The organism is Psychrobacter sp. CoH-33_TS_01, assembly GCF_058189395.1.
In genome coordinates, this window is record NZ_JBVGQI010000002.1 from 1 (window position 1) to 115,343 (window position 115,343).

The window sequence follows — 115,343 nt, forward strand, 5'->3', positions numbered from 1 at the left end:
CAAGGATGGATGGAGAATAATCTACCTAAACTGTTTCATGATATGGGCTGTATCGATTTTATAAAGACTTAACTATAGATTATTTAGTGCATGCCGTATGTAAACGTGAAGTCAAAAAACTCAATATAAGTCTTATTAATCAAGTTAACATTCTATGTAAGATAAGTGAAAAAAAGCAAGTAATTAGTAAGTCTGAATTTATATTAATAGTTAATAATATTATTGAAAATCCTGACAATAAAACTGTATCTTTATTACTTGCTCATCCATTTATTAATTTTAATAGTAAAGATAGCATAGGAATAAGATATGACTTCTTAAGAGATTTTTTTCTGAAAATATCAATCTCACAACGATTTTACAGTGGAGATATTTTAGAAGAAAGTATTTTATTACTACTTCTTTCAAAGGTTAGTTATTTAAACTACTTTTCCTTAGACATAGGATCGAGACTATCTGACCTAGATATATCTGATATACATTTTTTCGTTTTACAGAATATTGAAGATATTGTTCAATCTAAAAACAGCAACTACGAAATATATATTTCAAGCTTATTTATTTTATATTTAGGAATACTAAAATCAAAGCAAAAACTCGAAAATACACAACATTTAAACGATGCTCTTCTTGAAATATTCTCTAATTCTGATAAAAATAAATTAGAGAATATATCACTTTGCAATATAAAAAATATGCAGGCCTCACCTAAGCCACTATTTGACTTCTCAAATCTTACTATAGATAATTGCTATATAGACAATTACCCAGGATTTGTTAGCTGTAATTTTAATGAGCATACACTTTTTAATACAGGCACTATAAATATTGACCACTCAGATCATGCTGGCTCTCAAATTAAACCATACCATTTTTCCAATCAAATTATAAAGTTAGGCAAGACCTCAGATGTCTTAGATTTGATTGAGAGCTCTTTAGAAAATAGTAGTATAAAAAAAGAAGAAAGGCTAGCCAAGTTTATAAGGTTATTCATAAAGAATGGGCGATTTATGCCTAAGAAAACCGTTGAAGTAAAATCAAAACGTGGTGGAAATGAGGTGAAAAACATGCTTTCTAACAACATTATATTGATCAATACAGCTTCTAAATTGAACCAAGAAGAGTATATCGTAAATCCTGACTACAAAGACATGTTTCATAAATTTTGTGATAATGGAGTCACTACCCCTCAACTCAAAACCATAATTGACTCACTATAAGAAAATCTAAGTAATTTTGATACAAGAAAACTTGGGGTTAATAGTACCTCAAACGAAGTGATTCTATATCAAAACTATAGAAGATTGATTATATAGATATAGTTTGTCCTAGACGCTCAAACCACATCATAGAACCCCTTTATTGTAGAGTGGTGACAAAAAATGCTATATGTCACCACTTTATTGTCTTACGTAGTGACACACACTTATTCTGTTAGACCTATATGATTAATAGGCTAAACTGATGTCACCACTATACTATGTTACGGATATTATGGCTCTGGAAATTTTTTAATCATTACCTATAAAGAGTTGCGTAAACTTGAAATTGACATACTAAAAGCGCAACGTGACTTGATGAAAGGTGCTAAAGACAACCTACTAGGTCTAGACTTTGATAGCGTAATTAGCTTGAATAATTTTTATGGTATTGAGTATGACGATTTTGCAAGTCAAATTGCTCGCTTATCGCTCTGGTTGGCTGAGCATCAAATGAATGTGCTGTTTGAACGTGAGTTTGGTGCATCTCAGCCAATGTTACCTTTAAAAGATAGTGGACATATTATTCAGGGTAATAGTCTACGTCTCGATTGGAATGATGTATGCCCTAATAACGGTAATGATGAAATATATGTTGTAGGAAACCCACCTTTTGGCGGCAAGCAAAAAAGAACAATTAGTCAAACCAAAGATATGGAGTATGTTTTTAAGGGTTTTAAAAAGTTAAAAACCTTAGATATTGTCTCAGCATGGTTTTATAAAGGCGCACAGTATATTTCTGATAGTAAAGCCAAGCTTGCTTTAGTCGCCACTAACTCCATTGCTCAGGGCGAACAGGTATCTATATTATGGCAGCCTATTTTTGATTTAGGCTTAAACATTCATTTTGCTTATCAGACCTTTCAATGGAAGAATAACGCAAAGCATAATGCGGGCGTACATGTTGTTATTATAGGTCTTGCAACGAAAGCCATTGAAAAAAAGACTATTTATAAACTGTTAGAGGACAGTTGGCACAGTGAGTTAGTGAAAAATATAAGTCCTTATTTAGTAGAGGGTACAAACGCTATTGTTGAAAGACGTAGCACATCTTTATGCAATAGGTCACCAGTCTTATTCGGTAATATGCCTTATGATGGTGGAAACCTGTTACTTACCCCCGAAGAAAAGGACGATTTAATTAAACATGAACCTCTATCTAAGAAATGGTTGAAAAAAATACTAGGATCGAGTGAATTTCTAAACGGCAAGGAAAGATGGTGTTTATGGATGGTTGGCATTACTCCAGAAGAGTTGAACAGTATGCCTTTAGTAAAAGAAAGAGTTGAGAAAGTTAAAGCAGCCCGTTTAGCAAGTAGTGATGAAGCAGCTCATAAGCTTGCAGAACGGCCTCATGAGTTTCGAGATCTTAATAACCCAGATAGTTATATTTTGATCCCAAGAGTCTCTTCTGAGCGGAGACTCTATGTGCCTATCGGATTTTTTCAAGGCGATATAATATCTTCTGACGCCAACCAAATTATCCCTAACGGAACTTTATACGAATTCGGCATTTTAACATCATTAACTCACAATGAATGGATGCGTCTAGTTGCGGGGCGCTTAAAAAGCGATTATCGCTATTCAGGCACTATTGTTTATAACACCTTCCCCTTTCCCGATATAACAGAGAGTCAGAAACTGCATATTGAGAAGCTAGCGGAAGAAGTTTTATTGTCACGAGCAAGTAATGTTGGCTTAACCCTAGCCGAACTATATGATCCAGACAAAATGCCAGAAGACCTAAGAAAGGCACATGCCATCCTTGACGATGCAGTAGATAAGTTATATCGCCCACAGGGTTTTGCTAATACAGAAGAGCGCTTAGCACACTTGCTAGCACGTTATGAACAACTGATTGCAGCAGAAAAAGAAAAGAAGAAGAAGAAAAAACCTTAATCCAAAGCCATAACTTTATATATTTTGGAGCGATACCTGTATGTCCCAGACTGTTAACATCTTAAATCAGACTTATGCCCAAACTGGTCAAAGTAAGCAAAAGAATCCAATGGGTATGCGTGAAATGCAAGCTCGTGCTTTTGAAAAGCGTAATAGTCAATACCTGCTTATCAAATCACCACCTGCGTCTGGAAAGTCACGAGCAATGATGTTTCTTGCTCTTGATAAGCTTATTAACCAAGGCATCAAAAAAGTAATTATTACTGTCCCAGAGATGAGTATTGGCAAATCTTTTAAGTCGATACCGCTTAGCGAGTCAGGTTTTTTTGCCGACTGGGAGGTTTCTGATCGTTATAACTTGTGCTTAAGTCTTGCACAGAGCGACACTCGAAAGACAACTATTTTCTCAGAATTTATTACTCAGGAAGCTAGTGATAGTAAATCATCTCAAGTCTTAATCTGTACCCATCATAGTTTTAGGTACGGTTTCGACAAGATGATAAATGATGGAGAGGATATTGAGGTATTTAACGACATCCTGATTGGAGTAGACGAATTTCATCACATCTCAGCAGATGACTCTAATCGTCTAGGTGCTATATTAGACGCCATTATGTCCAAAACTAACGCCCATCTTATAGCAATGACTGGATCTTATTTTCGTGGTGATTCAGTGCCAATCCTATCTGATGAGGATGAAGCGAAATTTGATAAGATTACTTATACTTATTACGAACAGCTTAATGGTTACGAGTACTTAAAATCGCTAGGGCTAGGCTATCACTTTTATAAAAAATCATTCTTTGAAGCTTTGGATAAGTGTTTAGATTTATCTCAAAAAACAATTATTCATATCCCTAATGTAAATAGTCTGACTGCTGAAACTGATAAGTATGAGACGGTGGGGCGAATCATTGACGTTATTGGAGTGATTGAGTCTCGTGATGAAGCTACTGGAGTCATAACAGTACGCTCACACGATAATAGACGTTTATTAATTGCTGACTTGGTAACAGATGATGCTATACGTGTGAATACGCAGGCTTATTTAGCTGATATTACATCTCGTGACCAAATGGACATCATAATAGCCCTAGGCATGGCTAAAGAAGGGTTCGATTGGGAATATTGTGAGCATGTGCTAACTATCGGTTATCGTGGCTCTCTGACTGAAGTAGTGCAGATTATCGGTCGTGCTACACGAGATAGTGAAGGCAAAACCCATGCTCAATTCACGAACCTTATAGCTGAGCCAGAGGCTGATAAGTCTCAAGTTACAAGCTCTGTGAATGAGTTGCTAAAAGCCATTACATTGTCGCTACTAATGGAGCAAGTCCTTAAACCCAACATCAACTTTAAGCGTCGTAGCGACTTAGATCTTCTAGGTAAACAAGACTTGCCTCATGGGACTGTAATTATTGATGACTCTGTAAACCCGCCTTCTGACAGGGTAATGAATATTCTCAACAAAGACCGAGATGAACTATTGGCTCAGTTATGTCAAAACCCAGAATACATTAAAAAATATCTAGCTGCTGAAGCTAATAGTGTAGAGGCTGAAGCTGTTTCAGACTCAGTTATTCCAAGTATTATACGCAGTAAATACCCTGCCTTAGACGATAATGAAGTTCGTCAAGTTCAAGAAGGCTTTATGCAGTATGTAACTATTAACAGCCAAGGCGGTATAGTTGAAGGTGGAGCTATTCCTAAAGATGCCACCATTCAAGACGAGCGTTTTTTCATCAAGAAAGGCAGTGAGTACATAGATATCTCCACCTTAAACGAAGAAGATAGAGCGCAAGTCAATGATGACGAACTTATCAAAGAACGTGACTTACCGAATGGCGCAAAAATCTATAATCCTAAAACAAAATCTAGCAGTGTGGCAGAGTCAACCGCAAGCAATGCTTTTGTAAAAGTGGGAAGCAAATTCATTAATGTAAATAACCTTCCCATCGATTTAGTTAAGTCTGTGAATCCGTTTCATGACGCTTATGAAGTGCTATCTAGGGCGGTGGATAAAGATGTATTGAAGACTATTAACGACGTAGTTTTTTCTAGTCGAAGCACTGTAACTGAAGCAGAGGTCTTGTTGATGTGGCCCAAGGTGCTCACCTTTATGCACAAGAATAATAGAGAGCCTAACATAAACTCAGAAGACGGCATCGAACGACGCATGGCAGAAATTATGGCCTATGCCAGAAATGTGAATGCTAAGAAAAAAATGAGTAGTAATAATGAAGCTTGATGATATATACCAAAGCCGTGAATTTAAGTCCTTAGAAGATATTTTTTCCAATGACTCTTTGGGAATATTCGCTAATGTTAAGCCTATCTCTAAAGAGAGGTCTAGGAACAACAGTCTCTTAGAGCAACAATTTTCTGAAATAAACTCTTTTATAGATATGAATGGGCGCTTACCTAGTGAGGATGCTATTGATTTCAATGAAAAAATATTATCACGACGACTATCTTCTATTAAAAATCAGGCTTCAATTGCTCAAGAATTACTAAGCATAGACAAACATGGTTTATTAACTTCACCACAGAGCTGCAATGAGTCAGATGAAAGAGCTGTAGGCTCACATATAGATCAAATTAATCAAGAACCTCTCACTAATCAAGATGGCGGTAAAAAGGAGCGGGTTGAGGTTAAATCAACTATTGAACCACCTTCGTTTAATAGTTTAGAGGATATCTTTAATAACGACGCTTTAGGGATTTTTGATAATATTCAATCAGATATTTTGATTAGTGACAGCCAAAAAAATGTAAGGTCTAGGTATGACCAGTATGACGATGAAGACATAGCAAGTCGCTTTGAATGCAAGGACTTTTATAATTTTGAAATGACCTTTGAGCGTATTAATCAAGCAATACAGGCTGGAGAGTTCACTAAGACAAATTTTGCTTCCACCAAGAATATTACCATTGGAAGTGTTTTTGTACTTAATGGGCTGCTTTGTTATGTAGCAGATATCTATAAAGCTGAGGTGAGAAAAAACTCTCGTAGCCAAGAGCGCCTTCGCCTAATATTTGCCAATGGCACAGAATCAAATATGCTTGTTCATTCTTTAGCTACTGCTCAATATAAGTATGAAAATAGTTACCAGCTTCTTATAACCGCACCTGATTGGATAGATGCTGAGTTAGCTAAAAGCTTTGGGGATAACAGTCAACTTACAGGGGTTATATATGTTGCAAAACTCACTGATACACCTGAAAATCTGAAACACTACAAACATCTTCATAAAATTGGTTTTTCCACGCTTACAGGTGATAAGCGTACTAAACACTCAACTAGGGACAATGCCTTTCTACAGCAGCCAGTGGATATTATTGCTGAATGGCAGGTTTACGATGCAAATGCCAGAGCTGTTGAAAGTGTACTTCATGCCTTTTTCTACGATCAAAGAGTAAGAGTGCTGTCAAAGGCTAAGGATGATAACTTCCATAACGCAACAGAGTGGTTTGATGTTGCTTTGCAAGAGATTGAAAAAGCTATAAATTTAGTCATTGCGGGTGATATTAAGGATTATCGAATAGACAGGGCTAGTGGCGTGATTGTGCCGAAGTAGGTTCTCATTATTTTAAGCAATAGGTTTACAAGCGAGGTTACGTTAGACTGTTTTAACCACTATATCTTTATCCAAGCTATAACATCTCTTTTCAAATCCTTCGATTATGTGTTCTGACTTAGGAATAAGAAAAACGCCTATTCTGTATTTAGGAAATACAGCAATATAGTGTGTCTCTGTTGCCATAATATTAGCCTCAACGTCAGATACTCCATCATAACCGTGAGCATAAAAATCAGATCGAATATGCTGTAATTGAGCGGCAAGATGGTTTTCTAATTGCTTCAATACAGACCTTTGATAATCTACAGCCACCACTGCTTGAATGTTATATTGTTTACCTGCGAATCCACCGCCGATTGGAAAATATGATGCCCCATCTTCAACAGTGCTGATAACATTTACGCCAGCTCCACGTAAGTTTTTTCGTTGCTGTTCTGTTAGTTCATTAGGCTCAATATGACCCACCACCTTGTATCTGTCTAGTTGCATAGGCCAGTTTCGGTGCATAATTTCAATTATATTTTCATCCAGCCACGAATCATGGTTAAAAATTCCAATGGCATAAAACATATCATTTACAAGCCAAGCAAATAACAGCTCCTTAGTTCCATGAATAAAACTACCATCATTATTTTCATTAAGATGAAAGTGATGAATACCCCAATCATTAAGCATAGGGTCGTTTTTTTTAGGAAAAAATACCTTTTTACTCAGATTCATAGTCAGGTCTTTACCATTCTCAACCCTATCTATGAGTCTATTAAAGCCTGCCTCTAACTCAGTAGGGCAGGTAAAGGTGTCAGCCAAAAACACTTTCCGCTTCTTTTTAGCTGGCCGTCTGTTCTCTGTATTAAAATACAATAATGGTATTTCACTGTCTGCTAATAACGAAATGTCACATTGCCATTCATTACTTAAGACATCCTTTAGAACAACAACCCAATCACCAAAAAAATCTGCTCTTAATTCCATTGACGTCTCTTTTGCTATATATGAAAAAGGTGATGGTTACGCCCAAGTATAGGTCACTCCTAAATCCCTACTATCGCATATCTACATCTTTGTATTGCTATTATTTAGCTTAGTGAGGGCTGTAGTTACCCAGTTGACATCACTTGATCCAGTGGTATGGTTAAATGTCACCATTGGGCCATACAGCCTTCTTAATTCGTCATCATGATCAAGCCTACCGTTATTATTAAATAACCGCTCTAAAACGTTATCCATCCCATTATTTATAAAATCCTCATTATCATCTACTCTGAGAGCATTACCGCTAGTTTTAATGCCTGATGCCACACTACAATCAAAGAAGTAATAGGTTTCATCGTCGTTTTTCAACCTTAATACAAAGATATTTAGAACGTTGCTTGAGCCATCATAACTATTTAAATAACCTGTTGTCTCTCCATGAAACCTGCCCTCACTATAACTATCGATTTGTAGATTGCTATATTTAGCTTTTAGTCTTAAATCCTTTGCATACTGTAGGAGTTTTTTAAAAGAAGGTTTTTGATAAGGCACTATATTTGAGCATATCAATGATTTTAGTATGCCAACAGTATTGTCAGAACTCCGTCTATCGCCTACAGCATAACTTTCTGGTATTGGTTCTCTTAAAGGAATTACTTGACTGTTCTTAGTTTGTAATGCCTCGTCAATTGTAATATTTTCTGTTTTTACTAAATTTCTTATATCTCCAATTGTGGCAATTTTTTGACGAATGACAGCAGTTGTGCTGTTACCTGCATTGTTCGATGCTTCGATAACAACCTCTTCAGTGTCTACTTTATTAAATAAGGGTCTGTAGGTTCTGGTAGCTAACCTTGAAGCATCTTGAGCCTCATTACCACCTTTAAAAGCATAGACAATATCTTCCCCTTGAGGCATAGATATACCTGTTATTTCTGTGCAGAGAAAGACATTGCTTTCTAACTCAATACTTTTAAAAGCAATCAATACAGGCTGTTGATGATAAGGCTGAACTTTTAAAGGGGCAGAACGTGACTCTGTGTCACGTAGGCTCTGCCTAACTCTCGAATTTAAACCTTTGACTACCATTTTTGTATAATCATCTGTTTTCAGATGGTGTAAAAACACTGCGTCACCAACTGCACAACTATCAGGTATCAACACTACTTCTGATGTATTGGGATCGGGGTAATTAAGATTTAGCTCTTTTTCAATATCAGCCCATAATTCAGTGACTAAAATGCGATTGATCTCTTTTGACGCCCCATAATGCGCCATAAAGAATATTAAAGGATGAATTATGACTTTTTGATTGTTTTGGAGGATTACAAGTAGAGTATTAGTATCAGTTTTTAAGCCCTTAACTGGATACTTAGTAACATCAAACTCATATACACCTTTTTCTTTTTTACTGATACCGAAATGATTAGAATAACTAAGGTTACCTGAACTCTTCTCAATAACAGCAATTTGATCATCGAAATCATATTTTTGCTGAGTTCGATAATTTAACCAAATAGAGCCTATAGTAAGCTTAGGCGCAAGTTCAATCGGTAGTTTCACCCTCACTTCATCGTCATCATCAAGTGTTAGAAATACTACTTCAATTAGTCGCTTATCATTCTGGCTGCCGAATCCAATAAATAAACGCCCATACCATACTAAAACGTATTCTTTATTATATGAAAATTTCGATTTTACATGCTGTCTAATATTTATGCTAATTTGGTTGGAAATACGCTCCAAGCCCTTAAAAAAATTAGCTCCCATTCAGCTTCCCCACAAACTTCAGTTGTGGATACTATACAATAATCTATACAGCTCATGACATCTATTTAGGGAATATGACAGTAATTAGGAGAACTGACACCCCCCTCCCACCAACGCAACCGCCGAAATAGTGTGGTGAATTTCACGGAAAGGCCGCGTGCCATAATGATATTCAGTATCGGCTACGGAATAAGTACTGGCCACTTCTAACGCTTCTTCATCGGTTAGATCGGGCAAGATGGTCGGCAACCGTGACGCCATTAAAGTCTTACCTGAGCCTGGTGGCCCCGTAAATAATAAAGAATGCCCGCCTGCCGCCGCAATCTCTAGCGCACGCCGCGCATGGTGCTGCCCCTTCACATCGGCTAAATCCACTTTGTAATTGGCGGTCAGCGGTATCACTTTGGCGGTTACAGTGGCTAGCAAATGCTCGGTCGAGGGCTTATTAGGGTCATGCGCTGCCCGTAAATGCTCACACACGGCTTTTAAAGTAGCAGCAGCATAAACGGTTACCCCGGCAACACGACTGGCCTCTACGCCATTATTAGCGGGCACAATGAGCTTACGGGGTTCTGTTATAGATGCTCTAGTATTTTCATCCGTCTGCTCCTGCTCATAGGCTTTATGCTTTGCTGCTTTATTCTGTTGATTGCTGTGCGATTTAATAGCGCGAGCTACGGCTAGACTCCCTGCCACTGTGCGCAAATCTCCATTTAAAGCCAACTCTCCAATAAATTCATAGTCGTCTAGCCAATCCGGCTCAATCTGTCCACTAGCGGCTAGGATGCCTATTGCAATGGGTAAATCGAGACGAGCGCCGTCTTTGGGCAAATCCGCAGGGGCCAAATTAATCGTTAGACGCCGGTTTGGAAATTGAAAGTTAGAATTAATGATAGCCGAACGTACCCGATCTTTGCTTTCTCGCACCGCGGCTTCAGGTAAGCCAACTATAGTTAAGGCCGGCAAACCGTTCGATAAGTGCACCTCTACCATAACCTCGGGGGCGTGCAGTCCCACGACGGAACGGGTATGGACTTGGGCAAATGACATGGCAAACCTTATATTGAATGAATAACTATCAGTTGATAATAGAATATTGTTCAGTTATTGGCAAAATATATTTTAATTATCCTTCATGATACAAAAGCGTAAGGATAAGTTAGATAGGGTACAAAACTAGCCTGTACCTAACGCGCGATTATTATTACGCTAAGAGCATGATAATAAAAATACTTATCGAATTACTCAATGATTAGTCTAATACAAAGCCACAAGGGCTTTTAATTCAATAACTTTTATAAAGGATAGAAAGAATGTTAAAAAAAATATTAGGTATCGCTCCCAAACCTACCAGTGACGGTGGTTATCAACCGTCTCGCGTGGCCTTAAAGCTCGCCACAGAATCGAAAACCGATTATGACCATACGCAGTTCACCACCTTCTATCAGGGTGATAAAAGAGTCTTAATGCTCTGTACCGAAGAGCAGTATATGACCATGAAAAATGGCAAAAAATTCTCTACTGGCAATCACCCTGTCGAGATGCTGGTACCGATGCTACATTTGCAGCAAGCGGGCTTTGACGTCGATATCGCCACGCCAACGGGCAAACCTGTACAAATTGAAGAATGGGCGATGCCGGAAAAAGATGCCGCTGTAAAAGCCATCTTTAACGACTATAAATATCAGTTTGAAAACCCCTTAAGCCTGCATGACTTTGTGCAAAATGATATGGACAGTTCTGAGGACTATTTAGCGGTCTTTATTCCTGGTGGTCATGGCGCCATGTTAGGCTTACCGACCAATGAAGACGTGCAGCAGTTGATTGAATGGGTCAATAAAAACGACTTATTTATGCTGTCTATTTGCCATGGTCCAGCCGCATTACTGGCTGCAGACAAAACCGGTCGCAAAAAAGACTATATCTATAAAGGCTATAAGATGGCTACCTTCCCAGACTCTGTGGACAGTAAAACGCCAATGGTCGGTTATATGCCAGGAAAAGTACCTTGGAAATTTAATAAACGCTTGAAGAGCTTGGGTGTGACGCTAGTTAATAAGAAAGCAGATGATACTTGCCAGGTAGACCGCAAATTAATCACGGCAGCCAGCCCTAAAGCTGCCAATGACTTTGGTAAACTGATTGCCAATACATTGCTGAAAAACTGCTAACAGCGGTCATTGTATTTTGATAAATTTTTAGAAAATTCAGCACTACCAATTAGGTGTCTTGACTCAGTTAAGGCACCTATTTTTTGCTAACGACTTTATAAGCGAATCTAGCTAGCCTATTACAAACATTACCGAACTCGCCCAGCAGTCTTATTTCTTCTATTCATAGTCGTCTCCTACCTCTAAAGTCGTAAACCCATAAGATATTTATGGAATTAAGTTAATTTGCTATAATAGCCATCATTGATTCTTTCTTCTAGCAAACTGGCTTGCTATAAGCCCTTTTTGCCCTCTAATAAGACCGCCGCTATGACTCAATCTTCTATTTTTGCTGATCAAGCCGTTTTACCGCCCACGACTGAGCGTCCTGTGGCCACTATGCCTAACCCTTATGCCCGTCGTCAGTCAGAGCATACTAGTGCGGCCAAAGACCTCGTTTTTGATGAAACTATCATTCAAAAGTACAACCGCTCAGGGCCGCGCTATACTTCGTATCCAACGGCATTAGAGTTTCAGCCTATTGAAGCTGGGATAGAAGTTGATATCCTAAAAAATCGCGATTCAATAACCCCATTATCGCTATATTTTCATATCCCTTTTTGTCGTCACCTTTGCTACTACTGCGCCTGCAATAAAATTATTACCAAGAAAAATAGTGATGCCGGCGATTACTTAGATTATCTTTTTGCTGAGATTAAACAGAAACGTGCACTATTGTCTGTGCCTGAAGCCGGTAAAAAGCCTTTTGTCGAGCAATTGCATTTAGGTGGGGGCACGCCGACGTTCTTTACCGATGAAGAGTTGATTGCGCTTTGGGACTTCTTACAAACCCAGTTTGAATTTGACCGGCCCTCCGAGCAGGGCGGCAATGGCGATTACTCAGTAGAAATTGACCCTAGAGAGATTCGCGAAACTACTTTATCGACATTACGCCAGCTGGGCTTTAACCGCGTCAGCTTCGGCGTTCAGGACTTAGACCATAAGGTGCAGATCGCCGTCAACCGCGTGCAGTCTGAAGAACTTATTCAAAGTGTCATGGATGAAGCGCGCCGGCTCGAGTTTAACTCTATTAATATCGACCTAATCTACGGACTACCACACCAAACGCCAGAGACCTTTGCGCATACCGTCGCCCGTATTATTGAGATGTCGCCAGATCGTCTGTCTATTTTTAACTATGCGCACCTGCCAACTCGTTTTAACTCGCAGCGCCAAATTAAAGATGAAGATTTACCTAGCGCTGCCGAAAAACTGACGATGTTTAGCGATACCATTGCCGCACTGACAGCGGCGGGCTATCAATATATCGGTATCGATCATTTTGCAAAACCCGATGATGAGCTAGCTATTGCCCAACGCGAAGGCAAGCTGCACCGCAATTTCCAAGGCTACACCATCTTAGGTGATTGTGATTTATTAGGATTTGGTGTCTCTGCTATCAGTCAAATTAATAGCACGCTGTACTCGACCAAAGGCCGTACAGCCAGTCATATCTTACAAAATGAACCTGATTTAGACAGCTATAAAGCTGCGGTGAATGCCGGTCGACTTCCTGGCGTAAAACATATCCAAACAACGATAAAAGATCGCCTGCGCGCCTATGTCATCATGAACTTACTGTGCCATGACTATATTGATTTTAAAGATGTGAATCAGAAGTTTGGCATCGATGCGATTACTTACTTTATCGATGACATTCAACAGTTGGGTGAGATGCAAAAAGATAAGCTCATCGATATGGATGCGGCAGGCATTCGCATTTTACCCAAAGGTCGCCTACTCGCCCGCAATGTGGCGATGGTGTTTGATACCTATATGGCGGATAAATCGAAAGATAGATTCTCGAAAGTAATTTAGACCTTTTGACGTAAACTTAAAAAGACAAAACAAAAAAAGACCTCAATTGAGGTCTTTTTAATGGCTAATACTGCAGTTTATAGGTTAATTTTAGAAAGCTGACTAGGCGCTAGGCGTAACGATATATAAATGCGTGGTATCTATAATGGTTTTATCGCTATCGAGATACTTATGCTCAACACCGGCATCCGAATCGGTCATAGCGAAGTCATCATCATTTAGTAGCCCTAACGTGCCATCTTGGCATAGCCACAAGCCCTCAAGCTTATTATGCGGATAGCCTTTTACCGCCGCCAACACATCAACCGCTAAGGTCTTTTTAATGGGATGAATACCAAGCTTGCTTAAGGCCTCCCAACCGGCTGCATCACCTTCAGCGGTATATTGTTCAAGGGTCTGACCTGCGACCATTAAGCCTAAATCAGCAGACTGCTTGAGTGTCTCGCTATCCGCTAAACTTTCAATATCGGTAGCATCCGTAATATCAATTCTATAAACGTGTTTTTCTACATCCGCATCGACTAGCGGAAACTTGCGGTCGTGCTCAATCACATAAAACTCGTGGTCATTAATAGCGGTAATACCTGAGTTCACGTATTTTGCGTGGTTGCGGCGATAGAGGTACTGGCCGATTTGACCGGTCTTAAGGTTAATGGTTACGATACGGGTAAGTGCCGATTGGCGAACAGACTTATCGGGATTGTCAAGCGCCGATTCCATGATACCCACTAAAGTCGTTTGGTCTGGCGTAATCGTTAGCCCTTCCATACTTTTATTGGTTCGACGTTTTGCTAGCTCGGCAGGCAGTACGATAGGCTTGCCAGCCACTATGACATTGTTGCGCTCGTCATGAGCAAACGGATTGATACGCTCGATTTCCACCCCTTGCGCATCGTAATGCACTAGATGGGGACCATATTCATCGCTCACCCAAAAAGTGCCATCAGCAAGCGCAGCTAAGCCCTCAGGATCTAAGCCATAACGGTCAGCACGGATGGGATTAGTGACCTCATCATAAGGCAGCTCTGGATTGACGGTCATTGGCTGGCCAGCGACGTCGTAAGGCACTTCATTGGTGCCGCCAAAGGCTTTAGGATTGGGTATACCAGTAATTGGATTGCCTTGTGGGTCTTTTAATAATATCTCTTTAATTTTAGTAATTTGGCCGTCTTCTTGAATCTCAAACAGACCAATACGCGGCGTATAATCTGGCACTAAAAACTGCTTGCCGGCACCCGCAATCCCTTCGAAATCAGAGTTGGGACCACGGTCAGCTAAGGTATAGAACTGCTGAGCATTGCTCGGATGCGCAGCGGCATCAGAACCAAACCCGCCACCGCGTATTTCAAGCTTTTGCTCAGGATAGGCAGCATTGGGATGAGTAGCATCTAAGATACTGTATGGGAGAGGACTACCCTGAACTAGGTTGGTCTTGTTAGTCTTATCATTGGCTTGAGTCATGCTTATAAAATCCTTATGCAATCGTGCTTATTTTTATGCAATTTGATAAATTATTTAAATATAAAACAATCCTTTAGTATAGCCTTGACGACTGGTGCTGATACAGGACTCTTATGTACCGCTTTTATTCCCTAAGCGTATCCAGTTGCCTGCGAAAAATAGCTTTTTAACAGGATTTATCACTCTCATAACGCAAAAAAGACCTCATATGAGGTCTTTTCTATATGTGCTAATAAAGCATAAATTATGAACTACACTTTAAGCTTGTCTCCGACCATACCTTTAACCGTACTCAAGATATCCGCGGGCAATACCACCATCTTGGCGTTATCAGATTCGGCCAAATCGCGCATAGCTTTAATATACTGCTCACCCAACAAATAAACGATAGGCATTTCTTCAGTCCCCATGGCACTGCTGATCAGGCGAATCGACTCTTCTGACCCTTTCGCCAGTACGACTTGCGCTTCGGCATCACGGCGTGACGCTTCTAGACGACCATCCGCTTCTAAAATCGCCGCCTGCTTCTGACCATCGGCGCGAGTCACCGTCGCTCGGCGTAAACGCTCGGCTGCAGCCTGCTCTTCCATCGACATCTGCATGGTCTGTGATGGGTTAATATCCTGAATTTCTACCGTCTTGAGCGTGATCCCCCAATCGGCGATATCTTCAGAAATCGCATGTTTGAGCTGAGCTTTAATTTGGTCACGGCTAGAGAGCGCACTATCCAAATCCATCTCACCAATGATTGAGCGCAACGAAGTCTGGACTAAGTTACGAATACCATATTCATAATCTTCAATACCATAGACCGCTTTATCCGGTCGCACGATATTGATATAGGCGACTGCGTTCGCAATGATGACCACGTTATCGCGAGTAATCACTTCTTGCGAAGGAATATCCAACACGATGTCTTTGGTGGTGACTTTATATGCCACCACATCCACATAAGGAATAATGAGGTTTAGGCCAGGCTCTAGCGTTTGCTGGTACTTACCTAGGCGCTGCACAATCCATTTATACCCCTGTGGCACAATGCGCACCCCTTTGAATATAGTGAATACTACCAGTGCTATCAGCACCAACAAGACGATACTAAAATTACCCATTACCTTCCCCTTTACTTGCGCTTATATGCGCTATTTATATGGTCGTTATTTATAGAATAGTTATTTATGGCTAGTACTGGCCATATTCAGCTCAGCCAAGGTCTTAGCGCTACTGACAATTAATTCATTGCCGACGATATCGGTGACCACCACGCGATCCCCTATCTCGACCTCTTCACCTGAGGTACGACACATCCATTCTGCTGCCCCTACGATGGGCACGCTAAAACGCACTGTACCGGCACGGTCTGGCGTGGGTTTGACGATAATCATCCCGGTCTCACCGATGATAACTGCCCCACCCAATCCTGCTTTAGTTCTGGTAACGGACAACGGCTTGATGTATTTAAACCAAGCTAAGACAAAAATACTAGACAGTACCAACCAGATAACGACCTGCGCAAAAAAAGGCAGCGGCAATAGCCAGGCTAGGCCAGCAACAATAATGGCTGCCAAGCCAAAGCCCAGACTCGCAAAGGTGGTGATAAACATTTCCAGAATGACCAACACCATCCCTAGTACTAACCAGTGCCACGGCTCGATAATCATGACGGTCTCCTTGACTTAATAAGCGACCTGCTGCCAGTATCCCTATACTTTATGACTATCACCTATTGGATAAGACAGAAAAGAGTGGCTAATTAAGGCTTTAGTGGCGCGTAATACTTTATATCCGCCGCCAGTGTCTATAGTGAAAACAGTATTAGACTGTAGCGATTTAAGGGCATTAATTACAGGCCAATGATTGCACACAGTCGATTTTTTTATTACCTTCATTTAATGTAGCACAATTCGAGACTAATTAACCGCCCACAAAAAAAACGACCGCAATTGCAGTCGTTTTTTTTCATGCTATCTAACTATTCTATCTAGCTGTTTCGCCTATAAAAATTAGTAACTAACTACTCATTTAGTAAACTACTCATAGACGATTTTAGCCAGTTATTAGAACTTCAAATGGGCACCAATAGTCCAAAGTTTTGCATCAGCATCGCTGTCTGTCATGGCGTATTCGCCTTCGATGCTCATATTGTTATTGACCGCTAGACCAAGACCAACACCACCGGCTAGACCTGTATCGCTAGAAGAGATGTTTACACCTGGAGCTGAGGCTTCAACTTCAGTCTTAGCAATACCTAATTTACCTTTGGCATATAGGCCACTAGCGTTAGGTACATAGTAACGATAAGTACCATAGGCGCCATAGGTTTTCGCATCGATTTCGCCATTGGTTCTATAATCTGCATCGTCTGAACCCATGTATTCTACTTCGACACCGAAGTTAGGATCGAAGTTATACCCACCGTAGACACCATAAGCAGTTGGCTTATCAGCATCATCAACGTCTAAATTAAATTGACCGGCTTTGACACCAACGTATGGCTGGCCAGCATAGTTAACCGCTGCTTGGGCGCTAACGCTTAATAGTGATCCTGTAGCTAAGGCAATTAATGTTTTTTGTAGAGTATTCATCGTTGTCTCCTTTTAATAAATAGTATTGATAAGCAAATTCAGTTAATCACTTTCTGGATTAGGTTTATAAATTTGTTTATCAACTAACGATGGAACTATAGTAACAAGATATTTCGAAAACTGTGTCTTAGTTTGATAGGTGGGGCGTTAAGTTTTGCAATTATTTATATTTATAGCAGTTACAATCTATTTTATTTAACGTTTAAATCTTAATTATTATTATAAAAATCATATATTTATATAAATTTTTTTCTTTGCAGCCCGTATAGCCTTTATTTAAAAAATTAATTTTTATTAATATAGATTAATTATTAGACTTACCAACCCAGAAAATAGCCATCTTAATAACAGAAATAGATATCTTAATAATTACAGCTTAATTATAAATATAAAACTCTATTCAACTTATTAAATAAATAACTAATAACATTCTAAGTAAGTATTTTTAACGCCATAAAAAACACGACTACCGAAGTAGCCGTGCTGTCTTATATTCTCAAATTTTCTTGAGCTCACTTTGGACTGTAACTGCCATGCAACAGCTTGGCTTGATTAGAGTTTTTAGAACTTAAGATGAGCACCTACTGTCCATAGTTTAGAATCAATATCGCTATCAGCCATCGCATACTCGCCTTCGATGCTCATACTGTTATTGACTGCTAAGCCAAGACCAATACCGCCAGCAATACCCGTATCATCAGATGAGGTACTCGTACCATTGCTATAGTTAACATCAGCTTCTGTTTTGGCGATACCTAACTTACCTTTAGCGTATAACCCGCTCGCATTGGGTAGGTAGTAACGATAAGTCCCGTATGCACCATAGGTTTTGACGTCATACTCACCGTCCACACCATTTACTCTAACATCGGCATCATCTGAACCTAAAAACTCTACTTCGACACCGAAATTAGGATCAAAGTTATAACCGCCGTAAACTCCGTAAGCCGTCGCCTTGTCGAGCTTTTGCGTACCATCATCATCTAACATGAATTGACCCGCTTTGACACCGACATAAGGCGTGCCCGTATAGTTGACAGCGGCTTGAGCGCTCACGCTTAATAATGAGCCAGTGGCTAGGGCAAGTAAGGTTTTTTGTAATGTAGTCATGGTCTTCTCCTAAAACTGTGAGGTAAAAACTTAAGCTAATCATTCATACCGATAGTAGAAATCTATTAACTTTATATGTTTGCTACCGATGAGGTAATAGTAACAAGATATTTCAAAGACTGTGTCGCTGTTTGATGGCTTAGACGTTAAGATTTGCAATGATTTATGATTGCGGGGTTACATGAAGGGTTAAATAAAGGATTACATAATAAAAAACACGACTACCGAAGTAGCCGTGCTTTTCTATCTCTTCAAGCTTTTATGTCCAAGCTTGCTTTTACTAATTTTAAACCATCACAGCGGTTACACAGCTGGATTTAATTAGAATTTAAGATGAGCGCCTAGCGTGATGCCACTTACATCTACATCATCATTATTAGACGCTTCAATAGTAGGGTACATGTTATACATAGCTTCTACCGAAGCCATGGGAGTAACATTGTAGCCAAGGCCTAAACCACCAGCAAGTCCGGTATCTGAATACTTGTCTTCTTCAGTAGCGCCTGTTGGTTTAAAGGTATTAGTGGCTTTAACTTCGTTTTTAGCTACCCCTAAACGGCCTTTAGCGTATAGGTTAGTATTAGGGAAAGTATAATCGTAAGTACCATATAAACCATAAACTTTAGCAGAATATTCTTCTCTATTAAGAGCATCCTCATAAGAGTCAGCATCATCAGTACCTAGGTACTCGGCTTCCACACCAAAGTTATTGGCCATTTTATAACCGCCATATACTCCATAAGAAGTGGCATCGTCATTGTCGTCTAAATCAGGGCTGTACTGACCCACTTTTACACCAGCGTAGGGCTGACCGGCATAGCTAACTGCGGCTTGTGCGCCCATGCTTAGTAGTGAACCTGTAGCTAGAGCAAGGATAGCTTTTTGTAATGTTTTCATAGTCTTCTCCAAAGATAATTATATTAATTAGTTAAATGTAGATTTTATGCTTTAACCAATAGTAAAAATTAGTTATGCACGCCGTCTGTTCATGAAACCTATAGTAACTAAATATTTCTCGAGTTCTGTCAGTCTTTAATAGCAAAGACGTTAACTTTTACAATGATTTATGTATAAAAAGGTTAATTAATGCCCTTATGAAACCATTTGTTACAAGTAGCACGATTAGTATCTGAATCCCTATTTTTGCGTTAAAGTCTCTAACAAAGTCTCTATTCCTACCTTCTGACTCACTGAGTAAGCTTTCTATCATGAATGTTTTGTCCCATTACCAACAGCAGCTAGAGTTATTAAATAACGCCGATCAACAGCGGGCTATCCCTGCGCTACGCCATGAAGGTCGCTATATCTATACGGATAGCCAGCGACTGCTTAATGTCTCTTCCAATGATTATCTAGGTTTAGCGGCTGATAAAGATTTAGCGGCAGCATTTTTAGAACATTACCATACAGAGACTTTGCGCTTTGGGTCTTCTTCCTCGCGGCTATTGACGGGCAATAATGAGCAAATAGACCAATTAGAATGCGACCTTAGTGACTGGTGGCAACGGGCGCTAACTGCTACTAGCCAGCCGCTAGCGCCTTCCTATGACCGTGCAGCTTTGGTGTTTAACAGTGGTTATCATGTCAATATAGGCTTACTGCCCGCCCTCACAAAACTGCCGCTCAAGACCCTGATTTTAGCGGACAAACTGGTTCACGCTAGCCTGATTGATGGCATTCAGTTGAGCCGCTGTGATTATCAGCGCTACCGCCATAATGACCATGACCATCTGCGGCAGTTAATTGCGAAAGCAGACGACGGCTACCAGCGCATTATTATCGTGACTGAGAGCCTATTTAGTATGGATGGTGACTTTGCTGATTTGCCCGATTTGGTCGACTTAAAGCAATCTGATGCGCGTATCGAGTTATATGTCGATGAAGCCCACGCCGTGGGGGTGTTTGGGGACTCGGGCTTAGGGCTGGCAGAACAAACAGGGACGCTGGCTGATATCGATTACCTAGTCGGTACCTTTGGCAAAGCTATGGCCTCAATGGGCGCTTACGTCCTTTGTCACCCTACAATAAAGTCTTGGTTGATTAATACGATGCGTCCGCTTATCTTTAGCACCGCCCTACCCGCTGTCAATCATGCTTGGACACGGTTTATTTTGGCCAAGCTGCCAGACTATACGGCAGAGCGGGAGAGACTGGCTGGGCTTGCATGCACCCTAAGAGCGGCAGTGGCGGATATAAGCAGCCACCCCATGCATTCAGACTCGCATATCGTGCCCTACCTTTTAGGCAGTAATGCGGCGGCAATGGCAAAAGCGGCACAACTGCGCCAGGCTGGATTTTATGCTTTGCCTATTCGTCCGCCAACGGTCGCTAAAGGGAGCTCGCGGATTCGTCTCGTGCTCAATGCTACCCTACAAGAGGCTGACTTACAGGCGTTAATCGCGGCTTTATAGCGCGGCTATGCTGATAAACTTAGTGTCTGTAACAAAGGGTCTATAATAAATAGGTAGTGGCTCTAAAAAGTCAATCTCTATGAAAAACAGTCAATCCCTGTAAATAGCTCGTTTCTATAAATAACTACATAAATAACCCGTCGCTGTCAATAAAATGCTCAATCATGCCTGCTAGCAAGAGAGCGAGCGACGGTTATCCCTTATTTACCCCTACTGATAAGTATCCAGTATGACTCACCTCATAACGTCCCATTTACATACTCGCAAACAATTGATTGCCCAGCGCTTCTCACTAGCCCAAAGCTATGATAATCATGCTGTTATTCAACAGGCCATCTGCCAACGCCTAGTTGAGCTGCTGCTGACCACCCAGCATACCAGTGTCCTAGAAGTGGGCGCTGGTAGTGGGCAATTAACGACTTTGCTAGCCCAAACCTTACAATCAGAGCGCTGGCTCATTAATGAGTTATGTCAGACGCATGCTGCCCCTTTACAAGCCATCGTGCCTGCAGCTCGCATCCATATAGGCGATGCGGAGCGCTCGACTTATAATGACATTACTGGATTGGGGGATAATCACAGCCTAGTAGTCAGTGCCAATGCCATTCAATGGTTTGACTCACCCTTAGCCTTTATTACCCAGGCGGCTGAGCAATTGCAGCGCGGAGGCCAATTGCTCTTTAGTACCTTCACCCCTGAGCATTTTCATGAATTTAAAACCTTAACTGGCCAAGGTCTGCATTATCCTAGTAGCGAGCAATGGCGCGCGCAGCTTGAGCAGTCTGGCTTTACGGTTCACTACTGTGACACCTATCGCCGTACCTTAAATTTTGCGACCCCTTACGCCGTCTTACGGCATCTTAAAGCCACTGGGGTCACTGCGATACCGGCCTCCTCTAAAGACAATCCAGAGGCCTTATCTTCGCCGCCTTTTTGGAATAAACAGCGCTTGGCAGACTTTGAGCAGCAGTATCTTGAGCAGTTTGCTACTACAGACGGTCAAGTCACTCTGACTTATGACGCGCTTATTATCAGTGCGCAGTTGGTTTAGCCATTTAAAAAGTAAAGTAGCTAAAACAGACCATGACAAACCATGGCAAACCACTCAATAAAAATAACGACCAAAAAAAAACGCACCCCTTAGGATGCGTTTTTTTATTTAAGACTTAAGACTTTTTACGTGTAAGACTAAGCCGTCTTATTTGTCTTCATCTTTCACTTCAGTGAACTCAGCGTCTACGACATCGTCGTCCGCTTTAGTGCTGTCCACATCAGCATCTGCTGGTTGTGCTTGGTTCGGGTCCATACCTTCAGCCCCTGCGCCCGCATAAATCTTTTGGCTAACAGGCAAGAAAGCATTGTCTAGCGCTTCAAGCTTCGCTTTGATCTCATCATGGTCGTCTTCTCTGATGACAGCTTCAAGCTCAGTGATAGCGGTCTCAACCGATGCTTTTTCTTCGTCAGATACTTTATCCGCAGCCTCTTTCAAAGCTTTTTGGATAGCATGGATACGGCCATCAGCTTCGTTACGCACTTGCGCTAGAGCAGCAAATTTCTCATCTTCCGCAGCGTTCGCTTCGGCGTCACGCACCATTTGTTCGACTTCTTCATCCGACAAACCTGAGTCTGCTTTAATTTGGATGCTTTGCTCTTTGCCCGTACCTTTGTCTTTCGCTGAAATGTTCATGATACCATCAGCGTTGATGTCAAAGGTCACTTCGATCTGTGGGATACCACGTGGTGCTGGTGGGATATCCGATAGGTTGAATTCGCCAAGCATTTTGTTTTGTGCAGCAATTTTACGCTCACCTTGGAATACTTTAATAGTAACCGCAGGTTGGTTGTCTTCAGCAGTCGAGAACACTTGTGATTTCTTAGTAGGAATCATCGTGTTTTTCTCGATAATACCGGTCATCACGCCGCCCATAGTTTCGATACCTAGGGTCAGTGGTGTCACGTCAAGTAGCAAGACGTCAGTTTTGTCGCCTGATAATACGGCACCTTGAATCGCTGCACCAACGGCTACGGCTTCATCAGGGTTCACGTCTCTACGTGGCTCTTGACCGAAGAACTCTTGTACTTTTTGCTGGACTAGCGGCATACGAGTCTGACCACCGACTAGGATTACGTCGTTGATGTCTGTTTTCTTCAAGCCAGCGTCTTCAAGAGCGATACGGCAAGGCTCTAGAGTACGCTGTACCAAAGCTTCGGTTAATGCTTCTAGCTTAGAGCGGCTGATGGTCACTACCAAATGCTTAGGACCTGAGCTGTCTGCTGTGATATACGGCAGGTTTACTTCAGTGCTTTGCGCGCTTGATAGCTCGATTTTTGCTTTTTCAGCAGCTTCTTTTAGACGCTGCATCGCTAGCGCATCACCTTTAAGGTTGAAGTCTTGCTCTTTTTTAAACTCTTCTACCAAGAATTCGATCAAAGCTGAGTCAAAGTCTTCACCACCAAGGAAAGTATCACCGTTGGTAGACAGAACTTCAAACTGCTGCTCGCCATCAACGTCAGCGATTTCGATGATTGATACGTCAAAAGTACCACCACCTAAGTCATAGACAGCAATCGTGCGATCGCCTTCTTTTTTGTCCATGCCGTATGCAAGGGCAGCGGCCGTTGGCTCGTTAATGATACGCTTAACGTTTAGACCAGCGATTTTACCCGCATCTTTAGTCGCTTGACGCTGTGAGTCATTAAAGTAAGCCGGTACAGTTACTACGGCATCCGTTACCGTCTCACCTAGATAGTCTTCAGCGGTCTTTTTCATTTTCATTAGCACTTCAGCAGAAATCTGCGGTGGTGCCATTTTTTTGCCGTTTACTTCTACCCAAGCATCACCGTTGTCTGCTTTAACGATTTTGTATGGCACCATGCCCACGTCTTTTTGCACGACTTTATCTTCGAAACGACGACCGATAAGGCGCTTAATCGCAAATAAAGTGTTGTGTGGGTTAGTGACCGCCTGACGCTTTGCAGACTGGCCAACTAGGGTCTCGCCATCTTTATAAGCGATGATAGAAGGGGTAGTACGCGTACCTTCAGCATTTTCGATGACTTTAACTTTGTCACCTTCCATTACTGCTACGCAAGAGTTGGTAGTACCTAGATCAATACCAATGGTCTTAGCCATAAATCATTACTCCAATTTCTAATTAATATTTCAATTATTAAATGTACCTAAAGTACATAATCTATCTAAATAGACGAGGAGTTAGGCTCTCTGAACCACTCGCGCTTAATACGACGCTTAGCTTGATAGTGGCCTAAAGAGATTCCGTCCTCGTTTGCTGTGTATTTATATCGGTTTAAAAGGCGAGTTTTTCAAGCCACTGGCCTTATAAATCTCACCTTTTATGTGAATTTTTGTTATTTAAGGCGCTTTAAAGGGCTTATTAACCTAATAAAGGCCTTACTGACCCACACGGACGATAGCAGGACGCAATAAGCGACCATTTAAGGTATAGCCTTTTTGCAATACTTCGCCCACCATATCGGCTGGCGCTTCTGGATCAATCCCTACAGCTTCATGGAAATCGGCATTAAACTTTTCGCCTTGTGGATCTACCAGCTCAACACCGTGCTTGTTCAGCACGCTTAATAGCGATTTATGCGTTAGTTTCACGCCTTCCATAATCGCATCATCGGCATCGGTATCTTGCTGCACGCTCACGATAGCGCGCTCTAAGTTATCGACCACTTCGAGCAATTCTTTTGCGAATTTCTGTAGAGCGAATTTACGGCTTTTTTCCGTCTCTTGCTCCATACGTTTTTGCGCATTGTAAGCATCGGCATTGGCACGCGCTTGCCCTTCTTTGGCGTCTTTTAGCGCCCCTTCTAACTCTGCAATACGCGCCTCAAAGGCATTGCCATTGATGTCATTATCGATAGTTTCGTTGTCACCATCGTTAGTTTCTGGATTAAACTCATCCATAGTTTGTTCTAATACTGTGCCTTCGCGGTCGATATTACCTTGTGCCGCTTGCGGGTTTTTAGTATCAAACTCTTGATTTGGGGCATTTTGCTCAGGACGTTCGCTCATGGTGACTCCTATTTAGTATTTTCCAATAATAATTTTGATAACTCTTGATAACTCTTAATAACTAGGCCTACTGTGTGACCACAGAGGCTAAAAGGCAAATAACTATCGTATGCGGGTGACCAGAGGTCTGAAAAACATACTCTCTATGACCGTACTGGCTAAAAAAAGCAGTCCTACCTCTAAAAACCAGCACCACGCGATAGTCTATAATCGTTAGGTGATTGATAAAGGTCATCACCTTATATTTCAAGCCTTAAACTAGAGTATTTGTTAGGTGTTTAGTAATATCTGTGCATTTAACCTTTATTCAAGCTTTTTGCTGAATCTTTATCTCAAAAATCCCTGTTAAAAATTTTTAGCTCAGAAAGTAATTTGATTACCATTAGGCGTTCGAGCTAGATTTTAATTGCTAAGGATAAGTAACTGCTATAAGTTACTTATAACATTTACAGGAGGGACTCTTATGCGTCTACCCCATTTTATGGCGCTTGCCGAGCCGCAACGTCTAAAAAAAGTGGTCACTCATGGCTTGCATGGCTTGCATCACACGACTAAAGCTATCGGCTATCTGCCGGATATAGTCTTAAACCGTTTAAACACTATTGCGGGCGGCCACAGTGCTGATGAGTTGCCCGAAGCTGATGCGCATATGCGTCTTATTCTGGGCCTTAGTAATAAAGCGCGCCAGCCATTAACGCTCGAGACTTTATCGCACCTGCGTACGCTGTTTTCTGCGATTGCTGTGTCGCTACAAGACCCCCAACGTATTCAAAATTCTGCAATACCCAAACCTAATCAAGCTAGCGACAACCAAGCTACTGATAAAGGTAAAAGTAAAGGTAAAAAAAGCAGGCAAGGGCAATTGCCAGTCAGCTATTATGATCAAAGTATTACCAATAGCGATGGCAAGGCCATGCGTATCCGCTGTTATCAAGCAGGCTCAGGCAATCCTGATCAAGTCGCTATGTTATTTATGCACGGCGGCGGGTTTTGTATTGGCAGCATCGCCACTCACCACGAATTCTGCCATCAAGTCTGCGAGCAAACAGGCTGGTCTGTCGTCAGTGTAGACTATCGCTTGGCACCGAAAGACAAAGCCCCTACTGCCCTTTACGACTCCGTAGCCGCATATCAATGGCTGTATGCTAACGCTCCCACTTTAGGAGCACTGCCTGAACGTATCGTGGTATCCGGTGATAGTGCTGGAGGCTGTTTAGCCACCTTGCTGGCCCAGTTAAGCGCCAATACAACTCGCGAGGCTACTGCCGTAACCACCCTACCGCACGCTCCATTAGCACAAGTGCTGCTGTATCCGATTACCGACTTTGACAATATCTATCCCAGTCGTCAGCAGTATGGCAGTGGTATGTTGCTCAATGCCAACGATATGGACGTGTTTAGCCAAGCGTATTTAAAGAATAATGATGGCACCTCGACCCATCCCTTAGTGTCGCCAATGCACGGCTATTGCGAGAACTTATGCCCTGCGCTAAGCGTGATCGCGGAATTGGATTTGTTGAAAGATGAAGGGCTAGCTTATGCCAAAAAATTGCAAGAGTGTGGTACCGAGGTAGAAATCTATCGCGTCAAACAAGCCCCACATGGGTTCTTGCATTTTATGAGTGTGCACAAAGGTATGCGGCACGAGACCACGCAGATGATTGCTAAGATGCATAGCTTTGTCAGCCCTTTACTCACGGAAGCTGAGTAGCAACGGCCTAGAATAAGGCGCAAAACTTAATTCGCCTGACCCTCTCTAAGTTAGCAAAGCCACCTTATACGGTGGCTTTTTTGTTAGGGATAGCGGTCTGTTGGGACTCCCGCTACTACTCTGCATCTACAGATACTAAGGTCACTATCCAAATTTCGGAGCGAGTGCCTAAGCGAAAAGGCACGCTACCAATACCGAAGCCGGACGATACCAAAAACTGCGTGTCATTGACGGTTTTAGTGCCATAAGCTAATGGGGAAAACCAGTGCATTAAGGTGGTTAAAGGAAAGATTTGCCCGCCATGAGTATGGCCTGATAAGTGTAAATCGATAGGCAAGGCGCTAATCTCTGGAATAGTAGAGGGACGGTGCTCTAAGAATATAATGGGTTTATCAGCGTTTAATGGCTGTAATAAGTCTGCTGCCGATAAGCGGGTGCGGTCTAAATCATCCGAACGTCCCACCAGCCATACCTTATCCGCTAATAACACCGACTCATTGTCCAATACATTAATACCTGCTTCAGTAACCGCTTGAGCAATCTTTTCTTCATAGCCTAAATAGTCGTGATTGCCGAGTACCGCGTATACGCCAAGCGGTGCTTGTAGCTTAGCAAAGTGCGCGGCCATACCCGTTTTATCATAGTAAATCGTGGTGTCGTCCATGATGTCGCCAGCTAATACCACGGCATCGACCTGCTCTCCGTTAATCAAGCCAACCAACTTATCGATTTTCCGGTTACCAAACCATTTGCCCCAATGGGTATCGGAGACTAAGGCTAGCTTTATAGGCGCAGCTAAAGGTTTATCGACAGTCACCGTGAGGCGTTTTACCACCGGAGCATAGCCATTAAAGACCGCCAATCCAACGATACCTATATAAGTCATTACTGCTAATAGACGGGCTAACTTGGGCCGTGACTTACGCTTTAATACTCGGCAATACAGCAGGCCGAACGCGCCTACAATCAGCGCTGCATAGACCATAAACCCTTGTAGGATACTGAAAATTAAATAAATACGGAAACGTTCACGCCAAAACTCACTGAGGCCATAAAACAATACCGCGTTACTCAGAGCAAAGATAACTATAGTTAAAATGACTTTGCTAAAGGTCTTTTGCGGACGCAAAAACCAGCCTAGAATTAGTGTGGTCGAGAGGGCTAAGGCTTGAGTAAGGAGAATAAAAAGCCACATAGATGTGCATTTTTTTAAGGATAGAGACCCGTCATCTTAAAGCAGCTTTGCGCTGACCACCACATGGTCCCGCATGTTTCACCTATTTTTCATGAGGAATACTTCATAATAAAACGATACTTCATAATAAAACGATACTTTTTAAGCGTTAGTGCTTAGTGCTTAGGTCTTTTTTAATGAAATTTATTATTATAAAGGTGGGGCAGTGGTATCTTGCTGAGGTTTTTTTAGCAAGTACCAAGCCGTTATTACCGCACTAAGTCCCCCTATCAAACCGAATCCCAAAAACTGTATAGCAGTCTCTATCGACCCTTGCAGGATAAGGTAACTATAACCAGTTGTTAGCAAACCCGCCGCAATAAATATCTCAAATAAAGTGCGAGAATTTGCCACTTTCAATCTACGAATAATTAGCCATCCAGCGGTTAGAACGGCTGGGATAAAGCCATACATTAACACACCAAATACCGCCACCATCACGCCTAATAATGGATTAAAAGATACTTCACCTCCGGTAAAACCGCTGTATAGCATAGTTATAATCACGAATAGGCCGCCACTAATTAAGGCAGATATGGCACTAAATTTAACCAGCAGCATACCCCAGTCATTTTCTTGAGCTGACAGCTGTTGCGGTAATAGCGCCTCGTTGAACGGTTCTGGAACTACAAGTGTCTGCTCTACCGACTTATCGGCGTTCTGTTTCATTGGCAATGCCTTATTTCTTACTGGCTTATCGTAACTTTACGCTGGCTTAATTTAGGAAGAACAGGCTGCCCAGTCCATTGCGGCGCAGCAGTATCTAAACGTAGGGCCAATTGCGGCAAATGATGGGTAGGTACTGCAGGAAAGAGATGATGCTCAATGTGATAGAGCAGGTTAAAGGTTAGTAGATTCACTACAGGATGGCGCTCGCTGCGGGCATAAACAATGTCATCACAGCCGTGATGCACGCTCCATACCGCAAAGAATCCCACCAACATATTGGCTAATAACATGACTAAAACGTGATAGACCAAAATGGGGTGCATAGTAATAATAGCAGCTACGACTACCGAGCCAATTAAGAGCATATCCACCATAACTAATCTACGTTGGCGCTGACTGCCATGAGTCAGGCCAAACCACTGAATTGCGATAGAGAATAAACCGCCGCCTAAAATAGCTTGATACCAAGGTAAGCGCGCCCAATTACCCTCCACATCGCTAACACCCAACGGATCCCGGTGATGGTTGAGATGGGTATAACGGATAGCATGGGTACTGCATAACATGGTGATACTCAGTGCAAACAACACCAACTCAGTAGCACCCTGACTCACCCCGAGCGTCCGGTGATAGCAGTCATGGGCTTGTCGTAATGCCGCCATAAAAAAGAAAAACGAGGCGCTAAGGGCTACCCACCACCAACCCTGCAGCACGGAATACCACGATAACAATATAAAAGGCAGGGACAATACCACGTTATAGACGACTTCGATGGATCGAAGCTCTCGTAGGTCTTGCCACTCGATATTAGCTAACGAAGGATGGCGCATGGCTTGCTCCTTAATGGCTATTCACAGTGATAGCCTTTATCAATTTACAACTTCTTAACCACTTAATTAATTAATATGTAAATTATTAATTTCTACAATTTCTGTCATAACTGAAATATAACGATAAGTCTTTATTTAGATTTTAGTATAAATAATACTTTGCCTATCACCACGCTGAATCCCTCTAGAGTAACTAGGGCTAGTAAAATACCTTTGAATCTCTGACAGCTTTTTTGGCGATTAAATCCTTTTTGGCGATTAAATATAGAATAGATACTACAGTACAGATAAAGCCAACCATCTCACTAAATAAAAGTTTCACGTGGAACATCTAAGTGCTGGAGTTAATATAGTAGTTTCACGTGAAACATAAGCCATAAGCATAGCGTTACTCTAAGAGATTTACATGAATGCTTATTGCTGCTCTAAAGCTTGCTGAATAGTCGTATGCTCAAAGCTAAACCCAGCATCTAATAATGCTGTTGGCAACACCTTCTGCCCATCCACTAACAAGGTCGACATTTCACCAAACATTAATTTCAATAACGGTGTAGGTAGAGTAAATAGCGTAGGACGGTGCAGCCAACTGCCCATAGCTTTGGTGAAGGTGGCATTAGTAATAGGAGTTGGCGCGGTGAGATTATAAATCTTGCTACCAACTGCAGCAGATGTAGACCATGTAGACCATGTAGACCATGTAGACGATGATGCCAGTTGTTGTTGCATAATAAACCAAGCGGCTCTAATCCAATCGGTGCGACTGATCCAGCTCATAATTTGCTCACCATCACCCAATTGACCTCCTACACACATCTTAAAAGGCGTCAATAATTTTCCGACCATACCGCCTGTGGGATGAATCACAATCCCAGTACGCACTAAAGCAACCGGCACCCCATATTCGGTAGCACGCATCGCCAATTGCTCCCAAGTTTCACAGAGGTCATGAGCAAAATCTTGCGCAAAACTACTGGTTTCATTTAAGGGCTTATTGCCTTGTGCCCCATACCAACCAATCGCTGAGCCACTGATTAGTACTTTCGGCTTTACCTCTATGCGAGCGATATAATCTAAAATAGCTTGAGTAGGTTTGATACGGCTATCGAGTAAGAGCTGTTTGCGCTCATCCGACCAGCGCGAGTCAGCGATCCCTGCGCCGGCTAAATTCATAATCACATCAAAGCTCAGCGGTGAAGTCTGTAACTCATCGTAGCTCATCATCGCCACATAATCTGGATGCGCTTGACTGTCATCACGGGTGAGCCAAGTGATTTGCACAGGGATATCTGCGTGGCTTTGCAGCCAGTCACTAAAGGCACTGCCTATAAATCCGCTACCACCGCTAATTAAAATATTCATGTTATGGTTCCTTTTAAGTGGTTATATTTATTAAATTAAGTCGAATCCTTTAAAGACATCGTGTGCTATTTGCCAGTCTTTGTCAAAGTACGTTTTGGATGATTTAAGCAACATAAACCAGGTTATAAATGAATATGATTAGAGGGATAACCCCTATTATCTTTTTGAATCATTAGCCATTTATCAGCTTTGCAGCCTTGTAGGTTTGGGTAAAAAAAGTAGGCCTGTAATTAAGGCGCTCAGCCCACCTAATATTCCAGCAGATAAGGTGACGCCCACTATGTCTATACCCTCACGCATCATCATAAAAGCAATCATGGTATAAATAATGGTAATAAAAGCCCCCGTTATGGTGACTAACGCTAAGCCCTGCGGAGCACGGATTACTTTAAAATAAGCTGCAAAGACTCCCGTAAGTGTCGCAGGAATAAGACCCAGTCCTAACCCTATTATCATAGCAATAGGGACGATTAAAATAGCCCGCAATTCTCCACTACCAATCCATATTAATAAGCCTATTAGCCCGCCCCCGATTGGCCCACCATAAAATAGATAGTTACCAATCACTTTCTGGGTTGGGTATTTTTTTAGTTGGTCATTCAGATTAGTCTGCGATTTTTTTATCAGAGGAGTGGGCTTTGTATTCATATTCGGCTTCGTCTTGGCCTGTGTAGCAACTTGCTTATTCAAAGCCAGCGCAGTGTTAGTATCAGCGTCAGTTGCGATATATTTATCCTTGCCTGTATCTATCATTTTGACACTCCTTGGCCTGTAAAATTGAGGCTTTTTTAACCGCTAATAATACTGATTCTAATTTTATTAATTTCTGTCAAAACTGAAATATATAATTAAATTTTTTTATTTAGAAATTATTTATGAGGTACTAAGCAAAAATATCCCTTCTTTAGCGTAAAAACTTCTTAATACTAGCGCCAAGCTTGAGTATCTTCTTTAACGAACTGGTAGGCAGTTTTAACATTTCAGTAGACCAGGTCGTAACTGTCTCGACAAACTCATGCGTGTCTTTAATACGCGCCTTTACATTACTGTTTTCATGCTCAAATTCTGGGCTGTCCATCAACTCCTGCAAAAACTGCACGGTAGGGTCCAATTCACGCTTTTGTCTTTCCACCACTATAATACGCGCCAGCTCCCAAACATCGGTGTTGGTCGTAAAATGATCCCGACGATCCCCTAAGATAGATACTTTTTGTACGAGCCCCCAGTTTTGCAGCTCTTTAATACTGGTAGAGACGTTAGAGCGCGCCACTCCTAAGGTATCCGTAATTTCTTCAGCATTTAACGGCTTACCAATAATATAAAGCAAAGCATGAATTTGCGACATCGTACGATTGACCCCCCACTGCGTGCCCATCTCACCCCAATGTAGGATAAATTTCTCTGTCGTTGGGTTTAATCTCATAATCTACTCTACTGGAGTCACTCTATTGTAATATTGACGCTGCAATGGTTTTGATTAACGCTAGCTAATTAGGGTGCTAAATGAATAGCTAAATGAATAAATATAGCCTACTTCGATAACTTATCATGGTCTATTCACCCATTTCTGTCAAGAGTGAAATTAAAATATAAACTGCAGCGGATTAGCCTGAACTCCACTCAGTAAGACTTTTTAGGCCAATAATTAGCGAATGACCTGACCCGTAACCGCATCTCTTATCTGGCTAGGTTGCACATATCCGAGAGTTGCTGCGCTTAAATACCCTATTTGCTCGCCAAAATACCTATGGGCCTGCGCTAAAGTAGTGGCTGGGTCTTGTCCGGAAGGGTTACAACTGGTCGACACGATAAAGCCAAAAGGGTTACTTACACTCACCATTTGTTCACACAGCTGCCGGATTAGCGGGTGTGCAATCACTCGTACAGCTATACTCTGATGCTCGCCTGTAATCCAGTGCGGCAGCGGCGGAGTCAAAGAAGCTGGAATGGGCAGCAGCCAAGTATGCGCTTGGGCTTCCGCGGTCGTTTGCTGATTTTGCCAACTGGCCAGTATGAGCTTACGTTGCTCAGCGCTAAGCGTGGTCAAAAAAGGCGTCAGACGCTCGCTACTGTCGGTAATGACAATCATGCCTTTAGCGGCTGGTCGTTGCTTAATCGCTAATATCTGCTGCACAGCGCTTTGATTGTAAGCATCACAGCCGATACCCCAGACACTTTCGGTAGGATAAGCGAGCAAATGGCCTTGTTGTAGCCATTGAGCCGCCTGCCCTACTGACTCAGTCACTGATTTAGAGCCCATTGGGTTCATATCATCGTCAAAAGGAAGATTATTAGCAGGTAAAGAGCTTAAATTTGTCATAAAAAACTTACTGGGTGTTGGTAATGTCCAAAACCGGACCTTAAAGGCTAAATTATACCCTAAGATAGCGGCCACCTTGCTGCACAATGACGCCAAGCAATTCCAGCTCCATCAACTGCCCTAATAATGCGGCTGTCTCCAACTTAGTCTCTCGTTTTAGGGCATCCAAATCCTGCCCCGACCAGTCTAATTGCTGATATAAAGGCCGTAAATGGGCTGCGATATCTTCTACTTTAACCCCTTTATCCGCTATATTTTCTGCTGAACCTATGCCATTACCGCTCGCTCTGATACTGGCAGCACTCGCCTTAGTTTTTATCGTGGCGTGCAAAACTGAATTCCGGCTATCGCTATCGCGCGTACGACCGCTAACACCATTCAATGGTTGCTGGCTTTGCAACTGCACATCCTCAATGACCTGATCAGGGTGATAAATTAACGTAGCACCTTCGCGAATCAAATGATGGCAGCCTTCAGCATTGCTATTGTCGATATGACTGGGCACGGCAAAGACTTGTTTGCCTTGCTCTGAGGTCAAGCGCGCGGTTATTAACGAACCACTTTTTACGGCGGCTTCGCTAACGATAGTAGCTAAACTTAAACCCGCCACCAAACGATTACGCCGCGGGAAAGTATGTTTATTCGCCTGAGTACCCGGCAGCAGCTCTGAGACCAGACAACCCCCTTGGCGAACGATTTGCGCAAATAAACGGTCGTGGTGTTTGGGATAGCAGGCATCAATACCCGTGCCCATAACCCCGATAGTCCAGCCCTCATTCTGGGTAGGAAAAGCTTGAGCTCCACTCTTTGTAGAGGCTGTTTTTATAGAATCTGTCTTTGTAGAGGCTGCCAGTGCCCCTAGATGCGCATATCTATCGACACCGACGGCTAAACCGCTAGTAATAATGTAGCCAGCTTCAGCAAGGTATTGCGCTAAATCAAAAGTAATTTTCTGGGCTTGTGCAGTAGGGTTGCGGGTGCCCACAATAGCAATTTGTGGCTCCTGCAGTCGTGATGCATTACCGCGATAAAACAGTAAGGGCGGGGGGTCAAATACTTGCTTAAGTTGGGCAGGATAATGGGGGTCTTCTTGAAAAAGAATGCCGTAATGGCCTTGCGTTAGTGCCAGCTCAATAGCCGCTAGCGCTTGCTTAGCTTTATTAGGCTCATCAAAACGGTTTAGGTGGGCTTGGTGCACTCCTAAAGCTTGCCAATCGCTAGCAGATTTCGTTAAAGCTACGCTGGCTGAGCCATAGCTAGCAAGCAGGTTACGATAAGCAGAAAGGGAGGCATTCACTTGATACCAGAGGGTTACAATATCGCGCTGAGCGGTCGTCAGAGTTTGCGTCATTAGCATCGCTTCTAATAAATTAGGGGGTATCAGCGCTGCTTGCAGAAGACCTCTGCTGCCATGTCACGTATTATCCGCTGGCTATTTTTTAGGTAATTTTTACTATTGTTATGGCTTTATTATAGTTTTTGATTGACCTAGCGCCTAATTAAGACGCTAGGGATTATGCTGGCTAGTTCAAGTTTAATAGGGGATTCAGCTAAACCGGTCTTATAAATAAGGCGGGGGTAATAGCTGATCGCCAGGACTCAATGGCAGCTCAGAGCTTAGTACATAAGCATAGCTGATATTACCAAAGGTCTTAAATACCATCACCATACCCGCAGGTTCGCTCGGTAGCTGTACGGGCGTATCATTATCTTTGACATCACGGACTTTGGGCCCTTTACGATAGACCGTTAAGACATCGCCAGGCTTGGCGCCATTACTGCTACCTAGGTTAATGGCCACGACACTGCCTTTCGCCGCTGAGCCGATCGAGCCCATGACGCGTACAATTAGACCACCACGGTCGACCTTAGCTGGGGTAGGATAAAAGACAGGCGGTACGGTATTGCCCAACTCAACAAAGACTCGGTCGCCCTCACGGACTTCTTTGCCATAAGTATCCGTCAGTTGTAGGCTAGAGACGCCATTAGCCGCGACTGAGGTGACCAGACCAGTGGCCACTTGCGTCACTTCTAAACCAATGATTTGCTGCGTTTTTGGATCTACGTACGGGTCGCCTTCATGGTAAACCCCATACTTTTGGCCAACTATAAGCGGTACGCCTTTCGCATATATTTTATCGCCTTCGCTCGTAATTAAATTGCGATTTTTAGACGCTAGCACGTAAGGCGTGGTGTTAAAGTCTGCTGGATTCACGATCAGAGTCTTATCGAGCCAGTGTTGGATGGCTGATAGCGGGATAGGGGGGATGCTGCCCGCTGTAGAGGTAATCGTCACCGTCTGGCCTGCTGGCGCGTAGCCCAACTGCTTTTCGATGCCCGCACAGCCTTCACCCGTGTCCACACCAATCAAGGTTTTGCCTTGAATGATACACATGATGATGATGTCACCAGGGTAGATGAGGTGCGGGTTTTTGATTTGTTTATTGGTCGCCCAGATATCTTTCCAGCGCCAAGGACTGTCTAAATAACGCCCAGAGATATCCCATAAAGTATCGCCTTTTTTGACGGTATAACGGTTGGGCGCATCTGCTTTAATAGTCGGTGCCGGATTATTGGCGTAGGCAGGGGCGGTACTCAGTAGCGCTGCTATCACGCTAGACGCCAGTAGCTGTTTGACCACTGCCGCGCGAAACTTCGTATTGCTCTGTTTTTTAGTCATTCTCATTATTATATCCATAAAGTAAACCGTGACCTGCTTGCACATCACTAGCGCTACCGCTGAAAGCCAAACTTTTTATAGCACTGGCATTTTTACTCGGTGCGCCGCCTACGACGACAGATCCATTAACCTTCCCATCCTAAAATACCGATTAACCTACGCTAATCTGGTACCAAGTTTACAATCTTAAACACAATAGCACAATGACAGACAGAGACCGCAGTATTTCACTCTAAATTACTTTAATTTCAGCAAGTCCACTGAGGCTATTTTAATCAAAACTGTCAGCAGACTTGCAGGCCAGCCCTAAGACCACGACTCAACCTATTATTAAGCGTTGGGCGTAACCGCATTACGGATTTCTTGGGCGACCAACTCAGCATCATTATCTAGGATGGTAACGTGCTGCGCTAAGTCTTCTAGACCTTGGGTATGCGCCGGACGTTCGATCTCCATTTCGCCCACCGCCTCTACGATCGTCTCAGCAAACTTCACGGGCAAAGCGGTCTCAGCACAAATAACAATCTCGCCTTCTCGCTGCAAGTCACGCGCGACTTTGACCCCGTCTGCCGTATGCGGATCGATCAAATCATTGAAGTTTTCATGCAAATCTTTGATAGTAGCTAGGCGGTCGGCATGGGTAGACTTGCCGGCAGCAAAACCATAGCGACTGTTGACGGCTTCCATGACATCGGCTAAATCAAAACCGGTGCCGGATTTAACCCCATCAAATAACTCATGAACGCGGTCAGTATTCTTTTCTAATAACAGATAAACAAAGCGTTCAAAGTTTGAGGCTTTAGAGATATCCATCGAGGGGCTGGAAGTGACATAAGTCTTATCGGCTGGGCGAGGGTGGTAAGCGCCTTGATTAAAGAAGTCGTTGAGCACGTCGTTCTCATTAGTCGCCACGATGAGGCGGTCTACCGGCAAGCCCATTTCACGCGCAATATGACCGGCACAAATATTACCGAAGTTACCTGATGGCACGCTAAAGCTGACCTTAGTATCCGCGCTACTATGCTCTGCATCCGTGACGGCAAAATAAGCTTTAAAGTAATAAACGATTTGCGCTAGGATGCGGCCCCAGTTAATAGAGTTGACCGTGCCTAGGTTGTATTTCGCTTTAAAATCAGCATCTTGCTGTAAGGCTTTGACGATATCTTGGCAATCATCAAACATACCTTTAATGGCGATGTTATGGATATTGGCATCGGTTAGACTATACATTTGTGCGCGCTGGAAAGCACTCATTTTGCCATGCGGTGACAGCATAAAGACTTCGATATTGTCCTTGCCTCGTAGGGCATATTCAGCCGCACTGCCGGTATCGCCACTGGTCGCGCCAATGATAGTGATGCGCTCGTCTTTCTTTTTTAGCACATACTCAAAGGCATTGCCCAAAAATTGCATCGCCACGTCTTTAAACGCTAGGGTTGGGCCATTCGATAACCCTAAGATGTACAGGTTATTATCCAATTTACGCACAGGGGTAATGTCACTGCTACCAAATACAGTCTCGGTATAAGTCCGCTCGATGATATCTTTTAAGTCATCTTCGGCAATATCCGTCGCAAACAGACGCATAATCGCAAATGCCAACTCAGGGTAGCTTAGCTTGCGCCAAGCGGCTAAAGTAGCGCTATCGATCTGCGGATAGCACTCAGGCAACATCAAGCCGCCATCTGGCGCCAAGCCCATCAAGAGCACATCGCTAAAGTCCATTGGGGCTGTCTGACCACGGGTACTGATATATTTCATCGAATCGTCCTGTATTTACTTTTATTTAAACAAAGATTATTTTTTAGGCGTTCACTACATATTAAAATGATGTCTAGGAATGAAGCCATTGTCAATTTTTTCGCACATAGTTATTTGATAAGTACTTTCCAATTGGCTTACTAACCATTCAACATGTTGAGGCTTAACTTCATAACTGATAAGACTTAAGATCTCTCTACCAATTTTAGTGATTTCATAATATACAAAACCGATATTTTTAGATAATTTCTGATTAGAGAACATTAAAACCTTATTGTTACTTAGGTATATAAAAGACAGATAACCAACTTCACCTTGCTTTCTTATATTATTAATTTGTCTTGTCATACCAAGAGTTGAGACTCCAGAGATTATACCTATTTCTTCCAATAAAGATATTTGGCTACTATTTAAGCCTGAAGCATCTAAGAACTTATTATTTGAAGTAAATTGAGGCTGCTCGTTAGAATAACCATATATAACTCCAAGCTCTGATGTATAAGGTGCAAGCTTTTCAATGAGCAATGCATCTTCCTTAGACATCGTTTTAAGAAACTCAAGCAATCTTAAAGAATAGCGTCCCGGCTCTAAGAACTCTTGAGCTAAAACATTACCCCATAATGACTGTACTTCCTCATCACTTACCTTACTTGCGTTCTCTCGCCACGTGTTCAACCAATCATCATTTATTTCATAATCAGGAGGCTCTGAATTATCATTTATTAAACGTTGACTTGCATAACCAATTGATTTAGTTACATTAACCTCTTTACGTAACAATCTTTTTTCATTGCTTTTAATAACAATGTCTTGTACAGATATCGATTGAGATAGATTGTTGTAATTAATTTTCGGTTGATCTTGTTCAATTAAAAGTGTTTGATTATTACTAATCTGAATAATTTCTTTTTCAGCGTTAGTAGTAGCCGCTTCAATTATTTTATCAAGTTCAATTTGGCCTAGGGCAAGCTTCTTATTTTTCCAAGGGATATAATAAGGCATAATTAGCCCACCAACCCCTTTTTCTATCAGAGTTTCCCACATTTTTATTAATAAATTTTCACCGGGAAATTCCATTTCCATTCCTTATAATTTTTTTAAAAACAACTATTAAGCTTTCTTCAGCAGCGCATAATAAAAGCCATCACCGCTTATAATATCAGCTTGGTCATTGCTCTCTTCATCACCACTTTCACTATTAACTTCATCAATAGCCTCTGCATCGACAGCCGTTGGTGTCACAGCGTTAGGATAAATCGGCAAACACTGACGGCCTACAGCTTGCTCAATGCCCCAATTACAGGCTGTATCCGTAAAGGGGACCGCTACCGCATCGCCATGATGCTTTAAAAAGGTCTGCATCTGCTCGACGTTTTCCGCCTTCAATATAGAGCAGGTAATATACAGTAGATAACCGCCTGGATTTAACTGACGCCACAAGTTCTCTAAAATCTGCGCTTGTAGCTCCACCGTTTGCTCCACATCTTCTTCGGTACGTAGCAAGGTAATATCGGGATGGCGACGAATCACTCCGGTAGCAGTACAGGGCGCGTCTAGCAATATCACGTCAAAACTAGCTATGTCAAAACTAGCCACATCTTTAGCCGGCCAAGTCGTAGCATCCGCGCAGACAATCTCTAAATCGAGCTCATGTTTAGACATAGTCCTAGGCAGTTGCAGACGTTCTAAATTCTCAAAAATGCGCGTGATACGTTTGGGGTCATTATCAATGGCAGTCAGGGTTACGCCCTGTTTCACGTGAAACATTGCTTCACTCTGACCACTTCTATCGTCGTCATTTTGCTCGCTGTCATTGCTATTACTAAGGTCAGTGTCTATCAATTCTAACCAATGCGCGAGCTTACCACCGGGCGCAGCACAGGCATCTAATAACCGTAATGGACGCGGGGTCTCGCTGGCTGCGATAGTAGCTGCTAATTGCTGACTGACATGATGGATAATAGGCGCGGCCAATTGCGCATGGGCGTCTTGCACACTGGCGGCGCCCTCAGCGAAATCAGGTAATTGACTGACGGCCATGCTGTCAGTTAAGCAAATAACGTCTTGCTCAATAGTTTGGCTAGCTTTGCCATCCTGTGACTTGCTATTTATTGCTAAGTCAATTGTGGTTGTCAGCGTCATAAGCTTAGCCACAGTCTCGTCGCTAAGGTCTGCTTCAGCATCCATTGCTGTCAATAGCTCCAGATAAGTCTGGGCATCGGACTCTAAAGTATTCACACGTAAAAACATTGGAGCCGGCGTTCGTAAGCCTTTGGTGAGTGCTTCATAGTGCTCGCGCCAATCGCTCTTAAGCTGCTGCGCCAACCAATTCGGTAGGCTGTGGTTCTTATTGCATTTTTTACGGAATTTATTTGGATTTTTAGCGACTTTACGCAAGATGGCGTTAATTAACCCTGAGGCACGGGCAAGGTCTATCTTTTTGACCGCTTCCACTGTTTCATGGATGGCTGCGTGGTCAGCTACATTTAAATAGAGCAGCTGCGTCATACCCACTTGTATCGTGGTACGTACCGCCACTTCTTCCACAGGGTTATCCGCTAGCGAATCAAGTAAGCGCCCCGTTGCATACCAATGGCGTAGGGTAGTGAGCAATAGCGCATGGGCAAAGCCTTTATCTTCGCCTTTTAAACTATTCAATAAGGGGTCTAGCAATTGGCTTAACGACTGCCCTTGTTGGATAGCCAATAAGGTATTGATGACAGCGACGCGCACATCGGTATGGACAGGAGGGCTATTGCGTTGGTCGTTGGCTTTAGACTTCTGGTTGTGCTTTTGCATTATTGATTACCTTGTGAGACAAAACGATCACCATCGTCTAGCTGGTTGCCCTGACAAACTTGTTCGGCACTGAGAGGTTTACTACCGGCGAATTGTAGCCCAGTGAGGCGTAAGGTCGTTGCCTTTTCGTCCTCGGGTTGGGCTTTACCACAGGCGACTAAAATAGCATTCTTGCCTACGCTAATGACCGTACCAGGGGCTTTATCTGTGGTCTGGCTAGTATTCACTGGGAGTGCTGATAAGACTTTGACCCGTTTAAACTGCTCGCCATCGGCTAAAAAGGTATAGGTGCTAGGGTAGGGATGCATACCACGAATCTGCCGTTCAATCGTCACCGCTGATTGCGACCAGTCGATTTCACCCTCTGCTTTGCTTAATTTTTCTGCATAGTTGGCTTGGCTGCTATCTTGAGCTTCCGCCTTCGCTTGATAAGTGGGTAAGTCTTTTAATACCGTAATAATAGCCTCAGTGCCCAGTACGGCCAATTTATCGTGCAGACTCTCTGAAGTATCATCCGCAGTGATAGGGCAGGCCACTTTATAGAGCATATCACCCGTATCTAGGCCTAAATCCATCTGCATAATAGTGATACCGGTTTCGCTATCTCCAGCCAATAGAGCACGATGAATAGGGGCGGCACCTCGCCAGCGTGGCAGCAAAGAGGCATGGATATTTAAGCAGCCGAAAGTCGGGGTATTTAACACGCCTAAAGGTAGGATTAACCCGTAAGCAGCCACCACCATAATATCAGGCTGATAATTGGCTAATGTTTCACGTGAAACCATGCCATCGTCGCTAGACTTTTTAAAGGTTAGTGGTTGTTCAACCGGGATGCCATGCGCTAGTGCCACTGCTTTTACCGGCGACGCCGTTACCTTTTGCCCTCGGCCAGCTTTACGATCGGGTTGGGTATAGACGGCGACAATCTCAATATTGAGATCGGACTGCTGGTCAATTAGCGCCTGCAAACTGCTGGCGGCGAATTCGGGCGTTCCGGCAAATAGTAAGCGGCGCTTTGGCATATTAATTTCATTAACCTCATGGCATTTTTAGCGGTAGATAGAGCAGTAAAAGAGTTGCTTAGGGCATTATAAGGCAGTTCGCTAGGGACTGCTATGCTTGAATGGCTTGAGCCATATAGAGATGGATGTATTCTTAGGCTTATCTGTAGTGTCGGTCTTGGTCTAACTGCTGACCATATAGTGTTTTAACTTCAGTAACCTAAGCCTGCTGTGTTAGTAGGGATGTGTTATAGACAGTGCTATACTAAGTTTCTACTCTCTAAACGCTACCGTAGCGGAGTTTACCTTATATCTCATGAAAAACACCTCGACCTCGCAACGCTTACTTGCCTTTTATTTCCTAGCCTTAATTGTAATGCTAGCGATGTATTATGTATTGGCTTATAGCGCGGCAGTCGAACAACAAAAGCTGCGCAGTCAACAGGTATTCTCCCGGCTATTACATGAGCTAAAAGAGCATCGAGCCAGCAATCAAACTGACCTTAAAGTACTGCTAAAAAAGCCATTTATTAGGAGAATTAGTTACCAGTTAATCCTGATGGCGCCCTCCGGACAGACCTATATTCACGATTACTATCGCAGTGACGATACCAATCTTGAGACCGTCACCCTACCACAGCTACTGCCGCTGCACGAAACCAACCTCTATACTATTGATAATACTAAACTATCAGGCTGGATAGACTTGGATGACGGCTATCAGGTCTACGTCAATCTGTATCATAAACCCGTTAATATTGAATGGACTGCTTATCGGTATTGGGTGCCTATATTGGTCACTATTGTCCTGCTATTAATAGGAATGAGCTTTGTTTTAAAACGGCGTAACGAGTGGGAGCAGCTCATTGGCTATACTGAAAGCCTATCGTTATATGCTAAAGAAAGCTATGCCTCACCCCCCTTTACCGACCAAAAAGTAGCGACAGAATTTCTGCGAATGGGCCATGCGCTGAGCCGAATCAATTATCAGCTCCATAAAAACTATCGCCGCTCGCAACTTTTAAACCATCGCTTAAATCGCTTGATTGATCATGCGCCATTGCCCATGTTAACTATCAAGCGCTATGGCAAAATTAGCTTTGCCAATCAACGGTTTGAGCAGGTGTTTTCGACTACCTTTCAGGATAATGTGAGGTATACGCTCACCGACTTTTTTACGGGAATAGATAAGGCTACCCATCAGACCCTAAGCAAGCTCGCAACACAGCGAGTCACCCGCACCTTATTGGTCGATAGCCTAGAAGATGGCCAGCGCTATCAACTGCATATAATGCCGTGGTTTGGTGAGCATGGGCAGATTTATGGGTTTACTGGTGTCCTAAATAATATCCATGCGCTGACTCAGCAGCTTGCAGACTCGGAGCAGGAGCTACAACAGCAACACTCTCGTCTGGCCGACTTTGATAAGTTATGGTCCATCATGGGGCATGAGCTAAGAACGCCGCTCAGCGGGATGATTGGCATGCTAGATTTGCTACTCATGGATGGTCTAAACAGTAGCCAAACAGAGACCGTGAAGACCCTAAAGCAAGCCAGTCAATCGATGCTCTCGATGCTCAATGGCATGCTGGATATGGCCAAAATTGATGCCGGTAAGCTCAAAGTGGCGTCGGAGCCGGTAGATATCCTAGCTTTATGCAAGCAAATTTGTGAGTTGATGGTGGGCAATGCGCGCCGACAAGGGGTGGAGCTGCATTACTTCTTTGATCCGCAGTGTCCTCGCTATCTCACTACGGATGCGGGGCGTCTGCAACAAATTTTGATGAACTTAATTAGTAATGCCATCAAATTCACCCAATCCGGTTATGTGGCTTTAATTATAGAGCCTATGACCACGCATGATTCGCGCTATCTCGCCCCTAATCAAACGCATAAACCCAATAGGTTATTGAGCACTAGCCGTGGTCATCAGCAAGCTCATAGCTTAAATATTAATGATGTCGAGCACACCATCAATGCGCGGGCGACCACCCTAGCAGAAAAGTATAAAGTCACTAGCCCTAGCACAGCTAATGAATCGTCAGCAGAGCCTGATATTGACTTGGCTGATGAGCACCTATGGCTATGCTTTAGTGTCAAAGATACCGGGATTGGCATTGAACAGGCAGAACAGAGCAAGCTATTTTCTTTTTTTAATCAAGCCAACGATTCTATTAGTCAGCAGTTTGGTGGTACGGGGCTAGGCTTAGCTATCTCCAACAGTTTTGCCCAACTCTTAGGGGGTTTTATTCATCTGGAAAGTGAGCCCAAGGTCGGCAGTACCTTTAGTATTTGCTTGCCACGACACCAGCCCTCTTTTCAGCCCGTCTATCCCTTCAATAGCGACTTCTCAGACATCTGTTTGATTGCCTTTGTGAATGACGAGATTAGTGCTAGATATTTACGGCAATTGTTCAACCATCTATTATTGCCCGCCATAGTCCGCACCGTAATAGATGCCAACAGTGTCGCTAGTATTAATAAGCAATGGTCTCGCGTCGCGCCGGCTCAGCTTAAGCCAATAATATTAATGGATTATGAGCTGCATCAACATAGCGATTTAAGCGCCTTAACGGCTTTCAATATCTATGCTACTAGCCCCAAAATCTTACTAAGTATGATGCCTGAGCGCGGTATTGCCTCACAAATCATTGCGCAATTTGATGGGTTTTTGGCTAAACCCTTAGATATAGGCTATCTCATTTCTGAGATCAGTCGTCTCTCGCAGTATGCTGGCAAACCGTCGCCTTATCAAAATGGTGCGGCTAGTAATGGCGTACCTTTCGATAGTATTGCGCAAGCTAAATACCAGCTCATCACTTACCAAGAGCAGGCTAACCATAACGCTTCGCAAGCTACTGCTGCAAAATTAACCTCGCCACCAGATAGCAGCAGCGATGATAGCAAGGTTGATGATAGCAAGACAGTAACCGCTACCAACACCATTACCATAGCGCCGGCTAGGGACCAAGCCGCAAAACCTGTATCCGCTATAACAACAGGCGCTACCACAACAGCAGATGCTATAGTTGAGCAAGCCTCGGCTGTACCGTCTGACACTGACCCACTTACAGGTCACCATTTAATCTTGGTCGCTGAAGACCAGCCTATGAATCAAAAGGTCGCTTGTAAGGTGTTAGAGAAGCTCGGCTATCGCTCTTTAGTAGCGGAGAATGGAGAAGAGGCCATTAGCTTGCTTGAGCGCCATCGTGCCGAGATTGCTTTGATATTAATGGATTGTCGCATGCCTATCCTCGATGGTATCAGTGCTACCAAACATATTCGTAGTGGTCAAGATGCTATTCCCATTATAGCTTTAACCGCCAATGACTCCGAAGAAGACCAACTGGCGTGTATGCAAGCTGGCATGGATGGTTTCTTGGCCAAACCCCTTAAAAAAGACAAACTCGCAGCTATGCTAGCGCAGTTTTTACCCCATCAGTAACTAATTTAGCCGCTCATTGATTAGTTTAGCCGCTAAAAAAAGCCCATCGGTGCACCCACCAATGGACTTCTAGAGCTAACGGCCCCACGTTTAAATTCGCTTTGCCATTAACCAGATTTAGCACTAACTAGCCTTGATACTAATAAGCTTTAATACTCGATAGCATACTAGAGACATACCACTCGAGATTGGCTATAGCGACTAAGAAGCCGCCTTAGTGGTAAAAGTCAGCGTTTTATTCTGTAAGTCGCGACCATTCACCGTCGCTGAATACGTGACGCGATAACTCTGATTCGGTACTAAAGCCTCCATAGGCATCAGGATAACTTGATTGGGAGTCAGTAATTTATGCAGGTCGTTAGCACTGGTTAAATTCTTTAGCGCAATCTCGCGATTGGCCGCATCGATCATCTTATAATTACTTACCGTCAGCTTGTCATTGCCTAAAATATAGATGGGTTGGCCAATAGGCTCATGCGCTAAGTCACGGCCATTATTACCAAAAGGATTGGGCGACTCATGGGTGAGCTCATATTGCGTCCCTATCGTACCATCGCAAGGGTAGTTCAGAATTTGTGAGTTAACGCGCTGCGCTTGCTCAGCCGGACTGGCCAAAACCAACTCTAATACACTGCCTTGGGCAGAAGTACTTGAGCCATTGCTCAGCTGCAAAGGGGTAGCTAACGGCGCGCGGCCATAACTGACGCCAATCTCTGACAACTCAGGACCAAGTAAGCTGGCCATATGATAAGGGGCGGCTAACAGACTGTTCAAACTACTAAGCGCGATTTTCTCGTCGCCATATTTGCTGAAATAGGCATCATTAAAACGGAAAAAGGACAAGTCTTCCGTTACCACCCGATAAGGGTAATTAACTGCCTTAGCCTGGCGCCCAAGTTGGCGAGTGCTCACCCGATCGGTCACTTCCATGCCTGAATAATAGGGGTTACTGCTGCCACTGTCTCCATCCACAGCATATTCAAAATGCCCTTGGAAATCATTGCTACTATACTGTGCCATGTGCAATAAATAATTGGCGTGGTTGGCAGCTGCCTGCTTTAATCGTGGCTCAACGGTAACCGTACCAAAGCCACACGCTGTCCGGCGTTGATTTAAGCGCTTGCTCACCGCCAATTCACTTTGACTTAAGTCAATTTGGTTAGGAGCCACCGGGGGCGTGCTAGGGGCATTAGGGCCTTTAACAGCCTCATCTTTGGTAATAGGACCTAGCGCGTCATCTTTAGTTTTTTTAACTACAGGTTGCTGTACAGTATCGCTCCCATCAGAGCCACCACAACCAAGCAACAGCGCACTAAGCAAAGCCATCGTGAAACCACGAGTAACCGACAGCGGGATTACGGGGAGTAGCGATGACATAAGCGAATTCCTATAAGAATAAAAGACAGTCCATTATCGTTAGTACAATATGACATACACCCTGTTAATACCACTATCCACAGGCTATTAAGGTTTCATAAAGCCATTTTCAGCTAAAAAAGCTTCGGTTAATCTTGAGCCTCCATCCTGACTGCTACCATCAGCGGCGGACTCTTTTTTCAACAATAAGCGCTCAAGATAGCGCGCGACCACGTCCACCTCAATATTGACTTTAATGCCGATTTGCCAATGTTTATCAATATTGGTCACTTTGGCGGTATGCGGAATAATGTTTAAGCACACCACATTATCTTTGACCAAATTGGTGGTTAGACTGATGCCATCCACCGTTATAGAGCCTTTAGTGGCGGTATAGTGGGCAAGACTATGCGGTAGTTCAATCTCAAAATAGATAGAGCGCGCATCTTCACGGCGGACTCGTACGACCCCTACGCCATCCACATGACCTGAGACAATATGACCGCCAAAGCGAGTCGTGGGCAGCATCGCTTTTTCTAGGTTGACAGCATGACCCGTCTTCCACTCGTGCATCGCTGTCTTGGCCAAAGTTTCACGCGATACATCGACACTGTAGCTTGTGTCGCTCAAATCTACAACCGTCAGACAAATACCGTTTGAAGCAATAGAATCGCCCAACTTCACATCGGCAAAGTCTAGATCGGCTGCGGTAACCGTAAGGCGAATATCACCTCCTACTGGAGATAATGACTTGATAACCCCTACACTTTCAATAATACCAGTAAACATAGCTATCCTTTATGACGCGCTAAAATAGAAACCCAAGCTCTATTATAGGGCTAATACTGCGTCGCTGACTTATTTTTTGGCGGGCGAGCGAGCTAAGTGGGCATGAACTAACTAGGGGATGGCTAACGCGGCTCAATTAAGCACCTGCTAAACCTATAGGCAAGCCCTATAGATTTCTACACAGTCTCTGGAATAAGTTTGTGCCTGCCTTGAGTCTATATTTTGACTTCTAGCCTGAGAATTTATCTCAGCAACTCTTTATGTAGCCGCTTTAAACAGGATTGACTCTATTATCCCTGCTAATGACTCAGGCTAACTAACAATTTTAGCCCTTAAAACCCGCCTAACTTATTAAGATAACAGATTAGCGCCAGCAAACAACCGCAAAATCAGACTAATTAATAAGTGTACAACTGTAAACTATTATTAAATACAGCCCATAATTCACCCCTATATTTTGCTAATAGCTCTTTATCAATCGAAGGTAAAATCGGTCATGACTTGTGGATAACTTTATAGAAATCTATGAAATTAACCTTGTTTTCACGTGAAACTTAAACTTATCCACAGCTCGTTAGACGTTTAACCATGTAATTGCAATGACTTCAGTCATGCTAACAGACTCTATATAAATCAAAGATTAGCGGTTAACTAGAGTACTAAAAACTCTTTTTCTAAGGTTCCACATGAAACAAAGTTATCCACAGTTCCACGTGAAACCTAATTTTATAGCCCCTATAAATGTATAAACAGCTGCCCTGTGGATAGTTTTGCCAAGTTGCTCACAGGCATGATGAAGCTATTGCTATACCTTGAACAGCAGCAAAAACGCAGAGGGTGAGAATAAATATTAGGATGACTATGACAGAGGAATAGAGGAGTAACAGCAGCTAAGTACCCAGTGATTTGAATAACAAGATGCCGCTATATTTCGCAGAATAATTGATTAGTACTTTCTGAATGAGTCGCTAAAAAATGAGAGATTAAGCAGCCTATAAAGGGGTGAAAACCAACTTTAAGTCATTGCCTACGGCCTCATGAGACTGACAATGATAACGTTGCTGTGTGGCCAGCTGTGTTAATGCTAAATCTACCATCGGCCGCGCCGTACTGCCTAAAATACACGGGGCTTGATACACCACGAGCTCATCTACCAAGCCTGCTGCAATAAAGCTACCGGCGACCTTAGCACCCGCTTCGACTAGCACGTCATAACACTGATACTCGCTGACTAGCGTCTTAAGCAAAGCCAACAGGTCGTCTTCTCGCCAAAATAGAGTTTCGGGATAATGACAAACCGTATAGTCTGCCTCAGTATGCAAGCGACTGCGACGGTCCAGTATCACAATCTTAGGTTGTGGAATCTGCTCCACAGCGACGCCAAGTTGGTCAGAGCGGACATTAAGGCTGGGGTTGTCGGCAATAACCGTCTCACTACCGGTAATAATAGCGGCACTGCGTGCTCTTAGTCGCTGCACATCCGTACGCGCGGCGCTACCAGTAATCCATTTCGACTCACCAGACGCCATAGCCGTGCGCCCATCTAAGCTCGTGGCTATCTTTAAGCGCACATAGGGCAGTCCGCTACGCATGGCCTTGAGAAAACCGGTATTGAGCGCCTCTGCCTGAGTTTGCATCACCCCAGTTACCACTTCAATCCCCGCAGCTTGCAACATAGCAATCCCACGTCCGGCCACACTAGGGTTAGGATCGAGCCCTGCCACTACCACGCGCGTAACCTGCGCTTTAATCAACGCAGCGGCACAAGGGGGAGTCCGGCCCGTATGACTACAAGGCTCTAAAGTGACATAGGCACAAGTGCCAATAGCTTGCTCTCCCGCCTCACGTAGCGCAAAAACTTCAGCATGCGGTTGCCCAGCTTTAGGGTGAAAACCTCGTCCGATAATTGCACCGTCTTTAACGAGGACACAGCCTACCGCTGGATTGGGGCGCGTAGTAAATAAGCCTTGGCGCGCGGACTCGATAGCCAGAGACATATAATACGAGTCTTCAGGGCGAAGCGAGGCACTTGCAGGCGTAGTGATAGTTAGAGTAGGGGCAGTAGCAGCTGACATGGAGGCTCTCAAGAATAAAAGAATTAAGCAAAGATTAGCCCAGGTTTAAAAGGGTATAAGTCCAGACCTGCACTAGAGTTATAACGCCTCATCAGGCCGGATATTGGCCAATTCCTGACGGAAGGCATCGATATCTTGGAAGTCGCGATAGACACTGGCAAAGCGTACGTAGGCGACATCGTCTAAGTCTTTTAACTCACTCATGACGATTTCACCCAACACCTTACTGCTAATCTCGCGCTCACCCATCTGGCGGACGCGCTTTTCAATGCGGCTGATCATGCCTTCTTGCTCATCGATAGTCACAGGACGTTTTTGTAGCGGTAAGTAAATAGAGCGGCGCAGTTTTTCATTGTCATACGGCTCTATCTTGCCGCTAGATTTGATAATGCGCGGCATCACCACCTCGACCATCTCAAAGGTGGTAAAGCGATCTTGGCACTGACTGCACTGACGGCGTCGGCGGACCTGTGCGCCTTCAGCAGCCAGTCTTGAGTCGATAACTTTGGTATCTGAAGCGTTGCAATAAGGGCAATGCATAGTGAGTCCTATTTCAAGTCGCTGACGTACACGAGAGGCGTAAAACAAGGTCGAGAAGAACAAGGCAAAGAGTAACAATGTCGGAGGATAAACGTCCGTTATTTGCCAATACAGAAACTGCCAAAGATTTTGCCCAGTAAATCATCAGCGCTAAACTGGCCAGTGATTTCTCCTAGGCTGAGCTGGGCTTGGCGTAGACTCTCTGCCACCAATTCACCGGCCGCATAGATGGTCAGCTGCTCGTAAGCATCTTCAAGATGAGTCGCAGTACGGTTTAACGCATCGATATGCCGAGTGCGCGCTATCATACTGTTTTCGGGCGGATGAAAGCCTACCTTATCACATAGGGTATCGATTAGCGTCTCAATGCCCGCCGCCGTTTCACATGAAACGTTGACCTGTTGATAGTCGTCATGCGTGACTACTTGAGCTTGTGATGCAGCCAATTGAACCGACAGTAGGTCAGATTTATTGCCAATAATCAGTAAACGTTTCGCAGCAGGCAGTTCGCCAAACAGCTGCTGTGCCAACACTAGCGGATCGGCGTCTTGGGTCACATCATAGACCAGTAGCAGTAAATCAGCTTGCGCAATCGCCTTGCGCGCCCGTTCGATACCTATGCGCTCTACCGTATCAGTAGTATCGCGTAGCCCTGCCGTATCGGTCAGATGGAGAGTTAACCCTTTAAGCACCACGGTCTCTTGTAGGGTATCCCGCGTGGTACCGGCCACTTCGGTGACGATAGCCCGCTCTTGTCCCGCTAAACGATTGAGCAGGCTAGATTTGCCCGCATTAGGCCGGCCTGCTAGCACCACGTGAATACCATCACGTAGCAATTGGCCTTGCTCAGCAGTGGCTAATACCTGCTGAATTTGCGCTTGTACGGCTTGAATTTTAGCTTCGATTACCCCGTCGGATAAGAAGTCTACATCCTCTTCTTCAGGGAAATCAATCGCCGCTTCAACATGCAAACGCACATGAATCAGCTGCTCAAGTAAGTCATTAATCTGCGCTGAGAACGCCCCGGTTAGCGAGCGAATGGCACTGCTAGCAGCGGCGGCACTGGTGGCATCGATAGCATCGGCAATAGCTTCAGCCTGCAGTAAATCTAACTTATCATTTTCAAAAGCTCGGTAAGAGAACTCTCCTGCAGCGGCTTGTTTTGCGCCCAATTCAAAGGTACGCGCTAACAGTTGACTCTGCAAAATCATCCCGCCATGGCCCTGCAACTCAATGACATCTTCACCCGTAAAAGAGTTAGGGCCTTTGAAATAGAGCACCAACCCTTCATCGAGCACTTCACCTTTGCCACCATAAAAGCGACAAAAACTGGCCAACCGCGGAGTAAATTCCGCCTTTTTGGTCAGTGCGCAAGCGATAGCATAGGCCTTACTGCCCGACAACCGAATGATACCCACACCGCCACGCCCTAGCGGGGTCGCTATCGCCGCAATGGTAGGTAAAGCCGTGGTAGGGCGCGTAGGCTCCAGGGCAGAATTAGTAGCAGTGTCATTTAGGGTAGCGGTCACGAGCACTCTCATTAGCAAGCAAATGAGCCATTATAAACAGCTGCTCGCGTCCTGACAAAGCAAACTCCTGTATTCCTCGCTTTTGTTGCCTAAAGTCATTACTCCCAACTCCTTTCAGCTACTTTAAACCGAACTAATTAAATCTTAAGCATAAAAAAACCACCGCAATAGCGATGGTTTCTATAAGAGCTTGCCCGTATTAACGAGGACAATGCTCGCTTAATCTAACACTTTAACCGTTTTATGTTTCTGCTCTTCTTCAACCTTTTTATTGACGATATATTGCTGCGTCATACTAAATAGGTTGTTCACAGTCCAGTAAAGTACTAGGCCTGCTGGGAAAAATAACATAAAGGCAGTAAAGATAATTGGTAAGAATTTCATTACCTTAGCTTGCATTGGATCGGTTGGCTGCGGGTTAAACTGCTGCTGCACGAACATTGAAGCACCCATCAATAACGGTAGAATGAACCAAGGGTCCATCGCCGATAAATCATGAATCCACAGGATCCATGGGGCATGACGTAGCTCAATACTCTCTACTAGCACCCAGTACAAAGCTAAGAAAATAGGCATCTGTAGCAAGATAGGCAAACACCCAGCCATTGGATTGACTTTCTCTTCTTTATAAATCGCCATCATTTCTTGCGACATTTTCATACGGTCAGCGCCGTGCTCTTCTTTTAAAGCTTGTAATCTTGGCGCGATAGCTCGCATCTTCGCCATAGAATAGTAGCTCTTATTCGAAAACCACATTAGCGCAATCTTCACTAAAATCGTCAATACAATGATTGACCAACCCCAGTTACCCAGTACCTTATGAATACCTTCTAGCAGCGCAAACAAAACCTTCGAGATGGGCCACAGCAGACCATAATCTACCGTTTTATTGAGGCCAACCGCGACATCTTTAAGCTCGGACTGAACTTTAGGACCTGCGTATAAAGTGGCCGTTAAAGTCGCTTGTTTGTTGGGTGCCACCACTAGCGGCTTACTATTAAACCCGATAAAGTAATCCCCGCCAGTCTCACGGCTAAAGAATTGACCCGTGAAGTTCTGTGGCGTCCAAGCAGACACAAAATAATGCTGCACAATACCCACCCAGCCTTTATCGCTAGATACGCTGACCTTGTCATCATTAAACTTGCCAAATTTTAGCTTGTTGTAAGGGTCATCAGGAGTTCCCCAAGCACCGCCTAAATAAGTCGCCATGCTCAGCGCGCCTTTATCAGACATACCAGGATCTTTACTGTCATCGCGTTTTAGCTGCGCAAACAATTGACCTTCCCAAGGGGCACCCGAAGTATTTTTGATGGTATAGCTCACATCAATAGGGTACTTGTCGTGGGTAAAGGTAAAGGTCTTAGTAATGGTCACGCCATCTTTTTGATAGGTGAGGGGCACCGCTAAAGTCTGCTGACCTTCGCCCATGACATAAGTAGAGGCACTATGCTGATAATTAGCACGGCCCTCTGCAGTATCGATACCATCTTTACCAATCAAGCCTGACTGGGCAACATAAACGCGGTTGCTGTCATTCTCTAGCAGTACAAACGGCTCTTCGCTGTCTAAAGTGGCATCGTATTGTTTGAGCGCCGCATAGACAATATCGCCGCCTTGCGGATTGATATGAATATCGTAGCGATCGGTGGTGACCTTAATAAGACCAGCATCAGCCTTAGGTTTCGCTATCGCATCTGTTCCTACGACGGTGCCCGTTGGGGTGGTCTGGACAGGTAAATCGCCAGTAGGCGTACCGGTACCAGCAGCAGCTGTCGATGGAATATCTGAGCCAACTGTCACTGCATTTTCGGTGGCCGCCTGAGTTACTGGCGCATTGGCATTATCATCTCGCCAAGCCAAAATCAGCAGATAAGCTGTGATCAACATCGCAATGATGATCATCACTCGAAATATCTTTTGCATAGAGCATTCCTAGAGTTAAATAGGGCATGTAATACGAGTCGCAGCTCACCCTTTATTGCTTACTTTCGTGGTTGCTTGTCAGTGGCACGCTAAAGGGCTAAACCACAGCAAAGGCCTTAGCAACGTCAACAACGGCTAATACCAGTGCTACCCAATCGAGTGTAAAAAAGGGGCAAATCACGTGCATTCACATAAAATGGTGCTTATTTTACTAAAAAAACGACAGAATTGATACTGACTCTCAACGTCAGCAATATGTTAGCTATCCATGACTAGCGCAGCCGTAAGATTGCTACGCCGAATAAATACTGCCAAGCAACAGGGTGAGCCTTGCAAAACGTTACCCACCACTCGCTAAGCCGCCTTGGGGTCAAGCTTGCCTAGGATAGTTTTTTGTGTTGACAGCACATAACTGCTAACAAATTAATCTAAACCTGTGCCTCATCATGAGCATGCTACTTAAACTTAAGGTTAAAAAAGCACCTTACCCCTAGTTCGGAGCAACTGATTTAAGCGGGCAGGATAGCTGTTGCGATCCACATAGATGTAGTGACGATAGGCTAAGGGTAATGAGGTGGAGGTAGCCACATAACTGAAGAGATAACGGTATAACGGCAATGGCACAAAATCGATACCGTGACCGCCCCAAGGATGGCAGCGACACAGTCTATGAAGGGTTAAGCGGCCTCCTCGCCAAGGGCCATGCCAAGCTAAGGCCTGCCGACCATATTCTGAGCAGGTGGGATAATAACGACAGCGAGCAGGTAATAGCGGACTTATAAACAGCTGATAAATCCGAAACAACCTATCAAAAAATAAATAGAAAATTTTATTAAATGATTTTTTTAAAGATTTCATTTATTTTTATTTTTAATTTTTTTAAAGATTTCATTTATCTCTATGTCTAATTCTTTATTATCCAAATCATTGATAGGTTTTTTAATTATAAAAACAATATCATAAGGTTTTAATTGGGCAGCGCAATGGCGGAATTGCTCTCTGATATGTCGCTTGATTCTATTTCTTTGTACCGCTGTAGGCACTTTCTTTTTAGTAATAGCCATCCCAATACGAGCTTGCGATTGCTCATTGCTGCGGATAAAGGCCATTAAATGGGCCTGATGCAGCTTGCGTTCTGTGCCATCAAATACTAAACGATAAGCTGCTGGTGTGAGCAAACGCTGAGCCTTGGTAAAGCTATAAGTAGCTAACTCTGGCAGCGGATCCGCTACTATGGTAGTGGGGGTAGTAGACATATCATTGGATACGGAGATCGAGGTCATTGGCGGTATCTTTATCAATAATGGGGAAAAAAGGAAACAAACAGGAGAGAGGATGCGCGAGCAAATACGTATGAGCCACTATAAATTAACATAATTCACTGTGGCTGCGGAGCATGACTAGCGAAAAAACAGCTCAAATATACAAATAACAGCCATAAAAAAACGCCCCGAAAGGCGTTTCAATAATGAGGCAACCATTAGGCCACCCTACATTAGACTCTTGCTATACCGTTAGGCGATGACGACCTTTGGCGCGGCGACGAGCTAGTACTTGACGGCCTTTTTTAGTAGCCATGCGAGCACGGAAACCATGTGTGCGTTTGCGCTTGATAACGCTTGGTTGGAAAGTACGTTTCATAACTCACCTATGTGAACAGTTAACTGAAAAAATTGTAATAACGCGAAATTATAACACCGCCTTTTTCTTCGGTCAATGCATTATTAAGGATTAACCTAAGTAACCTGTAGTGTTAGGGTGTTAATTATATCTTTTTTTAAGGGTGTCGATACCGTTTTCCGCCCCTGAAATATCGCCCTTGCGAGCTTCTTTTTTTTGCTATTGCGCTGGGGGAGGGGAGAGCTATAACTGAGATAAACTGCTGAAAGGCGACATGAATTTTTAGGGTTGTTCGTGGGCTGTCTCAGCTTATTGGAATAGTAATACTCATCTGTGAGTTAGGTTGCTAAGTACTAAACTCTAAGATATCAATTAGCGCTATTAGGAATTAAGTTAGCTGTCTCGTTGCTTGAATGTTTTATATCATGCTTATCTGTGACTAGAAGTATTAACATTAGCTACTCTGATTATCTGGTAACTGGTCTGTGAGGTCTGTCTATAAACCCCTGTTGTCTAACTCTTTTACAGGTAAAAAACCTTAAATTAACCGAAGCTGTATTGGTTAAATTTCTAAAGTTATCCACAGAAGAGAGCTGACTCTATAATAACTAATTAATAGTATTTCTTGTTATTGTTAGGGAGTTAATAATCTGGGGATAAGTCAATATTACCTATATTTTACATCGATTTACGCTATGGATAACTCTGTGGATAGCCTGTGGGTAATATAGGGATAAGTCGGGTTTAAAAGTTATCCCCAAAGTTATCCACAAACTTATCCACAAAAAATAAGGTTTTTATCCACAGTCGAAATGTGTTACATTGCCCCCTCTCCTAGCAGTGTGCAAATTTAGGACCGCCAATAAACCTTCGCGGTAACCCTTAGGCGTCGCTATGCGCTGTCATTTGTGCACAGCAAAGTGGACTAACAGGGTAGGGGCTTTACTGAGTAGTAAGACCATTTTACTGGCCTAGTCCTACGGTAGATAAGCACTAGTCTGACCGCCTAAAAGCTTGCTAAAACGCACTAGCGTGTCAGCGTATTTAAATTAATTAACCAATAAAATTATAGGGTAGAGTGAGTGGCATGATTGAAGCAGCGCTGCTATGGGACAAGTGTCTTGATGATCTAAAATATCAAGTCAAGCCCACCGTATTCACGATGTGGTTAAGGCCCTTATCTGCGCAAGTAGATGGTGAAATATTTATCATCCGCGCGCCGAATAATTATTTCGTTGATTATGTACAGAAGAACCATTTGCAAGCTATTGAGCAGTTGGTCCTCAAGCACAGCGCTGAGCAAATCAAGCAAGTGGTCGTGCGGGTAGATAACACCAGTTCAGCCAGTGCAGAGCCAGAGTCGCAAGCGGACACTCCGTTTACTAAGGGTACTGAAAGCGTTAATAATACCTCAGGCAATGAGAGGCAAATCAATGCGCCTGCCAGTAGTTATGGCAGTGCCCCTTCGCCCACGAGTGCTATGCCGGCAGCGGGGCTAGACCCAACCGCCAGTGGTCAGATTTCATCCGCAGATGCCAAGTCGCTCAGTTATCTGAACTCCGACTTTACCTTTGATACTTTCGTCACCGGTAAGACCAATAACCTGGCTTATAAAGCCTGTTACGAATTAACCAAACGCCAATCACAAAACCGTCATAACCCGTTATTCATTTATGGTCCATCGGGTTTGGGTAAAACTCATTTAATGCATTCTGTGGCGCATAGATATTTAAAGCAAAATAGAAGTTTTTATTATTTCACTTCTGAAAAATTTATTAATCAATTAGTTTATTCTTTAAGAAATAATAAAATAGAAGAATTTAAGAAAAAAATTAAAAAAGTAGATTTATTAATTGTTGATGATATCCATGTATTGGCCGGTAAAGTAAAAAGCAGTAATGAGTTTTTATCTTTATTTGCAGATTTTACTACCGGTGATAAACAAATCATTTTGGCGTCTGATCGCCATCCGTCACAATTAACTGAGTTTGATGAACGGTTTCGCTCGCGTTTCTCTTGGGGCCTGTCTGTGCCCATTGAGCCACCAGAAATCGATACCCGCATGCAAATCTTACAAAAGAAAGCGATGTTGATGGGGATTGATCTGCCCAAAGAGTGTGCGTTATTCATCGCGCAAAATGTCGTCTCAAACGTGCGTCGGTTGGAAGGGGCGTTAAATCAAGTGGTCGCCAATGCCAACTTGACGGGCGCGCCTATCACACTGGAGATGGTGCAATACGCGTTAAAAGATATCGTGGCCATGCGCGTGCAAGCGGTCAATATGGATAACATCCGCAAGGTGGTCGCTGAATTCTATGATGTGTCGGTCAAAGATTTGATGGGCAAAAAGCGCACCCGCAGTATTGCTAGGCCACGCCAAATCGCCATGTCGCTCGCTCGTGAGTTGACCGGCGATAGCTTTCCCGATATCGGCCAGTCGTTTGGGGGTCGCGATCATACGACAGTAATGCATGCTTGCGATAAGATTGCCCAACTAAGAGCGGAAGACCCTGTGTTGGATAAAGACTATAAATCGCTGTCAATGATGCTACAGGCAGGTTAGATTTAGCGGTGCTTTCGGTGTCAGTTTTGGCAGCTTATGGCTTAAATAGCTCTTGCCCTTGGGGATAAGTAAAAGTGGGTTGTGGATAACTTTGATGGCCTCCTGCCTTATTGAGCTATAAACCTTGCAACCATAGGCTTTGCAGCCTGTATGTTATCTATTATCGATATGGTTTATACTGGATAAGGTTGTGGGTAACTTTTCATCCTTTTATATTTTATAATGACACTGCTGTGGTGTTAGGCTAAATACGCAACCAGAATAATAAAACGGTAAGGAATTAAGCCTAGTATTGGTCTGAATCCACCAATTTAAGTAGGCTAGCGACTGAGCATAACTTGCTAAAACTATTACATGCAATGCTATAAATCCAAAGCGATCCTTTAAAACACTTGAGACAAGAGTATTTACTATGCAGCTAACGATTAATCGTGAGTTATTACTAAAGGCCATTAACCTGATTGCCAAAGCCGCTGATAAGCGTCATAACATGGTGATACTGGGTAATATTCGTCTTGAAGTGAGCCAAGAGTTATTGGTATTAACGGCTTCAGATTTAGAAGTAGAGTTGATGGCCACGTTGAAGCTACCTGCTGGGGCGTGTATTGAGCCAGGCAGCACCACGCTACCAGCGATGAAACTAAAAGATATCTGTAAGTTATTGCCTGCCCAGTCCGTGATTCAATTGGCGGCGCAGGACAACGGCCGCTGTCTACTCACCAGTGGCAAGAGTCGCTTTACTTTGGGCACGCTGCCTGCGCAAGACTATCCCACGCTAGGCACGCCTGAGCATATTACCCCGCTGACTTTAAGTCGTCATAAGCTCTCAGATTTAATGCATAAGACCTTGTTTGCTATGGCCATTCAAGATGTACGCTATTATCTGACTGGGATGTTATTTGAAGTGGGTCAGCGCCAATTAACCACCGTCGCTACCGATGGTCACCGTTTGGCGTTAGCTAGAGCTGCTGTCAACGTCGGTGACGAAGTGAGTATGCAAGCGATTTTACCCCGCAAGGCGGTCATCGAGTTAGAGCGCCTGTCTACAGAGCTGGCTAAAATGCTGTCGGAACAAGACAATATGCTGACGCTAAGCTTTGGTCGTGAGTTTTTGCAAGTCAGTATGCCCTTTGGTGATGTCGATAGTACCGGACAAATTAGTGACAGCTTGGTGATTACCTTTACCGCCCGCTTGATCGATGGCAAGTTCCCTGATTATCGCCGCGTTATTCCCAACAGCAGCGATAAGTTGGCATTGGTTAACCGAGAAAAAATGACCGAAGTGCTGCGCCGGGTTTCAATCTTGAGTAACGAAAAGTCGCGCAGTGTGGTGTTTAGCTTTGCGGCAGATGGCAACGTAGAAATACGCGCTAATAATGCCGAGCAAGATGAAGCGGTAGAAAACTTACAAGTGAAATATAACGGCGAGCCCATTGAGTTGTCATTTAACGCAGCCTATCTGCAAGACGTGCTCGATGTGGTGCAGGGTGACGTACAATTGCATATGAGCCAAGCCAATGCCTCAGTACTGGTCAACCAATTGGGCGATGAGCTGCATCAATACGTCATTATGCCGATGCGTATCTAGTCAATAAACTCTGCCGCAACGCTTTCAAGCCTCGCGCCAGGGGTACATGTCTGTCTGCTGGCACCGATAAATAAAATAACGCTCCTACAGCCGCATCCTCGGTTATAGGGGCGTCCTTTTTATAAAATGTTATAAAGCTCATTGAACGTTATCAAGCGTCATACCAAGTTATAAACCCATATACAACCGTAGGATGGAGAGCTGCTATGATTGACCGCCTGCAAGTGACGCATCTGCGCAATATCACTCGTGCCGACCTAAAGGTGGCGGGCTGCAATGTCTTCATTGGCGCCAATGGCAGTGGCAAAACCTCTTTGCTGGAAGCGGTGTTTTTATTATCACGCGGCAAAAGCTTTCGCCACCATCAACCCAAGCGCTATATCCAGCATCATCAAGCCGCGGTCACCGTCCATGCTGCCCTCACCGATGCCACCACCCTAGCGATTCAAAAACAGCTCGATGCCACCACCCTGCTGCGACTCAATCAAAACACCGTGTATACGCAAAGCCCGCTGACCCAACAGCTGCCTACGCTATTGATTGATCCTTCGTCTATGGATATGCTCGAGCAGGGCAGTGCCAGTCGGCGGCAATTGTTAGACTGGTTGGCGTTTCACATGAAACCGGGTTTCCATGCGCAGTGGTTAGCCTATCAAAGACTGCTGAAACAGCGCAATAAACTGCTAAAACAAAGTCGGCATTTATCCAGCAATCAGCATCAAGAGCTGAGCGCTTGGGATAAGGGGATCGCCAACCACGCCGCCCTTATCCATTATTATCGCCAGCAAGTCTTTAACGCTTGGCAGCCTTACTTTGAGCGTTGTGTCGCTGCTTTATTGCCGCGCTATGCCGGTAAAATTTCGCTAAGCTATAGCGCCGGCTATGATGCTGACACCGCGTTAGATGAGCAATTAGCCGAGCGCTTAGTACAAGACTTGCAGCAGGGCTTTACCCGCATTGGTAGCCATCGTGCCGATATTCAGGTGCATTGGCGCTCACAAGGCTCAAATGATGCCAGCGCTGCTGACACTGTGACTAACGGGGTGGTGAATGGGACAATGGCCAATGAGACTACCAGCAATGCTAGTGCTGCTAAAGCCCCTGCCGCCTTAAAAGAGCAGGCCGCCAACGTGCTCTCCCGCGGTGAAAAAAAGCTGCTGATTACAGCGCTAAAACTATCACAATTGCCGCTATTGCTAGCGGATGGTAGACCGTTGGCTGATAGTGGGCTGCTGACCGAGCATACGGCGCTAAGCGATAATGTGCCCGCTGATAGTACGGTGGATATCACCGGTTTTACCCCGATCGTTTTGCTCGATGATGTCACCGCTGAGCTTGATGACGCTGCTATTCAAGTCTTGTTATCGACGCTGGCTGCCTTAAAATGCCAAGTCTTTATCACCAGTCTAACCGAAGATATTTTACCGATGCTGCAACAACATTGGCCGGACTTTAAACTGTTTCACGTGAAACAAGGGGTCATAACTAGACAAGACTAAGCCGTATTTAAAGGGCTTCCTTTTTCAAGGGCTCTCAACGGTTACTGTATTTACTCCACACTCCCTAAGCCCTGTCTCTCCATAATTCGAAACACTGACCTAAACATCCTATCCAATAATAGCGCTGACTCTCTGAGCTGTGCTATAAATCTCTGCTAATCACTCTGTGCTCGATGAGACTAAAATTCACGATAATCGTCTTAATACTATCAAGTTACTAAGCCTCTGGAAAAACGAGGATAAACATGACTTGCAGGCGAAAAAATGCTATAATCCGGTATCAAAAATTTATGTTTTTTGCGGTGAAATTACCCTGCCAAATTGAGAGAAAATTCTTAGCGTAATAGCTGGAATGATAGTTAAGCTAATGATGGCAACTGACGCCAACTAAATTGAACGGCAGTGCCAGTCACGTGGCTGCGGCGCTGATTTTAATGGCGCTCATTAACGCCCCTCAATGTTAGGTAGAGTCGCAAGTTATCGTTAACTTGGCGGCCGCATTGAAACATCGATATCAAAATATAGATGTCTGCTGACATCCTCCTTAATAAAGGAAATCTCATGAGTGAGCAACAGTCCCCAATTGATGCCGAAATTTTGTCCGAAACTGAGCTTGAGCAGCTGCCTGAAGGCTACAGCTCCAAAAACATCCGAGTATTGCGTGGTCTAGAAGCCGTTCGCGTACGTCCTGGTATGTATATCGGCGACACCGATGACGGGACTGGCCTGCACCACATGGTCTTTGAAGTCGTGGATAACTCCATTGATGAAGCCTTGGCCGGTCACTGTGACCAAATCGATATTATCATCCACGAAGATGAGTCGGTCAGTGTCATGGATAACGGCCGTGGTATCCCGGTCGATATCCACCCTGAGGAAGGTGTCTCTGCCGCTCAGGTGATCATGACCGTCCTGCATGCTGGCGGTAAGTTTGATGACAACAGCTATAAAGTCTCAGGCGGCTTGCACGGCGTTGGGGTATCGGTAGTAAACGCACTGTCTAAAAAGCTCGAGATGAACATCTGGCGTGAAGGCTATCACTATCAACAGCGCTATACCGATGGGGTGCCAGACAGCGATGTGCAGCAGTTAGAGGCCACCGAAAAGACCGGTACCCAAATTCGCTTTTACCCCAGCACCGATATCTTTACCGGCACCATCTTTGATTATGACATCCTAGCCAAACGCTTACGTGAACTGTCATTTTTGAACTCAGGGGTGCGTATTGTCTTGACCGATGAGCGTATTGATAAGCGCCATGAGTTTGAGCATAAAGGCGGGCTGTCTGAATTTGTCGCTTATATCAATGCCGGCAAAGACTCGTTAAACGAAGTCTTTCACTTCGTCAGTGAGCAAGATGACGGCATTACGGTCGAGGCCGCTTTGCAGTGGACCGACACTTATAACGAAAAAGTATTGTGCTTTACCAATAACATCCCGCAAAAAGACGGGGGCGCGCATTTATCAGGCTTTCGCTCAGCACTAACCCGCTGCTTAAACAGCTATATGGACGCTGAAAAGCTGATGAAAAAAGAGAAGGTCAACACTACCGGTGATGACGCGCGTGAAGGCCTGACCGCTATTGTCTCGGTCAAAGTACCGGATCCAAAATTCTCCAGTCAGACCAAAGATAAGCTGGTCTCTAGCGAAGTAAAACCGGCTGTTGAGTCGGCCATGCACGATAAATTTAACGATTATCTGCTAGAGAACCCAAGCTCAGCGAAATCTATCGCCGGTAAAATTATCGATGCCGCGCGTGCCCGTGATGCCGCTCGTAAAGCCCGTGAAATGACCCGTCGTAAGACCACTTTAGATATCGCTGGCCTGCCAGGCAAGTTGGCGGATTGCCAAGAAAAAGACCCCGCTTTATCAGAACTTTATATTGTGGAGGGTGACTCTGCAGGTGGTTCAGCAAAGCAAGGTCGTAGCCGTAAGACCCAAGCTATCCTACCGCTAAAAGGTAAAATCCTAAACGTTGAGCGCGCACGCTTTGACAAGATGTTGTCTTCGGTCGAAGTGGGCACGCTGATCACCGCGCTAGGCTGTGGTATTGGCCCAGATGAGTACAACCCCGATAAAGTTCGCTATCATAAAATCATCATCATGACCGATGCCGACGTCGATGGCTCACACATTCGTACGCTACTATTGACGTTTTTCTTCCGTCAAACCCCTGAGCTGATTGAGCGCGGTTATATTTATATCGCTCAGCCACCGCTATACAAGGTGAAAAAAGGCCGTCAAGAGCTGTATCTTAAAGATGATGAAGCTTTAAAAGCCTATCTATTATCGTCAACGATTGATGATACTAAGCTGCATATTAATGAAGACGCCCCAGCGATTACCGGTCAAGCGTTAGAAGGGTTATTAAACGATTATAACCAGACGCAATTGGTTAAAGCCCGTTTGCAGATTCGTTATCCTGCGGTATTGCTTGATGCGCTAACCTATACGCCTAAGCTCACTACCGATATGACGTATGATTACGAGGCTATGCAGGCTTGGAGCAAGACGCTGCAAACCCAACTTGAGCGTTTTGGCAGCACCTTGCGTCCAGAAATCGAGCTGGATAATATCCATGCGCGTGCAGAGAAAGAAGCGGCATTGCAGGGTGACTCACAAGAAGACTTGGTGATAGAAGACGGGGAAGCCGCTTTAGCTAATGAGACTGTGACTACTGCCGAGGTACCAGCTAGTAAACCGCAGTGGTTACCACGTGTGACCATCTATGTGCATCAACTCGCGCAGCATTATCTCCTTGATGCGAGCTTTATCAACTCGGGTGAGTACAGCCGCTTATTACGTCTGTCTGCCAATTGGAATACGCTGTTAGAAGAGACTGCCTTTATTCGCCGCGGTGACAAAGACACGCTATTACGCGACTTTGATCATTTATGGCAGCAAGTGATGTTGGATGCCCGCCGTGGTCTATCCGTACAGCGCTACAAAGGTTTGGGCGAGATGAACGCGGATCAGCTATGGGACACGACTATGGATCCGGAGCATCGCCGTATGCTGCGCGTCACTATCGAAGATGCCATCGCCGCCGACCATCTGTTTACTTGTTTGATGGGGGATAATGTCGAACCGCGTCGTGCCTTTATCGAAGAGAACGCACTGACTGTATCTAACCTCGATATCTAGCAGTGGTTTCAATAATATTGACACCTAAAAACACCGTCTTATAAATTAAGATGGTGTTTTTGTTTCACGTGAAACCTTATTTATAGCCATTATAAACAGATAGCGAATGAGTGATAGTTGCATGATAGAAGTGATATTTTTAGCCATTGCTTTGGCGATGGATGCGTTTGCGGTATCGATAGGGTTGGGTGCGAAACTAGGGGCTACACAGACTCGCTATACCTTGAGGTTGGCCGTATTAGCGGCGTTATATTTTGGTATTGCTCAGGGCGTGATGCCGTTAATTGGCTATCTGCTTGGAGCCGTGATGCTCGGTTGGCTGGCTTCAGCAGCGCCGTGGATTGGCGCTATTATCCTAGTAAGCTTAGGCGCAAAAATGCTCTATGAAGCGCTAAAATCGGAAGATCGCGACGAGCTCATCGACCATGCCGCTGAAGAAAATAACTCTAGCCCTAGCGAGATAGTCAGTCAGCGAGTCATGCTGTCATTAGCGATTGCGACCAGTATTGATGCGATGGCCGCCGGTTTTACCCTAAATCTACTCCCTGTGAATGCCTGGTTAGCCTGTCTAATTATCGCCGTGGTGACGGCTGGATTTGGCTTCTTTGGGGTCTATCTAGGTCGCCAGTCGGGGACTTGGTTAGAGGAGAAAGCGGAGATATTGGGTGGGCTTGTGCTGATTGCTATCGGGATTAAGATGGTGCTGTAACAACGGAAGCACAAGGGTCATAAAGCGTTTGTTTAAATGTAAAAAGGCCACCTGTGCGAACGTAGGTGGCTTTTTTTATGGGCAATACACAGCGTTATATACCTTAGCTAGGCGACTCGCTAAACAAGGGTCGCGATAAGGTTAAATCACTACTGCTTGAGCGCAAAACGCCACGCTAGGATACGGGTCATCTTTTGCCCATGTTTCATATTCAAAACGGTCACTTTACGCGCGCCTATTCTTTCCGCCTGTTCAATCAATGGCTTTAAGTTTTCAGACTTGGAGATAAGGGTGGTAAACCAACCGACTTGGCCGGCGTACTTTTTGCTCTCTTTAATCATCTTGGTGATAAAAGCCACTTCACCACCTTTGGTCCACAGCTCTGACTGCTGGCCGCCAAAGTTTAGGTTGTTTTTAGGAGCAGGGGCTACCGCTTGACCACGGCGCAACCGGTTTTTCGCCAGTTTGGTTTCTTTCAGCGCATTGGCTTCCATGGCTTCGTCAAGAGAGGCGTGGAAAGGGGGATTGCAAACCGTCAAATCAAAGTAATCTTCAGGACCGATGATGCCGGCAAAGATGGATTTTGGGTCTTCTTGGAGTTTGATTTTAATTAGGTTTTTAAGGTTAGGGTTGGCTTGGCAAATAGCCTTGGCCGTATTAACTGAGACCGGATCAATATCGGTCCCAGTAAAGCGCCAGCCATAACTTTGTGAGCCAATAATAGGATAAATACAGCTCGCGCCTACACCAATATCGAGAACATGCACACGCTGACCGGATGCCGGCACGTCATTGCTATTCAAGGCTGGATTATCTTTCAATAAATCGGCTACTTGATGGATATAGTCGGCACGGCCAGGGATAGGTGGACACAAATAGCCTTCAGGCAACTCCCAAAGCTTGACCCCATAATGATGCGCAAGTAGCGCTTTGTTTAGCGTCATCACTGATTTGGCATCTGAGAAATTGACCGTAGGCTCACCATTAGGATTGGTAATGGTATATTTCGCCAACTCTGGAAAAGCTTTGGTTAAGACTTCAAAGTCATAGCGGCCTTGATGCGGATTGCGCGGGTGCAAGGTCGAGGCGGGTGGCGTCGCTGCAGGCTTGGCTTTGGCCGCATGGGCTTCCGCTGAATAAGCACGCGATTGTGGCTTTCTGCTAGTCTGGTTACTAGGCTTCGTGTTGGGTTTGCCCGTTGGTTTATCAGCAGCACCTGAGCTATTTGGCTTATCGCTATAGGCTTTTTTTGCAGCAGGTTTTTTATGCTCTGTTCTAGAGGCGGGCTTTGGCTTATCTTGCGGTGTCGTCGTCATGAGCGGATATCTTTCAATAGGGGAAATAATGCTAGCAGTGTAGCAGATTTCGACCCATTCAAGCGTAGGGAGTTGTGCTTATCTGCTCAACGACCCTTATAGGATAAGCTTGCACTTAGGTAGGGGGGCTACTATATTGAAGAGAGTTAAAAATTACATGATTTACGCGATTAAGAATAAAGATAAAGCCGTTAAAGGCAATCACCCTCTATAAATCAATAACAAGGATGCCCTTATGAGCATAGATAATAATACTGACTACTCACGACTAACTTATGATACCCAAGGTTATGTTTGCCTTATCGGACTCAATCGAGCGGATAAACGCAATGCTTTTGACAGCCATATGATTGCGCAATTGTCTGAGGCATTGACCCGTTATGACAATGATAGCGAGCTGCGCTGTGCTGTAATCTTTGCTCATGGCGAGCATTTCACTGCTGGTCTCGACTTAATGGAGTTGCAAGACAAGTTGGATAAAGATGTGTTTGAATTCGCTGATGACCAAATCGACCCATGGGGTATCAGTGGTAAACTACGTAGCAAGCCTATTGTAGTTGCCGTACAAGGGACTTGCTTTACTGCGGGTATCGAGTTGATGCTCAACAGCGATGTGGTGATTGCCAGTGACGACTGTAACTTTGCACAAATGGAAGTACAGCGTGGCATTATGCCGTTCGGTGGCGCAACCGTAAGGTTTGTAGCGGCTGCGGGCTGGCAAAAAGCCATGCCTTATCTCCTAACGGGCAAGCCGTTCGATGCTGCGACTGCGGATAGGTTAAACCTGGTGAGTGAAGTAGTGGCAAAAGGTGAGCAATTTAATCGAGCCTTAGAGTTGGCGCAAGAGATTAGCCAAGCGGCACCATTAGGGGTGCAAGCGCTGTTATCTTCGGCGCAAGATGCGAGTCGTAATGGAGCAGCAGCGGCGGCTATAGCAAACATTCATAGCTTTTTGCCACCGTTGTTTCACTCTGAAGATGCTAAAGAAGGGGTTATGGCTATGGTTGAGCGGCGCGCTGCTGAGTTTAAAGGGCGTTAAAGCAATACGTTAGGTTTTGAGTCACTATTTATTTTAAAATAGAGCGACTATACCCATTGTCATACAGGGCAATCATTACTGTGTTAGATATCATTAATATTACTGCCCCTATTTTTATTATCATCGCTCTTGGCTACTTATGTGTACGCTTTAAAGCCATTGATCCTAAGCATGCTAAAGGTATGGGCAGTCTAGTTTTGAATATTGCGTTGCCAGCGCTCATGTTCAACGCTATCGCTGGCACCCCTTTTGACGAGGTTGTACTGCCGCATTATCTAATGACCTACGCTTTAGGGTCAGTCATGGCTTTTATAGTCGGTATCGTGCTGACCAAAGTAATCTGGCGACAAGATAACGTCTCCGCAGCTTTGAACTCTGCGGCGTTATCATTCTCTAACAGCGCCTTTATTGGCTACGCGGTCATCTCTATGGTGATTGGGTCCAGCAAGGCTGCCGCTTATTTATCTATGAACGTTATCATAGAAAGTCTTTTGATCCTGCCGATGCTGTTTGTCATGGCTGAGATGACCGCTTCCTCCGATAAATCTCTAGCAAGCGTGCTATTGGGTATTGGCAAAAACCTCACCCGTAACCCGCTGATTATTGCCATCGTGGTCAGTGTGATTTTTTCCATATTCAGCATCCCTGTACCACAAGTCGTCGCTCAAACCACACAGATTCTCACCGGTGCTGCTGCCCCGTTAGCCTTATTTGTTATCGGTATGAGCCTATATGGGCTAGAGCTAAAAGGCGATTTACCAAAAATCACTACTGTGGGCTTAGGTAAGCTGATGCTGCATCCGCTACTGGTATTGCTGGCCATCACCTTGATAGGTGGTGGCTCTGAGCAGGATAAATATGTCGCTATGCTATTTGCCTCAGCGCCCGTGTTTTCTACTATTGCCATTATCGGTCAGCACTATGGCTTGGTAAATCGTATGTCGGCTATTGTAATAATTTCTACAATTGGTTCGTTTTTTAGTATGAGTGCGGTGCTTATTTACTGGAAAATGACGGTTGGTTTTTAGGTTGGAAGGGTAAAGAATATGAGCGTGTCTTGCTATCGGTAAAGAGATTAGCTAAGTGCCATCTTTGGATATTCAGGCATTATTGTCTCAGTTTAATTTATGAGTTGCGATGGGGCACTGGCTATGGCGAGTATTTATAGCTTTTTGCACTAGTAAATAGTTAATATAGCTCAAAATAATTTTGTCCGGAACAGAATATATGGAAAATATCATAGTTAGAGAGGGTGGATTAGACACTGAACCACAAGTGAGCAAGGATGAATGGAAGCAAATATTACTAGATGAAGACTTCATGTCTAATAACTATAAGTTCGCGCTGAGTGCTTTCTTCTTAGAGCCTGACCATAAAGCAACTTGTAAGTATCTATCTGAAAAATACCATGTATCCCCTTCTTCATTAAATGGTCTTATCACTCAATTCAGTGCTAGAGTTCAGGGAAAACTAAATAGATTCAAGATTGTAAAAGAAGATGGAGCACCAAATTGGTGGCCGATTACTATGACGGGCAGACGATTGCCAGGCGGTCTGTTTGAATGGAAACTACGTCAAGAACTAGTTGATGCCATGTTGGAGCTAGACTATATAGCTTCTAATGCTATTAATATTACCAACTTGAATGATTTAGTTAAGTTAATAAATATTGATTTAAGGGAGTTTATTAACACCTTTAGAAAAACGAGAAAGGTGTTATCTGACAAAGAGCGAGCGACTTCTACTGGCATTCTGTTTAAGGTTAATGACGATCAGGCAGACTGGGCTATAAACGAAGGCGGACATAATGAGATTCAATATCACCTATCCTTAAAAAATAATCAGATAGAATACGGACTTGGTTTTAACACCCAATATGTACCGCACAGTAATGAAAAAAACTCACTTGAACTGATTAAACCATTTATAAATGCGTTCTTATCCTTGCAGGATAGTGAGGAAGTCAAAACCCTTAAAGATAGAGGGTTTGAGGTAGATTTAACGACTTTGAAAAATATGAGAGACGGTCAATATATCTTATTTGGTCGAGGGGTTTCGATAGTTGATGATAAGTTGTCATTAATCGATTACTACAGCATAGTAAACGATTTAAAAGGTGACTTATTTAATGCCTATAAAAAGGTGTTTGAAACCACCAACAAACTTCGCTTTATTAAAGAAGAGACATCTCAAATGATAGTGCAAAACCCATTGGTGAAAGAGATTTGTGAGCTGCTTGAGACTAATAAGAATATCATTCTCACAGGAGCACCGGGTACCGGAAAGACGTATCTTGCTAAAGAGGTAGTGAAAGCGTTTGATGCAGCGTCGGAGTTTGTCCAGTTTCATCCCTCATATGACTACACAGACTTTGTCGAAGGCTTGAGACCTACGCAAAATGACAAAGGTATGGTCGGTTTTGAGCTGAGAGACGGTATATTTAAAGCGTTCTGTAAAGAAGCAGTGAAGTATCAGAAGAATCAAAAGCTTAGTAATTTTGATGAGGTTTACCAAAGATTTATCGATGAGGTATCAGAGACTGGGTTGGAACTTGTAACCCCACACCATAAAAGACCTTTTCAAGTTAGGGCTAATTCTAAAGATAACGTTATAGCGACACCAGACACTGAAAAACAAACACCAATGACGGTGACCAAAAATGTTATTCAAACCTATTTTGAAACGGGTAAAGTTGTTGACTGGAAACCCTATCTAATTCCTATTTGCGAATATATTAGAGCCAATGATGGCTTGGATCTATCTTCAATAACCAATCAGGATAAGAAATTCGTTATCATTTTGGATGAAATTAACCGTGCCGAAGTGTCTAAAGTTTTAGGTGAGTTATTTTATTCTATTGATCCAGGATATCGAGGCGAAACAGGCAGAGTAAAAACTCAATATGCCAATTTGCAAACGGAAGGTGACGTCTTCAAAAGTGGCTTTTACGTGCCTGACAATGTCTATATCATCGGCACAATGAACGATATTGACCGTAGCGTAGAGTCATTTGATTTTGCGATGAGGCGACGTTTTGCTTGGAAAGAGATTAAGGCGGCAGATAGGCTTTCCATGTGGGATGGTGTTATCGACCCTTGGATAGACGAGTCAACTCAGCGCCTGCAAGCTCTTAATATAGCGATTGAATCTATTGAAGGTTTAAATTCGGCCTATCATGTTGGGCCAGCTTATTTTTTAAAGCTTACCAATTATGAGGGCGACTTTGAAGCGCTTTGGCAGCACCATTTGCAGTCGTTACTGTTTGAATATGTGCGTGGCTATCCTAACGCTGATCAACAGCTCACTATTATGAAAACTGCTTACGATAGGGCTGCTTTAGATGATAGTAACGACGGATAACAGTACGCTAGTATTATCATCAGAAGAGCTGCAACGAAGTAAAGCTAACCTAGCGCTCATTGCTAACACTAGTATTAAAGCATTGGTTGAAAAGAACCCTAATCTATTGATTTTTCCTGAAAATTTCAAGGTTCATAATGATGATATCGAGAATGAGTGTATCTTTGAATTAACGGACAAAGCCTTATTAACTAACAATATTATGGGCTTTATCGGTATCAACGACACTCAGCTCAAGATTCAGTCACGATTTGCTCAGTCGACGGACGAGGACTACTTTCTACATTATATGCTGCAAAAAGTGTTCTGTATCAACTTATTCGACTTAAAACACAGTCAAAAAAAAGCGTCCTTATTTGATTTTTTGCTGTATCTCTTTCCTTATTTTCTAAAAAAAGCGCTCTCGCAAGGTCTGTATAAGGAATACCATAAACAGAGCTATAACAACGCTAATATCAAAGGCACCATTGATATCAATAGTCACATTAAAAGGAATTTGCCTTTCAGGGGCAATGTTGCCTATAGCATGCGTGAGCATAGCTATGATAATCGTGTCATTCAGCTTATACGCCACACCATCGAGTTTATAAGACAAAAAGAGACAGTTAGAAATATCTTGCAAATAGATAGTGATACGCAAAAATCAGTATCGCTTATCATGCAGCATACTCCTTCTTACCACGCGCGAGATAGGTATGCTGTCATCAACGATAATTTAAAGCCTTTCGCTCATCCTTACTTTTTTGAATATGCCAACTTACAGAATATCTGTCTGCAGATTCTTCGATATGAAGGTCTTAAATATGCTGATAATGATAATAAGGCTCACGGTATATTATTCGATGGGGCATGGTTGTGGGAGGAGTATCTCAATACTTTGCTTAAAAAAATCGGCTTTTTACATCCGCAGAATAACCTCTCTAAGGGTGGCATAAAAGTATTTGCTAAAAAAATAACGGGCAATAATATTTCACGATATCCTGACTTTGTCAGAGATAGTGAGGCAGATAGAGAAAGGGTTATTCTAGATGCTAAGTATAAACGGATGCACAATAACAGTATTGATAGGAACGACCTGAACCAAATTATTTCTTATCTTTACCTTTATAAGGCCAGTATAGGAGGATTTATTGCTCCTTCAATTGCAGGGAGTTTGAGTCTGGATATGGGTATATTGAATGGGTATGGCGGTCATATCTTTAAGTTTAAGCTGGGCATTCCTCAGAGCGTGACAGACTACCCCAACTTTGTCACAGCTATCGAGACCAATGAAGATAGATTACTTCAAGCGATTGAGAGCCGATGTGCAGCAGATTATATGGCTATGTAAACGCTCTTCACGAGCGCAGAAAAAACTAACGCCCCCCTACGAGACCTCCTACAACACGCCAAAACCTCCCATTACCAATAAGACAAAACTAACTTTTAAGAGCACTTTTATGCTGTACAACTTTGATGAAATAATCGACCGTCGTAATACCGGATCGCTGAAATGGCACTACACCGATGATACCATTGCGCTTTGGGTGGCGGATATGGACTTTAGGGCAGCACAGCCTATCGTTAATACCATTGAACGGGTGGTGCAGCATGGCGTATTGGGCTATACCAAACCCACTGCGGCTTTATATCAGGCGATTATTGCTTGGCATGAAAGTCGTTATGGTCTGGCACTGGATAAAGCGAACATTCTGTTTTCTCATGGTGTAGTTCCCAGTTTGGCGCTGATGCTCAGAGTCTTTACTGAAGTAGGAGACGCCGTACTGGTCAATGATCCTATCTATGCGCCTTTTATGACTAAGGTTCGAGATAATGGTCGACAGCTTATTCTCTCGCCATTAAAAGAAGTTGCAGGACGCTATCAGCTGGATTTAGCGGATATTGAAGCCAAGATAGTGGCGCACGATGTGAAGCTTTTTTTGTTCTGTAATCCGCATAATCCGGGTGGACGCGTTTGGACAGTGGCTGAGCTGGAGGCCTTGCTAGAGCTCTGCAAAAAGTATGATGTGGCAATCGTTAGCGATGAGATTCATCAAGATTTGACCCTGAGCGGTCACGAGTTTGTGCCCTTTTTACGCCTAGCAACGGGCTATGAGCATAAGGTAGCGAGCATCACTTCCATGACTAAGACCTTTAATGTGGCAGGCGTTAAAGGCTCGATGATTTTCGCTAAAGATAAGATGTTAATTCAACAAATGGGCTATGAGCAGCGCTTAAGCGACGAGCATGATTTAAATTTATTTGCTTATGAGGTGATGCGTAGCGCTTATGAGGATGGCGAGGAGTGGTTGGCGCAGGCGCTAACTTACATCGAGGCCAATATTGACTTGGCGTGTGATTATTTAGCGCAGCATTTGCCCGATATTAAAGTCATGCGACCAGAGGCCTCGTATCTAATTTGGCTCGACTGCTCAGCGTATGGTCAGAACGATCAAACGCTTTATGACCAACTTCGCGCCGCTAAAGTTGAGCTGAGCGCGGGCAGTCAGTATGGGGAGGAGGGGCATCTTAAAATGCGCTTAAACGTAGCGTCTCCTAGAGCGGTGCTGCTTGAAGGGTTAAACCGTATGCGTTTGGCGTTGCAAGCTTAGCCCTACCAGCCTAGTTGGCTTGTTAGCTACAGCGCCGGATAACCCGTGATATCCTGAATACTCTGATATAAGGGCTGCAAGCGGTCATACATTTTAAGATAAACCTCATTATATAGGCGTTTGTAGAGTTGGACATTGGGAGGGATGGGCAAGAACTCATCACCCAAATGGGTCATGGCTTGCGAAGCTGCTAGGTGGTCAGGATAGATGCCGAGTCCGACTGCGCAGTTAATCGCCGCCCCTAAGCCAGCAGCTTCAAAAGTATGCGGACGGTAAGCCGGCATGCCAAAGATATCGGCAGTGAGCTGCATGGCCGAGTCACTTTGGGATCCACCACCAGACACGCGCAAGTGTTTGATGGGTTTGCGAGTGCGTTTCTCAATCTTATCAAAGCCCAGCTTAAGCTCGTAGGCGAGCCCCTCTAAGATAGCGCGGTAGACGTGCGCCCGCGTGTGCACATCGCCAAACCCGATAAGTGCGCCTTTACCTTCAAGCCCAGGGTGACGCACGCCCGGCGACCAATACGGTTGCATCATTAGTCCCATACAACCTGCCGGAATGTCTTTAACCGCTTGATCGAGCAGCTTTTCAGTATCGATACCTTGGGTCTTGGCGAGCTGCTCTTCGTAATGGGCAAACTGCTCTTTAAACCAACTGACCATCCAAAAGCCCCGATAAATCATATACTCATGATTGTAGTATTGCGGTGCGGCGGCGGTATAAGACGGCATGTGTTTGAGGACTTCGATATAGTCTTTTGACGTGGTATTAATAGTGGCGGTGGTGCCAAAGCTTAAACAAGCGGTGTCGTCTGCCAAACCGGCTGCGCCCAAAGATTCGCAAGCCTTATCGCTAGCGGCGGCTATCATCGGCGTGCCTTCAAGGATACCCGTAGCGGCAGCAGCCTGAGCCGTAATACTGCCGAGTTGTTGACCTGGTGGGATAATTTTTGGCATCTGCTCGAGGCGGCAACTGAATAAACGCCATTTGATATTATTAGGTTTAAACCAATCCTGTGCTTTATAGTCATAAGGCAAATAGCCCAGCACATGTCCTGTGGAATCAACCAACTGATCGGTAAGCTTTAGCGTAAGATATACCGATAAATTTATATAATGAGCCGTTTTTCCCCAAATCTCAGGCTCGTGATGGGCCAACCAATTACAGCGTGATTTACGTTGGGCTTCTTGCACCACTTCGCCCAAACCTGCCACTTTCGCTAGTGGCCCTAACATCCCTAAATCATTTAGCTCGCCTTGACGCAAGTCCATCCAGACAATAGCGGGACGCAGCGGCTGCTTATTTTTATCCAAACAAATCATGGTATAGCGTTGGGTTGCTAGACTGACACCGGCAATTTGCGCAGGGGTAATGTCGCAGGTTTGCCATAATTGCTGGCAAGCTTCGGCTAATTTTTGCCAATAATAATCCGCATGTTGCTCAGCAAAGCTGGCTTGCGTAGAGAAGTAGGGCTCGATAGGGACGCGAGCTTTGGCAATCTCAGTACCAAATTGGTCAAAGATTAGCGCTCTGACGCTTTGGGTGCCATTATCGATGGCCAACAGATAAATAGGCTCTGCATTATTATTCGTTATAGTAGTTGTGGTCATATCAGTCCTTTACCCTATTGATCCTGTAAACCAGTAGTCCGTTAGGCACTCAATCCTTTGAGCGTTATAGTTGTACCATAGTGTTGAGGCTAAGTTTTAGCCGGCAGTATTTTTAAATCTAACCGTCACTTTTAGCGTTCATTGCGCCGACCCTTAAGCCGCCGGTAAATGATAATACTGCTGCCATAAGGCTTGATAGCGCTGCACTTCCTGTTGCCACTTATTTTCTGTCCAACCGAGCTCTTGCTGACAGATTTTTTTCAGCCTAGCGCTAATCTCTGGGGTCATCGCACCGTTGGGTAAAATTAGACCTAAGCGAGTGCGGCGCAACAGCAAGTCGTCCAAATGGATAACCTGCTCATAGTGCGCGGCAAAGCGAATCTCTGCCCAAACCGTATTGCTGTCGGCTACATAAGTTAAATCTTCATCACGCGCAAGCTCAAGTAAGGTATCGATTTGCCGCCCATAGAAGCCTTGCAAGCGCTCCCGTAATGGCTGTGGCAATTGGGCAAACTTTGGATTCGTGGGTGGCGGATTACTAAAAACTCGGTCGGAAGAGGGCTCATTAACTCTTGGGTTATCAGCGCTAGGATTATCAACGTCAGGTTTAAGCGCCAATACTTTTTGGCAAATCTTCAGTACATCTAAAGCGATAAGTCGAAAGGTGGTGAGTTTACCGCCACTGACGGTGACTAAGTTATTGTCCAACCACACGCTGTGGTCACGCTTCTCTTTACTAGGATTGATGCGCTTGCCGTCACCGCCCTCTGAAATCAACGGTCGCACGCCCGCCCAAGAGCTAATTACATCGTCGCGGGTCAGCTCCACATTTTCAAACAAATCGTTGGCCGCGACCAATAGATAGTCTAGCTCCGCGCTGGTAATACCCACCTCGCTATCGTCTAAAGGCGGATGGTCTAAGTCCGTAGTGCCAATGACTGAGCGCGTCTCCCACGGGAAGACGAATAAGGCTCTTTTATCGACCGGGTGCAACAGTGTATAAGCCTGCTGAATAGGCAATCGCTCTTGGCTAATCACCAAATGACTGCCACGCGAAGGCCGAATTTTTTTAGCGAAAGCTTGCTCAGTTTTTTGGCTAGCCTGCATCCGTAAGGTATCTGCCCAAGCGCCCGTAGCATTCACCACCACTTTGGCGTGAACTTTATAGCTAGCGGTGTTTTGTGGATCATGGCTACTATTAAAGGCGGTGTCCGAGCTCGTATCCGTCAGGTTGGCACCTGTAACCAGACCCTGCTCATCAGTAATTAATGATGCTGCCTTAAGATAATTAATAGCGCAGGCCCCTTCGTGCACCGCCTCATCCAATACCCGCATCACTAGGCGCGAATCATCGGTGACCGCATCACTAAATTGACTGGCACCCAAGAATTTATCCTGCTTAATACCGCGGTCTAAATTTAAAAAAGCGTCTTTTTTATAGTATTTAAAGTAGCGTTTGCCGGCGAGTTTATCGTAGACCCGAAGTAGGTTATTAAATATCCAAGGCGGCGGAAATTTGCCTTTATAATGCGGCATGATGTAATGCATCTCATTGACCAAACCGCTCGCCTCATTCAGCATCCGTTCACGCTCGCGCACACTATTTAAAGTGGTCTTTACATCACCCGAGGCAATGTAACGCAGGCCACCATGCACCATTTTGCTCGAGCGACTTGAGGTACCCCAAGCAAAGTCTTTTTGCTCGATTAATAAGACTGATAGGCCACGGCGTACGGCTTCGCGCGCAATCCCAGCCCCGGTAATACCGCCACCGATAATGAGCATATCCCAAAGTTTATCGTGGGATAGGGGGGCTAAAGCTTGCTCACGTTGTTGGGTCTGGTTCATAAACGACTCATTTTCAGCCACCTAAAGGTGGTGCTCTAACGAGCATACGGTAGTAGGGGTGGTAGTTACGGTTAATCTGCTAGCAAGGCTCCTGGGTTCATGCGCTGCTCAGGGTCTAAGCTCTTGAGCATATCTTTGGTGACTTGCAGCCCCAGCTCGCCCTTTTCTGCAGCAAGGTATGGAGCGTGATCACGACCCACGCCATGTTGATGCGAGATCGTAGCGGTGCCATTAGCCACACTCAAACTGGCGGCGTGTTTAATTTTTTGCCAACGGGCGAGGGTACTGGCGTGGTCTTTGCCGGCTCTAAAGAAGTAGGTGGTATAGAGACTAGCGCCTTGCTTATACACGTGGGAGATGTGGGTAAAGGCCATGACCTCCTCGCCTTCATCCGCCAGCGAAGTGCGTACCGCCTTTTGCATTTGTTGCATCTGCTGGTCGATGTGGGTCCAATTGGTCGCGGTCTCAAAGGTATCGACCATGATGCCTTTTTCCCACAAAGTACCGCGCAGATAAGGAAATTTAAAGCGGCCATGCGCCCATATTTTGCCCATCAAGTCAGCCAGTTTGCCACTCACGCCACCGTGCTGCGCTAACAGCTGTTTAAACTGAGCCAGCGCCAACTGATTTTGTGCTTTATCACCACTGACGCCGTAAGTGAGCATCACTTTTTGTGAGTCTAAGCCGCGGGTTTTTAGATAAGTGCTAATGGCTAAAAACTGACTGGGGCTCGTGCCCAAGTGTAGGTGTGCCTCGGTTTCATCGGCATTACTCAGCCGCAGCATCGAGAGGCGAATGTCTTTTTGTACCGCTTGTTTTAGCACCGCTTTACCGGCTGCCCAATTGGGCAAAAATACCACTTTGAATATTTCTTCTTCCGGCTGCGGCTGTACGCGCATTTTGACTTCGGTAAAGATACCCGCACGACCTTCAGTACCCATCACCATCTCACGCAGATCCGGGCCTGCCGAGGATGCGGGCAGGTCTGCAATAGTGAGCACCCCTTGCGGTGTAACCAAAGTACCCCCGGCAAACATCTGCTCGATACGCCCGTAGCCCAAAGACTGCTGACCACTAGAGCGCGCCGCTATCCAGCCCCCCAGGGTCGACAGCTCCCAAGACTGGGGATAATGCCCCAACCGATAGCCATGCTCAGCCAATTGTGCCTCGACAGCAGGACCTTGCGCGCCGGCGCCAAAGGTGGCAATTTGACTGTCTTTATCCAAGTCCATCAGCTCATCCAACTGACTCATCGCTACCGTCAATACCGGGCGCAAAACCTTAGGCGGATTGATATGCCCAGCCACAGAAGTGCCACCACCAAAAGGAATCACGATCAGGTCGTGCTCGCGGGCCAATTGCAATAAGGTCTCGACATCGCTGGTCGATTTTGGCATGGCAACGCCATCAGGGAATACCCCAAAGTCGCCACTGTGCATGGCTATCCAATCCGGAAAACTTTGACCACGCGCGTGTCTGAGTCTGGTTTCATTATCGACGGACACCATCTCAAGGTCGGTCACAGCGGCAGGCAAGCGCGATTCGGGGACAGTTTTTAGCACCTTTTGTAGGCTAACAGAAGACAGTTTTTTAGTTTTGCCAATATGGGATTTGATTAATCTAGCCCCGTGTAACGATACTTTTTTATTCACATTGACATTGCCCCAGCCATTCCAGCGGGTCTGCTCTATGGGGGTATTGCTGGTGGCACTGCTGTCTATACTGAGGTTTTTAGTCGGCTTAGTAAGCACCGTAGCAGAGATATTTTGCGTGGTATTACGAATAAGGGCGTTAATTTTGCTCATAGGGCATAACCTGTCGATTTATTATAAGTATAGTTTGGATAATAAAAGGGTCGCTCGCGTGCTGTTAGACGGACTCATAAGCCTACTGCTGACTAGGCGCTATACCCAATATAGCGCATCTCACGCCAACAATATAGCGCAGCCAGCACCTGACTCTACCCGTCTGCTAGTCCTGCTCTAATAAAGGCTTTGTGCCCAACGGGAAGTCTGCTTTTGTAAGCAGAAGTACTACGCTAACTGTATAATATACAATACTATTTGTTTTTAGATAGCGCAATATAGAAAACTGTTTTTTATATCAGCCATATTTATAAGAGTAAATCGCTGACATTCGTTTATTCAGTCAAATTATTAATCCTCTCAATAAAACACAATCTCCATCCACACGTAGAAACTTGTTAAAATACCCCCCTAACTCTGCCTCTTATGTAAAACTCTTCTTATTACTGACCTTTTTTGATGGAACTGAAGCCATGACTACCCCAACGCCCGCTGCAAGCTCTACACCAGAAATCAAACAAGACCGCATCCTTATCATCGATTATGGCTCGCAATACAGCCAATTAATCGCACGCCGTGTGCGTGAAGCCGGTGTGTTCTGTGAGATGTATCCCTACGATATCGATACCGCGCGTATTGAAGCGTTTGGCGCAAAGGGTGTCATCCTGTCGGGTGGTCCTGAAAGTGTGCATGACGAAAATGGCCCGAAAATCAATCAAGCCTTATTTGATTTAGAAGTGCCTATCCTCGGCATCTGCTACGGCATGCAAGCGATGGCCGATCACTTCGGCGGCAAAGTACACGCCAGTGACGTGCATGAATTTGGCGCAGCCACTATTGAAGTGACCGGCAGCTGCCAATTACTGGATGGGGTGGAAGACAGCAAAGATGGCAACAGTCGCCTAAACGTCTGGATGAGCCATGGTGATAAAGTCATCGAAGCGCCTGCAGGCTTTGAAGTGGTCGCCAGCACGCCAAGCTGTCCTATCGCCGTCATGGTCAATGAAGAGAAAAAATACTACGGTCTACAGTTCCACCCAGAGGTGACGCATACCCTACAAGGTCAAGTGTTGCTATCACGCTTTGTCCATCAAGTGTGTGGCTGTAGCGGCGATTGGACCCCAGACAACATCATCGATATGCGTGTCGCTCAGCTAAAAGAGCAAATCGGTGACAAGCAAGTATTGCTAGGCCTATCTGGCGGTGTCGACAGCTCGGTCGTGGCGGCTATTTTGCATAAAGCGATTGGCGATCAGCTAACTTGTGTGTTTGTGGACAATGGCTTGTTGCGTCTGCACGAAGGCGACCAGGTGATGCAAGTATTCGCGGAAAACATGGGGGTCAAAGTCATCCGTGTCGATGCCGAAGAGCGCTTCTTAACCGCACTAGCGGGCGAATCTGATCCTGAGAAAAAACGTAAAATCATCGGTAAAACTTTCATTGACGTCTTCGCTGATGCGGCGCGTGATGTCAGCGCAAATAGCGATGGCAAGCCGGTAGAATTCTTGGCGCAAGGCACTATTTATCCTGACGTCATCGAGTCAGCCAAATCGCATCAAGGCAAAGCCCACGTGATTAAGAGTCACCATAACGTTGGCGGTTTGCCAGATGATTTGGCCTTTGCTTTGGTCGAGCCGCTACGTGACTTATTCAAAGATGAAGTGCGTAAATTGGGCATCACTTTAGGTTTACCCGCGAAGATGATCAACCGTCATCCGTTCCCAGGACCAGGTCTGGGTGTGCGTATCTTGGGCGAAGTGAAAAAAGAGTACGCCGATATCCTACGTCAAGCCGATGCTATCTTTATGCAGGAGCTTGAGCGTTCGGGTTGGTATGAAAAAACCGCGCAAGCCTTTGCGGTATTCCAACCGATTAAGTCAGTCGGTGTGGTGGGTGATGGCCGTCGTTATGCTTGGGTTATCGCGCTACGTGCAGTTGAGACCGTAGACTTTATGACCGCGCGTTTTGCGCATCTGCCGTTTGATTTGATTGAGACGGTATCGAACCGCATCATGAACGAAATCGCTGAAGTCTCGCGTGTGACTTATGATGTGTCGAGCAAGCCGCCGGCTACTATTGAGTGGGAATAAGGGCTAGGTTTTAGCTTAGTCTTTTAGGCGCTGGATGATAAGAAAGGCACTCCTGTTTTGGGGTGCCTTTTTTTGTGTGGGAATGCTGTTATCATAATTTAAATATTTGATAAAAATAAATTTATACCAATGACTATCTATATGAGTTGTAGACTTCGTGGTACCTGATGAGAGAGTATTATTATGGATAGAGGGTTTCAGCAAGGAGTACAATTTTCAGCAATGGAAATGGCTAATAAAATGCAACAGCAACTTGAACAGGCATCTTCAGTCCACTCTCTAAATAATATACTGAAAAGAGTAAAAGGTTTAAATTTAGAGGGAAATTTAGCGGGCTTGATAAGCACTGAGGATACGTTAAAAAAGTATCTTCAGTCATCTCCGTATAATAGTCTTTTAGACAATGCTACCAACAGCGTAATGCAACAGCTATCCAACATAATTACAGAGAATAACGCAGTTTTTAAAGATACTGCGACTGCTCTTTCTCTAACAAGAGCTTTTGAGACCGCACTTTCTTCTTACAAAGCATCGACGCAGATTATATCGCCTGCAGGATTTTCTAATGAGAACCAGATAAGTGAGCTTGGTAGCATTGTGGCTAATGCTACAGAAGCTTTGTCTGGGTTAAAGAGTTTTTCTCTTAACGAGATTCTAGCAACTGATCTAACTACAAGTGATATAGAGGAACTGTCCGAAAGCTCACTAGCCGAAATTGATGCTGAGTTAAGTGATGAAATAAAGTCAGGAAAAGATTTTGGTTCGTATTCAGAGAAAGCTAAGAAGATTTTATATTTCTTTTGTACAGCCATCTTGTTACAGTACTTTATTGGTATAGCTAGCAGCATGAGCGTTAATTATATTCAGCAGTTTCAAGAAGTATCAAAAAATTTAGAAACTTCTAGAGAGGTAAAGTCTTTAATTAGATCAGATTCTTCAGTAGTTGACCTACAAGCACTAAAAGGTCATCGAGTTACAACAGTAAATAATTTGAACTTTCGTGATAATTTCGGCATGAATTCAACGATAATAGATACTCTACCTATTGGCACCGTAGTAAGAGTGATAGATAAGTCTAATAAATCTTGGCTAATGGTAGAAGTAAAAATTGATGGCGAATTTGAACAAGGTTGGGTTTTAAGACGCTATACGACATATTTTAAGTAAATTAAGGCTAGGTATAATGGTTTTATAGGTTATCTTACAGTTAATAATGAACGCAAATGAACGCAAATGAACGCAAATGAACGCAAATGAACGCAAAAAAGGCACCCAATAAGGATGCCTTTTTCTATGGAAAATACTGAGTTCTAGTCTATTAAGGCTTCAACAAAACCTTACCCTGTTTACCAGACTGAACCTTACCATCCACCGCTTTAACCACATCAGCCAAATCAAAGACCGCCTCAACCGGTAGTTTTAATTGTCCAGCGACGGCTCTCTCAATCAGCTCATTAACTAGACGCTGTTTATTAGCGACCGGCATCTCTTGGCTAATTTTACTGCCCCAAAATCCTTTGAGAATGGCTTGTTTAAAGATCATATCGGTAGGATTAAGCTGCATCGGTTTGCCAGACATCGCGCCAAAGGTAGCAAAAGTACCGCCATGACCTAGCAGTGATAATAAGTCACCACTCGACTCGCCGCCGACAGAATCTACCGCCGCGCTGATTGGCTCATCGCCTACCAATTTACGCACTTGATCCTTCCAGTCCTCATCCGACGTATTGATATTATTTTTGATATCCAAGGCAGTCAGCTCTTTTAGCGACTCGGCACTGCGCACCAAATTAATAGTCTTGATACCGCGCGCTGCCGCTAGCATCGCGAGAGATTTACCCACCGCACCATTGGCAGCGTTATGGATAACCCATTGACCAGGTTGTAGATTGAGGAATTCAATTAGCATCAAAGCACTGAGCGGCATGGCGATTAATTGCGCGGCCATCTCATCTTCTAAACTGTCTGGTACCGGAAAGACCATACTGGCGGTAGCGGTAAAATACTCCGCCCAAGTGCCTTGCACACTGGCACAGACCACCCGTTGACCCACTTTTAAGTCTGTCACCTTATCGCCTACCGCATCGATGATGCCCACGGCTTCACTACCACCTATCGCCGGCATCTTGGGCTTAAAGCCGTATTTACCAGCCACGGTCAATAAGTCATGGTTATGGATGGAGGCCAAGATGGTTTTGATGCGGACTTCATTGGCTTTGGGTGCGGGGGTAGGGCGGTCGCCTAAGCTTAGGACTTCAGTAGGTTTGCCAAAATGGTCATAGGTTGCGCTGCGCATAATTATTCCTTGGTTTAATAGTTATAAGTTAGTAGTTATAAATTATTGATAGTGCTAAATAAATATTAGTGATTATTCAACAGTTATTTAACATCAATCCAAGATAACAATTTGCCATCCGCGCTGGCAACGTGACTTTGGTTACCCGCTGTTATGACTTGTCTTTTTAGCTTTCGCTTCAGTATTTCCAGCAGATTTTTAGTCAGTATTTTAAGTGGCTTGTTAGTTAAGGATGGTTAGCTAAGGGTTGTTTGGCGCAAGCACTTGATAATGATCATCCACCATCTGTGTGAGTAATGGGTCACCCTGATCATTTACCCGAAATAGTCCGTATTCGGCAGCTTCATAGTCCTTGGCGTGACCTTCTTGGAAGAAGAACGCGTTGGTGGCGAATTTTATCTGGCCATTGCGAACGCGGTAATGCAGCGCTATTTCACCTTTGGGTAAGGGCTGAGCGTCTGCGCTATCGGCCAAGCGGACGAACTGTCCTACGCCATGGGCATCTTTGGCGACGATGACTTTACCCTCAGTATTATCCAAATAAAGGCTGTCAGATTGTGCGCCTAAAGCGGTACGGATGTCATTTTCTAAGGCAAAGCTCAGCGTCATATAGTCGCCTTGCATAAAGCCACGCGGATCGACCGGAGCCAGCTCTAATAACACGGTCTCGCCAGTAGCCAAGTGCTGCTCGTATTTATAAATAGACAAGCTTATGGCGACCAATACCATTACTAAACCTAGCAGCGCTACCGCTAGCTTTAACATCCGGTTTTCTGTTTTAGGCGTAGGGGCAGGGCGACCGCCGGGCAGTCGCACCGCTCGAGGGCGTGTGCCTGCGCTACTATAGAATTTGACATGGGCCGGTTGGATATCGTCAGTCATGAGCGCTCCTCCGAGTTGAGTCGATTGGGCAGATTAATCTCAGCCTTGCTAGGCGTACTGTCTGCGGCCAAGACTTTATGGATGAGTAGCCAGCGTAGCAATAGCAGGCCGATAGCCACGGCAAGCATGGAAGCTGACTTGAGCAGTAGGCTGGTATCGAGTTGATAGTAGTACCAAAATATATAGCTGACCAAAGCGATAATGCCCAACACCAGCAGCACGCGCTTGCTGTTGGCCATAGCAATGACGATGACCAAACTAGCAGCGAGTAGGCCGGAAACGTAGACGGAAATAATGCCAAGGACAATAATGGCGCAGGCAGCTATTAGTCCTGCTGATGAGGTCAATTTAATACGATAGCGCGCTAGGATAAGGTAAGCGGCGTATAGGCTAGCGAGGACCAACAATCCCTGCGCTAACGGGTAATGGTAGCTAAAGCTCGTATCGTAATCGATGATGTCGGGGGAGTATTCTGCCGCGATAACATACACGGAGATGACCAGCAGCATGAACGCACTGGCATAAGTAACGGCGCGGCTAAGCTCGGTGACAAAGGGTCGCCATTTACGAGAGACACCACTGAGCATGGCATAACGATGTAGCCCCAATGCTGCAGTGATTAGTGCTAATAAGCCTGCCGTAACTTCGGGCGCATGGTAATAGGTTAATAAAAATACTAAGCAGCCTAACGCCACGAAACTATTAAGCAATCGATGTAAAAAATTTGGCATGAGCAGGGCTAAAACGGCCTGCATTAGCAAAATTATTCCAACGATGCCAGGCTCTGTTAGCTCTAAATCCAATAAGGCGGCTACGAAAAATCCTTGCCCAGCGATACTGCTAGCAAAAGCAAGGCTGGTCAGAAAGGTATTGCCACGGCGGCGACTGGCAAGCAATAAGGCAAACCCTGCGGCTATTAATAAGCTGCCGACGATAAATTGGGTACTGCTATCGCGTAGCGCGGAGGACAGCAATAGCACGAAAAAACCGATTAATAATAGGCCGGATAATAAGCCACTGACGCCCAAGAATATTTGCAGATACCACGGGGTGTCGTCATGGTTATCGGCTATGGAGCTATCTGCACTCAAGGTTTGCGGGATAAGTCCAATCTTCTGCAGTTCGCGGACAGTTTCGGTATGTTGGGTGGTCATAATACTCTCCGCGGCGTAGTGATTTTTGCTAATTGGGCAGCGCGGCGCAACCAAACGACCGCGGCGGAGCTAAGTCCTAACAGCAGCAGTGCCAAAATCAGCAGGCTACCGGCATTCCAATCCGTCAGGAGGGTCTCGCTTAGCCAAACCATAATCACGATAATGGCGGAGCCGCATAGATAAGTGAGCATTAAGACGTCAATCTGACGCTTATAAAACCGCCACCACATAAATACGGCCCAAAGTGCCCAAAGCCCGAGACTCATTAGCAAAATAGTCCTATTATCCATTAGCGATGAATACAGGACGGCCAATCGGGTCATAAAAAAGGCGCTGACTAAACCAACGAGATAGGTGCTCCAATGTTGCTGGATTGCCGTACTAGACGGTGCGCCTGAGCTTGGGTGGGTATAGGCTCTATTGGCCAATGGGTTATTGGCATTAGCTTTATGCCCCATAAAACCTAACCATAAAATCAGCGCTATAAAGTTCACGATAGACAGCACGGCTAAATAGACAAAACTTTGATAAAAGTAATCGACACCAAAGAAAGTGGTGACCGCGGTATAAAGCATGATACTGGCATTGATTAACCCGAACCATAACAGCCAAAGGGCGGGCAGGCGTGCAATGAGTACCCATGGGATGATTAATAACGCCCAATTAGCAAACAGCTGCCAAGTGTCGGCGCCCGTTTGATAGACCTGTCCAAATAGCGCTAAGAGGCTGCCAGTAATAATACTAGCGACCAACAATAGCAGCTGTTGTACCAGCTTATGTTTACGTTGATAAGCCAGTCCCGCATAGCCGAGTATGGTGAGGACTAACGCCCCTTCGACCAAAGCGAATTTGCCCAACTTGCCCATATTCAGCCAGTTATAGGCGATAAAAAATACTATCGCTAATGCTAAAGCGACCAGTCCGATAATGAGCAGCGCCTTATCAAAAAAGGCCAGCCAACTGTGTTTGCTAGGATAGACTTTGAGATGATGTGCTGCGGCCCCAGCCTGCTCGGGTGGCAGTATATTTTGGGCGATAAGAGTATCGATGGTACGCCGGGCTTGGGTCATGGTCGCCTCTATAAATGCGGATGGTTTTATTATTGCTTTTTAAAGGGAACGTGCCGCATAAGCTAAATAACTAACTGATTAATATAAGAAGATAGTACGCGTAAGCAATCGTAAAGCAAACATTAAATGATTGTTAAATGAATGCGAGTAGTGCTAGCATACCTTGAATAGACTGAGAGATAAAAGGAATTTACCATGAATAAGAGTGGAATATTGTCAGTGAAAATTGTGACTATGGCTGTAGCGTCAGCCGCTATTTTGGCGGGCTCGGGTTGTGCCACATCCTCTTTATTAGATGACGGTCCATATAGCAGCACGACCTCTACCACCAAGCAAGTATTGGTAGAAGATCAACTGGTTGCCTTTGGCCGTCCTGCGCAACCTTTGGCAAATATGCCATCTAACAGTGCCGTTATCGTTGGCGAAAAACACAGCTATGTGCTGACCCAAGGTGGCACCGAAATGGTCAAACTGTTGACCACTCTGACACCGCAAAATATCCAAGTCGATAATGACATGAGTTTCTACTCTGCGAATGACGGCTATTTTCAGGGTGAGATGAAGATGTCGTATGCCAAGCTCAAAGACGAGTTTAAACGCAGCGACTATCAGTTCTTTTTACAGAACGGCGGCACGGATTGTACTTCTGCTAGCGACAATCGTATCAATGCGCAAAGATTCTGCTTTAAGGTGCCTATTAAAGGGGCAATCTATCCGCAAGTGAGCAATCTGAGTATGATTCAGTCTAACTATAAGGCGCTGAGCAAGCCTTATGCGGTGACCATTTATGGTCAAGGAAAAACCACCCAGACCCAACGTAGTGGTACTAATGCCGCGCAGAAACTAGTGTTACTGCCGTTTGCCTTAGCCTTTGACGTGGTGACTTTACCCATTCAATTGTTAGATGCTTTATAAGCGCATGGGTTAGTTATATAGACTTAGCAAAAACTAGCATCAGCAAAGCCGATATTCTACATTAAGGGTATTGGCTTTTTTATGGGCTAGAATTAAGCAATGGCCCTATAGCCTGAGATTGATTGCATATAGCCTCAGCTGACCACTTGTCATTGTAGAAAAGAAAGTTTGTTTCACGTGAAACGTTATAGGTTTTTTTAGCATTATTAATTGGCGCTGTGAATATAATTTTTTAAAGTATAACTATGATCACCAATAACGATTGCTATCTTATGCACCATAGTCATCCGCAATAATCACCAAAAAGTCGGTCGTCTTAAGCTTAATATCCAATTGATCCAATAAGGTCAGCAGCTGACCGCGATGATGGGTTTGATGATTGAACAAATCTTGCATTAATAAATAGAACGGCTCGGTTAAGGTTTTACTATCAGGACTACTGCCCACTTCTTGATAACTTAGCGACACCTCATAATCTGCCTCGCTAGTCTCCGCCACGAAATCACTAATCAATTGATCGAGGGCGTACCGTGCTTCGGTAAAGTCTGCCAGCTCACGATAGAGAGTTTGGCGAATGCCTTTGGTCGTAGGGTAGTCCGCCAAACGCTTTAAGGTAGCAAAACCATAGGGATGTAAAGGATGTTGGTTTAATCGCGCTAGCAGCATCAAGTCTATGACCATGACATGGTTGAGCGTACCCAGTATCGACACAAACTCAGCTTTTCTATCCGCCCATAACTCCTCATGGGGAAGGGCAGCAATACGCTCGCAAATCTGCTGATTCATTCGCGCGTTGTAAAGCGCTAACTTGCTAAATAAAGCTGACATCATCGTGGTTTCTCCGCAGGGTTAGCAGCTATAGTCAGTCTACTCAAGATTTGACACAGAGTCACTGGTATAAGTTTGCGCCTGCCTCAGTCATATAATGACTTCTAGCCAGAAAATTTATATCAGTGACTCGCTAAGTACCCGTTTTAAACAGGACTGACTATAGAAATAAGTTTTATCATGGTTTCTAAGCCCCTGAACCCATCAAAACATGATCTAAATTTTAGTCCCATACCGCTACCACCTTATAGGATTTTGCCCCATCTTGTGGCGGAATGTTATTTTCCTATTCCTGATTGGCATAAAAGCAAACTAGGACGACTATATCTATAAGGCTATACTGTACAAAAAGTTATGAATATAGTGCGCCCTTAATTGCAGACCCAATAGTGGTCTATTAATTGGGGCGTTTTGAGTCTTAAGGGTAGCAGAATGACGCAAGTGTTTAGTATCAAAAAACTAAGAGGTCAGGTAGAAAAGTGTCCGCAGCGCTTGCCATTGTGGATGATAGCCATTGCTTGGATTGGCGGTACAATCGCTACAGCGGCATTGGCATTAATAGAAGACTGGCAAGATGTAGTGATGATTGTCGGTTCATTCGGCGCCAGTTGTCTATTGATATTTGCTTATCCTACCAGCCCTTTTGCCCAGCCACGCAACATCGTCGGTGGTCACTGTATTGCCACGATGACGGGATTGGTTTTTCTCTACGTTTTTGGTCTGCATTGGTGGAGTATGGCCACCGCTGCCAGTACGGCTATCGCATTAATGCTGCTATTACGAGTCCCGCATCCGCCTGCCGCCTCTAACCCTTTAATCGTTATGCTAGCGGGTGCCAAGTGGTCGTTTTTATTTACCCCAACATTGACGGGTTCCGTAGCGTTGGTTATGGTCGCCTTGATCTATAATAACGTCGGCATTGGCAGGCAGTATCCCACTTATTGGTAGTGAAAAGACTAGGGTTAAAATTAAGAGATAGCAGTTAAAAAAACGCATTAATGACTTAATGGATTAATACTTATATCCAATTGGAATATACTAATAATGACTTAATACTAGCTCTTATAGTCTAAATCAGGATAATGACCCAGAATATTTTCTGGGTTTTTCTTTATATTTTTTAGGCATTTAGGGTGTTTTTATGGTGTTATTATTGGTTGCTGTATTTATAGCGCTGCTCTACGGTTTGTGGCGCTATCATCGTCAGAGTGATTCGCTCAGCCGTAGCGTGTTTTTAGGGTTGTTTTTGGGGGTGGCCTACGGGCTAATTCTTTCTGCCCTAAATATTGATACCAGCGAGTTTTTACCTTGGATTAATATCGTCGGTACCGGCTATGTCAATTTGCTGAAGATGATTGCCATGCCGCTAGTCTTTATTTCAATTTTGGCAGCTATCGCACGTTTAGAAAAAGCGTCGATGATCGGCTCAATGAGCTTTTGGATTATTAGTACGCTGCTCATTACCACCGGTATTGCCGCTTTAGATGGCGCTATTATTGCCAACTTATTCCATCTCGATGCCAGCTCTATCGTACAAGGCCAGTCCGAAATCGCGCGTGGTCAAAGCATGGTCGAGAGCAGTGCGGAAGTCGCTGACTTGTCGATTCCTGGGCTGATTCTAAGCTTTATCCCTACCAGTATCGGTGGCACTTTTGCAGGCCTAGAGAGTACTTCCATGATCGCGGCAGTAGTGATTGCCAGCCTAATGGGAGTAGCGGCGTTGACCGTCAATAAGGCTGAGCCCGAAAAAGGCGCGTTAATTATCCGCGGTATCGACGTCTTACAAAGCTGGATTATGGCGTTGGTGCGCTTTATTATCCGTTTGACGCCTTACGGTATTTTGGCATTGATGATTAAAGTCATCGTCACTACCGATGCTGATGCGATTTGGCAATTGGCCAAGTTCCTACTGGCGTCTTATGTTGCGTTATTTATCATGCTAGTGGTACATGCCTTTATCATTATGTTGACCGGTCGCTCACCGATTGCCCACTTTAAGAAAATCGCGCCTGTATTAACGTTCGCCTTTACCTCACGCAGCTCTGCCGCCTCTATTCCGTTGAATATTGACGCGCAGATTAATGAGCTTGGCGTGGCGAAACCTATCGCTAACTTCTCGGCCTCGTTTGGTGCGACTATTGGCCAAAATGGTTGTGCTGGGGTTTATCCTGCGATGCTCGCCATTATGATTGCCCCAACCATGGGCATCGACCCTTGGTCAGTCAGTTTTCTCGCCTCAGTAGTAGGCATTTCTATGATTGCCTCGTTTGGGGTGGCCGGTGTGGGCGGGGGCGCAACGTTTGCCGCCATCATCGTATTATCAACTTTGGGTATGCCCTTAGAATTAGCAGGCTTATTAATTTCCATCGAGCCATTAATCGACATGATGCGCACGCTAGTGAATGTCAGCGGCTCTATCACTTCCGGTGTCGTGGGCAACCGTATTTTGGGCAGCTCTATTGGCGCGGACGATATGGTAGATACTAGCGTTGGTAATGCGGCTTATCAGCCTCAAGCCAGCCACGGTTAGCTTATTTTAGCCAAGTTGAGAGTATTGTTTAGCTTAGGATTCTTAGCTTAGGAAGCTTGCGCTAAGCATAATGAAAATCTACTAAAAAATTAAAGAACCAGCTGCATTTTTGAATGTTAGCTGGTTTTTTATGGTCTAGTTTTCTAGGGTTGTAGGCTAGTGTTTAATAGGTAGTGTCGTTTTGCGCTTGCATATAGCCCACAATATTGACCTAAGTATTGAATACAGGTAGAGAAATAATGAAAAAGACTATATATTTACAGAGGTAAAAAACTCTTCTTTTGTGCAATTTTTAACCATATTTTTAATGACTTTTATACCCAGTCATTTTTGAGCTACTGACTGAATAATAGCCTTAAAAATTTGAAAAGTAGCTTATTTAACCCAGCTAAACCTGAACCTTTCTTTATTCATAGCATACTGCAGCATCAGGCTGGCAGTGCTCACCTAAGTAGGTAACCGGCAGTGTCTACATCTATGCAATATTCGCTCTCAACCAATCCCCGTACGCCCCTAAAACTAATCCTCGGCTGTGGCCTATTAAGTCTGATGATGACGAGTGGCTGCTCGCAATCTAATGACCAGAATTCAGCATACGCAGACACGGGGGCTACAGAGCAGAGCGCGCAAGAGCTAGTAGCGTCTGACTCAGTAGATACTTTGGAGACCGCTGATGATGAGAGCTCTGAGCTAGATGTGAATGACCTTGAGCTCGACAGCAATAGTCAGCAGCCTGAAGAGGAGCCTACGCCAGAGGCTAGGTTGGCTTATGCTTTGCCGGAAGTGGCTTATGAGGTAGATGAGCTACCAGAGATTGCTATCGCTACCAATAATGCGGTGTGGCTGGAAGGTGAGACTGTTGATGAAGCGATGGCGATTAAAATCCAAGCGTTATTAAATTACCATCATCATAGCGTGGGCGCAGTAGATGGGAGTTTAGGTCGAAACGTAGCCAAAGCCATGCAAGTTTTTCAAGAAAAACAAGGTTTAGAGCCTACCGGAGTGATGGACCGTCAAACTTGGGAGGCGCTAACCGCTAATTATGATATTAATACCCAACCGGTATTGGTGAATTATCAGTTGACCAAAGACGATGTGACCATTCCTTATCAACCCAAAGGTCAGCAGTTTCACAGTGTTACGGAGGCCGTGGCTGAGAAGTTTCACATGAGCCAAGGGTTATTGACTAGTCTGAATCCAGACACGCCGCTCGAAGCGGGCAACAAAATCTTGGTTTATAATCCTTATCGACCTAATATGACCCCCGTAGCTCACGTGGTGGCCAATAAACAGAAAAACCTGCTGTTAGCTTATGATAAAGACGAGCAACTGGTCGCCAGCTATCCCACCACCATGGGCAGTAACTATCGACCCTCGCCGGATGGAGAGTATAAAGTCTCAAGTCGGATTATAAATCCCACTTATAACAAGGACTTTAGTAATGAGAAAACGGTGCTACCGCCCGGTCCGAATAATCCTGTAGGACGAGTTTGGATAGGCATCAACAAGCCCAGTTTTGGGATTCATGGCTCACCCAACCCAGAGAAAATCAGCCAGCAAAAGTCGTCAGGGTGCGTGCGCTTAACCAACTGGGATGTCTTAGGGTTATATGGCACTATTGAGGAAGGGGCGACGGTTAAGTTTGAGTGATGGTGGTTAAGGTATAACCGTTTAATCCTTTAACAGGTTAGTTCTTAAACCTCATCAACTGCCTGATAAGCTTGCTCAAATAAGTCAAATAATTGCTAATTGATGGTGCATTTTTCTTTGCTGATTCCAGCTTATTTTTCATTAATGAGCACACTTTTAGTAGTTTGCTGTGCATGTTCTTTTAAATACTCCCCCAACCATGTTAAAAACGCATCCGAAGTCGTCGGCACATCATCGACAGAGCTGAGTTTCCCTGAAGCCACTGAGTTTAGCTCAGATATTCAGCTAAGACGAGCATGGTATCAGTTTGGTGAACTGGGCACGCCTTCAATCTTTATTACCGGCAAATCACAGGACAGCAAATGACCCCAATACACCTATTACTAGCCATCATCGTGACGCTGATTTGGGGCATTAACTTCACTTTTATTGCCTGGAGCCTTGAGAGCTTTCCGCCGTTAATGCTCAGTGCCCTGCGCTTCTTTTTTACCGCTATTCCACTGATTTTATTTATTAAACCACCCAAGTTTAACCGTACTTTATTGACCTATGCGGTGGGTACGTTTGTGTTGCAATACGCCTTTGTTTTCACTGCCATGCACCTCGGCGCTTCGGCTGGCTTGACCGCTTTACTGTTACAATTGCAGATTTTCATTACCGTATTACTCGCTTTTTTTATGCTCGGCGAGCCCGTGAACCGCATGCAGATTATCGGTATGGTCATCGGGATGTTAGGGCTAACAGTGATTGCCGCTAACTTAGGCGGAGATATGCCACTACTTGGGTTTATCTGTATTTTGATTGCGGCTACGGGGTGGAGCTTTGGCAACATTGCTTCCAAACAAATCTCAAAACAAGCTTCCGCTGCGAGTGCAACACCTAGCCATAACGTCAATACCACTTCCCTGCAGTCTTCTAGAGCGACTGCCCTTTCAGCTCCATTATCAGCACTGTCCTTGGTGGTGTGGGGTGGTTTGATCGCCTGCGTGATTTTGACCATCGCCTCTTTAATCTTTGAGACCGCGGCTTGGCAAGTCGCCACCTTTACCCAAGCATCGATTAAGTCGTGGCTATCGCTTAGCTTTATTGTCTATATGTCAACTCTGATTGGCTTTGGACTGTGGGCGTTTTTACTCAGTGAAAATACGGCGTCAAAAGTTATGCCATTTGCGCTACTGGTGCCTGTATTTGGTATGGCCACCTCGGTATTATTAACCGGGGAAGTGGTGACTTGGTGGAAGATGCTGGCGATGGGATTGATTCTATCAGGACTAGTATTGGCAAATTTAAAACGCAGTCATTTTGCTCGTAAGGCAAAGGCTACGTTAAGTTAGTTGGTTTAGGTAATAGTTAAAACTTAATAATAATAAGGAAAGACTATGAGTAAAGTAGCGCAGAGTCAACGCACGATAGGCATCATCGGTGGTATGAGTTGGGAGAGCACGCAGACGTACTATCAACTGATTAATCAAGGGGTAAAGCAAGAATTGGGTGGGCTACATTCGGCTGATATTTTGCTCCATAGCCTCGATTTTGCTCCCATTGCAGATTTACAGTCGCAAGGAAAAGGAAATTGGTCAGCAATGGCTGAGCTATTAATTAATAGTGGTTTACGTTTAAAGGCGGCAGGCGCGCAAGGAATATTAATTGCTACCAATACCATGCATAAGGTCGCAGACGAGGTGCAAACGGCTACAGGATTACCCCTGATTCATATTGCCGATGCCACGGCAGCAGCGATTAAAGCAGCAGGAATCAGCAAAATTGCTTTGCTCGGGACTAACTTTACTATGACCCAAGATTTCTATAAGCAGCGTTTGTTTGATGCGGGGCTAACCGTAATGGTTCCTGATACCACAGAACGTGCTGACGTCCACCGCATCATCTATGACGAACTGTGCCAAGGTCAGTTTACCGATGAATCTCGCCGACGTTATGTTGAGATTATTGAGCAATTAGCCGAGCAGGGCGCAGAAGGGGTCATTTTAGGCTGTACCGAAATTGGTTTACTCATTAAACAAGCTGATAGCTCGATACCCGTGTTTGATACCACTCAGATTCATGCTGAGGCAGCAGTGAGGTTTTTAATTAAATAACCATTTACTCAAAAATAAGCAATTAGCCCTACCACGCTGCTACTTTTTATTTCCCGCCAGCATCTTCTGCAACTTCGCCAATATCACCCCGTATAGCGGTAAAAAGATTAACACACCCATCACCATCTTAAACGCATAATCCATCGTGCCAATTTCAATCCAATTCGCCGCCATAAAAGGGTCGGGGCTTTTGTAGAAAGCAATGGCAAAAAAGCACAGGCTGTCTATTAAGTTACCAATGAATGTCGAAGCTAGCGGGGCAATCCACCAAGTTTTTAGTTGGCGCAGTTTATTAAAGACTTGGATATCTAGCAGTTGTCCGATGACATAAGCGCTGAAGCTGGCCAAGACGATGCGAAAGACAAACAGGTTAAAATCGAGTAGATGCTCGTGACCGATAAATTGACCGTTGGCAAAGACCACGGAAAAATAATACGAGATCGCCAACGCCGGTAGCATCGCAAAAAAGATAATTTTTCTGGCCAACTGCTGACCAAAGATACGTACGGTCAAGTCAGTAATCAGAAAAATAAAGGGAAAGGTAATTGCGCCCCAAGTGGTGATAAAGCCAAAGAGCTCCACAGGGATTTGTACCAGATAATTACTGATGGCAATGATAAAGATGTGCAGACCCGCAAGCCAAAATAAAGCACGGCTATAGCGTATGGGTGAGAGTGGGGGAGTCGTGATGGCAGCAGTAGCAGGATTGTGGGACGAAGGGGTGCTCATAGAAGAGTCCTTTTTTTAAATCAGGGTTGAGGGAACCTGAGGGGGGCGGAGTATAAAGAAATCTAGGCAGTAAGTAAAGATAGACCAAAGATGGCCTGATTAGTCAAATTTCGGCAAACCATAAGGCCGGCGACTAGCAGCGACCAACCAGGCTAGCAGATTAATCTTGGTGAAAATCAATACGAGTCAGCAAGTGCACTTGAATCAAGTACGCGCAAATATAGGCACACGGCCAAGCGACGACGAAAGCTAAACCCCAAGAATGTACCAAATCATTGAGAAAATGATCGCTCCAGCCCACTTTAATAAGGAGCAATACGGTCGAGATGATTAGAGACATCAGCAGCGCCATTAACCCTGTGAAAATTAAACGATAATAACGAGCATGAATACGCATGGTAGGCGATAACCTCATTGATATAACAGTAATACAACGATTTGTTAGGGCAGTAATTAGTATAACTTAGCCGCTAACAAACTTTTAAAGATGAATAGGATAGCGTTCACAGCATTAGTAATGCACCCTAGCCTCATTGGCAGAGCATAAGAAAACTGAGCCGTTATAAATTATTATCTCTATCAGGACAAAAGATGCTATGTTAAGGCAATAGCTTAGGCCTTTTTACCTGTTATCATCGCTCATTTTCACTGCAAGGAAGCGTCATGAAAGAAGTCAAAGAAACCATCGATATCGAGGCGCCACTTGCTATCGTTTGGGCGGTCTTAATGGACTATAAAGCCTATCCCGAGTGGAATCCCACGATTCGCCATTTAGGCACGAAAAATAAGGTCGGCAAAAAATTCAAACTTAAGCTAACAACTCCAAAAGGCAGAACGCTAAAAGTGCGGCCTAAGCTGTTAGAGTTTAAAGAAAAAGACACTTACCGCTGGAAGGGTAAGCTGCTGCTAAAAGCGATCTTTACGGGTGAGCATTACTTCGAAGTCAAAGCCAATAAAGACGGCAGCACGACCTTTGTACAAGGCGAGATATTTAAGGGCGCTATTGTACCAGTTATGGGTGGGATAATTAAAGACTTAGGGCAAAGCTATGTGGTCATGAATCAAGCACTTAAGGAGCGTTGTGAAGCCATTGCGGCTAAGCAATAATTTTTAAAGGGTTTGCTGATTTTTATAATTAGGCGTCTTTAACGGTTAATAGTTTCTATTATTACAAAGTTAATTGTGTGCTTGCGGCAACGCAGGCATTTTTTTATACGTGGTTTTACGTTAATAGTTGACCCTAAATACTATCCGGTGATTTTTACTGCTAAGTGCTTATGTACGTAGTTTAGATAAGTTCAATATAGTCAAAGGTTTAGCTATATCCAATCTGATTTATTAATAATAGAGATTTTTTCGTTAAGAGCTATCGCAACAACTAAATTTTCTACAAGATTTAATTTCATGGAAGATAAAGTTTTACTCAAGATAAATCTAGCAAAATATGACGTCGTTATCGAGCCAATAGCACGTCTTCATTACTCTTATCAAAATAGTGACCAGCCGTTATTCTCTACTATTTTCTAGCAGTATTACTCACTATTCATAAAAAAATGTTGACATATAGCAAGATTTTTATTATTAATAAATACCGCAAATGTCATCTCACAGTGAGATGGTCTTTTTTTTAGCCCTTAAATTCGCTTGCCATCTCTCTTAGTAGAGACAGTTAGTAAAGGCATTAAAACTGCTAGGCCATTATGATCAATTCATCATTAGGAAGGGGCTTGCAGCAAAATTAACAGGATGTTATTTTTGTTCAAGATGTAAATTCGACCATTGTTGACTAGAATACTTCCGACTGTTATTTTAGCAGACCGTTAATTGCGCTAATTCATTACCAATTTTTAGTTTTACCTTTTATTTTAATCTTTTATTTTATTGCCACTATAGGATTCAAACGTCAGGATGACGTAGGCTACTTGCCATGTCAGATCAATGCCGTTTGGTAATTTGCCAGCCTTTGCTACTCAGGATGTCGTATGCAAAACTTCTCTCGTCTTTCTACCGCTTTATTCGTTCCTACCTCCCTCGTACTCGCTATGTTTTTGACCGCCTGTGGTGATAAGCCTGCAGATGGCGCGTCTGCGAGTGGCTCTGCCAAAATTGATGCTAGTGTGCTAGCGGAGAAGCAAGAGTTGGTCATTAATAATGCCGCTGAGCCGGAGTCATTAGACCCGCATAAAGTTTCCGGCGTCCCTGAAGCCACAATTAACCGTCAGATGCTGGTCGGCCTGACCAATACCGATCCTGATGGCAAGACGATTCCGGGTATCGCAGAAAGTTGGGAAAGCCCAGACAACAAGGTTTGGACGTTTAAATTGCGGGATGCCAAATGGTCAAATGGCGATCCAGTGACAGCAGAAGACTTCGTTTATAGCATGCGCCGAGTCGTTGATCCTAATACTGCGTCACCGTATTCAAGTTATCTAGCCGATGCTAAAGTCGTCGGTGCTGAGCAAATCGTTGATGGTAAAGCCGGTATTGATACCCTAGGTGTCAAAGCCATTGACCCTAAGACCTTGCAGATTACGTTATCTGAACCCGTGCCTTATTTCCCCGACATGATGATTCATAACTCGGTCCGTCCTGTGCATCAAAAAACCGTCGAAGAGTTTGGCGATAAATGGACCGACCCAAAAAATATCGTGGTCAATGGCCCGTATAAAGTCACGGACTGGCAGATTAACGATAAGATCGTCATGGAGCGTAACCCCAGCTATTTCGACGATGCCAACACCAAGATTAACAAGCTGACTTTCTTGGCAATTCCTTCTAGCAATACCGATGTGGCGCGCTACCAAGCGGGCGAAGTCGATATTACTTATAACGAAATCCCTACCGAGCAGTTTGCCAGCCTGAAAAAAGAGCGCGGTGATGAGCTCAAAGTATCGCCGTACCTCTGTACTTATTACTATGAGCTGAACACGGTAAAACCACCGTTTGATGATGTGCGTGTGCGTCGTGCCCTAGCGCTGGCCTTAGATCGCGATACTATCGTGGATAAGGTCCTCGCCCAAGGCCAAACTGCAGCGTATCAGCTAACCCCAACCGCAACCAATGGCGATGTAAAAAATACGCCAGAGTGGGAATCTTGGGATAAGCCTAAACGTATCGAAGCGGCTAAAGCTCTGCTGGCCGAAGCGGGCTATAGCGACAGCAAGCCGTTGAAATTTGAGCTGTTGTATAACACTAACGACAACCATAAGAAATTGGCGGTAGCGGCTTCGTCATTGTGGAAAGAGTCGTTGGGCGCTATCGATGTCGAATTGGTCAATAAAGAATGGAAAACGTATTTAGATACGCGTCGTAATGGCAACTATCAGATGGCGCGTGCTGGCTGGTGTGGCGATTATAACGAACCTTCTACTTTCCTAAATATCGTAAAGACCGGTAACAGTAACAACCACGGTAAATATACCAGTGCGAACTTTGATAACTTAATGAGCCAGACGCTAAAAGCGGGTGTGACGCCTGAGCAACGCGCCGGTCTGTATCAGCAAGCCGAAGCTCAGCTTGATGCGGATATGCCGTTAATTCAGGTTTATCACTACATCAGTGCGCGCTTAGTGAAGCCTTATGTGGTTGGCTTCCCATCAAAAGATGCGTTGGATAACTGGCAGGCCAAAGACCTTTCGGTCGCTAAGCACTAATAGAAAACCCAGTAGGCGAGGCTGCTAAGGATGGTAGCTTATTTGCTCAACATGGTGATGATATCAGTACTCCTAATGTCATCACCGTCATCAGCCCTATTATCCTAATAATGCTGAAAAGCTTGCGTCCTTTGTACCTTCCTACCCTTGCTTAACCGTGCCTTTGCTTAGTCGTATTTCTAGTTCATAGAAACGGTTCATCGACACGGTTCATCTGCTCTACCTTATTGGTTGCCTGTATCTTTTTTACCCTTAGACGTCTCTTCATTGAGGGGACGTTTATTTATTTTTTAGGCTAATTATCAATATTTTTTGACGAGATTGTAGATTGTTAATAAGGGTATAGACGAGCTTGTACCTTGGTCAGCGTTATCGCTATTGCCTTTATTATTACTTTTATCTCGCTTTGGCTGGTCAACCCCCTAGGGGCAATGACCTAAAAGAGGCCCTATGCTAAAACTGATTTTTCGGCGTATTTTAGAAGCCATCCCGACCTTATTTGTGTTGATTACCGTATCGTTTTTTATGATGCGTTTGGCACCTGGCAGCCCCTTTACGGGCGAACGTAGTCTGCCGCCCGCCGTATTGGCCAATATTGAAGCCAAATATCATTTGAATGATCCGATGTGGCTGCAGTATGTCAATTATCTCAAGCAGCTCGCTGTCGGTGATTTTGGCCCCTCCTTTATGTATAAGGATTATACGGTCAATGAGCTGTTGTCACAGTCGCTACCGGTATCGATTGAGCTGGGGTTATACGCTTTTATCTTGGCACTCGTAACCGGGCTTATCTTTGGTATCGTCGCCGCACTGAAACAAAACTCATGGATTGACTATGTGTTGATGGGTTTTGCTATGACTGGGGTAGTAATTCCTAGCTTTGTGAAAGCGCCACTTTTGGTGTTGGTGTTTGCCATTATCCTACAGTGGCTGCCAGCAGGCGGTTGGAACGATGGAGCAGTGCGTAACTTGATTCTACCTGTGACGGCTCTTGGCTTAGCCTATACCGCCAGTATCGCGCGGATTATGCGCGGCTCGATGATTGAGGTGATGAACAGCCAATATATCCGCACCGCCAAAGCCAAAGGCTTGCCGATGCGCCGCATAGTTATGAAGCACGCCCTGCGACCTGCTTTGCTCCCCGTAATCTCTTATTTGGGGCCCGCTTTCGTCGGTATTATCACGGGCTCTATTGTGATTGAGACTATTTTTGGTCTGCCCGGTATCGGCCAACTGTTCGTCAATGGCGCGCTAAACCGTGACTATGGCATGGTACTGAGTTTGACGATTTTGGTCGGGGTACTGACGATTCTCTTTAATGCGGTCGTCGATATTTTATACGCCATGATTGATCCGAAGATCCAGTATTAACACCTGTTTTATCCTATAAGTTATTTATGCTAATGACCGCTAACGGCAAGCGCAATCTGAAATCTGCTGCCCGCTAAGTCAATTGAGATTATAAGAAGGACGACTATGAGTCTTACTGCAGACAAGCCAAATGACTTTTTGGTGTCGCCAGAAAAAGAGATTAAAGGCCGTAGCCTATGGCAGGATGCCTGGCGCCGTTTTTATCGCAACAAAGCCGCGGTAGCCAGCTTTATTATTTTGCTGCTTGTCGGTGCGTTTGTGATTTTCGTACCGATGCTAGCGCCTTTTGATTACGCTGAGGCGGATTGGAGCTATATGCAAGCGGCGCCCTCGTTTGAGAGCAAGCATTACTTCGGTACCGACTCTTTGGGTCGAGATTTGCTAGTGCGGACTGCCATCGGTGGGCGTATCTCGCTGATGGTCGGTTTAGCTGGGGCCACCGTGGCCGTCTTATTTGGCACCATATACGGCGCCACCTCAGGCTATCTGGGCGGCAAAGTCGACATGATTATGATGCGTTTTTTAGAGATTCTAAACGCCTTTCCGTTTATGTTCTTCGTCATTTTATTGGTCACTATCTTTGGCCGTAACCTTATCTTAATCTTCGTAGCTATCGGTCTGGTATCTTGGTTGGACGTGGCGCGTATTGTGCGCGGTCAGACGCTCAGCCTAAAGAGTAAAGAGTTTATTGAGGCGGCTCACGTCGGCGGGGTCTCCGGCTTTAATATCATCTTGCGCCATATCGTGCCCAACGTCTTAGGGGTGGTCGTGGTCTATGCCTCGCTATTGGTGCCCACGATGATTCTCTTTGAGTCTTTCCTAAGCTTCTTAGGCTTGGGCGTACAAGAGCCAATGACCAGTTGGGGCGCCTTGCTACAAGAGGGCTCACGGACTATGCAAGTGGCACCGTGGCAGATTCTAATTCCTTCGGCATTTTTGGTCATTACCTTATTTTGCTTTAACTTTATCGGCGATGGTCTGCGTGACGCGTTTGACCCGAAAGACCGCTAGGAGAGCGCCCCCATGCACACAGATATAGCGCAACCACATAACACGCAAAATCATACCACTCAAGAGACAAAAGCGAACGCAAACACGCTGTTACAGGTGAAAGACCTGATGGTGCAGTTCACCACGGAAGATGGATTGGTCACTGCGGTCAACGGGCTAAATTTTGACCTGCACGAAGGCGAGACCTTAGGTATCGTCGGTGAGTCGGGCTCGGGCAAGTCACAAACCGCTTTTGCCATGATGGGTTTGCTTGCGAAAAATGGTCATGCTAAAGGCTCAGTCCGTTTTCAGGGCCAAGAGATCTTAGACTTGTCGCAAAAGGCTTTTAATAAGTTGCGTGCTGAACAAATCGCGATGATCTTCCAAGACCCGATGACCTCGTTAAACCCGTATATGCGGATTGGCGACCAGTTGGCTGAAGTGCTAATACTGCATAAAGGCATGAGTAAAAAAGAGGCGTGGGCTGAGTCCGTGCGTATGCTCGATGCCGTCAAAATCCCTGAGGCAAAAAAACGTATTAGTATGTATCCTCACGAGTTTTCAGGCGGGATGCGTCAGCGGGTTATGATTGCCATGGCTTTGCTGTGCCGCCCTAAATTACTAATTGCCGATGAGCCGACTACCGCGTTAGATGTGACGGTACAAGCGCAGATTATGGTGCTGCTCAACGAGCTAAAGCGTGACTTTGGTACCACCATTGTGATGATTACCCATGACTTGGGCGTGGTTGCTGGTATTTGTGATCGCGTGTTGGTCATGTATGCCGGCCGTACTATGGCGTACGGTGAGACCGAAGAGATTTTCTATAAGCCGTCGCACCCGTATACCATTGGCTTGCTCAACGCTATTCCACGCTTAGACAGTAAGGCGGGTAAGCTGGAGACCATCCCTGGTAGTCCGCCCAACCTATTAAATCTGCCAGACGGCTGTCCTTTCTTTGAGCGCTGCTCGCATGCGATGGAAATCTGCCGCAATACACCGCCGCCACTGGAGTTCTTACCGCACGACCGTCAGCGCGCCTGCCATTGGCATCCTGAGTCGATGAGCGATTTAACCAGCAGCACAGTCAACAGCCATTCCGTCACCACCAGTTCGGTTAAGGGGTAAGCCATGACGACCATACAGACCAGTACTACCAGTAGCGCTAGTAACGTTCATGCTAATCCTATGGTTGACGCTGAATTGGCAAACCAGACCCCGTTACTGCAAGTCAAGGAAGTCAATACCAGCTTTGATATTAAACAAAAAGGCACTTACTTTTGGCAAAAGCCGGCAACCTTAAAAGCGGTCAATGGCGTCTCTTTTGAGCTGTTTGCCGGTGAGACTTTGGGTGTCGTGGGCGAGTCGGGTTGTGGTAAGTCGACCCTAGCGCGCACCATCATCGGTTTAGTTCAGGCCAACTCGGGCAGCATTCTGTTCAATGGTGAAGAGATGGTGGGTGCCTCCAAAAAGGCCATGCGTCTCAAACGTAAAGACATTCAGATGATTTTCCAAGACCCGCTAGCGTCTTTGAATCCCCGTATGACGGTGGGCGATATCATTGCAGAGCCGCTGCGCACTTATTACCCTAAGATGAAGAAACAAGACGTGCAAGAAGAAGTGCGCGCCATCATGAAAAAGGTCGGCTTGCTTACCAACCAAATCAACCGCTATCCGCATGAATTTTCTGGCGGCCAGTGTCAGCGTATCGGTATCGCACGTGCTTTGATTCTTAAGCCAAAGATTATCATCTGTGATGAGCCAGTCTCGGCACTAGACGTGTCTATTCAGGCGCAGGTCATTAACCTATTGCAAGATGTACAAAAAGAGATGGGCTTAGCCCTTATCTTTATCGCGCATGATTTATCCGTGGTTAAGCATATCGCTGACCGCGTGTTGGTGATGTATTTGGGCAATGCCGTTGAGTTAGGCATCGATAAAGCCGTCTATAGCGCGCCGACCCATCCTTATACTCAAGCCTTGATGTCAGCGGTACCGTTACCTGATCCTATTGCAGAGCGCAATAAGACCATTCAGCTGCTAGAGGGCGATTTGCCGAGTCCGATTAACCCGCCATCGGGTTGTGTGTTCCGTACCCGTTGTCCATTAGCGGATGCAGAATGTGCGCAGATTAAACCGGTGTTGGAAGGTACGCTTGAGCATCGGGTCGCTTGTCTAAAAAATAAGGTCGTTGCTTAATAGCTTTTGTTTTAGACGATAAAACTAGACGAATATTAAGACAGTTAATACGAAAAAACCACCAACATGATATGCGGGTGGTTTTTTGCTTTCTGGAGTTAATTAAAGCGAGCTTTTTATAATTAATCGGCCAATTCACTGGTTAATCTGGCCATCAATTCCACCACGCTTTCCGAGCGTACGAGACTCACGCCTTGACCCGCCCACATGGATAAATGCTCCACATCACCTTGCTTACCCGCGGTAGCGCGCATGGTTCGAGTCATAGCATTTAATTGCGGGTAGGGCGGTAATGTGTCTTGATTATCAAACGCTTGATAAGCCCGCAAGTAGTCATTATCGAGCGCTCTTGCTGGCTTGCCGGAGAACAGTCGGGTCAATCGAGTTGTCGCGGCCCGATCGCCATTAGCAACTTTGAGCAAAGTCTCTTTATAGGCTGGGCTGATCCCAGACTCATGCGTGGTCAGAAAAGCCGTGCCCATCTGCACCATCTCCGCTCCGGCACTTTGTGCCGCGGTAATGGCTCTGCTAGTCATAATACCGCCCGCCGCAATTAACGATATATCAGTGACTCGTTTGGTTTGATCCAGTAGCGTAAGTAGTCCTAGCGGGTCCGCCTCACTAAGCGCTAACCAACCACCGCGATGACCGCCAGCCTCTACACCTTGTACACAAACGGCATCTGCGCCAATCTCTGCCCAAGCTTGTACTTCAAAGGGATGGTTTGCCGTACCGATTACCTTAGTGCCTACCTTATGGAGCGCATCCACTTGCTCACGGCTGATGATGCCAAAGGTAAAGCTGGCGACGGGTACAGGATTATCCAATAGCACTTGAAACTGTGCGGCAAAACTTTGTGCTGGCTGGTTCGGTAGCTCAATCTCAAGCCCATTATCTGCATAATAGGCAGCCAGCCATTCCGGGATCGGCGCGTCTAACGTCGTGCATTCTGCCTCTGAGAGCACCATTAAATTTACGGCAAAAACTCGATCGGTCAGTGCTTTAATGCTATCGATTTGCCCATTTAACACCTCTGGCGCGGTCATGCCTGCGCCCAAAGAGCCTAGACCTCCAGCATTACTGACGGCTGCAATAAGTTCAGGGGTAGTCGCACCGCCCGCCATAGGGGCTTGGACGATAGGGCAAGTCATACCGAGTTGGCTGGTGAGGGTCATATTTATTCCTTTATCTATTGCAGCGGTGGTGTTGATATTGGCTAGTACCAATATAAACCCAGATAGACCAAGCCGCTAGCATTTAGCCTGATTGATTTGATTGCTGATTTAATCCTTGCTATGCAGTCTTCGGTGCAAATTCACGACACGACGTAAAGGGGAGGGCTTCCACGAAGTCGTTGGCACCACATCTCGACACGATGCATTGGTGCCGGTTTGCGCACGAAATGCTTCGGACCTTTGCGCAGCTTCTTCGGCAGACAGGTTTTTACCCTTACGCCAGCCACCGTGCATATATAGTCCGCCAGCCATTAGGGCAGTCGCTACCATGCCAGCTGGAAATGACCACCAAAGCGCATCGGTGCCCAGTGCAGGATAAAGCCCGAAAGCAAAGCCAAGACGCACGGGGTACATCGAGATGACCATAACCATCAGCGGCCAAATCACATAACCGTTCGCGCGCATGGTACCGAACAGCACCTGCGCTATACCAAAAAACAGATAGCCCCAGGTAGCCACCAGTTGGATATGGCGTCCAATCGGTACAGCTTCGCTATCACTGCCAAGGAAAAACCCAAGAATAGTTTTATCAAAAATGGTTAGCAGCACGATAATAGTGCCTGTCAATGTTAGGTTAAAAATAAGTCCCCAACGAGTGATTCCCGAAATCCTATGCCAATGGTTCGCACCGATATTCTGTGCGGCCATAGCACTAGCCGCCGCACTTAACGCCATAGCAGGCATCTGCACATAGGTCCAAAGCTGTTGAGTCGCACTGTAAGCGGCGGTCGTCTGAACGCCCTCTCTATTGATCAGCGACAGCATAGTCAACGCCGCTGAAGAGATGACGATCATCTGCAGGCCCATGGGCAACCCCTTTGCGACCATAGATTTTATGATTTTCCGGTCAGCGCGTAGAAAGCGCAGCTCTGGCAACTTGAGCGCCAGCACAGAGCCCCGCATATACATAGTGATAATCATGCCAATAAGCGCCAAGGTGTTGGCGACGGCTGTTGCTAAGGCCGAGCCAAAGATGCCCCATTCGGGAAATGGGCCTATCCCTAAAATGAGCATCGGCGTCAAAACGAGGTCTATGGCGACCGACACAATCATGAACCAAAGGGGCGTCGTAGAATCGCCTGTCCCACGCAGTGCCATCATGAGCATGGTAAACGTTAAGGTGGTGGGCATGGCAATGAAGATTGTCCGCAGATAAGTCAGGGCAAGGTCTACAGCACTAGGCGGCGTCCCCAATAGATCAAGCAACGTCGGAGCAAATATCCACCCCAAAGCAGCCACTAGCACACTAATGGGAATAATGCTGCCCAATGCCGTGCCCATGGTGCGCTTGGCCATGACATCATCTTGGCCGCCTACTGCCTGACCAATCAAAATAGTGGCCGCCATACCAAAACCAAAAACGAAGGAGATCATGATAAACATCAGGATGTTACCATTCGCCGTCGCCGCCAACGCTTCTTCCCCTAAATACCGGCCCACCCACACAGCATTGATCGATCCGTTTAAGGACTGTAGTACTGACGAGCCTAAGGTAGGCAGGGCAAACAACAGCATGGTTTGGGCGATTGACCCTTTGGTGAGGTCACGCTTTTTTCCAGTGGAGACTTTTGTATTACTCAATATCTTTCCTTTGGCGCCACCCAAATTGTTGGCGGTCATTAATTATATTTAAGGACTTCGTAGTCACGGGGCACCCTAGCGCAACTCTAAACTTTAATCTAAGCTTACCCGTCAAGGCAATTGCCAATAGGCATAAAACTTAACCCATATATCAGTGCGTATCGAATTGTCGCTATGGGAATAAAGCCTTATGCTAAACCGACTTAAGTAATGAAGATTGTTATATCAAGGCGCTCGTTAACCATCATAAATAGGGATGTTTGCATGAAATTAGTCAGCACTGGCCTCGCGGCTTTACTGTGTGTCTCGGTAGTGGGGTGTACCACGCCGAATAGCTTTACCGTTGCCACGACCCAAAAATTGGTACAGCTTGAGCGCAATAAGTCCGATTTGGAAACCAAAGCTTTCACGCTTGCTTCGGGCGATAAGATGGCTTATTTAGAGGGCGGTAATCTCACAGGCGAGCCTTTATTATTAATCCACGGCTTTGGTGGTAATAAAGATAACTTTACCCGTATCGCGGATAAGCTAGAAGATTATCATATTATTATTCCAGATCTATTGGGTTTTGGTGACTCTAGCAAACCGATGGATGCGGACTACCGCGTAGATGCACAAGCCAAGCGTTTGCATGAGCTGCTCCAAGCTAAAGGGTTAGCCTCAGCGATTCATGTCGGCGGTAACTCGATGGGTGGCGGTATTAGCGTTGCTTATGCGGCGATGTATCCCAAAAATGTGAAGAGTGTCTGGCTATTGGACAGTGGTGGTTTTTGGTCGGCGGGCCTAAGAGAAGGCTATGAGGATTTCACCCCCGACAACAACCCGCTGGTGATTAAAACTACCGAAGAGTATTTTAATCTTTATAAGTTGGTGATGTTTAAGCCGCCTTATATTCCAAAAACGGTACAAGCCGTCTTTGCGCAAGAGAACATTGCCAACCGCGAATTACACAAGAAAATCCTAGAGCAAATCGTTGAGGATAATGTGGAAGAACGGGCTAAAGTCCTCGCCAAGAATAATATCCCGACGCTGATTGTTTGGGGTGAAGAGGATATGGTCTTAAAGCCTGAGACGGCTGAATTAATGAAGCAATTAATCCCGAATGCGCAAGTGGTTATGATGCCGAAAGTGGGACATGTGCCGATGGTTGAAGCGGTGAAGGACACGGCTAATGATTATAAGAAATTCCGCGCGGGTTTAGAGAGTAAGTAGTTTTTATTCGCTAGGAATTTAGGCGGTAACTAAAAAAGAAACGTCAGGTGGTCTGGTGTTTCTTTTTTTTGGTTGTGGGGTAGTGGAGAACTTGATTGGCTACAGCGTTGGATGTAGCGTGGGTGCAACCCACGGTTCAACATTAATATAAATCTAATTTTAATAAGAACGGTAGGGTGCGCCCGGCGCACCATGATATGTTGTAGAGTTCAATATAGAGGAATATCATGGGTGTAAACCACGGTTATAAATCTCACTAAATCCGTGGGTTACGCTACGCTAACCACACGCTACGGTCGTTCTTTCTCTAAACTTTGTGTGCACAATAAATTTGCTACAATTTCTGGTGCGTGGAACGCACCCTACGGCTAAAATACCATGCAACCTTGATTAGCGATGAAATAAGCAAAGTTATATAATTCAAGGATATCAGACTTTTTAAACTATTTTATTGATTAGCAATGTAATGAAAGTTACTTAGGCCCAAGAAGGAATATATCGTGCATACCTTTTAGACTCAGGCGCACTAGGATCAAGTTTAATTAGGCCTTGTTCAACACAGTTATTGATTGTTTGTGATACTGAGTTACTACTCGCAGAAGAAATCCCAAAACGTTCTCGTAGAGACTGGTTGGTCATCGGTTTTCTTAGTACATATTGAAGTGCACAGTGTTGATAACAAGCTCTAACTCTATCAGTTCCGTCCATAGCTTTATAAGCTTTAGGTCCATAGATGACAGCAGTAGTCCTTATGTGGCCAGTCAAGAAATCGGGTGCAGGTAATTGCATCACTTCTGCTGCCTCTACTACTCTATCAATTCCACTACTTTTTTCTTCACATATTCCAAAACGACGCATTAAGTCAGCCAAAGACTCGTTTCGAGATTGATAACTATCAATAAACCTGTCTACAGGAACTAATGGAAGTCCAGGGTTTGTAATTTCTACGCGATTACTATATATCTCTACAAAAGGTGAAGTACCTGATATTTGGAAATCTTGATGAATTAAGGCATTAGCGAGGAGCTCTCTTATGACTATTTCGGGTAATAATTTGGTCTCTTTGCGAAGTGCATTTTCAATTATCTCATTTTGTGGTAGCTGACTCATGACATAACTTACTAACCCAGAAAACCCTACTGCATAACCCTTATCCCCTGTTAAATCAGAAATTGTCTTAAGTTTCGATTCGCCATCGTAAAAAATAACCCTAATAGCTTTCCGTTTAACTGTCTCAAATCGCTTTAAGCTTTTAGCGAGAAGGACTGCGGCCATATTTGATATATCATACCCTAGCCCATTTTTCTTAATAAGCGAGTCACTAATAAGTCTGCTTATCACGCCTGTTTGATTCGTAGGATATGGCAGGTTTAGTAGCTCAAAATAACTCTGAGTATCTAAACTATCTATCACATCTTGAGCTGAGACATCTGAGCAAGCTAGGTGTTCTAACCAAATAGGCTGACCTTCATTAAATATAGTTCGCAGCCTATCTTCACTCATAGCGACTAGCTGCTCGCCAGATCTCATCCAATAAGCACCTTGATATTGATATGCGGTACCTCGAGGTCGGCTAGGTATAGTAAAAACAATGATACGTCCATCTGGGTGAATTACTTCATCAAGATCTACTCTGAAACCAAGAACATTAAATATTTTCCCTACAGTTTCATTAGTATCTTGGAAAGCTGAGGTGCCACAGATAGTTCGTGGAAGTTTATCGGTAATACCGAGAATTAAGTGACCACCACCTTCGTTAGCAATTGCCACACAATATTTATAGAGTTTTGTAGAGTCAAATTGGTTCTTTGCTTCTTTGAACTCAAGAATGTTTGTTTCTTTGGGTAGCGAAAGCCAAAACTCGATTTGTTCAATACCGATAGTCATATCTTTCTCATGATCACTTTAATTATAGTGTACATTAAAATTAATTTTTCTAAAAAGATAAAGCTCATTAAGTAATATCTTAAAAATTAAGATTTTGAGTCATAAGCTTTAACTCACTTGATTAAGTATCTCTGAAGTAATTTTATTATAACTAGTCCTAGTAAACATATACTTTACTAGGGAGGAGTTAAAGAAATTAGTCATGGTTTTGAGGAGGCCAAGGACGATGAGTATCACTCTCAATCCATTCTTTGACATAGCCCGTCGGTGGCATCTCCCAGCCCGATTTACCCATAGCTTCTAAGACACGCTTAGTCTCAATCACACGGCCTTTTGCCGTCACGCCTGTGCGTAGCAACGTTGATGAGCAAGGCTTACCCTTCACCCACATCGAATGCTCAAGGTAGATCCAGCGCTCATCTATCGCAACGATATGGGACTTAATCGTCACTTTATCCAATAGGCGAATACGCTTACGGTATTGAATCGTGCTGCCCGCAACCACCATGCTCCAGCGATTTTTCAGCAAGCGACGGCCTAGACCGGTTCTGATAATAAAATCGGTCCGGCCAATATCATAGAGGGTCAAGACGCGACCATTATTCATCTCTAGCATAGGATCGATGTCCGTGAGACTACAGCGAATGTCGACCTCACTGGTATCCGCGAAGTCTAAATATTGGGACTTTTTATTGGTAGCGATGGCAGCGACGATAGACTTGGTATAGCGGAGGTAGGGATACATAGGGCGACTCTAGTGCGTTAAAAGTAGGGACAGAATTCTACCTAAGGTAGCACAGTACTAGCAGGGTATAGAATCCTCTTTGGTAGCTCCAAGGTGTCACACTATTTAGTTGAAATAAAAAAAACGAGCGTTAACTGACGCTCGTTTTGGGAATAGGACAATAACAGTTAAGACGGTATTTTAAAAAGTCGAAAATAAGCTTGTTAAAATTAACGCTGGGTCGCTTTAAAGAAGTCCATTGCCGTCTTCGGGTACCAAGAGGCATCAAACTCTTTCCCTTGGAAGCTCAGAAAGCCAATATGACCGCCACGTTTTGGCTCGCATAGGACGACTTCTGAAGAGGTATCCCCTTGGTCAGGCACAATGCCTAAGAAAGGATCGTCTTTGGCGGTAATAATCAGCGTGGGCTTAGCGATATTGGCCAGATGCGGTAGGGCAGAGGCTTGACGGTAATAATCGTTTTTAGAGCGGTAGCCATGACGCGGTGCGGTAAACACTTGGTCAAACTCGCTGATACGGCGACTGGCTTTTACACCCGCCATTTCTTCAGGGGTCAAATGATGGCCTAAAGCTTTAGAGACGATTGGGTTCAACAAATAAGGCGTATAAACGCGGCGACCAAGCAGACGCTCCATCGCAATCGAGGAGGAGGCTAAGTCTAAGGGAGCAGAGACAATGGCCGCAGCTTCACATAAGGCATCTTCTTGATATTCGCCCATATATTTGCCCAACACATTGCCACCCAATGAAGTGCCAACGCTATAAATCGTCTCGTAGCGTTTTTTCAAATACTCTAATGAGTGATGTACTTCTAAGCTATCGCCCGCATCATAGAATACCTTGCCTTTCACCGGCACACCGCCACAGCTGCGGAAATGGGCGACGACGAAATGCCAGCCTTGCGAATGCACATAGTACGCTAAAGTACGCGCGTAATGGCTCAGGCTGCTGCCTTCCATCCCATGAAACAAGACTACGAGCGGCGTTTTATACTTGTCACCCGCTTTTGGCTTGGGCTCATCGGTATCGTAAAAGTCATAAGCAACTTCGCTTTCATTGAGCGAGTCTAAGGTCAGCTCACGACGATACGGCGGCGCATCGGGCATGATGAATTTAGGCAAGATCGTCTGTAGATGCGTGTTGGCTAACCACAGAGGGGGCTTAAAATTAGACGCTTCAAAGTTTTTTACTATACTCATATAGGGTGTCTTCAGATAATGGGGCAAAGTGGGTGGTACAAAATACGGGTCGGTAGTATCCGTCTGACGGTATCAGCACAGCACAGATAGGTATATAGACAGATAGGAGATAAATTATGATACCTACTGATAATGACAAAACCAACTGTTTTTAGTGTACACATGGTCACTGAGTTTATTTTAACATTAATTCATTGTTATATAGCGTAATTTATTAGAGATTATTGGTAATAGGTCTAACGGTTTAAGATTGCTAAGCTTGCTTAATTGTATTTACCCGAGGGCATGAGGGGCTAATGCCTAAAATACTAGCCTAATCTGCCAATACCTTGCCATCCATCGCAAGCCGTTCCTTCAAAGTGTCGACATCGGCTGCAGGAAGAGAAACAGTTAGGGTGACCGCTTTACTATAAGTCACCTCGCCAATACTGCCGCCCATGTCCTCAACCACATAGCGTACTTGTGATTCGTTGGCAAAATCGGCCGATATTTGCACTTGGGTCATCGGCACATAAGGGGTCAGCCGCATCTCATCGACCGCAGCCTGTGCCGATCCAGCATAAGCCCTTGTTAACCCTCCCGCACCGAGCTTAATGCCGCCAAAGTAACGCACTACAATGACAATCACATTACCGATATTTTTATGCTGTAGGACATTTAATATTGGTCGTCCTGCCGTGCCATTTGGTTCACCATCGTCATCGAAACCAGCACTAGTGGTGTTGTTAGGGTCGCCAATAATATACGCCCAACAGTGGTGCCGGGCATCTGCGTACTTTTCGCGCAGTTGTTCCACGTGAAACATAGCTTGCTCCCGACTGGTGACAGGATAAGCATAGGTAATGAAGTCAGATTTTTTGATTTCAAGACGCGCGGTCACGGGCTGAGCTAAGGTTTGGTAGGTCATAAGGTTTCAATAAACGGTTAGACAGTTAAGGAGTCGTGCTACAGGTAAATGAATGGGGCGATGAGGGTAGGATAGCAAGAGCGTGCGTGCAAGGATATGGTAAACTGACACCATATAAATACAGATAACGGCTGCGATAACCAGCGCGATATTTATCAAGATATCCGTTCTATTGTTTGCAGCCCCCAGTTTACCTATAGGATAGCACAAATGCGCTTAGACAAATTTATCAGTAAGGCCACCGAGCTGTCGCGTAAAGAGGCCAAAAGAGCTCTACATGCGTCAGAAATCACTGTAAACGATGAGGTCATCAAAGACGGCAGCGTGCATGTCGATGAAGTCAATGACGAAGTAATGTGGGCCGGCGAGCCCTTATCGGTCGCGGCAGGTAACCGTTATATTTTACTTTATAAGCCTGAAGGCTTTGAATGTACGCTAAAACCGAAAGAATACCCTATGGTAACGGAACTCATCGCCGTGCCTGAATTGACCAGTTTGCGTATAGCAGGTCGTTTGGATGTAGACACGACCGGGGCGCTGCTGTTGAGCGATGATGGCAGTTGGTTGCACCGCGTGACCAGTCCAAAGCATAAACACGCCAAAGTTTATGAGCTTACCTTGGCTGAGACTATGGATGAAGCGGCGCAAGCGAATGCCGTAGCTAAAGTAGCGCAGGGTATCTTGCTAGATGGCGATCATGAGCCGACCCAACCCGCGACGCTTGAGTTCATCGACGAGACCCATGCCCGTCTCACGCTGACAGAAGGCAAATACCATCAGGTCAAACGTATGATGGGATATTTTGGTAATAAAGTCACTGAGCTGCACCGCGCCACGATTGGCGAGATTACTTTAGAAGGCTTAGAGAAGGGCGATAGTCGCTTTTTGACGGAAGAAGAAGTGGCTTCTTTTTAGCAGCTAAGCTTAAAATGATTTTGGTAGCAAAATCAATACAATGAGGGCACAAGAAGGGACAATCTGAGTCAAAGGGGCAACTTAATCTGCGTATCCTTATCTGAGTCTTATTGACTATAAAGCCATGGATTATAGCCCTATCATGGTGACCCTCTCATTTTCTACAGTTCATTCCCAAAAAGCCGCTTATTAGCGGCTTTTGTTATAACGATGACTGCATTTTTGCAGGCCCATCTACTCGTCTGTGCAGCCATTCCAGGCGGTCGGTAATAAAGGATTTTTTATGATTAAGTCAGTATCTCAGTCAAGCTCTCACAAAAGTGCTCTGGTCGTTGCAGCATTATTATTAGGTATAGGGACGACCGCCAGTTGTGCGGAGCCTGCTACTACGAATAAAGCCGCTAATAGTAATTCAACGGTCAAATTAGCCGCTGGGGTTAGTGCTACTATACCGAAAGATACTGAGCAGAAAATCCGCGCTACCTTAAAGCAAGCCGGCATTAAAAAGCCTATCTTGTCTATCACCCCCTCCCAATTACCGTCGATGTATCAAGTCACTCTGGATGGTTTAGCACCGCTGCATATTACGGCGGATGCGCGTTATGTGCTGCAAGGGGAGCTCGGCCCTAACCCCAGTCCAAAAGCCGCCACGCCACCAAAAGAGCCCGCCAGTCAGACGCAAGCCGGCATGCCCATTAGTAATGCCTTACGCCAGTCTATGCTGAAAAATATGAGTCTGTTAAAGAATATGACAGCCGACATTCCCCTTTATCATACGGCAGTACCAGGGGTGATTTGGGGCATGACTTTCGGTGGTGAGCCCTTCGTGACCAATACGGAGGCTAGTGTCTTTACCGATGGTGAGATTGCCGTGATTGCAAATGGGCAATTTACTGGGATTGATGGTGAGTTTGAAGCCGCCAAAAACCGTCATATCTTTAGCCAGTTGGACGAAGATGAGCTGATTATTTATCCGGCCACGACCGCTGAAAAAGCTGTCGTTTATGTGGCTACCGATATTAATTGTCCGTATTGTCGCCAGTTGCATGGCAATATGGCTGAGCTAAATGCCCAAGGCGTTACAGTCAAGGTTATTGGCTATCCGGTCTACGAAGAGTCTCCTGAGCAGATGCGCCAGATTTGGTGTGAGAGTGATAAGCAGGCACGTCGTAAGGCGTTAGATAGTGCGATGGCAGGCCAAGTGGTACCGAGTACTTGTAGCAGTGCCCAAGAGCAGAGTAATCCTTTGCAAGACAATAAGAAGAAAGCGACCGCACTAGCTGTATTTGCCACGCCATTAATCATCCGCGAAGATGGGGTAATGTATGGCGGTAGCTTTGAGAGTCCTGAGTTTTTAGAGTTTTTAGAGGTAAATTAATAAATTTAAGAAAGCACTAAGCTTAGAGTATTCAATAAAGCTTATATATAAAAGGGTTAGCTCAATTCGAGCCAACCCTTTTTTTTGCTACATAAATGCAGTGTCATGAGTAGAGTGACGCCTGATTACCGTTTAAGGCAGGACCACATCGACAATTTTCCAACCGATTAGCCCTTGGCGCTGCATCTCAAGCGTTAGCGGATAGCCTTTCACTTGTCCCGATAGGGTAAAGCAATTTAAGCCGCAGTAATTTAGCGCTGGTTTAGCACTGTCTTCGCCTTTAGCCGCATTCGCTTGCAACTCTGCCGCTTGTTTTTCCATCATCTGCTCAATTTGACCCTTAATGACCGCATTGACATCGCCACGCTGCATGATGAGCTGCTGAATTAAGTCTTTGAGATCCACCTGATTACTGGCAATGGCCCACGCTGCGGCCAACTCTTTGGTGGCCTGATTGGCCTGACCTTGGGTTTGGATTAACCGTTGGATATTTTGCTCGGTGACCGCGCCATCGACCGACTCGGTGATAAACCCTTCCGCCGCCTTGGTCAACGCTGTGCCACCAAGCTCAGCGACTAGCGGATACTGACTCATGGTATTAGCAAACTTGCCGGTCAGCTGAGTTTTTAGTCGCGGACGCAGCTGCTCGTAATCAATGGCTGCCGCTATCGTCGCCCCATCTCTAGCATCATAAGCGTTTTTCAGCTGATAAGCGGTGTAATAAGGCGAGCCTGCGTAGACTACTATCGCTACGATGAGCAGTAACATGATAAGGGCAGACAGTTTTTTCATAGAAAGAACACCTTGGTCAGCGTGGGCAATACAATAAGGGCAATAGGTCGAGACCGCGGCCCGAAAATGGGCAAAACGTAGCATGAGCTATCGGCATAAACGAGCTGAATTTTAGCATGGTTATTAGCGTGCAGGGTATTAAAACCGTGTGCTCTACATTTGTTAGGCGCTGAGTCATGATGGGTAATAAGCGGGCAACAATCCCTAAATAATTATCGAATAGCGCCCGCTAATCTGGCGTCATAATTACCGTCAATACAAGAGACTAAATAGGCAGTAATAACGCAGAGACTAGAGTTACCTATTTTACTAAAAGCCATTTTTATCTTGTTTTTGCTACGGATTACCTTTAGTGCAAAACTTTTGCTTGATAAATAGGCAGTCAGTCACCATTAATAGCGCAAACTTATATTAATTATTAAGCCAGTAGCCTACGTCAGTCGCGCAAGCTCAGGGAGAGGGTGGGGTAAACGTTGCACGCACTATAGATTTCTATGGTTTGCGTTCACAGAGCCCGCCCTAAATAGCAGTAAATTTTCACAGTCGTACTAGCGAGATATATAAGGTTCCACGTGAAACCTAAAGCTATTGTCGCTGTGACAGTATACCGCTACCAAGACGCCTCATTACTATAATAGTGCCCCCTAGCAGGGTCAGCTCTAGGTATAGATAGCGGACCAGCGTCTGATTTTAGCCCGCCCCGACCGACGTGTTACTGCTTGGATGACAGGAGAGACAATGAGCAAGCGAGATTTTTACGAAATACTGGGTGTTAGCAAAACTGCAGACGAGCGTGAAATCAAAAAAGCCTATCGTAAACTGGCGATGAAGTACCACCCAGATCGCAACTCAGATGACCCTGAAGCCGAAGATAAATTTAAAGAAGCTTCTATGGCTTATGAAGTACTGAGCGATAGTGATAAGCGCTCAGCTTATGATCGTATGGGCCATGCTGCCTTTGAAAATGGTATGGGTGGCGGCGGCTTCGGTGGCGGTCAAGGCAATTTCCAAGATATCTTTGGTGATATCTTTGGTAACTTTGGCGATATCTTTGGCCAAGCTCGTGGCGGTGGTGGCAGATCGCGCCGCGGCTCAGACTTACGTTACGTCATCGAGTTGACTTTAGAAGAGGCGGTGCGCGGCTGTAAAAAAGAAATCAGCTTTTCAGCGCCAGCCCCTTGTGACACTTGTGATGGTAAGGGTGC

88 protein-coding genes and 1 pseudogene (1 of these 89 running past the window's edge) are annotated in these 115,343 nt (G+C 44.7%); 38 read left to right on the forward strand and 51 right to left on the reverse strand.

What is annotated here, in order from left to right; all coding sequences use genetic code 11:
• The first annotated feature begins 86 nt into the window (after positions 1-86).
• From ACZ2XM_RS03170 to ACZ2XM_RS03185, 4 genes are all read left to right on the forward strand, one after another.
• Positions 87-1,220, forward strand: coding sequence for a hypothetical protein (locus ACZ2XM_RS03170; RefSeq protein WP_490586950.1), 1,134 nt, complete (start codon positions 87-89; stop codon positions 1,218-1,220).
• Positions 1,221-1,475: 255 nt separating this feature from the next.
• Positions 1,476-3,158, forward strand: coding sequence for a class I SAM-dependent DNA methyltransferase (locus ACZ2XM_RS03175; protein ID WP_490587432.1), 1,683 nt, complete (start codon positions 1,476-1,478; stop codon positions 3,156-3,158).
• A gap of 40 nt (positions 3,159-3,198) precedes the next feature.
• On the forward strand, positions 3,199-5,406 hold the full coding sequence (locus ACZ2XM_RS03180) for a DEAD/DEAH box helicase (protein WP_490586951.1): 2,208 nt from the start codon (positions 3,199-3,201) through the stop codon (positions 5,404-5,406).
• Positions 5,396-6,736, forward strand: a complete 1,341-nt coding sequence (locus ACZ2XM_RS03185; protein WP_490586952.1) for a GIY-YIG nuclease family protein — start codon at positions 5,396-5,398, stop codon at positions 6,734-6,736. Before ACZ2XM_RS03180 ends, ACZ2XM_RS03185 begins: the two co-directional genes overlap by 11 nt.
• Positions 6,737-6,778: 42 nt before the next feature.
• On the opposite strand, the gene ACZ2XM_RS03190 is transcribed toward ACZ2XM_RS03185, so the two are convergent.
• The 3 genes and pseudogenes from ACZ2XM_RS03190 to ACZ2XM_RS03200 form a co-directional block, all read right to left on the reverse strand.
• The gene (locus ACZ2XM_RS03190) at positions 6,779-7,711 is read right to left on the reverse strand and encodes a hypothetical protein (protein WP_490586953.1); all 933 of its coding nucleotides are present in this window, start codon (positions 7,709-7,711) and stop codon (positions 6,779-6,781) included.
• A gap of 81 nt (positions 7,712-7,792) precedes the next feature.
• A complete protein-coding gene (locus tag ACZ2XM_RS03195; protein ID WP_490586954.1) occupies positions 7,793-9,481 on the reverse strand; it encodes a hypothetical protein in 1,689 nt (562 codons plus the stop codon).
• Between the two features lie 99 nt (positions 9,482-9,580).
• Positions 9,581-10,531: pseudogene (locus ACZ2XM_RS03200) on the reverse strand (YifB family Mg chelatase-like AAA ATPase); the annotation flags it as partial.
• 263 nt (positions 10,532-10,794) lie between these two features.
• On the opposite strand from ACZ2XM_RS03200, the gene hchA reads away from it, so the two are divergent.
• Both hchA and hemN read left to right on the forward strand, forming a co-directional pair.
• On the forward strand, positions 10,795-11,652 hold the full coding sequence (hchA, locus tag ACZ2XM_RS03205; protein ID WP_490586955.1) for a glyoxalase III HchA: 858 nt from the start codon (positions 10,795-10,797) through the stop codon (positions 11,650-11,652).
• Between the two features lie 309 nt (positions 11,653-11,961).
• The gene (gene hemN, locus ACZ2XM_RS03210; RefSeq protein WP_490586956.1) at positions 11,962-13,509 is read left to right on the forward strand and encodes an oxygen-independent coproporphyrinogen III oxidase; all 1,548 of its coding nucleotides are present in this window, start codon (positions 11,962-11,964) and stop codon (positions 13,507-13,509) included.
• Between the two features lie 102 nt (positions 13,510-13,611).
• Here the strand turns inward: hemN and ACZ2XM_RS03215 are convergent, their stop codons facing one another.
• The 6 genes from ACZ2XM_RS03215 to ACZ2XM_RS03240 form a co-directional block, all read right to left on the reverse strand.
• Positions 13,612-14,970 carry an esterase-like activity of phytase family protein gene (locus ACZ2XM_RS03215; RefSeq protein ID WP_490586957.1) on the reverse strand — a complete coding sequence of 453 codons (1,359 nt, stop codon included), beginning with the start codon at positions 14,968-14,970 and terminating at the stop codon, positions 13,612-13,614.
• 251 nt (positions 14,971-15,221) lie between these two features.
• Positions 15,222-16,082, reverse strand: a complete 861-nt coding sequence (locus tag ACZ2XM_RS03220) for an SPFH domain-containing protein (protein ID WP_490586958.1) — start codon at positions 16,080-16,082, stop codon at positions 15,222-15,224.
• Between the two features lie 60 nt (positions 16,083-16,142).
• Positions 16,143-16,631 carry an NfeD family protein gene (locus ACZ2XM_RS03225; RefSeq protein WP_490586959.1) on the reverse strand — a complete coding sequence of 163 codons (489 nt, stop codon included), beginning with the start codon at positions 16,629-16,631 and terminating at the stop codon, positions 16,143-16,145.
• A gap of 396 nt (positions 16,632-17,027) precedes the next feature.
• Positions 17,028-17,555, reverse strand: a complete 528-nt coding sequence (locus tag ACZ2XM_RS03230) for a porin family protein (RefSeq protein WP_490586960.1) — start codon at positions 17,553-17,555, stop codon at positions 17,028-17,030.
• A 561-nt stretch (positions 17,556-18,116) separates the two neighbouring features.
• Positions 18,117-18,665 (reverse strand): porin family protein, encoded by a 549-nt coding sequence (locus ACZ2XM_RS03235; RefSeq protein ID WP_490586961.1) that lies wholly within the window; start codon positions 18,663-18,665, stop codon positions 18,117-18,119.
• A gap of 321 nt (positions 18,666-18,986) precedes the next feature.
• Complete coding sequence (locus tag ACZ2XM_RS03240) at positions 18,987-19,562, reverse strand: porin family protein (RefSeq protein ID WP_490586962.1); 576 nt, start codon at positions 19,560-19,562, stop codon at positions 18,987-18,989.
• A 311-nt stretch (positions 19,563-19,873) separates the two neighbouring features.
• On the opposite strand from ACZ2XM_RS03240, the gene ACZ2XM_RS03245 reads away from it, so the two are divergent.
• Complete coding sequence (locus ACZ2XM_RS03245; protein ID WP_490586963.1) at positions 19,874-21,076, forward strand: 8-amino-7-oxononanoate synthase; 1,203 nt, start codon at positions 19,874-19,876, stop codon at positions 21,074-21,076.
• Between the two features lie 229 nt (positions 21,077-21,305).
• Positions 21,306-22,127, forward strand: coding sequence for a methyltransferase domain-containing protein (locus ACZ2XM_RS03250; RefSeq protein WP_490586964.1), 822 nt, complete (start codon positions 21,306-21,308; stop codon positions 22,125-22,127).
• A gap of 147 nt (positions 22,128-22,274) precedes the next feature.
• On the opposite strand, the gene dnaK is transcribed toward ACZ2XM_RS03250, so the two are convergent.
• Both dnaK and grpE read right to left on the reverse strand, forming a co-directional pair.
• A complete protein-coding gene (gene dnaK, locus ACZ2XM_RS03255; RefSeq protein ID WP_490586965.1) occupies positions 22,275-24,209 on the reverse strand; it encodes a molecular chaperone DnaK in 1,935 nt (644 codons plus the stop codon).
• Between the two features lie 279 nt (positions 24,210-24,488).
• Positions 24,489-25,118, reverse strand: coding sequence for a nucleotide exchange factor GrpE (gene grpE / locus ACZ2XM_RS03260; RefSeq protein WP_490586966.1), 630 nt, complete (start codon positions 25,116-25,118; stop codon positions 24,489-24,491).
• 463 nt (positions 25,119-25,581) lie between these two features.
• Between grpE and ACZ2XM_RS03265 the strand changes: the two genes are divergently transcribed.
• Positions 25,582-26,829 (forward strand): alpha/beta hydrolase, encoded by a 1,248-nt coding sequence (locus ACZ2XM_RS03265; protein WP_490586967.1) that lies wholly within the window; start codon positions 25,582-25,584, stop codon positions 26,827-26,829.
• 115 nt (positions 26,830-26,944) lie between these two features.
• On the opposite strand, the gene ACZ2XM_RS03270 is transcribed toward ACZ2XM_RS03265, so the two are convergent.
• The 13 genes from ACZ2XM_RS03270 to fmt all read right to left on the reverse strand — a co-directional run bounded on the left by ACZ2XM_RS03270 (position 26,945) and on the right by fmt (position 41,503).
• On the reverse strand, positions 26,945-28,024 hold the full coding sequence (locus ACZ2XM_RS03270; RefSeq protein WP_490586968.1) for a metallophosphoesterase: 1,080 nt from the start codon (positions 28,022-28,024) through the stop codon (positions 26,945-26,947).
• 189 nt (positions 28,025-28,213) lie between these two features.
• Positions 28,214-28,732: a hypothetical protein gene (locus ACZ2XM_RS03275; RefSeq protein ID WP_490586969.1), complete on the reverse strand. Its 519-nt coding sequence runs from the start codon at positions 28,730-28,732 to the stop codon at positions 28,214-28,216.
• A gap of 17 nt (positions 28,733-28,749) precedes the next feature.
• Entirely contained in the window at positions 28,750-29,562 is an 813-nt protein-coding gene (locus tag ACZ2XM_RS03280; RefSeq protein WP_490586970.1) for a fatty acid desaturase family protein, read from the reverse strand.
• Positions 29,563-29,976: 414 nt separating this feature from the next.
• Positions 29,977-30,921, reverse strand: coding sequence for an epimerase (locus tag ACZ2XM_RS03285; protein WP_490586971.1), 945 nt, complete (start codon positions 30,919-30,921; stop codon positions 29,977-29,979).
• Between the two features lie 183 nt (positions 30,922-31,104).
• On the reverse strand, positions 31,105-31,674 hold the full coding sequence (locus tag ACZ2XM_RS03290) for a hypothetical protein (RefSeq protein WP_490586972.1): 570 nt from the start codon (positions 31,672-31,674) through the stop codon (positions 31,105-31,107).
• Positions 31,675-31,825: 151 nt separating this feature from the next.
• A complete protein-coding gene (locus ACZ2XM_RS03295) occupies positions 31,826-32,344 on the reverse strand; it encodes a GbsR/MarR family transcriptional regulator (RefSeq protein ID WP_490586973.1) in 519 nt (172 codons plus the stop codon).
• A 222-nt stretch (positions 32,345-32,566) separates the two neighbouring features.
• Entirely contained in the window at positions 32,567-33,181 is a 615-nt protein-coding gene (locus tag ACZ2XM_RS03300) for an L-threonylcarbamoyladenylate synthase (RefSeq protein ID WP_490587433.1), read from the reverse strand.
• Between the two features lie 112 nt (positions 33,182-33,293).
• Complete coding sequence (locus tag ACZ2XM_RS03305; RefSeq protein WP_490586974.1) at positions 33,294-34,592, reverse strand: DNA-processing protein DprA; 1,299 nt, start codon at positions 34,590-34,592, stop codon at positions 33,294-33,296.
• Positions 34,593-34,802: 210 nt separating this feature from the next.
• Positions 34,803-35,927 carry a LysM peptidoglycan-binding domain-containing protein gene (locus tag ACZ2XM_RS03310; RefSeq protein ID WP_490586975.1) on the reverse strand — a complete coding sequence of 375 codons (1,125 nt, stop codon included), beginning with the start codon at positions 35,925-35,927 and terminating at the stop codon, positions 34,803-34,805.
• Positions 35,928-36,251: 324 nt separating this feature from the next.
• On the reverse strand, positions 36,252-37,682 hold the full coding sequence (gene thrC, locus ACZ2XM_RS03315; RefSeq protein WP_490586976.1) for a threonine synthase: 1,431 nt from the start codon (positions 37,680-37,682) through the stop codon (positions 36,252-36,254).
• Between the two features lie 54 nt (positions 37,683-37,736).
• On the reverse strand, positions 37,737-38,759 hold the full coding sequence (locus tag ACZ2XM_RS03320) for a DUF2806 domain-containing protein (RefSeq protein ID WP_490586977.1): 1,023 nt from the start codon (positions 38,757-38,759) through the stop codon (positions 37,737-37,739).
• A gap of 33 nt (positions 38,760-38,792) precedes the next feature.
• Positions 38,793-40,481: a transcription antitermination factor NusB gene (locus tag ACZ2XM_RS03325; RefSeq protein ID WP_490586978.1), complete on the reverse strand. Its 1,689-nt coding sequence runs from the start codon at positions 40,479-40,481 to the stop codon at positions 38,793-38,795.
• Positions 40,481-41,503, reverse strand: a complete 1,023-nt coding sequence (gene fmt / locus ACZ2XM_RS03330; RefSeq protein ID WP_490586979.1) for a methionyl-tRNA formyltransferase — start codon at positions 41,501-41,503, stop codon at positions 40,481-40,483. The genes ACZ2XM_RS03325 and fmt overlap by 1 nt, the downstream gene beginning before the upstream one ends.
• 295 nt (positions 41,504-41,798) lie before the next feature.
• On the opposite strand from fmt, the gene ACZ2XM_RS03335 reads away from it, so the two are divergent.
• Positions 41,799-44,927, forward strand: coding sequence for a hybrid sensor histidine kinase/response regulator (locus tag ACZ2XM_RS03335; RefSeq protein ID WP_490586980.1), 3,129 nt, complete (start codon positions 41,799-41,801; stop codon positions 44,925-44,927).
• A 201-nt stretch (positions 44,928-45,128) separates the two neighbouring features.
• On the opposite strand, the gene ACZ2XM_RS03340 is transcribed toward ACZ2XM_RS03335, so the two are convergent.
• The 9 genes from ACZ2XM_RS03340 to rpmH all read right to left on the reverse strand — a co-directional run bounded on the left by ACZ2XM_RS03340 (position 45,129) and on the right by rpmH (position 54,783).
• Entirely contained in the window at positions 45,129-46,304 is a 1,176-nt protein-coding gene (locus ACZ2XM_RS03340; protein WP_490586981.1) for a CAP domain-containing protein, read from the reverse strand.
• Between the two features lie 87 nt (positions 46,305-46,391).
• On the reverse strand, positions 46,392-47,072 hold the full coding sequence (locus ACZ2XM_RS03345) for a riboflavin synthase (protein ID WP_490586982.1): 681 nt from the start codon (positions 47,070-47,072) through the stop codon (positions 46,392-46,394).
• Between the two features lie 992 nt (positions 47,073-48,064).
• Complete coding sequence (gene ribD, locus ACZ2XM_RS03350) at positions 48,065-49,147, reverse strand: bifunctional diaminohydroxyphosphoribosylaminopyrimidine deaminase/5-amino-6-(5-phosphoribosylamino)uracil reductase RibD (protein WP_490586983.1); 1,083 nt, start codon at positions 49,145-49,147, stop codon at positions 48,065-48,067.
• A gap of 78 nt (positions 49,148-49,225) precedes the next feature.
• The gene (gene nrdR, locus ACZ2XM_RS03355) at positions 49,226-49,687 is read right to left on the reverse strand and encodes a transcriptional regulator NrdR (RefSeq protein WP_490586984.1); all 462 of its coding nucleotides are present in this window, start codon (positions 49,685-49,687) and stop codon (positions 49,226-49,228) included.
• A gap of 98 nt (positions 49,688-49,785) precedes the next feature.
• The gene (gene mnmE, locus ACZ2XM_RS03360; RefSeq protein ID WP_490587434.1) at positions 49,786-51,177 is read right to left on the reverse strand and encodes a tRNA uridine-5-carboxymethylaminomethyl(34) synthesis GTPase MnmE; all 1,392 of its coding nucleotides are present in this window, start codon (positions 51,175-51,177) and stop codon (positions 49,786-49,788) included.
• A 258-nt stretch (positions 51,178-51,435) separates the two neighbouring features.
• Positions 51,436-53,142, reverse strand: coding sequence for a membrane protein insertase YidC (gene yidC, locus ACZ2XM_RS03365; RefSeq protein ID WP_490586985.1), 1,707 nt, complete (start codon positions 53,140-53,142; stop codon positions 51,436-51,438).
• A gap of 471 nt (positions 53,143-53,613) precedes the next feature.
• The gene (gene yidD, locus ACZ2XM_RS03370) at positions 53,614-54,000 is read right to left on the reverse strand and encodes a membrane protein insertion efficiency factor YidD (protein WP_490586986.1); all 387 of its coding nucleotides are present in this window, start codon (positions 53,998-54,000) and stop codon (positions 53,614-53,616) included.
• Positions 53,997-54,398 carry a ribonuclease P protein component gene (gene rnpA / locus ACZ2XM_RS03375; protein WP_490587435.1) on the reverse strand — a complete coding sequence of 134 codons (402 nt, stop codon included), beginning with the start codon at positions 54,396-54,398 and terminating at the stop codon, positions 53,997-53,999. Before rnpA ends, yidD begins: the two co-directional genes overlap by 4 nt.
• A 250-nt stretch (positions 54,399-54,648) precedes the next feature.
• Positions 54,649-54,783 carry a 50S ribosomal protein L34 gene (gene rpmH, locus ACZ2XM_RS03380; protein ID WP_007394757.1) on the reverse strand — a complete coding sequence of 45 codons (135 nt, stop codon included), beginning with the start codon at positions 54,781-54,783 and terminating at the stop codon, positions 54,649-54,651.
• A gap of 1,066 nt (positions 54,784-55,849) precedes the next feature.
• On the opposite strand from rpmH, the gene dnaA reads away from it, so the two are divergent.
• The 5 genes from dnaA to ACZ2XM_RS03405 all read left to right on the forward strand — a co-directional run bounded on the left by dnaA (position 55,850) and on the right by ACZ2XM_RS03405 (position 64,265).
• Entirely contained in the window at positions 55,850-57,325 is a 1,476-nt protein-coding gene (gene dnaA, locus ACZ2XM_RS03385) for a chromosomal replication initiator protein DnaA (protein WP_490586987.1), read from the forward strand.
• Between the two features lie 412 nt (positions 57,326-57,737).
• Positions 57,738-58,913 carry a DNA polymerase III subunit beta gene (dnaN, locus tag ACZ2XM_RS03390; RefSeq protein WP_490586988.1) on the forward strand — a complete coding sequence of 392 codons (1,176 nt, stop codon included), beginning with the start codon at positions 57,738-57,740 and terminating at the stop codon, positions 58,911-58,913.
• Between the two features lie 206 nt (positions 58,914-59,119).
• Positions 59,120-60,412, forward strand: coding sequence for a DNA replication/repair protein RecF (gene recF, locus ACZ2XM_RS03395; RefSeq protein ID WP_490586989.1), 1,293 nt, complete (start codon positions 59,120-59,122; stop codon positions 60,410-60,412).
• A 561-nt stretch (positions 60,413-60,973) separates the two neighbouring features.
• On the forward strand, positions 60,974-63,556 hold the full coding sequence (gyrB, locus tag ACZ2XM_RS03400; RefSeq protein ID WP_490586990.1) for a DNA topoisomerase (ATP-hydrolyzing) subunit B: 2,583 nt from the start codon (positions 60,974-60,976) through the stop codon (positions 63,554-63,556).
• Positions 63,557-63,677: 121 nt separating this feature from the next.
• A complete protein-coding gene (locus ACZ2XM_RS03405) occupies positions 63,678-64,265 on the forward strand; it encodes a manganese efflux pump MntP (RefSeq protein WP_490587436.1) in 588 nt (195 codons plus the stop codon).
• A gap of 149 nt (positions 64,266-64,414) precedes the next feature.
• On the opposite strand, the gene rlmF is transcribed toward ACZ2XM_RS03405, so the two are convergent.
• On the reverse strand, positions 64,415-65,581 hold the full coding sequence (gene rlmF / locus ACZ2XM_RS03410; RefSeq protein ID WP_490586991.1) for a 23S rRNA (adenine(1618)-N(6))-methyltransferase RlmF: 1,167 nt from the start codon (positions 65,579-65,581) through the stop codon (positions 64,415-64,417).
• Positions 65,582-65,816: 235 nt separating this feature from the next.
• Between rlmF and ACZ2XM_RS03415 the strand changes: the two genes are divergently transcribed.
• The 5 genes from ACZ2XM_RS03415 to ACZ2XM_RS03435 all read left to right on the forward strand — a co-directional run bounded on the left by ACZ2XM_RS03415 (position 65,817) and on the right by ACZ2XM_RS03435 (position 72,571).
• Positions 65,817-66,620: a crotonase/enoyl-CoA hydratase family protein gene (locus ACZ2XM_RS03415; RefSeq protein ID WP_490586992.1), complete on the forward strand. Its 804-nt coding sequence runs from the start codon at positions 65,817-65,819 to the stop codon at positions 66,618-66,620.
• Between the two features lie 80 nt (positions 66,621-66,700).
• On the forward strand, positions 66,701-67,648 hold the full coding sequence (locus ACZ2XM_RS03420) for an AEC family transporter (protein ID WP_490586993.1): 948 nt from the start codon (positions 66,701-66,703) through the stop codon (positions 67,646-67,648).
• Between the two features lie 199 nt (positions 67,649-67,847).
• A complete protein-coding gene (locus ACZ2XM_RS03425; protein WP_490586994.1) occupies positions 67,848-69,980 on the forward strand; it encodes an McrB family protein in 2,133 nt (710 codons plus the stop codon).
• Entirely contained in the window at positions 69,961-71,310 is a 1,350-nt protein-coding gene (locus tag ACZ2XM_RS03430) for an McrC family protein (protein ID WP_490586995.1), read from the forward strand. The genes ACZ2XM_RS03425 and ACZ2XM_RS03430 overlap by 20 nt, the downstream gene beginning before the upstream one ends.
• Positions 71,311-71,419: 109 nt before the next feature.
• Positions 71,420-72,571 (forward strand): MalY/PatB family protein, encoded by a 1,152-nt coding sequence (locus ACZ2XM_RS03435; protein WP_490586996.1) that lies wholly within the window; start codon positions 71,420-71,422, stop codon positions 72,569-72,571.
• A gap of 26 nt (positions 72,572-72,597) precedes the next feature.
• Here the strand turns inward: ACZ2XM_RS03435 and ACZ2XM_RS03440 are convergent, their stop codons facing one another.
• The 3 genes from ACZ2XM_RS03440 to ACZ2XM_RS03450 form a co-directional block, all read right to left on the reverse strand.
• On the reverse strand, positions 72,598-74,181 hold the full coding sequence (locus ACZ2XM_RS03440) for an FGGY-family carbohydrate kinase (RefSeq protein ID WP_490586997.1): 1,584 nt from the start codon (positions 74,179-74,181) through the stop codon (positions 72,598-72,600).
• Positions 74,182-74,334: 153 nt separating this feature from the next.
• Positions 74,335-76,029: a glycerol-3-phosphate dehydrogenase/oxidase gene (locus tag ACZ2XM_RS03445; protein ID WP_490586998.1), complete on the reverse strand. Its 1,695-nt coding sequence runs from the start codon at positions 76,027-76,029 to the stop codon at positions 74,335-74,337.
• Positions 76,030-76,100: 71 nt separating this feature from the next.
• The gene (locus ACZ2XM_RS03450) at positions 76,101-77,834 is read right to left on the reverse strand and encodes an FAD-binding oxidoreductase (RefSeq protein ID WP_490586999.1); all 1,734 of its coding nucleotides are present in this window, start codon (positions 77,832-77,834) and stop codon (positions 76,101-76,103) included.
• Positions 77,835-78,307: 473 nt separating this feature from the next.
• On the opposite strand from ACZ2XM_RS03450, the gene guaA reads away from it, so the two are divergent.
• On the forward strand, positions 78,308-79,924 hold the full coding sequence (guaA, locus tag ACZ2XM_RS03455) for a glutamine-hydrolyzing GMP synthase (RefSeq protein ID WP_490587000.1): 1,617 nt from the start codon (positions 78,308-78,310) through the stop codon (positions 79,922-79,924).
• 222 nt (positions 79,925-80,146) lie between these two features.
• A complete protein-coding gene (locus tag ACZ2XM_RS03460) occupies positions 80,147-81,091 on the forward strand; it encodes an SH3 domain-containing protein (protein ID WP_490587001.1) in 945 nt (314 codons plus the stop codon).
• Between the two features lie 151 nt (positions 81,092-81,242).
• Here ACZ2XM_RS03460 and ACZ2XM_RS03465 read toward each other — a convergent pair whose 3' ends face one another.
• The 4 genes from ACZ2XM_RS03465 to ACZ2XM_RS03480 form a co-directional block, all read right to left on the reverse strand.
• The gene (locus ACZ2XM_RS03465; RefSeq protein ID WP_490587002.1) at positions 81,243-82,220 is read right to left on the reverse strand and encodes a zinc-binding dehydrogenase; all 978 of its coding nucleotides are present in this window, start codon (positions 82,218-82,220) and stop codon (positions 81,243-81,245) included.
• 240 nt (positions 82,221-82,460) lie between these two features.
• Positions 82,461-83,102, reverse strand: coding sequence for a GDYXXLXY domain-containing protein (locus ACZ2XM_RS03470; protein WP_490587003.1), 642 nt, complete (start codon positions 83,100-83,102; stop codon positions 82,461-82,463).
• Entirely contained in the window at positions 83,099-84,256 is a 1,158-nt protein-coding gene (locus ACZ2XM_RS03475) for a DUF4401 domain-containing protein (protein ID WP_490587004.1), read from the reverse strand. Before ACZ2XM_RS03475 ends, ACZ2XM_RS03470 begins: the two co-directional genes overlap by 4 nt.
• Positions 84,253-85,326 (reverse strand): DUF2157 domain-containing protein, encoded by a 1,074-nt coding sequence (locus tag ACZ2XM_RS03480; protein WP_490587005.1) that lies wholly within the window; start codon positions 85,324-85,326, stop codon positions 84,253-84,255. Before ACZ2XM_RS03480 ends, ACZ2XM_RS03475 begins: the two co-directional genes overlap by 4 nt.
• Before the next feature lie 195 nt (positions 85,327-85,521).
• Between ACZ2XM_RS03480 and ACZ2XM_RS03485 the strand changes: the two genes are divergently transcribed.
• On the forward strand, positions 85,522-86,241 hold the full coding sequence (locus ACZ2XM_RS03485) for a YidX family protein (RefSeq protein WP_490587006.1): 720 nt from the start codon (positions 85,522-85,524) through the stop codon (positions 86,239-86,241).
• Between the two features lie 270 nt (positions 86,242-86,511).
• On the opposite strand, the gene ACZ2XM_RS03490 is transcribed toward ACZ2XM_RS03485, so the two are convergent.
• Positions 86,512-87,072: a DinB family protein gene (locus tag ACZ2XM_RS03490; protein WP_490587007.1), complete on the reverse strand. Its 561-nt coding sequence runs from the start codon at positions 87,070-87,072 to the stop codon at positions 86,512-86,514.
• A gap of 429 nt (positions 87,073-87,501) precedes the next feature.
• Between ACZ2XM_RS03490 and ACZ2XM_RS03495 the strand changes: the two genes are divergently transcribed.
• From ACZ2XM_RS03495 to ACZ2XM_RS03515, 5 genes are all read left to right on the forward strand, one after another.
• A complete protein-coding gene (locus ACZ2XM_RS03495; protein ID WP_490587008.1) occupies positions 87,502-88,017 on the forward strand; it encodes an HPP family protein in 516 nt (171 codons plus the stop codon).
• A 193-nt stretch (positions 88,018-88,210) separates the two neighbouring features.
• Positions 88,211-89,599 (forward strand): cation:dicarboxylate symporter family transporter, encoded by a 1,389-nt coding sequence (locus ACZ2XM_RS03500; protein WP_490587009.1) that lies wholly within the window; start codon positions 88,211-88,213, stop codon positions 89,597-89,599.
• Positions 89,600-90,076: 477 nt separating this feature from the next.
• Positions 90,077-91,249, forward strand: coding sequence for a L,D-transpeptidase family protein (locus ACZ2XM_RS03505; protein WP_490618999.1), 1,173 nt, complete (start codon positions 90,077-90,079; stop codon positions 91,247-91,249).
• A 362-nt stretch (positions 91,250-91,611) separates the two neighbouring features.
• A complete protein-coding gene (locus ACZ2XM_RS03510) occupies positions 91,612-92,583 on the forward strand; it encodes an EamA family transporter (protein WP_490587011.1) in 972 nt (323 codons plus the stop codon).
• A gap of 45 nt (positions 92,584-92,628) precedes the next feature.
• Positions 92,629-93,345: an aspartate/glutamate racemase family protein gene (locus tag ACZ2XM_RS03515; RefSeq protein WP_490587012.1), complete on the forward strand. Its 717-nt coding sequence runs from the start codon at positions 92,629-92,631 to the stop codon at positions 93,343-93,345.
• A 39-nt stretch (positions 93,346-93,384) separates the two neighbouring features.
• On the opposite strand, the gene ACZ2XM_RS03520 is transcribed toward ACZ2XM_RS03515, so the two are convergent.
• Both ACZ2XM_RS03520 and ACZ2XM_RS03525 read right to left on the reverse strand, forming a co-directional pair.
• Positions 93,385-94,074, reverse strand: coding sequence for a 7-cyano-7-deazaguanine/7-aminomethyl-7-deazaguanine transporter (locus ACZ2XM_RS03520; protein ID WP_490587013.1), 690 nt, complete (start codon positions 94,072-94,074; stop codon positions 93,385-93,387).
• Positions 94,075-94,234: 160 nt separating this feature from the next.
• The gene (locus ACZ2XM_RS03525; RefSeq protein WP_490598323.1) at positions 94,235-94,471 is read right to left on the reverse strand and encodes a DUF2798 domain-containing protein; all 237 of its coding nucleotides are present in this window, start codon (positions 94,469-94,471) and stop codon (positions 94,235-94,237) included.
• A gap of 266 nt (positions 94,472-94,737) precedes the next feature.
• On the opposite strand from ACZ2XM_RS03525, the gene ACZ2XM_RS03530 reads away from it, so the two are divergent.
• From ACZ2XM_RS03530 to oppF, 6 genes are all read left to right on the forward strand, one after another.
• Complete coding sequence (locus ACZ2XM_RS03530) at positions 94,738-95,181, forward strand: SRPBCC family protein (RefSeq protein ID WP_490587015.1); 444 nt, start codon at positions 94,738-94,740, stop codon at positions 95,179-95,181.
• 875 nt (positions 95,182-96,056) lie between these two features.
• Complete coding sequence (locus tag ACZ2XM_RS03535) at positions 96,057-97,727, forward strand: ABC transporter substrate-binding protein (RefSeq protein WP_490587016.1); 1,671 nt, start codon at positions 96,057-96,059, stop codon at positions 97,725-97,727.
• 450 nt (positions 97,728-98,177) lie between these two features.
• Positions 98,178-99,098 (forward strand): oligopeptide ABC transporter permease OppB, encoded by a 921-nt coding sequence (gene oppB / locus ACZ2XM_RS03540; RefSeq protein ID WP_490587017.1) that lies wholly within the window; start codon positions 98,178-98,180, stop codon positions 99,096-99,098.
• Positions 99,099-99,203: 105 nt separating this feature from the next.
• Entirely contained in the window at positions 99,204-100,109 is a 906-nt protein-coding gene (gene oppC / locus ACZ2XM_RS03545) for an oligopeptide ABC transporter permease OppC (protein ID WP_490587018.1), read from the forward strand.
• Between the two features lie 12 nt (positions 100,110-100,121).
• The gene (gene oppD, locus ACZ2XM_RS03550; protein ID WP_490587019.1) at positions 100,122-101,216 is read left to right on the forward strand and encodes an oligopeptide ABC transporter ATP-binding protein OppD; all 1,095 of its coding nucleotides are present in this window, start codon (positions 100,122-100,124) and stop codon (positions 101,214-101,216) included.
• A gap of 3 nt (positions 101,217-101,219) precedes the next feature.
• Positions 101,220-102,287 carry a murein tripeptide/oligopeptide ABC transporter ATP binding protein OppF gene (gene oppF / locus ACZ2XM_RS03555; RefSeq protein ID WP_490587020.1) on the forward strand — a complete coding sequence of 356 codons (1,068 nt, stop codon included), beginning with the start codon at positions 101,220-101,222 and terminating at the stop codon, positions 102,285-102,287.
• A 122-nt stretch (positions 102,288-102,409) separates the two neighbouring features.
• On the opposite strand, the gene ACZ2XM_RS03560 is transcribed toward oppF, so the two are convergent.
• Positions 102,410-103,462 carry an NAD(P)H-dependent flavin oxidoreductase gene (locus ACZ2XM_RS03560; protein ID WP_490587021.1) on the reverse strand — a complete coding sequence of 351 codons (1,053 nt, stop codon included), beginning with the start codon at positions 103,460-103,462 and terminating at the stop codon, positions 102,410-102,412.
• A 108-nt stretch (positions 103,463-103,570) separates the two neighbouring features.
• A complete protein-coding gene (locus tag ACZ2XM_RS03565; protein ID WP_490587022.1) occupies positions 103,571-105,103 on the reverse strand; it encodes an MATE family efflux transporter in 1,533 nt (510 codons plus the stop codon).
• 264 nt (positions 105,104-105,367) lie between these two features.
• On the opposite strand from ACZ2XM_RS03565, the gene ACZ2XM_RS03570 reads away from it, so the two are divergent.
• A complete protein-coding gene (locus tag ACZ2XM_RS03570) occupies positions 105,368-106,315 on the forward strand; it encodes an alpha/beta fold hydrolase (RefSeq protein ID WP_490587023.1) in 948 nt (315 codons plus the stop codon).
• A gap of 477 nt (positions 106,316-106,792) precedes the next feature.
• Here ACZ2XM_RS03570 and ACZ2XM_RS03575 read toward each other — a convergent pair whose 3' ends face one another.
• The 4 genes from ACZ2XM_RS03575 to ACZ2XM_RS03590 form a co-directional block, all read right to left on the reverse strand.
• On the reverse strand, positions 106,793-108,202 hold the full coding sequence (locus tag ACZ2XM_RS03575; RefSeq protein ID WP_490587024.1) for an ATP-binding protein: 1,410 nt from the start codon (positions 108,200-108,202) through the stop codon (positions 106,793-106,795).
• A 196-nt stretch (positions 108,203-108,398) separates the two neighbouring features.
• Entirely contained in the window at positions 108,399-108,947 is a 549-nt protein-coding gene (locus ACZ2XM_RS03580) for an acyl-CoA thioesterase (protein WP_490587025.1), read from the reverse strand.
• 209 nt (positions 108,948-109,156) lie between these two features.
• Entirely contained in the window at positions 109,157-110,140 is a 984-nt protein-coding gene (locus tag ACZ2XM_RS03585) for a YheT family hydrolase (RefSeq protein WP_490587437.1), read from the reverse strand.
• Positions 110,141-110,459: 319 nt separating this feature from the next.
• The gene (locus ACZ2XM_RS03590; RefSeq protein WP_490587026.1) at positions 110,460-111,053 is read right to left on the reverse strand and encodes a YigZ family protein; all 594 of its coding nucleotides are present in this window, start codon (positions 111,051-111,053) and stop codon (positions 110,460-110,462) included.
• A gap of 210 nt (positions 111,054-111,263) precedes the next feature.
• Here ACZ2XM_RS03590 and ACZ2XM_RS03595 point away from each other — a divergent pair, with 210 nt between their 5' ends.
• Both ACZ2XM_RS03595 and ACZ2XM_RS03600 read left to right on the forward strand, forming a co-directional pair.
• Positions 111,264-111,968, forward strand: a complete 705-nt coding sequence (locus ACZ2XM_RS03595) for a pseudouridine synthase (protein ID WP_490587027.1) — start codon at positions 111,264-111,266, stop codon at positions 111,966-111,968.
• 283 nt (positions 111,969-112,251) lie between these two features.
• Entirely contained in the window at positions 112,252-113,346 is a 1,095-nt protein-coding gene (locus tag ACZ2XM_RS03600; RefSeq protein WP_490587028.1) for a DsbC family protein, read from the forward strand.
• A gap of 132 nt (positions 113,347-113,478) precedes the next feature.
• Here ACZ2XM_RS03600 and ACZ2XM_RS03605 read toward each other — a convergent pair whose 3' ends face one another.
• Complete coding sequence (locus ACZ2XM_RS03605) at positions 113,479-114,138, reverse strand: DUF2939 domain-containing protein (RefSeq protein ID WP_490587029.1); 660 nt, start codon at positions 114,136-114,138, stop codon at positions 113,479-113,481.
• A gap of 738 nt (positions 114,139-114,876) precedes the next feature.
• On the opposite strand from ACZ2XM_RS03605, the gene dnaJ reads away from it, so the two are divergent.
• Positions 114,877-115,343: the start of a molecular chaperone DnaJ gene (gene dnaJ / locus ACZ2XM_RS03610; protein WP_490587030.1), read on the forward strand. It continues 664 nt past the right edge of the window; the window shows 467 of its 1,131 coding nt (coding positions 1-467); it begins with the start codon at positions 114,877-114,879; its stop codon lies off the right edge, out of view.

Excerpts from the sequence above, each read along its gene's own strand:
- ACZ2XM_RS03180 (WP_490586951.1), top strand. The coding sequence starts at position 3,199 with ATGTCCCAGACTGTTAACATCTTAAATCAGACTTATGCCCAAACTGGT.
- ACZ2XM_RS03185 (WP_490586952.1), top strand. The coding sequence starts at position 5,396 with ATGAAGCTTGATGATATATACCAAAGCCGTGAATTTAAGTCCTTAGAA.
- ACZ2XM_RS03190 (WP_490586953.1), bottom strand. The coding sequence starts at position 7,711 with ATGGAATTAAGAGCAGATTTTTTTGGTGATTGGGTTGTTGTTCTAAAG.
- ACZ2XM_RS03195 (WP_490586954.1), bottom strand. The coding sequence starts at position 9,481 with ATGGGAGCTAATTTTTTTAAGGGCTTGGAGCGTATTTCCAACCAAATT.
- hchA (WP_490586955.1), top strand. The coding sequence starts at position 10,795 with ATGTTAAAAAAAATATTAGGTATCGCTCCCAAACCTACCAGTGACGGT.
- hemN (WP_490586956.1), top strand. The coding sequence starts at position 11,962 with ATGACTCAATCTTCTATTTTTGCTGATCAAGCCGTTTTACCGCCCACG.
- ACZ2XM_RS03215 (WP_490586957.1), bottom strand. The coding sequence starts at position 14,970 with ATGACTCAAGCCAATGATAAGACTAACAAGACCAACCTAGTTCAGGGT.
- ACZ2XM_RS03220 (WP_490586958.1), bottom strand. The coding sequence starts at position 16,082 with ATGGGTAATTTTAGTATCGTCTTGTTGGTGCTGATAGCACTGGTAGTA.
- ACZ2XM_RS03225 (WP_490586959.1), bottom strand. The coding sequence starts at position 16,631 with ATGATTATCGAGCCGTGGCACTGGTTAGTACTAGGGATGGTGTTGGTC.
- ACZ2XM_RS03230 (WP_490586960.1), bottom strand. The coding sequence starts at position 17,555 with ATGAATACTCTACAAAAAACATTAATTGCCTTAGCTACAGGATCACTA.
- ACZ2XM_RS03235 (WP_490586961.1), bottom strand. The coding sequence starts at position 18,665 with ATGACTACATTACAAAAAACCTTACTTGCCCTAGCCACTGGCTCATTA.
- ACZ2XM_RS03240 (WP_490586962.1), bottom strand. The coding sequence starts at position 19,562 with ATGAAAACATTACAAAAAGCTATCCTTGCTCTAGCTACAGGTTCACTA.
- ACZ2XM_RS03245 (WP_490586963.1), top strand. The coding sequence starts at position 19,874 with ATGAATGTTTTGTCCCATTACCAACAGCAGCTAGAGTTATTAAATAAC.
- ACZ2XM_RS03250 (WP_490586964.1), top strand. The coding sequence starts at position 21,306 with ATGACTCACCTCATAACGTCCCATTTACATACTCGCAAACAATTGATT.
- dnaK (WP_490586965.1), bottom strand. The coding sequence starts at position 24,209 with ATGGCTAAGACCATTGGTATTGATCTAGGTACTACCAACTCTTGCGTA.
- grpE (WP_490586966.1), bottom strand. The coding sequence starts at position 25,118 with ATGAGCGAACGTCCTGAGCAAAATGCCCCAAATCAAGAGTTTGATACT.
- ACZ2XM_RS03265 (WP_490586967.1), top strand. The coding sequence starts at position 25,582 with ATGCGTCTACCCCATTTTATGGCGCTTGCCGAGCCGCAACGTCTAAAA.
- ACZ2XM_RS03270 (WP_490586968.1), bottom strand. The coding sequence starts at position 28,024 with ATGTGGCTTTTTATTCTCCTTACTCAAGCCTTAGCCCTCTCGACCACA.
- ACZ2XM_RS03275 (WP_490586969.1), bottom strand. The coding sequence starts at position 28,732 with ATGAAACAGAACGCCGATAAGTCGGTAGAGCAGACACTTGTAGTTCCA.
- ACZ2XM_RS03280 (WP_490586970.1), bottom strand. The coding sequence starts at position 29,562 with ATGCGCCATCCTTCGTTAGCTAATATCGAGTGGCAAGACCTACGAGAG.
- ACZ2XM_RS03285 (WP_490586971.1), bottom strand. The coding sequence starts at position 30,921 with ATGAATATTTTAATTAGCGGTGGTAGCGGATTTATAGGCAGTGCCTTT.
- ACZ2XM_RS03290 (WP_490586972.1), bottom strand. The coding sequence starts at position 31,674 with ATGATAGATACAGGCAAGGATAAATATATCGCAACTGACGCTGATACT.
- ACZ2XM_RS03295 (WP_490586973.1), bottom strand. The coding sequence starts at position 32,344 with ATGAGATTAAACCCAACGACAGAGAAATTTATCCTACATTGGGGTGAG.
- ACZ2XM_RS03300 (WP_490587433.1), bottom strand. The coding sequence starts at position 33,181 with ATGGGCTCTAAATCAGTGACTGAGTCAGTAGGGCAGGCGGCTCAATGG.
- ACZ2XM_RS03305 (WP_490586974.1), bottom strand. The coding sequence starts at position 34,592 with ATGACGCAAACTCTGACGACCGCTCAGCGCGATATTGTAACCCTCTGG.
- ACZ2XM_RS03310 (WP_490586975.1), bottom strand. The coding sequence starts at position 35,927 with ATGAGAATGACTAAAAAACAGAGCAATACGAAGTTTCGCGCGGCAGTG.
- thrC (WP_490586976.1), bottom strand. The coding sequence starts at position 37,682 with ATGAAATATATCAGTACCCGTGGTCAGACAGCCCCAATGGACTTTAGC.
- ACZ2XM_RS03320 (WP_490586977.1), bottom strand. The coding sequence starts at position 38,759 with ATGGAATTTCCCGGTGAAAATTTATTAATAAAAATGTGGGAAACTCTG.
- ACZ2XM_RS03325 (WP_490586978.1), bottom strand. The coding sequence starts at position 40,481 with ATGCAAAAGCACAACCAGAAGTCTAAAGCCAACGACCAACGCAATAGC.
- fmt (WP_490586979.1), bottom strand. The coding sequence starts at position 41,503 with ATGCCAAAGCGCCGCTTACTATTTGCCGGAACGCCCGAATTCGCCGCC.
- ACZ2XM_RS03335 (WP_490586980.1), top strand. The coding sequence starts at position 41,799 with ATGAAAAACACCTCGACCTCGCAACGCTTACTTGCCTTTTATTTCCTA.
- ACZ2XM_RS03340 (WP_490586981.1), bottom strand. The coding sequence starts at position 46,304 with ATGTCATCGCTACTCCCCGTAATCCCGCTGTCGGTTACTCGTGGTTTC.
- ACZ2XM_RS03345 (WP_490586982.1), bottom strand. The coding sequence starts at position 47,072 with ATGTTTACTGGTATTATTGAAAGTGTAGGGGTTATCAAGTCATTATCT.
- ribD (WP_490586983.1), bottom strand. The coding sequence starts at position 49,147 with ATGTCAGCTGCTACTGCCCCTACTCTAACTATCACTACGCCTGCAAGT.
- nrdR (WP_490586984.1), bottom strand. The coding sequence starts at position 49,687 with ATGCATTGCCCTTATTGCAACGCTTCAGATACCAAAGTTATCGACTCA.
- yidC (WP_490586985.1), bottom strand. The coding sequence starts at position 53,142 with ATGCAAAAGATATTTCGAGTGATGATCATCATTGCGATGTTGATCACA.
- yidD (WP_490586986.1), bottom strand. The coding sequence starts at position 54,000 with ATGAAATCTTTAAAAAAATCATTTAATAAAATTTTCTATTTATTTTTT.
- rnpA (WP_490587435.1), bottom strand. The coding sequence starts at position 54,398 with ATGTCTACTACCCCCACTACCATAGTAGCGGATCCGCTGCCAGAGTTA.
- rpmH (WP_007394757.1), bottom strand. The coding sequence starts at position 54,783 with ATGAAACGTACTTTCCAACCAAGCGTTATCAAGCGCAAACGCACACAT.
- dnaA (WP_490586987.1), top strand. The coding sequence starts at position 55,850 with ATGATTGAAGCAGCGCTGCTATGGGACAAGTGTCTTGATGATCTAAAA.
- dnaN (WP_490586988.1), top strand. The coding sequence starts at position 57,738 with ATGCAGCTAACGATTAATCGTGAGTTATTACTAAAGGCCATTAACCTG.
- recF (WP_490586989.1), top strand. The coding sequence starts at position 59,120 with ATGATTGACCGCCTGCAAGTGACGCATCTGCGCAATATCACTCGTGCC.
- gyrB (WP_490586990.1), top strand. The coding sequence starts at position 60,974 with ATGAGTGAGCAACAGTCCCCAATTGATGCCGAAATTTTGTCCGAAACT.
- ACZ2XM_RS03405 (WP_490587436.1), top strand. The coding sequence starts at position 63,678 with ATGATAGAAGTGATATTTTTAGCCATTGCTTTGGCGATGGATGCGTTT.
- rlmF (WP_490586991.1), bottom strand. The coding sequence starts at position 65,581 with ATGACGACGACACCGCAAGATAAGCCAAAGCCCGCCTCTAGAACAGAG.
- ACZ2XM_RS03415 (WP_490586992.1), top strand. The coding sequence starts at position 65,817 with ATGAGCATAGATAATAATACTGACTACTCACGACTAACTTATGATACC.
- ACZ2XM_RS03425 (WP_490586994.1), top strand. The coding sequence starts at position 67,848 with ATGGAAAATATCATAGTTAGAGAGGGTGGATTAGACACTGAACCACAA.
- ACZ2XM_RS03430 (WP_490586995.1), top strand. The coding sequence starts at position 69,961 with ATGATAGTAACGACGGATAACAGTACGCTAGTATTATCATCAGAAGAG.
- ACZ2XM_RS03435 (WP_490586996.1), top strand. The coding sequence starts at position 71,420 with ATGCTGTACAACTTTGATGAAATAATCGACCGTCGTAATACCGGATCG.
- ACZ2XM_RS03440 (WP_490586997.1), bottom strand. The coding sequence starts at position 74,181 with ATGACCACAACTACTATAACGAATAATAATGCAGAGCCTATTTATCTG.
- ACZ2XM_RS03445 (WP_490586998.1), bottom strand. The coding sequence starts at position 76,029 with ATGAACCAGACCCAACAACGTGAGCAAGCTTTAGCCCCCCTATCCCAC.
- ACZ2XM_RS03450 (WP_490586999.1), bottom strand. The coding sequence starts at position 77,834 with ATGAGCAAAATTAACGCCCTTATTCGTAATACCACGCAAAATATCTCT.
- guaA (WP_490587000.1), top strand. The coding sequence starts at position 78,308 with ATGACTACCCCAACGCCCGCTGCAAGCTCTACACCAGAAATCAAACAA.
- ACZ2XM_RS03460 (WP_490587001.1), top strand. The coding sequence starts at position 80,147 with ATGGAAATGGCTAATAAAATGCAACAGCAACTTGAACAGGCATCTTCA.
- ACZ2XM_RS03465 (WP_490587002.1), bottom strand. The coding sequence starts at position 82,220 with ATGCGCAGCGCAACCTATGACCATTTTGGCAAACCTACTGAAGTCCTA.
- ACZ2XM_RS03470 (WP_490587003.1), bottom strand. The coding sequence starts at position 83,102 with ATGACTGACGATATCCAACCGGCCCATGTCAAATTCTATAGTAGCGCA.
- ACZ2XM_RS03475 (WP_490587004.1), bottom strand. The coding sequence starts at position 84,256 with ATGACCACCCAACATACCGAAACTGTCCGCGAACTGCAGAAGATTGGA.
- ACZ2XM_RS03480 (WP_490587005.1), bottom strand. The coding sequence starts at position 85,326 with ATGACCCAAGCCCGGCGTACCATCGATACTCTTATCGCCCAAAATATA.
- ACZ2XM_RS03485 (WP_490587006.1), top strand. The coding sequence starts at position 85,522 with ATGAATAAGAGTGGAATATTGTCAGTGAAAATTGTGACTATGGCTGTA.
- ACZ2XM_RS03490 (WP_490587007.1), bottom strand. The coding sequence starts at position 87,072 with ATGATGTCAGCTTTATTTAGCAAGTTAGCGCTTTACAACGCGCGAATG.
- ACZ2XM_RS03495 (WP_490587008.1), top strand. The coding sequence starts at position 87,502 with ATGACGCAAGTGTTTAGTATCAAAAAACTAAGAGGTCAGGTAGAAAAG.
- ACZ2XM_RS03500 (WP_490587009.1), top strand. The coding sequence starts at position 88,211 with ATGGTGTTATTATTGGTTGCTGTATTTATAGCGCTGCTCTACGGTTTG.
- ACZ2XM_RS03505 (WP_490618999.1), top strand. The coding sequence starts at position 90,077 with ATGCAATATTCGCTCTCAACCAATCCCCGTACGCCCCTAAAACTAATC.
- ACZ2XM_RS03510 (WP_490587011.1), top strand. The coding sequence starts at position 91,612 with ATGACCCCAATACACCTATTACTAGCCATCATCGTGACGCTGATTTGG.
- ACZ2XM_RS03515 (WP_490587012.1), top strand. The coding sequence starts at position 92,629 with ATGAGTAAAGTAGCGCAGAGTCAACGCACGATAGGCATCATCGGTGGT.
- ACZ2XM_RS03520 (WP_490587013.1), bottom strand. The coding sequence starts at position 94,074 with ATGAGCACCCCTTCGTCCCACAATCCTGCTACTGCTGCCATCACGACT.
- ACZ2XM_RS03525 (WP_490598323.1), bottom strand. The coding sequence starts at position 94,471 with ATGCGTATTCATGCTCGTTATTATCGTTTAATTTTCACAGGGTTAATG.
- ACZ2XM_RS03530 (WP_490587015.1), top strand. The coding sequence starts at position 94,738 with ATGAAAGAAGTCAAAGAAACCATCGATATCGAGGCGCCACTTGCTATC.
- ACZ2XM_RS03535 (WP_490587016.1), top strand. The coding sequence starts at position 96,057 with ATGCAAAACTTCTCTCGTCTTTCTACCGCTTTATTCGTTCCTACCTCC.
- oppB (WP_490587017.1), top strand. The coding sequence starts at position 98,178 with ATGCTAAAACTGATTTTTCGGCGTATTTTAGAAGCCATCCCGACCTTA.
- oppC (WP_490587018.1), top strand. The coding sequence starts at position 99,204 with ATGAGTCTTACTGCAGACAAGCCAAATGACTTTTTGGTGTCGCCAGAA.
- oppD (WP_490587019.1), top strand. The coding sequence starts at position 100,122 with ATGCACACAGATATAGCGCAACCACATAACACGCAAAATCATACCACT.
- oppF (WP_490587020.1), top strand. The coding sequence starts at position 101,220 with ATGACGACCATACAGACCAGTACTACCAGTAGCGCTAGTAACGTTCAT.
- ACZ2XM_RS03560 (WP_490587021.1), bottom strand. The coding sequence starts at position 103,462 with ATGACCCTCACCAGCCAACTCGGTATGACTTGCCCTATCGTCCAAGCC.
- ACZ2XM_RS03570 (WP_490587023.1), top strand. The coding sequence starts at position 105,368 with ATGAAATTAGTCAGCACTGGCCTCGCGGCTTTACTGTGTGTCTCGGTA.
- ACZ2XM_RS03575 (WP_490587024.1), bottom strand. The coding sequence starts at position 108,202 with ATGACTATCGGTATTGAACAAATCGAGTTTTGGCTTTCGCTACCCAAA.
- ACZ2XM_RS03580 (WP_490587025.1), bottom strand. The coding sequence starts at position 108,947 with ATGTATCCCTACCTCCGCTATACCAAGTCTATCGTCGCTGCCATCGCT.
- ACZ2XM_RS03590 (WP_490587026.1), bottom strand. The coding sequence starts at position 111,053 with ATGACCTACCAAACCTTAGCTCAGCCCGTGACCGCGCGTCTTGAAATC.
- ACZ2XM_RS03595 (WP_490587027.1), top strand. The coding sequence starts at position 111,264 with ATGCGCTTAGACAAATTTATCAGTAAGGCCACCGAGCTGTCGCGTAAA.
- ACZ2XM_RS03600 (WP_490587028.1), top strand. The coding sequence starts at position 112,252 with ATGATTAAGTCAGTATCTCAGTCAAGCTCTCACAAAAGTGCTCTGGTC.
- ACZ2XM_RS03605 (WP_490587029.1), bottom strand. The coding sequence starts at position 114,138 with ATGAAAAAACTGTCTGCCCTTATCATGTTACTGCTCATCGTAGCGATA.